The 85,195-nt window shown below is 55.7% G+C and carries 74 protein-coding genes, 1 rRNA gene and 1 riboswitch; of the genes, 49 read left to right on the top strand and 26 right to left on the bottom strand.

The features are described 5' to 3' along the window. From rrf to aceK, 5 genes are all read left to right on the top strand, one after another. Nucleotides 1–90: ribosomal RNA gene (rrf, locus tag FHW71_RS13495) — 5S ribosomal RNA — on the top strand; the annotation flags it as partial. A gap of 264 nt (nt 91–354) precedes the next feature. After that, nucleotides 355–1,284 carry a homoserine O-succinyltransferase gene (gene metA, locus FHW71_RS13490; protein ID WP_154154813.1) on the top strand — a complete coding sequence of 310 codons (930 nt, stop codon included), beginning with the start codon at nt 355–357 and terminating at the stop codon, nt 1,282–1,284. A 264-nt stretch (nt 1,285–1,548) separates the two neighbouring features. Continuing rightward, nucleotides 1,549–3,147, top strand: a complete 1,599-nt coding sequence (gene aceB / locus FHW71_RS13485) for a malate synthase A (RefSeq protein ID WP_179451798.1) — start codon at nt 1,549–1,551, stop codon at nt 3,145–3,147. A gap of 16 nt (nt 3,148–3,163) precedes the next feature. Next, a complete protein-coding gene (aceA, locus tag FHW71_RS13480) occupies nt 3,164–4,465 on the top strand; it encodes an isocitrate lyase (protein ID WP_179451799.1) in 1,302 nt (433 codons plus the stop codon). A 51-nt stretch (nt 4,466–4,516) separates the two neighbouring features. Further along, nucleotides 4,517–6,250 carry a bifunctional isocitrate dehydrogenase kinase/phosphatase gene (gene aceK / locus FHW71_RS13475; RefSeq protein ID WP_179451800.1) on the top strand — a complete coding sequence of 578 codons (1,734 nt, stop codon included), beginning with the start codon at nt 4,517–4,519 and terminating at the stop codon, nt 6,248–6,250. Here the strand turns inward: aceK and iclR are convergent. After that, a complete protein-coding gene (gene iclR / locus FHW71_RS13470; RefSeq protein WP_008109838.1) occupies nt 6,247–7,080 on the bottom strand; it encodes a glyoxylate bypass operon transcriptional repressor IclR in 834 nt (277 codons plus the stop codon). The two genes, aceK and iclR, sit on opposite strands and share 4 nt — an antisense overlap. Before the next feature lie 197 nt (nt 7,081–7,277). On the opposite strand from iclR, the gene metH reads away from it, so the two are divergent. After that, nucleotides 7,278–10,961, top strand: a complete 3,684-nt coding sequence (gene metH, locus FHW71_RS13465; protein ID WP_179451801.1) for a methionine synthase — start codon at nt 7,278–7,280, stop codon at nt 10,959–10,961. A 190-nt stretch (nt 10,962–11,151) separates the two neighbouring features. On the opposite strand, the gene FHW71_RS13460 is transcribed toward metH, so the two are convergent. From FHW71_RS13460 to pgi, 5 genes are all read right to left on the bottom strand, one after another. Continuing rightward, complete coding sequence (locus FHW71_RS13460) at nt 11,152–13,248, bottom strand: YjbH domain-containing protein (protein ID WP_179451802.1); 2,097 nt, start codon at nt 13,246–13,248, stop codon at nt 11,152–11,154. Then, nucleotides 13,248–13,985 carry a capsule biosynthesis GfcC family protein gene (locus FHW71_RS13455; RefSeq protein ID WP_179451803.1) on the bottom strand — a complete coding sequence of 246 codons (738 nt, stop codon included), beginning with the start codon at nt 13,983–13,985 and terminating at the stop codon, nt 13,248–13,250. The genes FHW71_RS13460 and FHW71_RS13455 overlap by 1 nt, the downstream gene beginning before the upstream one ends. After that, nucleotides 13,982–14,629 carry a YjbF family lipoprotein gene (locus FHW71_RS13450; RefSeq protein ID WP_008109845.1) on the bottom strand — a complete coding sequence of 216 codons (648 nt, stop codon included), beginning with the start codon at nt 14,627–14,629 and terminating at the stop codon, nt 13,982–13,984. The genes FHW71_RS13455 and FHW71_RS13450 overlap by 4 nt, the downstream gene beginning before the upstream one ends. A gap of 73 nt (nt 14,630–14,702) precedes the next feature. Next, nucleotides 14,703–14,951 (bottom strand): exopolysaccharide production protein YjbE, encoded by a 249-nt coding sequence (gene yjbE / locus FHW71_RS13445; RefSeq protein ID WP_008109848.1) that lies wholly within the window; start codon nt 14,949–14,951, stop codon nt 14,703–14,705. A gap of 523 nt (nt 14,952–15,474) precedes the next feature. Then, the gene (pgi, locus tag FHW71_RS13440; protein WP_061718416.1) at nt 15,475–17,121 is read right to left on the bottom strand and encodes a glucose-6-phosphate isomerase; all 1,647 of its coding nucleotides are present in this window, start codon (nt 17,119–17,121) and stop codon (nt 15,475–15,477) included. Between the two features lie 89 nt (nt 17,122–17,210). Between pgi and FHW71_RS24020 the strand changes: the two genes are divergently transcribed. From FHW71_RS24020 to panS, 4 genes are all read left to right on the top strand, one after another. Beyond that, on the top strand, nt 17,211–17,345 hold the full coding sequence (locus FHW71_RS24020) for a hypothetical protein (protein WP_256698111.1): 135 nt from the start codon (nt 17,211–17,213) through the stop codon (nt 17,343–17,345). A 149-nt stretch (nt 17,346–17,494) separates the two neighbouring features. Further along, nucleotides 17,495–17,689, top strand: a riboswitch (Lysine riboswitch). A 112-nt stretch (nt 17,690–17,801) separates the two neighbouring features. Beyond that, the gene (lysC, locus tag FHW71_RS13435; RefSeq protein ID WP_008109853.1) at nt 17,802–19,157 is read left to right on the top strand and encodes a lysine-sensitive aspartokinase 3; all 1,356 of its coding nucleotides are present in this window, start codon (nt 17,802–17,804) and stop codon (nt 19,155–19,157) included. Nucleotides 19,158–19,421: 264 nt separating this feature from the next. After that, nucleotides 19,422–20,114 carry an aquaporin Z gene (gene aqpZ / locus FHW71_RS13430; RefSeq protein ID WP_008109855.1) on the top strand — a complete coding sequence of 231 codons (693 nt, stop codon included), beginning with the start codon at nt 19,422–19,424 and terminating at the stop codon, nt 20,112–20,114. Between the two features lie 174 nt (nt 20,115–20,288). Next, nucleotides 20,289–21,212, top strand: a complete 924-nt coding sequence (gene panS / locus FHW71_RS13425) for a ketopantoate/pantoate/pantothenate transporter PanS (RefSeq protein WP_179451804.1) — start codon at nt 20,289–20,291, stop codon at nt 21,210–21,212. A gap of 63 nt (nt 21,213–21,275) precedes the next feature. Here panS and FHW71_RS13420 read toward each other — a convergent pair whose 3' ends face one another. Beyond that, nucleotides 21,276–21,869: a YhgN family NAAT transporter gene (locus tag FHW71_RS13420; protein ID WP_008109858.1), complete on the bottom strand. Its 594-nt coding sequence runs from the start codon at nt 21,867–21,869 to the stop codon at nt 21,276–21,278. Nucleotides 21,870–22,065: 196 nt separating this feature from the next. On the opposite strand from FHW71_RS13420, the gene asd reads away from it, so the two are divergent. The 6 genes from asd (at nt 22,066) to glgP (ending at nt 32,972) form a co-directional block, all read left to right on the top strand. Next, the gene (gene asd, locus FHW71_RS13415) at nt 22,066–23,175 is read left to right on the top strand and encodes an aspartate-semialdehyde dehydrogenase (RefSeq protein ID WP_008109860.1); all 1,110 of its coding nucleotides are present in this window, start codon (nt 22,066–22,068) and stop codon (nt 23,173–23,175) included. Nucleotides 23,176–23,532: 357 nt separating this feature from the next. Then, on the top strand, nt 23,533–25,719 hold the full coding sequence (gene glgB / locus FHW71_RS13410) for a 1,4-alpha-glucan branching enzyme (RefSeq protein ID WP_179451805.1): 2,187 nt from the start codon (nt 23,533–23,535) through the stop codon (nt 25,717–25,719). After that, a complete protein-coding gene (gene glgX / locus FHW71_RS13405; protein WP_179451806.1) occupies nt 25,719–27,698 on the top strand; it encodes a glycogen debranching protein GlgX in 1,980 nt (659 codons plus the stop codon). Before glgB ends, glgX begins: the two co-directional genes overlap by 1 nt. 10 nt (nt 27,699–27,708) lie before the next feature. Beyond that, nucleotides 27,709–29,004, top strand: a complete 1,296-nt coding sequence (gene glgC / locus FHW71_RS13400) for a glucose-1-phosphate adenylyltransferase (protein ID WP_008109866.1) — start codon at nt 27,709–27,711, stop codon at nt 29,002–29,004. A gap of 65 nt (nt 29,005–29,069) precedes the next feature. Beyond that, nucleotides 29,070–30,503, top strand: a complete 1,434-nt coding sequence (gene glgA / locus FHW71_RS13395) for a glycogen synthase GlgA (protein ID WP_008109867.1) — start codon at nt 29,070–29,072, stop codon at nt 30,501–30,503. A 21-nt stretch (nt 30,504–30,524) separates the two neighbouring features. Further along, entirely contained in the window at nt 30,525–32,972 is a 2,448-nt protein-coding gene (gene glgP, locus FHW71_RS13390; protein WP_061718409.1) for a glycogen phosphorylase, read from the top strand. 49 nt (nt 32,973–33,021) lie between these two features. On the opposite strand, the gene FHW71_RS13385 is transcribed toward glgP, so the two are convergent. Together FHW71_RS13385 and FHW71_RS13380 are read right to left on the bottom strand one after the other, a co-directional pair. Beyond that, nucleotides 33,022–33,579, bottom strand: a complete 558-nt coding sequence (locus FHW71_RS13385) for a DcrB family lipoprotein (protein WP_061718408.1) — start codon at nt 33,577–33,579, stop codon at nt 33,022–33,024. 239 nt (nt 33,580–33,818) lie between these two features. Next, nucleotides 33,819–34,484, bottom strand: a complete 666-nt coding sequence (locus FHW71_RS13380) for a 7-cyano-7-deazaguanine/7-aminomethyl-7-deazaguanine transporter (protein ID WP_008109874.1) — start codon at nt 34,482–34,484, stop codon at nt 33,819–33,821. 193 nt (nt 34,485–34,677) lie between these two features. Between FHW71_RS13380 and tusA the strand changes: the two genes are divergently transcribed. After that, complete coding sequence (tusA, locus tag FHW71_RS13375; protein ID WP_036649974.1) at nt 34,678–34,923, top strand: sulfurtransferase TusA; 246 nt, start codon at nt 34,678–34,680, stop codon at nt 34,921–34,923. Here the strand turns inward: tusA and FHW71_RS13370 are convergent. Together FHW71_RS13370 and FHW71_RS13365 are read right to left on the bottom strand one after the other, a co-directional pair. Continuing rightward, nucleotides 34,920–37,196, bottom strand: coding sequence for a zinc/cadmium/mercury/lead-transporting ATPase (locus tag FHW71_RS13370; protein WP_179451807.1), 2,277 nt, complete (start codon nt 37,194–37,196; stop codon nt 34,920–34,922). The genes tusA and FHW71_RS13370 overlap by 4 nt on opposite strands. A 92-nt stretch (nt 37,197–37,288) precedes the next feature. Then, the gene (locus FHW71_RS13365) at nt 37,289–37,918 is read right to left on the bottom strand and encodes a lysoplasmalogenase (protein WP_008109879.1); all 630 of its coding nucleotides are present in this window, start codon (nt 37,916–37,918) and stop codon (nt 37,289–37,291) included. A 164-nt stretch (nt 37,919–38,082) separates the two neighbouring features. Between FHW71_RS13365 and FHW71_RS13360 the strand changes: the two genes are divergently transcribed. Continuing rightward, nucleotides 38,083–38,439, top strand: coding sequence for a DUF2500 domain-containing protein (locus tag FHW71_RS13360; protein ID WP_008109881.1), 357 nt, complete (start codon nt 38,083–38,085; stop codon nt 38,437–38,439). 40 nt (nt 38,440–38,479) lie between these two features. On the opposite strand, the gene FHW71_RS13355 is transcribed toward FHW71_RS13360, so the two are convergent. Together FHW71_RS13355 and rsmD are read right to left on the bottom strand one after the other, a co-directional pair. Then, nucleotides 38,480–38,749 carry a DUF1145 family protein gene (locus tag FHW71_RS13355; RefSeq protein WP_008109883.1) on the bottom strand — a complete coding sequence of 90 codons (270 nt, stop codon included), beginning with the start codon at nt 38,747–38,749 and terminating at the stop codon, nt 38,480–38,482. After that, nucleotides 38,739–39,335 (bottom strand): 16S rRNA (guanine(966)-N(2))-methyltransferase, encoded by a 597-nt coding sequence (gene rsmD / locus FHW71_RS13350; protein ID WP_179451808.1) that lies wholly within the window; start codon nt 39,333–39,335, stop codon nt 38,739–38,741. The genes FHW71_RS13355 and rsmD overlap by 11 nt, the downstream gene beginning before the upstream one ends. 232 nt (nt 39,336–39,567) lie before the next feature. Here rsmD and ftsY point away from each other — a divergent pair, with 232 nt between their 5' ends. The 4 genes from ftsY to rpoH all read left to right on the top strand — a co-directional run bounded on the left by ftsY (nt 39,568) and on the right by rpoH (nt 43,754). Further along, a complete protein-coding gene (gene ftsY, locus FHW71_RS13345; RefSeq protein ID WP_179451809.1) occupies nt 39,568–41,010 on the top strand; it encodes a signal recognition particle-docking protein FtsY in 1,443 nt (480 codons plus the stop codon). 5 nt (nt 41,011–41,015) lie between these two features. Continuing rightward, nucleotides 41,016–41,684, top strand: a complete 669-nt coding sequence (gene ftsE / locus FHW71_RS13340; RefSeq protein WP_008109888.1) for a cell division ATP-binding protein FtsE — start codon at nt 41,016–41,018, stop codon at nt 41,682–41,684. Next, the gene (ftsX, locus tag FHW71_RS13335) at nt 41,674–42,657 is read left to right on the top strand and encodes a permease-like cell division protein FtsX (protein WP_179451810.1); all 984 of its coding nucleotides are present in this window, start codon (nt 41,674–41,676) and stop codon (nt 42,655–42,657) included. Before ftsE ends, ftsX begins: the two co-directional genes overlap by 11 nt. Before the next feature lie 239 nt (nt 42,658–42,896). Continuing rightward, nucleotides 42,897–43,754: an RNA polymerase sigma factor RpoH gene (gene rpoH, locus FHW71_RS13330; protein ID WP_008109892.1), complete on the top strand. Its 858-nt coding sequence runs from the start codon at nt 42,897–42,899 to the stop codon at nt 43,752–43,754. A 149-nt stretch (nt 43,755–43,903) separates the two neighbouring features. Here rpoH and panM read toward each other — a convergent pair whose 3' ends face one another. Then, nucleotides 43,904–44,290 (bottom strand): aspartate 1-decarboxylase autocleavage activator PanM, encoded by a 387-nt coding sequence (gene panM, locus FHW71_RS13325; RefSeq protein WP_179451811.1) that lies wholly within the window; start codon nt 44,288–44,290, stop codon nt 43,904–43,906. Nucleotides 44,291–44,692: 402 nt separating this feature from the next. On the opposite strand from panM, the gene FHW71_RS13320 reads away from it, so the two are divergent. The 10 genes from FHW71_RS13320 to ugpQ all read left to right on the top strand — a co-directional run bounded on the left by FHW71_RS13320 (nt 44,693) and on the right by ugpQ (nt 54,713). After that, the gene (locus tag FHW71_RS13320) at nt 44,693–45,820 is read left to right on the top strand and encodes a branched-chain amino acid ABC transporter substrate-binding protein (protein WP_008109896.1); all 1,128 of its coding nucleotides are present in this window, start codon (nt 44,693–44,695) and stop codon (nt 45,818–45,820) included. 65 nt (nt 45,821–45,885) lie between these two features. Continuing rightward, on the top strand, nt 45,886–46,812 hold the full coding sequence (livH, locus tag FHW71_RS13315; protein ID WP_008109897.1) for a high-affinity branched-chain amino acid ABC transporter permease LivH: 927 nt from the start codon (nt 45,886–45,888) through the stop codon (nt 46,810–46,812). Beyond that, nucleotides 46,809–48,080 (top strand): high-affinity branched-chain amino acid ABC transporter permease LivM, encoded by a 1,272-nt coding sequence (locus FHW71_RS13310; protein ID WP_061718402.1) that lies wholly within the window; start codon nt 46,809–46,811, stop codon nt 48,078–48,080. Before livH ends, FHW71_RS13310 begins: the two co-directional genes overlap by 4 nt. Continuing rightward, nucleotides 48,077–48,844: a high-affinity branched-chain amino acid ABC transporter ATP-binding protein LivG gene (gene livG, locus FHW71_RS13305; protein WP_008109900.1), complete on the top strand. Its 768-nt coding sequence runs from the start codon at nt 48,077–48,079 to the stop codon at nt 48,842–48,844. Before FHW71_RS13310 ends, livG begins: the two co-directional genes overlap by 4 nt. Before the next feature lies 1 nt (nt 48,845). Beyond that, nucleotides 48,846–49,559 (top strand): high-affinity branched-chain amino acid ABC transporter ATP-binding protein LivF, encoded by a 714-nt coding sequence (livF, locus tag FHW71_RS13300; protein ID WP_008109901.1) that lies wholly within the window; start codon nt 48,846–48,848, stop codon nt 49,557–49,559. Nucleotides 49,560–49,789: 230 nt separating this feature from the next. After that, nucleotides 49,790–51,106: a sn-glycerol-3-phosphate ABC transporter substrate-binding protein UgpB gene (ugpB, locus tag FHW71_RS13295; RefSeq protein WP_008109903.1), complete on the top strand. Its 1,317-nt coding sequence runs from the start codon at nt 49,790–49,792 to the stop codon at nt 51,104–51,106. Nucleotides 51,107–51,169: 63 nt separating this feature from the next. Further along, nucleotides 51,170–52,057: a sn-glycerol-3-phosphate ABC transporter permease UgpA gene (ugpA, locus tag FHW71_RS13290; protein WP_008109906.1), complete on the top strand. Its 888-nt coding sequence runs from the start codon at nt 51,170–51,172 to the stop codon at nt 52,055–52,057. After that, on the top strand, nt 52,054–52,899 hold the full coding sequence (ugpE, locus tag FHW71_RS13285; protein ID WP_008109907.1) for a sn-glycerol-3-phosphate ABC transporter permease UgpE: 846 nt from the start codon (nt 52,054–52,056) through the stop codon (nt 52,897–52,899). Before ugpA ends, ugpE begins: the two co-directional genes overlap by 4 nt. After that, nucleotides 52,900–53,973: a sn-glycerol-3-phosphate import ATP-binding protein UgpC gene (locus FHW71_RS13280; RefSeq protein WP_008109908.1), complete on the top strand. Its 1,074-nt coding sequence runs from the start codon at nt 52,900–52,902 to the stop codon at nt 53,971–53,973. It begins immediately after the preceding gene. Then, a complete protein-coding gene (gene ugpQ, locus FHW71_RS13275; RefSeq protein WP_179451812.1) occupies nt 53,970–54,713 on the top strand; it encodes a glycerophosphodiester phosphodiesterase in 744 nt (247 codons plus the stop codon). Before FHW71_RS13280 ends, ugpQ begins: the two co-directional genes overlap by 4 nt. Here the strand turns inward: ugpQ and FHW71_RS13270 are convergent. Beyond that, nucleotides 54,710–54,988, bottom strand: coding sequence for a DUF2756 domain-containing protein (locus tag FHW71_RS13270; protein WP_179451813.1), 279 nt, complete (start codon nt 54,986–54,988; stop codon nt 54,710–54,712). The two genes, ugpQ and FHW71_RS13270, sit on opposite strands and share 4 nt — an antisense overlap. Nucleotides 54,989–55,318: 330 nt before the next feature. Between FHW71_RS13270 and ggt the strand changes: the two genes are divergently transcribed. Further along, nucleotides 55,319–57,070 carry a gamma-glutamyltransferase gene (gene ggt, locus FHW71_RS13265; protein ID WP_061718397.1) on the top strand — a complete coding sequence of 584 codons (1,752 nt, stop codon included), beginning with the start codon at nt 55,319–55,321 and terminating at the stop codon, nt 57,068–57,070. A gap of 83 nt (nt 57,071–57,153) precedes the next feature. Here the strand turns inward: ggt and FHW71_RS13260 are convergent, their stop codons facing one another. Together FHW71_RS13260 and FHW71_RS13255 are read right to left on the bottom strand one after the other, a co-directional pair. Then, on the bottom strand, nt 57,154–57,648 hold the full coding sequence (locus tag FHW71_RS13260) for a GNAT family N-acetyltransferase (protein ID WP_179451814.1): 495 nt from the start codon (nt 57,646–57,648) through the stop codon (nt 57,154–57,156). Between the two features lie 228 nt (nt 57,649–57,876). Further along, nucleotides 57,877–59,448 (bottom strand): AbgT family transporter, encoded by a 1,572-nt coding sequence (locus tag FHW71_RS13255; protein WP_179451815.1) that lies wholly within the window; start codon nt 59,446–59,448, stop codon nt 57,877–57,879. Between the two features lie 242 nt (nt 59,449–59,690). On the opposite strand from FHW71_RS13255, the gene gntR reads away from it, so the two are divergent. The 3 genes from gntR (at nt 59,691) to gntU (ending at nt 62,708) form a co-directional block, all read left to right on the top strand. After that, nucleotides 59,691–60,686, top strand: a complete 996-nt coding sequence (gene gntR / locus FHW71_RS13250) for a gluconate operon transcriptional repressor GntR (RefSeq protein ID WP_154194851.1) — start codon at nt 59,691–59,693, stop codon at nt 60,684–60,686. 142 nt (nt 60,687–60,828) lie between these two features. Continuing rightward, nucleotides 60,829–61,365, top strand: coding sequence for a gluconokinase (gntK, locus tag FHW71_RS13245; protein WP_179451816.1), 537 nt, complete (start codon nt 60,829–60,831; stop codon nt 61,363–61,365). 2 nt (nt 61,366–61,367) lie between these two features. Continuing rightward, nucleotides 61,368–62,708 carry a gluconate transporter gene (gntU, locus tag FHW71_RS13240; RefSeq protein ID WP_179451817.1) on the top strand — a complete coding sequence of 447 codons (1,341 nt, stop codon included), beginning with the start codon at nt 61,368–61,370 and terminating at the stop codon, nt 62,706–62,708. A gap of 43 nt (nt 62,709–62,751) precedes the next feature. Here the strand turns inward: gntU and FHW71_RS13235 are convergent, their stop codons facing one another. The 6 genes from FHW71_RS13235 to FHW71_RS13210 form a co-directional block, all read right to left on the bottom strand. Beyond that, nucleotides 62,752–64,377: a Na/Pi cotransporter family protein gene (locus FHW71_RS13235; protein ID WP_008109921.1), complete on the bottom strand. Its 1,626-nt coding sequence runs from the start codon at nt 64,375–64,377 to the stop codon at nt 62,752–62,754. 108 nt (nt 64,378–64,485) lie between these two features. Beyond that, a complete protein-coding gene (locus tag FHW71_RS13230; RefSeq protein ID WP_179451818.1) occupies nt 64,486–65,478 on the bottom strand; it encodes an ABC transporter ATP-binding protein in 993 nt (330 codons plus the stop codon). A gap of 2 nt (nt 65,479–65,480) precedes the next feature. Continuing rightward, nucleotides 65,481–66,266 (bottom strand): ABC transporter permease, encoded by a 786-nt coding sequence (locus tag FHW71_RS13225; protein WP_179451819.1) that lies wholly within the window; start codon nt 66,264–66,266, stop codon nt 65,481–65,483. Nucleotides 66,267–66,276: 10 nt separating this feature from the next. Then, complete coding sequence (locus FHW71_RS13220) at nt 66,277–67,122, bottom strand: ABC transporter permease subunit (protein ID WP_008109927.1); 846 nt, start codon at nt 67,120–67,122, stop codon at nt 66,277–66,279. Then, the gene (locus tag FHW71_RS13215) at nt 67,122–67,931 is read right to left on the bottom strand and encodes an alkaline phosphatase family protein (RefSeq protein ID WP_179451820.1); all 810 of its coding nucleotides are present in this window, start codon (nt 67,929–67,931) and stop codon (nt 67,122–67,124) included. The genes FHW71_RS13220 and FHW71_RS13215 overlap by 1 nt, the downstream gene beginning before the upstream one ends. A gap of 10 nt (nt 67,932–67,941) precedes the next feature. After that, nucleotides 67,942–69,003 (bottom strand): ABC transporter substrate-binding protein, encoded by a 1,062-nt coding sequence (locus tag FHW71_RS13210; RefSeq protein ID WP_008109931.1) that lies wholly within the window; start codon nt 69,001–69,003, stop codon nt 67,942–67,944. Between the two features lie 224 nt (nt 69,004–69,227). Here FHW71_RS13210 and FHW71_RS13205 point away from each other — a divergent pair, with 224 nt between their 5' ends. The 4 genes from FHW71_RS13205 (at nt 69,228) to ubiA (ending at nt 71,898) form a co-directional block, all read left to right on the top strand. Next, nucleotides 69,228–69,926, top strand: coding sequence for a UTRA domain-containing protein (locus FHW71_RS13205; RefSeq protein ID WP_179451821.1), 699 nt, complete (start codon nt 69,228–69,230; stop codon nt 69,924–69,926). A 69-nt stretch (nt 69,927–69,995) separates the two neighbouring features. Further along, entirely contained in the window at nt 69,996–70,406 is a 411-nt protein-coding gene (gene psiE / locus FHW71_RS13200; RefSeq protein WP_008109934.1) for a phosphate-starvation-inducible protein PsiE, read from the top strand. 82 nt (nt 70,407–70,488) lie between these two features. Further along, nucleotides 70,489–71,007, top strand: a complete 519-nt coding sequence (ubiC, locus tag FHW71_RS13195) for a chorismate lyase (RefSeq protein ID WP_061718382.1) — start codon at nt 70,489–70,491, stop codon at nt 71,005–71,007. 6 nt (nt 71,008–71,013) lie between these two features. Beyond that, entirely contained in the window at nt 71,014–71,898 is an 885-nt protein-coding gene (ubiA, locus tag FHW71_RS13190) for a 4-hydroxybenzoate octaprenyltransferase (protein WP_008109936.1), read from the top strand. 463 nt (nt 71,899–72,361) lie between these two features. Here the strand turns inward: ubiA and plsB are convergent, their stop codons facing one another. Next, complete coding sequence (plsB, locus tag FHW71_RS13185) at nt 72,362–74,785, bottom strand: glycerol-3-phosphate 1-O-acyltransferase PlsB (protein WP_061718380.1); 2,424 nt, start codon at nt 74,783–74,785, stop codon at nt 72,362–72,364. Nucleotides 74,786–74,912: 127 nt separating this feature from the next. On the opposite strand from plsB, the gene FHW71_RS13180 reads away from it, so the two are divergent. The 4 genes from FHW71_RS13180 (at nt 74,913) to FHW71_RS13165 (ending at nt 77,837) form a co-directional block, all read left to right on the top strand. Further along, nucleotides 74,913–75,281 (top strand): diacylglycerol kinase, encoded by a 369-nt coding sequence (locus FHW71_RS13180; protein WP_179451822.1) that lies wholly within the window; start codon nt 74,913–74,915, stop codon nt 75,279–75,281. Between the two features lie 105 nt (nt 75,282–75,386). Further along, nucleotides 75,387–76,001, top strand: a complete 615-nt coding sequence (gene lexA, locus FHW71_RS13175) for a transcriptional repressor LexA (RefSeq protein ID WP_008109941.1) — start codon at nt 75,387–75,389, stop codon at nt 75,999–76,001. Nucleotides 76,002–76,137: 136 nt separating this feature from the next. Further along, on the top strand, nt 76,138–77,460 hold the full coding sequence (gene dinF, locus FHW71_RS13170) for an MATE family efflux transporter DinF (protein WP_179451823.1): 1,323 nt from the start codon (nt 76,138–76,140) through the stop codon (nt 77,458–77,460). Nucleotides 77,461–77,624: 164 nt separating this feature from the next. Further along, nucleotides 77,625–77,837 carry a CsbD family protein gene (locus FHW71_RS13165; RefSeq protein WP_008109944.1) on the top strand — a complete coding sequence of 71 codons (213 nt, stop codon included), beginning with the start codon at nt 77,625–77,627 and terminating at the stop codon, nt 77,835–77,837. A gap of 75 nt (nt 77,838–77,912) precedes the next feature. Here FHW71_RS13165 and zur read toward each other — a convergent pair whose 3' ends face one another. Then, nucleotides 77,913–78,431, bottom strand: coding sequence for a zinc uptake transcriptional repressor Zur (gene zur / locus FHW71_RS13160; RefSeq protein WP_008109945.1), 519 nt, complete (start codon nt 78,429–78,431; stop codon nt 77,913–77,915). A 451-nt stretch (nt 78,432–78,882) separates the two neighbouring features. Between zur and traF the strand changes: the two genes are divergently transcribed. The 3 genes from traF to pspG all read left to right on the top strand — a co-directional run bounded on the left by traF (nt 78,883) and on the right by pspG (nt 81,719). Then, nucleotides 78,883–80,133, top strand: a complete 1,251-nt coding sequence (gene traF / locus FHW71_RS13155) for a conjugal transfer protein TraF (protein ID WP_154154733.1) — start codon at nt 78,883–78,885, stop codon at nt 80,131–80,133. Nucleotides 80,134–80,230: 97 nt separating this feature from the next. After that, a complete protein-coding gene (gene dusA / locus FHW71_RS13150) occupies nt 80,231–81,229 on the top strand; it encodes a tRNA dihydrouridine(20/20a) synthase DusA (RefSeq protein WP_179451824.1) in 999 nt (332 codons plus the stop codon). A 223-nt stretch (nt 81,230–81,452) separates the two neighbouring features. Then, nucleotides 81,453–81,719 carry an envelope stress response protein PspG gene (gene pspG, locus FHW71_RS13145; protein WP_008109948.1) on the top strand — a complete coding sequence of 89 codons (267 nt, stop codon included), beginning with the start codon at nt 81,453–81,455 and terminating at the stop codon, nt 81,717–81,719. A gap of 194 nt (nt 81,720–81,913) precedes the next feature. On the opposite strand, the gene FHW71_RS13140 is transcribed toward pspG, so the two are convergent. Further along, nucleotides 81,914–82,897, bottom strand: coding sequence for a quinone oxidoreductase (locus FHW71_RS13140; RefSeq protein WP_154194861.1), 984 nt, complete (start codon nt 82,895–82,897; stop codon nt 81,914–81,916). Nucleotides 82,898–82,970: 73 nt separating this feature from the next. On the opposite strand from FHW71_RS13140, the gene dnaB reads away from it, so the two are divergent. Further along, the gene (gene dnaB, locus FHW71_RS13135) at nt 82,971–84,377 is read left to right on the top strand and encodes a replicative DNA helicase (RefSeq protein ID WP_036649986.1); all 1,407 of its coding nucleotides are present in this window, start codon (nt 82,971–82,973) and stop codon (nt 84,375–84,377) included. 128 nt (nt 84,378–84,505) lie between these two features. Then, complete coding sequence (locus FHW71_RS13130; RefSeq protein ID WP_008109951.1) at nt 84,506–84,997, top strand: Lrp/AsnC family transcriptional regulator; 492 nt, start codon at nt 84,506–84,508, stop codon at nt 84,995–84,997. Nucleotides 84,998–85,195 lie beyond the last annotated feature (198 nt).

The following is an 85,195-nucleotide window of genomic DNA, read 5'->3' as shown; positions in this document are numbered from 1 at the left end:
ACCTGACCCCATGCCGAACTCAGAAGTGAAACGCCGTAGCGCCGATGGTAGTGTGGGGTCTCCCCATGCGAGAGTAGGGAACTGCCAGGCATCAAATAGTGAAGAAGCCCCGAACGAAAGTTCGGGGCTTTTTTACATCTGAAATTTAGAAAACTGCTTAAGGTTTAGTACCATCCTGAAGCTAAAATTCGCACATGACATACTCATCTCCCTAACTATTTTCCTAAATCCCACCTAAAGCTGAAACATTTTCATAAACCGCATGAAGGCTCGACATTCTCGACATAACACGCTAATGTCGGGCATCTGGATGTCTAAACGTTTATACGGTTATTAGTAAGAGGTGAGCAGGTTATGCCAATCAGGATTCCCGACGAATTACCGGCAGTGAATTTTTTGCGTGATGAAAACGTCTTTGTCATGACGTCGTCGCGCGCCAGTGTTCAGGAGATCCGTCCGCTAAAAGTGCTGATTCTTAACCTGATGCCAAAGAAAATTGAGACAGAAAACCAGTTCCTGCGCCTGCTCTCAAACTCACCGTTGCAGATTGATGTGCAGCTGCTGCGCATTGATAGCCGCGAGTCGCGCAACACGCCGACAGAGCATCTGAACAACTTCTACTGCAACTTTGAAGACATCCAAAACGATAATTTCGATGGACTGATTGTGACTGGCGCGCCGCTGGGATTGGTCGATTTCAATGATGTCGCGTATTGGCCACAGATCCAGCGCGTGCTGCACTGGGCGAATGAACACGTCACCTCCACGCTGTTTGTCTGTTGGGCGGTTCAGGCGGCACTCAACATTCTGTATGGCATTCCTAAGCAGACGCGGCAGAACAAATTGTCCGGGGTTTATGAACACCAAATCCTGCATCCACACGCGTTACTGACGCGTGGCTTTGACGACAATTTCCTGGCCCCGCATTCACGTTATGCCGATTTCCCCAGCCAGCTGATCCGTGATTACACCGATCTCGAGCTGTTTGCCGAATCAGAATCCACCGGCGCGTATCTCATGGCGAGTAAAGACAAGCGCCTGGCGTTTGTCACCGGCCATCCTGAGTACGATGCTTTAACGCTTTCAGGTGAATATCATCGCGATTACGATGCAGGCCTGCAGCCGGAAGTGCCGTTCAACTACTTCCCGCACGACAACCCAGAACTGCCACCGCGCGCTACATGGCGCAGTCACGGCAACCTGCTGTTCTCCAACTGGCTGAACTACTACGTTTATCAGATCACGCCGTTCGATCTGCGTCGGATGAACCCAACGCTCGAATAACTCCACATCTCGTTTGATCCTGCCGCGCTAGCCGAAAGCTATCGCGGCTTTTTTTTGCCTTCTATTCAGGGGTGGAAGTTATTGCCTTTAATTCGAGAGATTAAATTACATAAATATCAATCTGATAAATAACTATAAACTTAAAAATGGAAATAGTTTTTGAAAATAAAATAAAAATCATTATGCTCTGATCTTGCAGGTTATAAAACACCCTACATCCGGATCCGATCGTTAAACGATGGATCAACCCAGGAGGCAGCCCGCATGACAGACTCGGTTATCAGCAATACGCTAACCTTCAGCCAGCCCTTTACCCACGCGGAAAAGCAGCTGCTTACCCCAGAAGCGATCGACTTTGTACACGCATTGGTAGTGCGTTTCGCACCAGAGCGCGAACGCCTGCTGAAAGCACGCCAGCAACGGCAGAAGCGTTACGATCAAGGTGAGTTACCGGGATTTGATTCGGAAACCACTTCCATTCGTGAAAATGCATGGCAGGTTCGTCCTATTCCGCAACTGTTACAAGATCGCCGCGTAGAGATCACCGGGCCGCCGGATCGCAAAATGGTGATCAACGCGCTCAACGCCAACGTCAACGTCTTCATGGCCGACTTTGAAGATTCACTGGCACCAACCTGGCAGAAGCTGGTCGATGGGCAATTAACCTTGCGCGATGCGGTTAATGGCACGCTGAGCTTCACAAGTGAAACCGGCAAGATCTACCAGCTTCGTGCCAATCCGGCGCTGCTGATGTGTCGGGTACGCGGTCTGCATCTGAATGAAAAGCATGTGGAGTGGCGCGATCGGGCTATTCCCGGCGGATTGTTCGACTTTGCGCTCTACTTTTTCCACAACGTTGAAGCGCTGCTGGAGAAGGGCCACGCGCCGTGGTTCTACTTACCGAAAACCGAGCATGCCGCTGAAGTGGCGTGGTGGCGTGAGATCTTCCGCTTCAGTGAAGATCGCTTCGATCTGCCGCGCGGCACCATCAAAGCCACGGTACTAATCGAAACGCTGCCGGCGGTGTTCCAGATGGATGAGATCCTGTGGGAACTGCGGGATCACGTGGTGGGCCTGAATTGTGGCCGTTGGGATTACATCTTCAGCTACATCAAAACGCTGGGCCAGCATCCCGATCGCATCCTGCCGGATCGCCAGCAAATCAGCATGGATCAACCGTTCCTCGATGCCTATTCACGCCTGCTGATCAGAACCTGTCATCGCCGTGGTGCGCTGGCAATGGGCGGTATGTCAGCCCTGATTCCGAGCAAAGACGCGGAGCGCAATTTATGGGTTACGCAAAAGGTGCAAGAAGATAAAGCGCGCGAAGCGGGCAACGGTCACGACGGAACCTGGGTAGCGCATCCCGGCCTGGCAGACATCGCGATGGAGGAGTTTGACCGTCGACTGGGCGATCAACCTAATCAATTGCACATTACGCGTGAGCAGGATGCACCAATCACCGCCGAGCGTCTGCTGGCACCGTGTCGCGGCAAGCGCACCGAAGCCGGCATGCGCGCCAACATCCGCGTAGCGCTGCAATATCTGGAAGCCTGGATCAGCGGTAACGGCTGCGTACCGATTGACGGATTGATGGAAGACGCCGCCACCGCTGAAATCGCCCGCACCTCCATTTGGCAATGGATTCATCACAAGCAAATTCTCAGCGATGGCCAACCGGTTACGGTGGTGCTGTTTGAACGGCTACTGGCGGAAGAGCTGGCAGCCTTGCAGCAAACCGTTGGCGCAGAGCGTTTCCAGAACGGACGCTTCGACGATGCCGCCGCGCTGATGGCGCAAATCACCACCGATGACGAACTGGTTTCCTTCCTCACTCTGCCGGGCTACCGCCTGCTGCCTTGAACCTGGAGATATGACGATGAATCGTACGCAACAGATCAAACAACTGGAATCGAGCTGGAATGATGCGCGCTGGCAGGGAATCACTCGTCCGTACAGTGCGGAGGATGTGGTCAACTTGCGCGGTTCGGTCAATCCCGCCTGTACGCTGGCGGAGCGCGGTGCCACTAAACTCTGGTCGCTGCTGAATGGTGAATCAAGCAAAGGCTACATCAACAGCCTTGGCGCACTGACCGGCGGACAAGCCGTGCAGCAGGCGAAAGCCGGTATAGAAGCGATTTACCTCTCCGGCTGGCAGGTGGCGGCGGATGCCAACCTGGCCGGGCAGATGTATCCGGACCAATCGTTGTATCCGGTGAATTCAGTGCCGAATGTGGTAGAGCGGATTAACCAGAGCTTCCAGCGTGCCGATCAGATTCAGTGGGCCAGCGGCTTATCCCCAGAAGACAATGATTTTATTGATTACTTCCTGCCGATTGTCGCCGATGCGGAAGCGGGCTTTGGCGGCGTACTCAATGCGTTCGAGCTGATGAAATCGATGATTCAGGCCGGTGCAGGCGCGGTGCATTTTGAAGATCAGCTGGCGGCGGTGAAGAAGTGCGGTCACATGGGCGGCAAGGTATTAGTCCCGACGCAGGAAGCGATTCAGAAGCTGGTGGCGGCACGTCTGGCCGCAGACGTAATGAACGTGCCGACGGTATTACTGGCGCGCACCGATGCGGATGCCGCCGACCTGATCACCTCAGATTGCGACCCGCGCGATGCGGCATTTATCACCGGCGAGCGCACCTCGGAAGGCTTCTTCCGCACGCATGCCGGGATTGAACAGGCGATCAGCCGCGGACTGGCGTATGCGCCTTATGCCGACGTGCTGTGGTGCGAAACCTCGACGCCGGATCTGGAGATGGCACAGCGTTTTGCCGACGCGATCCACGCGCAGTATCCCGGCAAGCTGCTGGCCTACAACTGTTCGCCCTCGTTCAACTGGAAGAAGAACCTCGACGATCGCACCATCGCGCGTTTCCAGCAGGCGCTGAGCGAAATGGGCTATCGCTTCCAGTTCATCACGCTGGCCGGGATTCACAGCATGTGGTTCAACATGTTCGATCTGGCGCACGCCTATGCGCAGGGCGAAGGCATGCGTCATTACGTAGAAAAAGTGCAGCAGCCAGAGTTTGCGGCGCGCGATAAGGGCTACACCTTCTCGTCGCATCAGCAGGAAGTCGGCACCGGCTATTTCGATCGCGTTACCAACGTCATTCAGGGCGGACAATCCTCAGTGACCGCGTTGACCGGTTCCACCGAAGCCGCGCAATTCTAAAGCCGTCGTAGGGTCGCCATTCATGGCGACCATTTCCCCGGAGCGTCACCTATGACACCGAGAGAATCGCTGATCGCCCACACCATCCTGCAAGGTTTTGACGCGCAGTATGGCCGCTTTCTGGATATTACCGCTGGCGCACAACAGCGCTTCGAGCAGGCTGACTGGCACGCGGTGCAGCAGGCCATGAAAGCGCGTATCCACCTTTACGATCACCACGTTGGCCTCGTCACCAACCAGCTGCGCATTCTCAATGACACTTCGGGTTGGGATGACGCGTTCTGGCTGCGAGTGAAAAGCCATTACGAAACCTTGCTACCCGGCTATCCGCGCCATGAAATCGCCGAAAGCTTCTTCAACTCGGTTTATTGCCGTTTGCAGGGCCACAGCCATCTGTCGCCCGAACGTCTGTTTATCTTGCCGTCACAGCCGTATGCGCCTGCACCGATTGCCCAGCGCCCGTTGTCGCGTCTTTATCGCCCGCAACACAATTGGCAGGAAACGCTGCGTCAGGTGCTGAATGACATTCCGCTGCGCTTAACGTGGCAGGATCAAACGCGCGATATCGGCTGGATTGTGCGCCATTTGCATGAGCAGTTCGGTGCCGCACAGCTCGCGACGGCGACGCTGGATGTCGCCAGCGAACTGTTTTACCGCAACAAAACCGCGTGGATCGTGGCGCGCCTGCAGCTAAGCAATGGCATGGTGCCCTGTTTGCTGCCGATTCAGCGCGATGATGCTGGCCGTTTGTGGATCGATACCTGTCTCACTGATAGCGATGATGCCAGCATCGTGTTTGGCTTCGCCCGCGCCTATTTTATGGTGTACGCGCCGGTGCCAGCCGCGCTGGTGGCGTGGCTGCAACCGATTCTGCCGGGCAAAACCGTGGCTGAACGCTACATGGCGATTGGCTGTCAGAAGCACGGCAAAACCGAATGCTATCGCGAATATCTGCACTATCTGGCGCACAGCCAGGAAGATTTTACCGTCGCGCCCGGCATTCGCGGCATGGTGATGATGGTGTTCACGCTGCCGGGTTTTGATCGCGTATTTAAGGTGATCAAAGATCGCTTCGCACCGCAAAAAGAGGTCACCGATGCGCAGGTGCGCGACTGCTATCGCATGGTTAAAGAGCACGATCGCGTCGGTCGCATGGCAGATACCCAGGAGTTTGAGCACTTTGCGTTACCGCGCGCGCGTATTCCGGCTGAACTGATGGCGGAGTTTGAGCGCGATATCCCGGAAAAAATCGAGGTGCGCGACGACGTGGTGATCATCCGCCATCTGTGGCTGGAACGGCGCATGGAGCCGCTCAATCTGTGGCTGGCTCAGGCCTCGCCGGAACAGCGGCAGCACGCGATTGGCGAATACGGTGATGCGATTCGTCAGCTGGCGGCGGCGAACATTTTCCCCGGCGACATGCTGTACAAAAACTTTGGCATGACACGTCACGGCCGCGTGGTGTTTTACGATTACGACGAAATCCGCCCGATGACCGAGCTGGTGTTCCGCGATGTGCCGCAGGCGCGTTATGAAGAAGATGAGCTGCAGGCCGAGCCGTGGTACAGCGTCGGGCCGGATGATGTGTTCCCTGAAACCTTCCGCTATGCGCTGTGCAGCGAACCGTCGACCGGCAAACTGCTGCAGGCGCTGCATCCGCAACTGTTTGATCCCAATTGGTGGCGCGCGCTGCAAACGCGCATCCGCGAAGGGCATATTGAAGAGGTGATTGCGTGGCGCGCCAGCCAGCGTTTCAGCGCGCGCTATGCTTCGATGGCCGCTTAGCGGCCAGAGTAGGTTTGGGTCACCTGTTTGGCGGCGCGGATTACCAGCGCACCGAGCTCGGTGATGCGGTCGTCGGTCATGCGCGCAATCGGGCCGGAAATCGAGATGGCGGCGAAGGGTTCGCCATGTTCGTCATAAATCGGCGCCGCGACGCAACGCAAACCCAGCGCGTGCTCTTCATCATCATGTGAAAAGCCCATCTTACGAATCAGCGCCAGATTCTCCTTCAGGCTGTGCGGCGACATCAGCGTTTTCGGCGTGTAGTGATGTAATCCCTTTTGATGCAGTAGCGCGGTAACTTGCTCATCGCTGAGATGCGCCAGAAACGCTTTACCGGCGCCGGATGCATGCATCGGCAGCTTGCCGCCAATCGGCGCGGACATGCGCATCAGCTGCGTACACTGCACCTGATCGATGATCACCGCCTGATAATCGCTGAGATCCAGCACCGCCAGATTCACCGTCTCACCGGCATCTTCCATCAGCTTGCGCAGTAGCGGATGCACAATTGCCAGCAGATTACGGCTCTGCAGGAAGCTGCTGCCGACCACAAAGGCATGCGAACCAATGGTCCATAAACCTAAATCGCCCACCTGATGCACAAAACCTTGCTGCTGCATGGTGGAGAGCAGGCGATGAGTGGTGGAGTTGGGTAAACCGGCCTGTTGCGCCAGTTCGGTTAGCGCCACGCTGCCGTGGGATTCGGCAATCAGCTCCAGCAGGCGCAGGCCGCGCGTCAGAGATTGTACTTGCCCGCCGACAGGCGCGCTGGTGGGTGTCGTTGTAGCACGGGGTTTCTTGCCGCGTTTAACGGGCGCAGGGGTTGCCATAACGTCTCCAATTCGCATCAATGCTGGAAACCATTTTCGTTTTTAACTGCATTAATGCAAACGCTGACTTTCTGGTCAGACCTGTGATGGGTAAAAGCTGAAAATGTCTCATCTGAGCTGACTTTTGATCACCTGCAAGTTGTGCCAGTATGTCTGGCTGGCATATTAGCCAACGCAATGACGTGGACGGGGCGAGAGTGAGCAACAAAACAGAAATGCTGCAGCAGCAGCTGGCACAACGCATTATGATTCTGGACGGTGGCATGGGCACCATGATCCAGAGTTATAAACTGAGTGAGCAGGATTTCCGTGGCAGCCGCTTTGCCGACTGGCCATCTGATTTGAAGGGCAACAACGATCTGTTGGTGCTGACCAAACCGGACGTCATCCGCGAAATCCACGATGCCTATCTCGCCGCCGGCGCGGATATTCTGGAAACCAACACTTTCAACTCCACCACCATTGCGATGGCCGATTACGCGATGGAAGCGCTGTCGGCGGAGATCAACTTCGAAGCCGCCAAGCTGGCGCGCGCCAGTGCCGATGAGTGGACGGCGAAAACGCCGCACCGTCCGCGCTACGTAGCGGGCGTATTGGGTCCGACTAACCGCACCTGTTCTATCTCGCCGGACGTTAACGATCCCGCTTATCGAAACGTAACCTTCAATCAGCTAGTGGAAGCTTACCGTGAATCCACACATGCGCTGATTGCCGGTGGCTCCGACCTGATCATGATCGAAACGGTGTTCGATACCCTGAATGCCAAAGCGGCGATCTACGCGGTGCAGGCCGAGATGGAAGCGATGGGCGTGAAGCTGCCGCTGATGATCTCCGGCACCATCACCGATGCGTCCGGTCGTACGCTCTCCGGTCAAACCACTGAAGGCTTCTATAACTCGCTGCGTCACGCCGAACCGCTGTCGTTCGGCCTCAACTGTGCGCTGGGCCCGGATGAACTGCGCCAGTATGTGGCGGAGCTGTCGCGTATTGCTGAAGGCTACGTCACCGCGCACCCGAACGCCGGCTTGCCCAACGCCTTTGGTGAATACGATCTCGATGCGGCGATTATGGCCGAGCAAATTGGTGAATGGGCGCGCGCCGGTTTCCTCAATATTATCGGCGGCTGCTGCGGCACCACGCCGGAACACATCGCGGCAATGGCGGCAGCGGTAGACGGCGTTGCGCCGCGCCAGCTGCCAGAGATTCCGGTTGCCTGCCGCTTAGCCGGTCTTGAACCGCTGAATATTCAGGCCGATTCGCTATTCGTCAACGTCGGCGAACGTACCAACGTTACCGGCTCGGCCAAGTTCAAACGCCTGATTAAAGAAGAGAAATACAACGAAGCGCTGGATGTGGCGCGTCAGCAGGTTGAGAGCGGTGCGCAAATCATCGATATCAACATGGATGAAGGGATGTTGGATGCGGAAGCAGCGATGGTGCGCTTCCTCAATCTAATCGCTGGCGAACCCGATATCGCACGCGTGCCGATTATGATCGACTCCTCGAAATGGGAAGTGATCGAGAAAGGCCTGCAGTGCATTCAGGGCAAAGGCATCGTCAACTCCATCTCGATGAAAGAGGGCGTTGAACCCTTCATCGAGCACGCGCGTAAAGTACGTCGCTATGGCGCAGCGATGGTGGTGATGGCGTTTGATGAAGTGGGCCAGGCGGATACGCGCGCACGCAAAATCGAGATCTGTCGTCGCGCCTACAAGATCCTGACCGAAGAGGTCGGTTTCCCCCCAGAAGACATCATTTTCGACCCGAATATTTTCGCCGTGGCGACCGGCATCGAAGAACACAATAACTACGCGATGGATTTCATCGGCGCTTGTGAAGATATCAAACGCGAACTGCCGCACGCGATGATCTCCGGCGGCGTCTCCAATGTGTCGTTCTCGTTCCGTGGTAACGAACCGGTGCGCGAAGCGATTCACGCGGTGTTCCTCTATTACGCCATCCGCAACGGCATGGATATGGGCATCGTCAACGCTGGTCAGCTGGCGATTTACGACGATCTGCCTGCCGAACTGCGCGACGCGGTGGAAGACGTGGTGCTGAACCGCCGTGACGATGGCACCGAGCGCTTGCTGGAGCTGGCGGAGAAGTATCGCGGCAGCAAAAGCGATGGCGAGCAGGAGAAACAGCAAGCCGAATGGCGCAGCTGGGACGTGGTAAAGCGTCTGGAATATTCGCTGGTCAAAGGCATCACCGAATTCATTGAGCTGGATACCGAAGAGGCGCGTCAGGGCTATGAACGTCCGATTCAGGTAATCGAAGGGCCGCTGATGTCGGGCATGAACGTGGTCGGCGATCTGTTCGGCGAGGGCAAAATGTTCCTGCCGCAGGTAGTGAAATCGGCGCGCGTGATGAAGCAAGCGGTGGCGTATCTCGAACCCTATATCGAGGCGAGTAAAGAAGCTGGACGCAGCAACGGCAAGATCGTGCTGGCGACGGTAAAAGGCGACGTGCATGACATCGGCAAAAACATCGTCGGCGTGGTGCTGCAGTGTAACAACTACGAAATTATCGACCTCGGCGTCATGGTGCCGAGCGACAAAATCCTTAAAACCGCGATCGCCGAGAACGCCGATATTATCGGGCTTTCCGGCCTGATCACGCCGTCGCTGGATGAAATGGTCAACGTAGCGAAAGAGATGGAGCGTCAGGGCTTCACCATTCCGCTGCTGATTGGCGGCGCGACCACCTCGAAAGCACATACCGCCGTGAAGATCGAACAGAACTACAGTGGCCCAACTGTCTACGTACAGAACGCCTCGCGCACCGTGGGCGTGGTGTCATCGCTGCTGTCGGATACGTTGAAAGAGGATTTCGTGGCGCGCACGCGCAAAGAGTACGACACGGTGCGTATTCAGCACGGGCGTAAAAAACCGCGCACCCCGCCGGTGAGCCTGCAAACCGCGCGCGATAATGATTACGCCATCGACTGGGAAAGTTACACGCCGCCGGTGGCGCATCGTCTCGGCGTGAGCCCGGTCGAAGCCAGCATTGAAACGCTGCGCAATTACATCGACTGGACGCCGTTCTTTATGACCTGGTCATTGGCCGGCAAATATCCGCGCATTCTGGAAGATGAAGTGGTGGGCGAAGAGGCTAAGCGCCTGTTTGCCGATGCCAACGCCATGCTCGATATGCTGAGTGAGACTGGCACGCTCAATCCACGCGGCGTGGTGGGGATTTTCCCGGCTAACCGTGTCGGCGATGACATTGAAATCTACAGCAATGAGAACCGTAATCAGGTGCTGTGCGTCAGTCATCACTTGCGTCAGCAGACCGAAAAAACCGACTTCGCCAACTACTGTTTAGCCGACTTCGTGGCACCAAAATCCAGCGGCAAAGCCGATTATCTCGGTGCGTTTGCGGTTACCGCCGGGATTGAGGAAGATGCGCTGGCCGAGGCGTACGACAAGCAGCACGATGATTACAACAAAATCATGGTGAAAGCGGTGTCGGATCGTCTTGCCGAAGCCTTTGCCGAGTATCTGCACGAGCGTGTGCGTAAGGTGATTTGGGGCTTTGCCGCCCATGAAAATCTCAGCAACGAAGAGTTGATTCGCGAGAATTATCAGGGCATTCGTCCTGCGCCGGGTTATCCGGCTTGTCCGGAACACACTGAGAAAGCGCCGATCTGGCAATTGCTGGATGTGGAAAAGCACACCGGCATGAAGCTCACCGAATCTTTCGCCATGTGGCCGGGTGCAGCGGTTTCCGGCTGGTACTTCAGCCATCCCGACAGCAAATACTTCGCCGTGGCGCAGATTCAGCGTGATCAGGTAGAAGATTACGCGGCACGTAAAGGCATGAGCGTCACCGAAGTCGAACGCTGGTTAGCGCCGAATCTGGGTTACGACGCGGATTAACGCATCACGTAGGGTCGCCATTCATGGCGACCTTCTTACATGTCCGCACAAATGAACAAGGTCGCCATAAATGGCGACCCTACAAAACCTGCTCCGTAGGGTCGCCATTCATGGCGACCTTCTTATATGTCCGCACAAATGAAAAAGGTCGGCATAAATGCCGACCCTACGGTTAATGCTTATGAATCAATTAATTAAACCGCGCATCCCGATCTGACGTCAGGTCATACAGCTGATATTTACGACCCAGCATTTGCCCGCCGTCACGCGTCAAAGGCACCCAGTTCACCTGCGCACGGCCGCGCGTTGGCGTCACGGTAAACAGGTCCATTGGCACCGAAATGTAGAAGCCTTTGGTGAAGGTGCCTTCGCCATACTGTTCGGCGGAGACGTTGGTTTTAGTGGCATAGAAACCAACCATCACGCCGCTGTCAAAGCGCTTCGACACATCCAGCGTCACGCCTTTATCCTTCGCCAGATACTGCCCGACGCTGGCCTTCACCAACACATCCTGCATAAACCATGGACGCCAATACGCCGTCAGATTTCCGGTTGGCGCTTTGTAATCGGTGAACTGCATCATGTTGTCCCAATCACGCTGCTTCACGTAGTTGGCATCAACACCGAATGCCCAGTTGCTATCAATCGGACGATACAGCACTTCGCCGCCGACACCGCCGTACATGGTTTCCAGATAACCGCCGTAAACCTGGCCGTAGAAACCGTTGCCCAACGCATGCATGTAGTTGGCTTGCAGGTCATTAACGTAAACGTTGTTCTCAACGTAATCACGAATGTGCGTGCGCACGCGCGGCAGCGTGGAATCCGCCGGAGCGCCGTTGTAGTTGAACTTGTCGTAGTTATTGGCGATGTTGCCAAACAGGCTGCCGCCGACCAACAGGTGATCGGTAAGCCAGTAATCGGCATTGGCCATCACGCCAACCTGATACATGTAGAAGCTTTCTGGTCCACCAACCGACTGATTGAGCACTGGCGACAGGCTGTAGTTCAGACGATCTTTGCGGATAAAGAAACCTTGCTCGGTGGTGCCGGGATCAACCGGATCTTCACGCGTCTGCTGCAGCGGCTGTTCATGGCCCAGCGGATAACCCGTCAGCTCGTTGTGCAGGCTGGCAACGTTGGTGCGCGTGCTGACCTGCGGCATATTAAAGCGCGACTCGGTGACGTCGATGGTATCGATGCCGGCCGGCAGGTTGTTCATGATGATGCGATTGGCGCGATCGACACCTTCGCGCGTGTCGCGATATTTGGTCTGCTCGCCTGAGACATACAGCGTGCTGCCTTTGGTCTGAATATGTGGGCCGTTCAGTCCCGCGTTGTACTTCAGATCGGTCAGCTGGTTCGCCACCACCGTTGGCTGCAACAAGTCGCCCTGCGGCTGCGGCTGCGGGTTGTAGGCTGGCTTCTGGCTATCGATGTGCGATTGATGCAGATCGTTGAAGTTGGTGCGCAGAGTAAAGCCGAACATAAAGGTGTTGCCGCGTTCGTAGCTGGCGTTGATGTCCGCCCAGTCGGTGATGCGATAAATCGCACCGACGTTAACCTTGCTGCGCTGCTCCAGGCGACCGGCGAAATCATCCTGATAATCGTTGCCTTCGTACTCCAGCTTGAGACGCAGTGGCTGCCACGGCGTTTGGTATTCCACGCCGCCAAACAGTGCTGCCGGGCCGTGGAACATCTGTGAACCGTTGATGGTGCCGGTTTCGCCGCCGCCGCTGCGGCTGCAATAGCTGTCGCTGTACGAGCAGAATGGGTTTTTGAGGGTGCCGCTGTTGCCGAGATAACCCCAGCCAATACCGAGACTGAAATCGAATGGCCCCCACGCCTTGCTCGCCACCAGATATTCACTGTCGAACAAGCCAGTGCCGCCTAAATCGCGCGAGCCAACCGCCACTTCCGGCAGCCAATAGCTCTCTTGCCACAAACGCAGCTTCACATCGAAGGCTTTATCTTTATAGCTTTGGTTGCCGCTGAATCCTTCCACCGCGCTGTAACGGCGGGTACGCACATCGGTATAGCGCACGGTGGTTTCCAGCCACGGGAACAGCTGCAATGAGGCGGAATAGTAGCGATATTGATCGTTATCGCGGAAGTTGACGCTAAACTCGCTCTCTTTCGCCATACGCGCGGTCGGCGTCTGCATCAGGCCAACGCCACCAAAATCCGATTGCGAAGGACCGACCGGTTCAGGCCAGGTTTCCGCGTGCACCTGGCAAGCGGCGGAAACAGAAGCAGCCAACAGGCTGAGAAGTAATTGTTTTTTCATCAGTCTGGTATCCGGTGAGTCAGAACGGAAAGCATGCGCTCATTCAAATCGCTTTGGCCCCATGGCAAGCTCCATGAGGTGAAACCGAGCCAGATGATGCTGCCGGGCTCCACTTCGATATGGCGATGATTCCAGTAAGCGACCGGAACTTGCTGAGTGCTGCCGGACGGCGCAATCACCGTGGCATAGCTACGTTCCGCGCCGGAAAGACGATCGTGGCCGTCGAGGTAATCACGCACTTCGCGGCCCGGCTGCCAGCTCTCTTTACCCGGATTGCTCAACGCCCCCAGCACTAACACCTGCGTCGGTTGTGCCAGCGTGTAGAGGTCATAGCTGCCTTGCAGCGTGCGGTTATCCTGTGGATGCAGGCGCACGGCGTCGGGATCGAGCGAGGTGAACTGGCGACCCGTTACCTGCACCGCGCCAAGCTGGTGGATAACCGAGCCGATGGTTGCGGCTAACGACTCGCCGCTGTCGGTTTGCCAGGCGCGAAGATCGGCCAGCAGCTGTTTCTGCTGTTGCTGTGCTACCGCAGTCGCGCCACGCTCGGCAATCACTGTGCCCGGCCACCAACTGCGCAGTTCAGGATGGGTGAGTAATTGACTGAGATTCTGCGCATCGTTGATTTGCAGAGTGTTTTTTCCCTGTAAAGCGTGCACGGTGACTTGCGCCGCCGCCAGCGCGTGGCCAGCCGTGAGCAGCGTTAACGCTGCCAGCATTGGAGTTATTTTTTTCATGATTTCGCCGGCTTCAGAATAGTGGTTTCAACTGGGAAGGCATCAGCGGCCAGCATCTGATTGGCCTGCAGCACCGTGCCATCGCGGTTATCGATCCAGAAGGTGTTCTGCCACTCCGCGCCCACGCTCTCCATGCGCACGGTTTCATGCCAGACGCGACACGGCACGCGTTCACCGGCGATATCCAGCACCGTATCGTCACCGCGCTCGAAACGTGAAACGGCGGTGGCGGCACGCACTTTGTCTTGCTCGCGCCACTGCACCACGCGCGTCCAGCTGGCACCGTTTTGCAGATGCAGCGCATCGGCGAGTGGATCCTGCGCCAGGTTACTGACGTCAGCGAGGTTGCTCGGTAAACCCAGGGTTTTGATTAGGCGGCCATGCTGCATCACCAGCATCGCCTTATCCTGGGTGATCCACTTCTGTTGGCCGTTCTCGTTGTAACCGAGCACCACGAAGATGCGCGGACCTTCATTGATACGGGCATAGAGGCTGGCGTAGGGCAGGTTAGCAACCTGTTCGTCGGTGACCGTGACATCATCCGGGCCGTTGACGGCCAGCATCACGGTTTGTTCGAGGCCTTTTTGCGTTTGTGTGCAGGCCTGCAACAACAGGCAAAGAAGTAGCAAAGAGAGTCGGCGCACTGTGTATCCCTGTCTAAATAAGCCAAGCAAAAAATAACCACACGGGTGTGTGGTTATGCTTAAAGGTGCTACATCAACGAGTGGTGCTCGTTGTGGTGGTTGTTGTTGTACCGGTATTTGCACCGTCACCGCCGCCAGAAGCAGCAATGCCGAGACCCACTAACGCACCGAGCGCGCCGATACCCACAGCGGTAGACGCGCCAGTTGAGATTGCTCCCGCCTGTGCGCCTGCTGCAGCACCAGCTTCTTCCGGTGCGGCAATCGCAGCGGAGGAAACGGCAACGTAAAGTAAGGCTGCACCGGCAACCATCAGTTTTTTCATAACAACGTTTCCTGCATTTATATGAATCAATGAATGTAGGATTTACCCAGATTTCGGGCGCGTTCAGTATAGGGCAACAAATTACCAGAGTTCAGCATGAGTAAAAGAGGGCACAAACCAGGGACGTTTCTGGTGATAAATAAGGCGAATTGGCGTTAGCTGCTTTTTTTAAATGCCTTTTTTTGGGCTAATAGAATAAGTGAATGCCTGGGCATTTCACGGCAGAATTTTTCACTTTTGCACTAAATATTGGTACGGAATGAGAATAATCGGAATTTGCTCAGAAGGGTTAAATAAAAATCATATATCTATCAGATGGATAAATTATCAAGGGTGTTGGATTAGGTCCATTTTAAAGCGGAGTAAGCTGCAGTAGATTGAAGTGAATTGCGAATTTCCTTACTCCATTTTAAGAATTTTCTAACCCTGTTTAATGCGGTAAATAATAATATTGCGAGTGAGATGTCCTGGTTGTCATAAAAAAGGCGGCAATTACGCCGCCTTCTGCAAATTAGCCGGGAAATTAACGCCAGGATTTATAGCGATTAATTAAGCCATTGGTGGAGCTATCGTGGCTGCTAATTTCAGTGTCATTTTCCAGCTCTGGCAGAATACGGTTTGCCAGCTGTTTACCCAACTCAACGCCCCATTGGTCAAAGGTGAAGATGTTGAGAATCGCGCCCTGAGTGAAGATCTTGTGCTCATACAGCGCAATCAATGAACCGAGGCTGAACGGGGTGATTTCACGCAGCAGGATGGAGTTGGTTGGGCGGTTACCTTCAAACACCTTGAACGGCACGATGTGCGCGACAGATTCAGCAGATTTACCGGCATCGGTAAACTCTTTCTCTACCACGTCGCGTGACTTACCAAACGCCAGCGCTTCGGTCTGCGCGAAGAAGTTCGACAGCAGCTTCGGATGGTGATCGGTCAGCACGTTGTGGCTCAGCGCCGGTGCGATGAAGTCGCATGGAATCAGTTTGGTACCCTGATGAATCAGCTGGTAAAACGCGTGTTGGCCGTTGGTGCCAGGCTCGCCCCAGATGATTGGGCCAGTCTGGTAATCCACCGGATTGCCTTCGCGGTCAACGTATTTACCGTTGGATTCCATGTTGCCCTGCTGGAAGTAAGCAGCAAAGCGATGCATGTACTGGTCGTACGGCAGAATCGCTTCGGTTTCGGCACCAAAGAAGTTGTTGTACCAGATACCGATCAGCGCCAGCAGCACCGGCAGGTTCTGCTCGGCAGGCGTGTTGGCGAAGTGCTTATCCATGGCATGCGCACCGCTCAGCAGCTGCTCGAAGTTCTCAAAGCCGATGGAGAGAATGATCGACAAGCCGATCGCTGACCACAGTGAATAGCGGCCGCCAACCCAATCCCAGAACTCGAACATGTTGTCGGTATCGATACCGAACTCACCCACCGCTTTACCGTTGGTCGACAGCGCTGCGAAGTGCTTCGCCACGTGCTGCTGATCGCCGGCGGTTTTCAGGAACCAGTCACGCGCGCTGTGGGCGTTGGTCATGGTCTCTTGGGTGGTGAAGGTTTTTGATGCCACGAGGAACAGCGTGGTTTCCGGGCTGAGATCTTTCAGCGTTTCGGCGATGTGCGTGCCATCGACGTTAGAAACAAAGTGCATGTTGAGGTGATTTTTGTACGGACGCAGCGCTTCGGTCACCATGAATGGGCCAAGGTCTGAACCACCAATACCGATGTTCACCACGTCGGTGATGGCTTTACCGGTATAGCCTTTCCAGTCTCCGCTGATGATGCGCTCGGAGAAGCCTTTCATCTTCGCCAGCACCGCGTTGACTTCCGGCATCACATCTTTGCCGTCCACCACAATTGGCGTGTTGCTGCGGTTACGCAGCGCAACGTGCAGTACTGCGCGCTCTTCGGTGCGGTTGATCTTCTCGCCAGAGAACATCGATTTGATGGCGCCTGCCAGATCGGTCTCTTTAGCCAGCGCCTGTAATTTTTCGAGGGTTTCCTCGGTGATGCGGTTTTTGGAGAAATCCACCAGCATCTGGTCATCGAAAGTGGCAGAGAATTTCGCAAAACGATCGGCATCTTGCGCAAACAGGTCGGCGATTTGCACCGATTTCATCTGGTCAAAATGCTGCTGCAGCGCTTTCCAGGCAGCGGTTTGTGTCGGATTGATATTTTTCATGGCAACACTCTAGTTGAAATAAGAACCGTCATTCCATCCGGGGCATCCTGCTGGCCCGGCATCCATAGCACTCTTGCACGGGGAAGAGTATGACCACAGTTACCAATGAAGGGAAAAAATTTGTGACCGTGGCCGCACTGTTTCAGGTAAATCCGGCAGCGATTGTCGGTGCTGCGCCAGGAGAATTCCCTGTGCCGCATCAGAAAAAAGCCGCTTTTGTCTGATTCGGACACTACTTTAGGCCGCGGTTGGCGGGCGCGTTTGTTCAACGATGCGTTTACCGAAGTGTAAAAGTGAGAAATCCTCAAAGTGCAGGGATGGACAGGGGGGAAAATAATCAGTAATTTATGCGCGCTACTTACACCTCCGGGTGTAAGCCAGAAGAGGCGCGTCGCCCAGGCAGTGTGTTTGAGGATCCGTATCCGCAGATAACACATCAGGGGGTGTGACGCCGAGGTGGGGCAACACGCGGGGTGTTGCACTGTCGGCTGCAGGGGCTGAATCCTCTGGGTTGTCACCAGAATCGTCCACAGTCGGACGGTTCGCAAGGTGAAGCGCTTTTGGTGACTTGTCTACTACTGATCTTGTCTGCCCAATTCTGCTCTTCTCTTGTGCCTAGGCTGCTACTATGTCTTCCGCCCCAAAACGGAAGAAAGATAACCTGACACGGGGTTCGTAATATGTCCCAAACTCTTATCGTGGCTAAATTTGGCGGCACCAGCGTTGCCGATTTTGATGCTATGAACCGCAGCGCAGATGTTGTGCTGTCGGACGCTAATACTCGCTTAGTGGTGCTCTCTGCCTCCGCTGGCGTCACCAATCTGCTGGTTTCCCTTGCTGAAGGCCAGGAACAAGCGCAGCGCGCTTACCTGCTGGATGAAATCCGCCGTATTCAATACGCCATCATCGATCGTCTGCAATCGCCGGATGTGATCCGCGAAGAGATTGATCGCATGCTGGAAAACATCACCATGCTGTCTGAAGCCACTTCGCTGGCGACCTCACATGCGCTGACCGATGAGCTGGTGAGCCACGGTGAGCTGATGTCGACGCTGCTGTTCGTGGAGATTCTGCGCGAGCGTCAGGTCAACAGTGAATGGTTTGACGTGCGTAAAGTAATGCGCACCAGCGATCGATTCGGTCGTGCAGAACCAGAAGTCGCCACGCTGAAAGAGCTGGCCGCAACACAACTTCAGCCGCGCATTGCGGAAGCGCTGGTGGTGACGCAGGGCTTTATCGGTAGCGAAATTAAAGGCCGCACCACCACGCTCGGTCGTGGCGGTAGCGATTATACCGCTGCGCTGCTGGGCGAAGCGCTGCAGGCTGCACGTATCGATATCTGGACCGATGTGGCCGGTATCTACACCACCGATCCGCGCGTGGTGTCCACCGCTAAACGCATCGAAGAAATTACCTTCGAAGAAGCGGCGGAAATGGCGATCTTTGGTGCCAAAGTGCTGCATCCAGCAACTCTGCTGCCAGCCGTGCGCAGCGATATCCCGGTATTTGTCGGTTCGAGCAAAGATCCGGCTGCGGGCGGTACGCGCGTCTGCAATGAAACCAAAAATCCACCGCTGTTCCGTGCGCTGGCGCTGCGTCGTAAGCAGACGCTGGTAACGTTGCATAGCCTGAATATGCTGCATGCACACGGCTTCCTTGCTGAGGTGTTTAACATCCTGGCGCGCCACAGCATCTCCGTCGATCTGGTAACCACCTCCGAAGTGAGCGTGGCGCTGACGCTGGACAGCACCGGTTCAACCACCACCGGCGACAGCTTGCTGACCCAGGCGCTGCTGACCGAACTCTCTTCACTATGCCGTGTGGAAGTGGAAGAGAACCTCGCGCTGGTGGCGATCATCGGCAACAATCTGTCAAAAGCTTGTGGCGTCGGCAAAGAAGTATTCGGAGCACTAGAACCCTTCAACCTGCGCATGATTTGCTACGGTGCCAGCAGCTATAACCTTTGCTTCCTGGTTCCAACCCCAGACGCGGAAGAAGTGGTGCGTGCGCTGCACAAGAATCTTTTTGGTTCTTAAGGCAAATTTTTAGCGATATAAATCAAGCCGGACATGGTCCGGCTTTTTTATTGGTTAATTTTTTTAAACAATAATTTAAGCCCAGCGGCAGCTAAACTTTCGGTCCAGACATTTCTGAGAAACCCCATTATAACTAGCGAGAACCGTCTTGTTTTCGCTGGAATTGCCTAAGAATCACACTAATCTCTCATTCAGCGGTTGCGCTTTAATCGCCAAAAACGATAATCCCGCCGCGAAAACATTAAATTATTTGAGGGAATAGATATGAAAAGATTAGTGGCTGAAACACTCGGCACCTTTGTGCTGGTTTTAGGCGGTTGTGGCAGTGCGGTATTGGCCGCGGCGTTTCCACAGTTAGGTATTGGTTTTGCTGGTGTCGCGCTGGCATTTGGTTTGACGGTGTTGGTGATGGCATTTGCCGTCGGCCACATTTCAGGTGGCCATTTTAATCCGGCGGTCACCATTGGCCTGACAGTTGGCGGACGTTTCCCGGCAGCGCAGGTTGTGCCTTACATCATCGCGCAGCTGGTCGGTGCGATTGCGGCGGCTGGCGTGCTGTATCTGATCGCCAGCGGCAAAGCCGGTTTCGATGCAGCGGCCAGCGGCTTCGCGTCGAACGGTTACGGTGAACACTCGCCGGGTGGCTTTAGCCTGCAAGCGGGCATGATCTCTGAGCTGGTGCTGACCGCTGTGTTCCTGATTGTGATCATGGGCGCGACCGATAAACGTGCTCCGGCAGGTTTCGCACCGATTGCTATCGGCCTGGCGCTGACGCTGATCCATCTGGTGAGCATTCCGGTTACCAACACCTCGGTTAACCCGGCGCGCAGTACCGGTGTGGCGATCTTCCAGGGTGGCTGGGCATTGGAACAGCTGTGGATGTTCTGGTTGTTACCGATTATCGGTGCCGCGATTGGTGGTGCGATCTACCGCTTTGTACTGGAAAAAGCAGAGTAACTTCGCCGTATTTCTGCGGATCGGCAGCAGCCGATCCGCATTTTCCCCCGCAAGCGACTTCCCGCCTTACGTCAAGATAATGAAATGTTATGATCCCGCGTCCGTCGCTGTGGTCGTTCCCTGCGCGACATTTCATCTGTGGCAATATAAAAAAATTCCTAAGGAAGTCTGGTTATGCTCGGCAAACTTACCCGCCTGTTCCCGCTCTGGGCCGTGCTGCTCTCGGTCGCTGCTTATTATTCTCCCACCACCTTTCTCGGTATTGGGCTGTGGGTGACCTATCTGCTGATGCTGATCATGTTCGGCATGGGCGTGACGCTAAATATCGATGATTTCAAACGTGTGCTGGTGCGTCCGGCGCCGGTGATCGCTGGTACCTTCCTGCATTATCTGGTGATGCCGCTGGCCGCGTGGGGTCTGGCAAAGCTATTCCAGATGCCACCTGATCTGGCGGCAGGCATGATTCTGGTCGGCAGCGTGGCGAGTGGTACCGCTTCTAACGTGATGATTTATCTGGCGAAGGGTGATGTGGCGCTGTCGGTGACCATCTCATCCGTGTCGGCGCTGGTGGGGGTTTTCGCCACGCCGCTGCTGACTCGCTTCTATGTCGATACGCACATTCAAGTAGATGTGGTCGGCATGCTGCTCAGCATCGTGAAAATCGTGGTGATTCCGATTAGCCTCGGCCTGATTATTCATCACTCCATGAACAGCGTGGTGCGCCGCGTTGAGCCGTATCTACCGGCGTTTTCGATGGTGTGTATTCTGCTGATCATTAGCGCGGTGGTGGCAGGCAGCCAGGGCTTTATCGGTTCCGTCGGCTTGATGGTGATTGTGGCGGTGATCCTGCATAACGCGATTGGTCTGCTGGGCGGTTATTGGGGTGGCAAGCTGTTTGGCTTCGATGAATCGACCTGCCGCACGCTGGCGCTGGAAGTGGGTATGCAGAACTCAGGTCTGGCGGCCACATTGGGCAAACTCTACTTCTCGCCGTTGGCTGCACTGCCGGGCGCGCTGTTCTCAGTATGGCACAACCTGTCAGGTTCGCTGCTGGCCGGTTACTGGTCGGGTAAACCGATCGATAAGAAGCAGAAGTAATTGCGGTTTCCGTAAACAGCGGTCGCCATGAATGGCGACCCTACAAAACGCACCTATCTGCTGTTACAACTTCAGATACGTACGAATTCCATCCAGAAACATCTGCGTCGCCAGCATAATCAAAATCAAGCCCATCAGGCGCTCCAGGGCGTTTACGCCTTTGTCGCCCAGCAGGCGTAAAAACAGCCCCGACATCAGCAAAATCACCACCGTCACGCCCCACGCGATCAGCAGCGCGCCGACCAGATGCGTCATTTGGTTGGGATATTGGTGCGACAACAGCATCAGCGTCGCCAGCAGCGACGGACCGGCCACCAGCGGGATCGCCAGCGGCACGAGGAACGGCTCTTCTCCGGCGGGTAAGCCGCTGGAGCTGCTCTCCTCCGAAGGGAAAATCATGCGAATGGCGATCAGGAACAGAATGATTCCGCCGGAAATCGACACGGTTTCGGTGCGCAGATTAAGAAACGCCAGAATGCGTTCACCGGCGAATAAAAACAGCAGCATCAGAATCAACGCGATCAGCATTTCACGCATCAGCACCACGCGGCGGCGTTTGGGTTCCAGATGCTTCAAGACCGACATAAAGATCGGCAGGTTGCCCAGCGGGTCCATAATCAACAGCAGCAATATGGTCGCGGATATCATTTCAGTCATGTTGGGTTAGCCATTATTAGTTGTACTGCTGAAAAAGTTAACGCAATCGAATTAATTCACTTGCCAGAAGTGCTGCATTTTGTAGAGTTGACGGTCATAGGTAAACCTGATTATTACGCAGACTGGCACGATTATCCGGCCAGTCTTTTCCTCGCACCACACGGCCTCTTTCGAGAGCACCCGAGACGGACAGAAAATGAAGAATGTAGGTTTTATTGGTTGGCGTGGCATGGTCGGCTCAGTGCTGATGTCACGCATGAGCGAAGAACGCGATTTTGATGTCATCAATCCGGTCTTCTTCTCCACGTCACAGCTTGGTCAGGCGGCACCAACATTCGGCGGTAAGTCGACCGGTGCGCTGCAGGATGCTTTTGATATCGAGGCGCTGAAGGCGCTGGATATTATTATCACCTGCCAGGGCGGTGATTACACCAGTGAAGTCTATCCGAAGCTGCGCGAAAGCGGCTGGCAGGGTTACTGGATTGATGCGGCTTCCACGCTGCGCATGAAAGATGACGCCATCATCATTCTCGATCCGGTTAACCATAACGTGATTCGTCAGGGCCTCGACAACGGCATCAAAACCTTTGTCGGCGGTAACTGCACCGTCAGCCTGATGCTGATGTCGCTGGGCGGCCTGTTCGCTAACGATCTGGTTGAGTGGGCCTCGGTTGCTACGTATCAGGCGGCATCGGGCGGCGGCGCGCGTCATATGCGTGAACTGCTGACGCAGATGGGCATGCTGCATGACCACGTGGCGAAATCGCTGCAGGATCCGGCGTCGGCGATTCTGGATATCGAACGTAGCGTGACCGATTTCACCCGCTCTGGCACCTTGCCAACCGACAACTTCGGCGTGCCGCTGGCGGGCAGCCTGATTCCATGGATCGACAAGCAGCTGGATAACGGCCAAAGCCGCGAAGAGTGGAAAGGCCAGGCGGAAACCAACAAAATCCTGCGCACCAGCAATGTGATTCCGGTTGATGGCCTGTGCGTGCGCGTTGGCGCATTGCGCTGCCACAGCCAGGCATTCACCCTGAAGCTGAAGAAAGATCTGCCGCTGAGCGAAATCGAACAGCTGCTGGCTTCGCATAACGAGTGGGTAAAAGTGGTGCCAAACGATCGCGAAATCACCATGCGCGAACTGACACCCGCTGCCGTCACCGGTACCTTAACCACGCCAGTGGGTCGCTTGCGCAAACTGAACATGGGACCGGAATACCTGTCCGCCTTCACCGTGGGCGATCAGTTATTGTGGGGCGCGGCTGAACCGCTGCGTCGCATGCTGCGTCTGCTGATCGACTAAGCGCAGCGGCAAACCAGACAGGCCGGGGTTTCCCGGCCTTTTTTTAGTTATCCAGGCTGCAAAAATTCATGCAAATTGCGCCTGACAAGTGATCCGCTTCCCCTTTTTGCTCGCCCGATAAGAATTTTTCACGATCCTCCCTGGCTTCTGCCAGCCTCAAGCTATGATTTAACAGAGATGTGCCGGTTGTTAACTGTTTTCGTTTTTTCGAACTAAATGGTTGTTGTACACGGTGATGATCTTTCCCACGGACGGTTGTGTCCTCGCGGTGTACCTATGGCTCAATGAAAAGCAGCGCACCCGAGGCGATAATCCTGCCGACTCTGGTCGCCTGCGCAAAATCATAGGAAGAAAGTCATGTCAGAGCTTCCCGATCGCCAGGCGATCAATGCCCTTTTTGCCGGGAATTATGCCGATCCCTTTTCACTACTGGGAATGCACCAAACTGCCCAAGGCCTTGAAGTGCGTGCGCTGCTGCCCGATGCCTCCGATGTTTGGGTAATTGAAACCAATACTGGACGCAAATGCGCCCAGCTTACCTGCCTCGACTCACGCGGTTTCTTCTGTGGGGTGATTCCGCGCCGTAAAAACCTGTTTGGCTATCAGCTGGCGGTGAACTGGCACGGCCAGCAAAACCTGATTGACGATGCCTATCGCTTCGGCCCGCTGCTGGAGGAGATGGATGCATGGTTATTGGGTGAAGGCACGCATCTGCGTCCGTACGAAACTCTTGGCGCGCACGGCACCACCATTGATGGCGTGCACGGCACGCGCTTCGCCGTTTGGGCACCTAACGCGCGTCGCGTATCGGTGGTGGGCGAGTTCAACTTTTGGGATGGCCGACGTCATCCAATGCGTTTCCGCCGTGAACTCGGCGTCTGGGAACTGTTTGTGCCGGGCGCGGTGAATGGCCAGCTGTATAAGTTTGAAATCGTGGATAATTCTGGCCAGATGCGCATCAAAGCCGATCCCTTCGCCTTTGAAGCGCAGATGCGTCCACAAACTGCCTCGATGATCTGCGGACTGCCGCCTAAAACCGAAATGCAACCACGGCGCAAAGCCGCCAATGGATTTGACCAGCCGATTTCGATCTATGAAGTGCACCTCGGTTCATGGCGACGTCACACCGATAATAACTTCTGGCTCAGCTACAAAGAGCTGGCGGAGCAACTCATACCCTACGTCAAAGAGATGGGCTTCACCCACATCGAACTGATGCCGATTAACGAACATCCGTTTGACGGCAGCTGGGGCTATCAGCCGCTCGGCATGTATGCGCCGACGCGCCGTTTCGGGACGCGCGATGAGTTCCGTCACTTTATTGCCGCCGCACATGATGCCGGCATTAACGTGCTGCTCGACTGGGTGCCTGGCCACTTCCCAAGTGATGATTTCGGCCTGGCGAAGTTCGATGGCACTGAACTCTACGAACACAGCGATCCGCGCGAAGGTTTTCATCAGGACTGGAACACGCTGATCTACAACTTTGGTCGTCGTGAAGTCAGCAATTATCTCTCCGGCAACGCCTTGTACTGGATGGAGCGCTTTGGCATTGATGGCCTGCGCGTCGATGCGGTGGCGTCAATGATCTACCGCGACTACAGCCGCGCCGAAGGCGAATGGGTGCCAAACCACTTTGGTGGACGCGAAAACCTCGAAGCGATCTCCTTCCTGCGTCATACCAACCGCATTCTGGGTCGCGCCGCGCCCGGCAGTGTCACGGTAGCCGAAGAGTCCACCGATTATCCTGGCGTCACGCGTCCTTCGGAAGATGGCGGCCTCGGTTTCTGGTTTAAATGGAATCTGGGATGGATGCACGACACGCTGGATTACATGAAACTCGATCCGGTACATCGTCGCTACCATCATCAGCTGATGACTTTCGGCATGCTCTACAACTACACCGAAAACTTTGTGCTGCCGCTGTCGCACGACGAAGTGGTGCACGGCAAGCGTTCGATCCTCGATCGCATGCCCGGCGATGCCTGGCAAAAGTTCGCTAACCTGCGCGCCTATTACGGCTGGATGTGGGGCTTCCCCGGCAAGAAGCTGCAGTTTATGGGCAACGAGTTTGCGCAGGGGCGCGAGTGGAACCACGATGCAAGCCTCGACTGGCATCTGCTGGAAGGTGAGGATAACTGGCATAACGGCGTGCATCGTCTGGTGCGCGATCTCAACCACACTTATCGCCATTTTGCGCCGCTGCATCAGCTCGATTTTGATGGGCAAGGTTTTGAGTGGCTGGTGGTCGATGACCATGAAAATTCGGTATTTGTGTTTGTGCGCCGCGATCGCGAGGGCAATGAAATCATCGTGGTCAGCAACTTTACGCCGGTAGCGCGTCCGCACTATCGCTTCGGCGTCAATCAGCGTGGCGGCTGGCGCGAGATCATGAATACCGATCAGCACGATTACCACGGCAGCGACACGCGCAACCACGGCGTAGTGCATACCGATGAGATTGAAAGCCACGGTCGGCCACAGTCGCTGAGTTTGACCTTACCGCCGCTGGCAACGCTTTGGCTGGTGCGGGAGAGCGACTGATGCTGGAGCAGGGGCAGCCGGAACCGTTAGGTGCGCACTATGATGGGCACGGCGTTAATTTTACGCTGTTCTCCCGGCATGCCGAACACGTCGAACTCTGCCTGTTCGATGCGCACGGTGCTGAGCGCCGTTTCGCGCTGCCCGCGCGCAGCGGTGATATCTGGCACGGCTATTTTCCCGCGCTTAAGCCCGGCCAGCGCTATGGCTATCGCGTACACGGCCCGTGGGCACCGCAGCAGGGACATCGTTTTAATCCCGCCAAGCTTTTGGTCGATCCCTGTGCCAAAGCGGTAACGGATGAAGTGGCGGACGACGCGCGTTTCAGCGGCGGCGAACGTGAGCCGGACGGTGTGGATAACGCTGCCATCGCGCCGAAATCGCTGGTGATTGCCGAAGATTTTGACTGGGAAGGCGATCGTGCGCCGCGTACGCCGTGGGGCAACACGGTGATCTATGAAGCGCACGTACGTGGCTTAACGCAGCAGCATCCGGAAATTCCGGAAAGGCTGCGCGGCACTTATGCGGCGCTGGGTCATCCTGCTATGGTGAAGTACCTGCGCCATCTCGGCATCACCGCGCTTGAGCTGTTGCCGATTGCCCAATTCACCAGCGAGCCGCGCCTGCGCCGTTTAGGCTTGAGTAATTACTGGGGCTACAATCCGTTTGCCTTATGGGCGGTGGATGCGCGTTACGCTTCGGGCGAAAACGGTTTATCGCCGCTGCAGGAGTTTCAGCAGGCGGTCAAAGCACTGCACGCGGCGGGCATCGAAGTGATTCTCGATGTGGTGTTCAACCACACCGCCGAGCTGGAAGAGATCGGGCCAACGATTTCGCTGCGCGGCGTGGATAACGCCAGCTATTACTGGCTGGATGGCAACGGCGAATACCAAAACTGGACCGGCTGCGGCAACACGCTGAACCTCAGCCATCCGCAGGTGATGGCGTGGGCGCTGGAAGCACTGCGCTACTGGGTGCGCGTTTGCCATGTTGATGGTTTCCGTTTTGACCTCGCCAGCGTGTTGGGTCGCACGCCGGAATTTCATCAGGATGCGCCGCTGTTTGCCGCCATCAAAGCCTGTCCGCTGCTGTCGCAAGTGAAGCTGATTGCCGAGCCGTGGGACATCGGTCCCGGCGGCTATCAGGTCGGCAACTTTCCGCCGGACTTCGCCGAGTGGAACGACCATTTTCGCGATGCGGCGCGCCGTTACTGGCTGCATGGTCAACTGAATAATGGCGATTTTGCCCGCCGTTTTGCTGCATCCAGCGACGTTTTCCAGCGTGAGGCGCGTCTGCCGCACGCCAGCATCAATCTGATCACCGCTCACGACGGCTTCACGCTGCGCGATGTGGTGAGCTTCAACAACAAACACAATCAGGCCAACGGCGAAGACAATCGCGACGGTAGCAGCAGCAACTTCAGCCATAACCACGGCAAAGAGGGACTGCAGGTCAATTTCGATATTGTTGAACGGCGGCGGCGTAGTGTTCATGGATTGCTGACTACGCTGCTGCTGGCGCAGGGCACGCCAATGCTGCTGGCGGGTGACGAACGCGGTCACAGCCAGCACGGTAATAACAACGCCTATTGCCAGGACAATCCGCTGACCTGGTTGAACTGGCAACAGGATGATTTTGGCCTGGTCGACTTCACTGCTGCGTTAATCCGCCTGCGTCAGCGCATTCCCGCGTTGACGCAGGATCGCTGGTGGCAGGAGGGCGATGGCAGCGTGCAGTGGTGCAATGCCAGCGGCACACCACTGGAAGCCGAGCAGTGGGAACAGGGGACGCACAGAATGCAGATCCTGCTCTCCGGCCGCTGGTTAATAACAATAAACGCCACGGAATCGGTGAGTGATATCGCCTTACCAGACGGAGAGTGGCGTGCCATTCCTCCTTTCGCCGGGGAAGATAACCCCATCCTGACAACTGTCTGGCACGGTCCCGCACACGGTGTGTGTGTGTTCCTAAAGCAATCATAAGGAGTCAGACATGGTGAAATTAGATAGAACAGATCATCTGATGCTGGCGCGCCAGCTCCCTACACAAACGGTTGCCCTGATCCTTGCTGGCGGGCGCGGTACGCGCCTGAAAGATCTCACCGCGAAACGCGCCAAACCTGCCGTGCACTTCGGTGGCAAGTTCCGCATCATCGACTTTGCGCTGTCCAACTGCATCAACTCGGGCATTCGGCGCATCGGCGTGATCACCCAATATCAGTCACATACGCTGGTGCAGCACATCCAGCGCGGCTGGTCGCTGTTCAACGAAGAGATGAACGAGTTTGTCGATCTGCTGCCGGCGCAGCAGCGTGCCGCTACCGAACACTGGTATCGCGGCACGGCCGATGCGGTGACGCAAAACCTCGACATTATTCGCCGCTACAACGCGCAGTACATTGTGATTCTCGCCGGGGATCACATCTACAAAATGGACTACTCGCGCATGCTGCTCGACCATGTCGATCGCGGCGCGAAATGCACCATCGCCTGCTTGCCGGTGCCGTTGGCCGAAGCCACGGCGTTTGGGGTGATGGCGGTGGATGCGGAAAACAACGTGGTCGATTTTGTCGAAAAACCGCCGAAGCCGCCGTCAATGCCGGGTGATGACAGCCGAGCGCTGGCCAGTATGGGCATTTACGTGTTCAACGCCGATTACTTATATCAGCTGCTGGAAGAGGACCTGCAAGTGGCCGATTCCAGCCACGATTTCGGCAAAGATCTGCTGCCGAAAATCGTCGCCAGCGGCGAGGCGTATGCGCACTCCTTCACACTCTCTTGCGTGCAGGTTGACGAAAACGCCGAGCCGTACTGGCGCGACGTCGGGACGCTGGAAGCTTACTGGCGCGCCAATCTCGATTTGGCGTCAGTCACGCCCGAGCTGGATATGTACGATCACAGCTGGCCGATTCGCACCCACATGGAGCCGCTGCCGCCGGCGAAATTTGTTCAGGATCGATCTGGCAGCCACGGCATGACGATGAATTCGCTGGTGTCGGGCGGCTGCATCATCTCCGGTTCGGTGGTGGTGAATTCGGTGCTGTTCCCACGCATTCGCATCAACTCGTTTTGCAATATTGATTCCGCAGTGCTGCTGCCTGATGTGGTGGTTGGCCGATCGTGTCGTCTGCGTCGCTGCGTGATCGATCGCGCCTGCGAGCTGCCAGAAGGCATGGTCATTGGCGAAAACCCCGATGAAGACAGCCGTCGTTTCTACCGTTCAGAAGAGGGCATCGTACTGGTGACGCGCGCCATGCTGGCCAAATTGGCTGGCGCAGCAGGGAACTAGGTCACGAACAAGCACACAGGCAATCGCCGCGGGGAACGCGAGCGGTCACATAATAGGGGTTCAGGATGCAGGTTTTACATGTCTGTTCAGAGCTTTTCCCGCTGTTGAAAACCGGCGGACTGGCTGATGTCGTCGGTGCATTACCACAGGCGCAAATAGCCGATGGTACGGATGCGCGGGTGTTGATTCCCGCCTATCCGGATCTGCGTAAAGGAATTCCTGATACTGAGGTCCTGGCGGAGTTGCAAACTTTTGCTGGGCCGGTACGCTTACTTTTTGGACATTTTAACGGCGTTGGTATTTATTTAATCGATGCGCCGGGATTGTATGAACGTCCCGGCAGCCCGTATCACGATACCTCGCAGTTTGCTTACGTGGATAACTATCTGCGTTTTGCGCTGCTGGGCTGGATGGGTGCCGAGATTGCCAGCGGGCTTGATACGGATTGGCAGCCAGACATCGTGCACGCGCATGACTGGCATGCAGGCTTAACCTGCGCCTATATCGCCGCGCGCGGTCGTCCGGCGAAAACGGTATTTACCGTGCATAACCTGGCGTATCAAGGGCTGTTTTCTGCACGTCATCTGGATGAGATCCAGATTCCGCGCGCCTTCTTCGACATGCATGGGCTGGAGTTCTTCGGGCAAATTTCTTACCTCAAGGCGGGCCTGTTTTATGCCGATCATATAACGGCGGTCAGCCCGACTTACGCGCTGGAGATCACCCGACCGGAATTTGGTTACGGCATGGAAGCGCTGCTCGAGCAGCGACTGCGTGAAGGGCGGCTGAGCGGGATTTTGAACGGCGTCGATCCGGGCATTTGGGACCCGGCACACGATCTGCTGCTCACCGCGCGCTACGACAGCGAAACGCTGGAGAGCAAAGCGGAGAACAAGCGCCAGCTACAAATTGCCATGGGCCTGAAGGTGGATGATAAAGCGCCGGTGTTCTGCGTTATCAGCCGTCTGACCAAACAGAAAGGGTTGGATCTGGTGCTGGAAGCGCTGCCGGGTTTGCTGGCGCAGGGCGGACAGCTGGTGCTGCTCGGCCAGGGCGATGCCGAGCTGCAGCAAGGTTTCCTTGCGGCGGCGGCGGAGCATCCGGGCCGCGTTGGTGTGCAGATTGGTTATCACGAAGCCTTCTCGCACCGCATTGTCGGCGGCGCGGATGTGATTATGGTGCCGAGCCGTTTTGAGCCGTGCGGCTTAACCCAGTTGTACGGTTTGAAATATGGCACGCTGCCGCTGGTGCGTCGCACCGGCGGACTGGCGGATACGGTACAAGACAGCTCCCTTGAGAACCTGGCGGATGGCGTCGCCAGCGGTTTCACTTTCGAAGACAGTAATGCCTGGTCGCTGCTGCGGGCGATTCGGCGCGCATTTGTTCTGTGGTCTCGTCCTGCACTCTGGCGCTACGTTCAGCGGCAGGCGATGGGGATGGATTTTAGTTGGCAGGTGGCAGCACAAGCCTACCGCGATCTTTATCAACGTTTGCTGTAATGAGAGATTGGGATACTTGATATGAATGCACCTTTCACCTATGCCTCACCCACGCTGACGGTTGATGCGCTGAAGCACTCAATCGCCTATAAGCTGATGTTTACTATTGGTAAAGATCCATCGATTGCGAATAAGCATGAGTGGCTCAACGCCGCGCTGCTGGCGGTGCGTGATCGCATGGTGGAACGTTGGCTGCGCTCCAGCCGCGCGCAGCTCTCGCAGGATGTGCGACAGGTTTATTATCTGTCGATGGAGTTCCTGATGGGGCGCACGCTCGGCAACGCGTTGCTGGCGATGGGCATTTATGAGGATCTCAATCAGGCGCTGGAGGAGATGGGACTCGACCTCAGCGAGCTGATGGAAGAGGAGAACGATCCTGGCCTCGGCAACGGCGGTTTGGGACGTTTAGCGGCCTGCTTCCTCGATTCGCTCGCCACGCTCGGTTTGCCGGGGCGCGGCTACGGCATCCGTTACGATTACGGCATGTTTAAGCAGAACATCGTTGATGGGCAACAGCGCGAATCGCCGGATTACTGGCTGGAATACGGCAATCCGTGGGAGTTTCAACGCTTTAACACGCGCTACAAAGTGCGCTTCGGTGGCCGCCTGCAACATGAAGGCGCGCGCGTGCGCTGGGTGGAAACCGAGGAGATCGTGGCGATGGCTTACGATCAGATCATTCCCGGTTTTGATACCGATGCCACCAACACGCTGCGTCTGTGGGGCGCGCAGGCCAGTAACGAAATCAACCTCGGTAAGTTCAATCAGGGCGATTACTTCGCCGCAGTAGAAGATAAAAACCACTCGGAAAACGTGTCACGCGTGCTCTATCCCGATGACTCCACCTATTCGGGGCGCGAGTTGCGTCTGCGTCAGGAGTATTTCCTCGTCTCATCGACGGTGCAGGATATTCTCAATCGTCACTGGCAGATGCATGAAACCTGGGACAATCTGCCAGACAAAATTGCCATCCACCTCAATGATACGCATCCGGTGCTGGCAATTCCGGAACTGATGCGCCTGCTGATCGATGAGCAGAAATTCAGCTGGGACGATGCCTTTGAAGTGACCTGTCAGGTGTTCTCCTACACCAACCACACGCTGATGACCGAAGCGCTGGAAACCTGGCCGGTGGATATGATTGGCAAGATCCTGCCGCGTCATCTCAGCATCATCTTTGAAATCAACGACTACTTCCTCAAAACTATCCAGGAATACTACCCGGATGATTGGGACTTGATGTCGCGTATCTCAATCATCGACGAAAACGATGGCCGCCGCATTCGTATGGCGTGGCTGGCGGTAGTGGTGAGCCACAAAGTTAACGGCGTGTCGGAGCTGCATTCCAACTTGATGGTGCAATCGCTGTTCGCTGACTTCGCGCGTCTGTTCCCTGGCCGTTTCTGCAATAAAACCAACGGCGTGACGCCACGTCGCTGGCTGGCGCTGGCCAATCCGGCGCTCTCCGACGTGCTGGATGAGGCGATTGGCCGCAACTGGCGTACCGATCTCGGCCAGCTCAACGAACTGTCCACGCAGGTCGATTATCCGGCCTTTATCGAACAGATCGCCGACGCCAAGTTCGCCAACAAGAAACGCCTGGCGGATTGGGTGGCGAAGAACATGGATATCGTGCTTGATCCACATGCGCTGTTCGATGTGCAAATTAAGCGCATCCACGAGTACAAACGTCAGCTGCTGAACGTGCTGCATGTGATTACGCGCTACAACCGCATCAAGGCCGATCCCAGCGCCGAATGGGTGCCGCGCGTCAATATCTTCGCCGGTAAAGCGGCATCGGCCTATTACGTGGCGAAGCACATCATTCACCTGATCAACGATGTCGCCAATGTGATCAACAACGATCCGCAGGTGAAGAACAAGCTGAAGGTGGTGTTCATTCCGAACTATGGCGTGAGCCTGGCGCAGATCATCATTCCGGCGGCGGATCTCTCCGAGCAGATTTCAACGGCGGGAACTGAAGCGTCGGGCACCAGTAACATGAAGTTTGCGCTGAACGGCGCGTTAACGATCGGCACGCTGGATGGCGCAAACGTTGAGATGCTGGAGCATGTCGGCAAGGAAAATATCTTTATCTTCGGCAACACCACGCCGCAGGTCGAAAAGCTGCGCACCGACGGTTACAACCCGCGTAAGTATTACGAGGACGATCCCGAGCTGCATCAGGCGCTAACGCAAATCGCCAGCGGTGTGTTCAGCCCGCAGGAGCCAGGGCGCTACCGTAATCTGTTTGATGCGCTAGTGAACTTCGGCGATCACTATCAGCTGCTGGCGGATTATCGCAGCTATGTGGATACGCAGGACAAGGTGGACAAGCTTTATCGTCAGCCGGATAAGTGGCAACGCAGCGCGGCGTTGAATATCGCCAATATGGGTTATTTCTCGTCGGACCGCACCATTCAGGAGTATGCGGATGAGATCTGGCACATTTCGCCAGTGAGATTGTAAGGCGGGGATTGCAGAACCAGGTCGCCATTCATGGCGACCGTTTTAAGGCTTATTTCAACGTGATGCTTTTCACAATGCCATCAGCATCGCTCTGTGCTTGCTGTTGGTTATCCGCTGGTAAGGTAATCTGCAGCGTTAGCAGTTTGCCGTCCACTTTTGCCAGAATCACCGAAGACCATGAGGTCTGATTGTTGGCAGAAATCACTGTATCCAGCTGCTGTGCCGGCTGGTCTTTCAGCGTCACCGCTTTGTTAGACACCACCTGCAGCTGTGGATCACGACCGCGCTGCTGCTGTTCCAGACGCTGTGCCAGCGCATCAAGCGCTTCGTTGGTTGGATCGCCGGCAATCACGATAATCGCGCGCTGACCGGTTTCGTCGGCATAGACGTGCATGTTGGTGGATTCAGAGCCGAGCTTGCCGCTCTTGTCAGACATGCCCGCAGGCAGTGAGAAGCTCAGTTTGCCGTCCATCAGGTTAACCGTCTGGGCCGACTGGCTGGCGCTCGCACCGTTGCTGTTCGCTGCCGCATCATCTTTCTTCTGGTCACATGCCGCCAGGCCGATAACCAACAGGCCAATACCCACATATTTCACTACGTTACGCATTCTTTTCCCTTTTACATGATTCCAGTCGTTTAGGTTTATAGCCTAAATAATTCAAGCGGCAGAAAGGCGGTAAGCGCGTGAACCCATGAGCTTACATGAGTAAGTGATTGGGTGAACGCGTGCAACCAACGCATCTGCCGTTTGAAGTATGACGGCTATAAAAACGGAATCGGCGGTTAAAAGCAACCGCCGGTATGTCAGGAAATCTTAGCGTGCCCTAGCGTTTCGTCTATGTGCAATTAGCCGAAATTGATCTGCTGCTGCGCAGAACGTTCGGCTAGGCGCTTCAGCATGGCATTCAGCAGCACGCCGTAAGCAGGCAGGAAGAAGATCATGCAGATCAGCACTTTGAAGCTGTAATCCACCAGTGCGATTTCGACCCAATGTGCCGCCATAAACGGGTCTGGACTCTTGTAGAAAGCGATGAAAAAGAAGGCCAGCGTATCGCTGATATTACCGAGGAACATCGCTGCCGCTGGGGCAATCCACCACTGCGATAAACGGCGCAAACGGTTAAAAACGTGGACGTCGAGAATCTGTCCCAGCGCATAAGCCATAAAGCTGGCGCAGGCGATACGCGCAACAAACAGATTCACCTCTTCCAGTGACGCCCAACCTTGCCATTCGCCCTGATAGAACACGCAGGAAACGATGTAGGAGATCACCAGCGCAGGAATCATCACCGCCAGAATAATGCGACGAGCCAGCGGCGCGCCAAAGATACGCACGGTGAGATCGGTAGCGAGGAAAATAAACGGAAAGCTAAACGCGCCCCATGTGGTGTGGAAGCCGAAGATGGAAACCGGCAGCTGTACCAAATAGTTACTGGACGTGATCACCAGCAGATGGAAAAGCGATAGCCAAAACAGCGCATGCATACGCTGACGTGCAGAGAAGTTAATCATTGTAAGCCTTTTTAGTGATGGGGTGAGGGAACCCTGGTTCGTGCGTTGGCACGATGGTAAATAAAAAATCGGCGGCATCTTAACGCGTTGCGCAATTTATGCAATGGTTAATTTTAACGCAATCGTTATCGCCTTGCGTTGGCTCATTCGCGCGCTAGAATGAGCGCCCATCACTAACAACTGACAGAGAATCATGAGCGATCCCTTTTCTGCGCCAGACCATCAGCTTGATGCCCTTGGCCTGCGCTGCCCGGAGCCGGTAATGATGGTGCGTAAAACTGTGCGCAGCATGCAGGCCGGTGAAACCTTGCTGATCATTGCTGACGATCCCGCCACCACGCGCGATATTCCCGGTTTCTGCCGCTTTATGGAGCATGAGTTGCTGGCACAGCAGACCGAAAGCCTGCCGTACCAGTTTCTGATTAAAAAAGGCGCTTAACGCTGACGCAGCAAGCGCAGCGCGTTGGCTGTCACCAGTGCGGTGGCACCAGAATCCGCTAAGACCGCCAGCCATAAACCGGTGAAGCCGAGCAGCGTGGTGACCAGAAAAATCGCCTTTAATCCCAACGCCAGCGCCACGTTCTGACGAATGATGGCGCGCGTACGCCGTGCCAGCACAATGGTGCGCGGCAGAATCGCCAGCTGGTTTTGCGTTAATGCCACATCCGCCGCTTCCAGCGCCACATCGGTGCCGCTGCCCATCGCAATGCCAATGGTGGCGGCCTTCATGGCGGGCGCATCGTTAATACCATCACCAACCATCGCCAGTGATTGCTGTGCGCCCAGCGTTCTTATTGCTTCAACTTTATCAGCGGGCAGCAAACCCGCGCGATAATCGATGTTGAGTTCAGCCGCAATGGCGGCGGCCGCGCGTGGATTGTCGCCGGTGAGCATCACGCTATTCACGCCAAGCTTCTGCAGCTCAGCCAGCGCGTTGAGTGCTTCGCTGCGCAACTGATCCTGCAACGCTAACGCGCCCAGCACCTGCTGTTCTTGTAACAGCAGCACCACGGTTTGGCCCTGCGCTTCCAATTCAGCAATCTGCTGTTGCTGTGCACCATCGAGATGGCCGACTTCGCGCGGCGTCAGCAGCTGATAGGTTACGCCTGCGATCGCGGCACGAATGCCGCTGCCGGCAAGGGTTTGCTGCTGTGCAGCTTGTGGAATGGTGAGCGCGCGACGCTCGGCTTCGCTGACAATCGCTCGCGCCAGCGGATGGGTAGAACCTTGTTCAACGGCGGCGGCGATACTCAGCAGATTGTCTTCCGCCATCGCGCCAAAGGGTTGGATGTGGCTGATCTGCGGTTTACCGGCGGTCAGCGTGCCGGTTTTGTCGAACGCCATCATACTCACGCGACTGAGACGCTCCAGCGCCGCGCCGCCTTTAATCAGCGCGCCCTGACGCGCGGCAGCGGCCAGGCCGGAGGTGATGGCGGCAGGCGTCGAGATTACCAGTGCACACGGGCAACCAATCAGCAGCAGCGTCAGCCCTTTATAAATCCACAGCAACCATTCGCCAAAGCCGAGCAGCGGCGGCAGCACCATCACCAGCAGCGCCAGCAGCATAATGGCGGGCGTATAAATGCGGCTAAAGCGATCGATAAAACGCTCAACCGGCGCACGGTGGGTTTCGGCTTCCTCAATCAGTTGCAGAATGCGGTCAATGGCACTTTGGCCGGGCTGGGAAATGACTTTCAGCGTCACCAAACGATCGAGGCTGGTGGCACCGGCCATAATCTGTTCGCCAGGCTCACGCGCCACCGGCAGCGATTCGCCGGTCAGCGCGCTTTCATCAAAGCTGGCGCTGGCCTGCAACAGTTCGCCATCGGCCGGTAAACGACCGCCGGCCGCCACTTCAATCACATCGCCGGGTTGCAGCGCCTCTAAGCGGACGTTTTCCCGCTGCGTGCCGTTGATGCGCGTGGCGGTATCAGGACGCAGCGCCATCAGCGCGGTGACACCACGGCGTGCGCGTGCGGCAGCGTAAGCTTCGAGGCGTTCACCCAGTTGAAACAGCAGCAGCACCATCGCGGCTTCGGCGTGCGCGCCAATCACCAGCGCACCGGCGGCGGCAATGGTCATCAGCATCTCAATGCTGAACGGCGAACCGCTGCGCAGCAGTTTCCAGGCGCTGCGCGCGATAGGTACAAGGCCAACCAAGGTGGTGGCGATAAACAGGCGATCGCCCCAAATCGGCGCAACCTGGCTCAGCAGCCAACTGGCGAGCATCAATCCGCCAAGCAGCAGCAAACCGGCGTTTTCCTGCCAGCGGCTTTCAGGTTGTGGAGGCGATGAGGAATCGCTGGCGCTCAGCGTGAAGCCGGCATTTTTCACCACCTGTTCGATGGTGGCGCGAATATCGTGGTCGGCATCGACTACCAGTTTTTCACTGGCAAAAATCACGCGAGCTTGCTGAACCTGCGGTACCCGTTGCACGGCGGTTTCGATTTTACGCGCGCAGCTGGGGCAATCCATGCCCGCAATCTGCCAGCGGAATTGGTGTGAGGTGAGCGCGGGCCTGTCGCTTCCGGCGTCGCTTTCGCCGCCGGGCGATCCGCTGTCGCTGTCACAGCAGCCGCAATCGCTGTCTGGCGTGACGGGCTGCGCCGCGGAGATTTTCAGTGTTGCGGGTTTTATGCTGCGAATTGAGCACAGCGGCTGCGGCTGACGGTGAGATTTGCCACAACGGCAAGGGTGAGCATGTTGATGCATATAACCTCCGGAATCAGGGGCGGGCTGATGCCCGCGCCCTAATGCTACACTCTGGAGTGGACTCCAGAGTCAAGCGGAAGGTGACGTTATCTTCAGTAGAGCCACAGTGAACGCGCAATCATGAAGTGACCGGCGAAGTAGCAGGCGGCGACGATGGCGCTATCGGCGCTGAAACGGCGGCGATAATGCGAGATAAACCAGACAATATTAGCTAATAGCAGCAACGCGGCACCAACCAGCAGCGAGAAGCTGAAGTCAGTTGGACGGAAGAAGTAGTTCTCCGCCGCCATCCAGTTCATCACCAGCGTCATGCCGATTAAGGTGCAGATCGGCCAGCGCAGATCTTCCAGTTTGCTCCACAGAATCCCGATAACAATCACACCAATAATCAGGAAGGTGAGAGGAATCGGCCAGAAGAAACTCATGGTCATGTGCGCGGCAAAACTGATGGTGTACAGCAGATGCGACAGGAAGAACGCGCCCAGCGCATAGAGCATTTGCTGACGCGGCAACAGCATTAAGGCGTCACCCACCAGCGTGGCGACCAGACCGGCCAGAATCAAATAATCGGTGGTGTTGAAGGTTGGAGCTTGCCACGCCCAGGCAACGAGCAACAGCAAGGTGACAGGTTTAAATAGCCAGCGTTGCCATTGCGGACCGCGGTATGAAGCATCGACGTAGAGCCAGCCGGAAAAAAGTACGGCAAGGAAAGACCAAAGCATTTTTTCTCCCTTTTCTGGACGAAATGTCCGCCAGTTTGATGAATTTTCCCAAAATCACCCTCTCAGTGTAAGTTACCGCCGCCAAATGTGACAATCAGCCGACTCTGGTTGTATGCTTTGTCGTCTTTACCCGTTCCGAATTAACGCAAAGCACGAGATAAATCATGAGCAAACCACCGCTAATCTTTTTCATCGTACTGGCCATTATTGCCGTTTTGGCAACCCGTCAGTTTATTAAACAGCGCCGCGAAACGGCGGTGAACGATGCCTCGCCGGTGCGCTCGCTGAGCGTGGAAGTGAAAACCAAACGCGAATTTCCGTCGCCCAATCGCCGTTCACGTCAGCGCGAAGAGATTGTGGCGGAAGATATGAAGTATGAAGCCTGGTTCCATCCGCTGAACGGTGCCAGCGATATTAAAGTGACGGTGAACGCGAACGAGTATCACCAGATCGATAAGGGCGCGAAGGGCGAGTTGAAGATGAAGGGCACGCGTTTTGTAAGTTTTACCCCGGCCCCGTAGGGTCGCCATTCATGGCGACCTGGCTACAAACCGCACGAACTTACATCTTCGGATAATGCTTTTTCTGCCATGCCAGCAGCTCAAACACGCCAAAGAAGAAGATCTTCGCCTGGGTTACGCCGCTCAGTTTCGGCGCGTCTTTCGGCTGGGTCGCGCGCAGCAACACCAGCTGCAGGCCGTGCATAATCACCATAAAGAACAGTGCCACGTGCACGAAATAGCGCAGCGGCGTTGGGAAAGGTTGCACCAGATTGAGCAGCAAAAAGGCCCAGACGCAAATCATCAGTAAACGTCCCAAATTAAGCCACATCGTGCGTCTCCTGTTGACGTTGATAAAGGCGATAAGCCACCTGACCGGCAATCTTCTCGCGATACAAATCCCAATTCGCGGGTGCTACGGGCGTGCCGTTTTCCACTTCGCTCTCGACATAAATCAGCGCTTCAGCCGCTAACCAGCCATTCTGCTCCAGCAGCGTCAACGTTTCCTGTAACAACCCTTTACGGAACGGCGGATCAACAAACACCACGTCAAACGGCTCGCCCGGCTGACTCAGCCACTGCAGCGTGTTGATTTGCACCACCTTGGCCTGGGTGGCGCGCAGCGTTTGCAGGTTCTGTGACAGCTGTTGCGCCACTGAACGCTCCAGCTCCAGCAGCGTGGCTGAAGCCGCATAACGAGACAGCGCTTCCAGCCCTAACGCGCCGCTGCCGGCGAAACAATCGAGGCAGCGCGCTTCCTGGATATCCGGTGCCAGCCAGTTGAACAGGGTTTCACGTACGCGATCGGTGGTGGGGCGCAGACCTGCGCTATCCGGCACCGGTAATTTACGGCCGCGCCACTGACCGCCAATGATGCGGATCTGGCCAGCGCTGCTGCTGCGGGGGGATTTACTCATTTCGCTCACAACTCGTCATAATTTGTTGCTTAGTTTAACGGGCGTAGCGGGCAGAAGAAACGTTAAAAAAGGGTGCTGTGGTGCGCTGGCTGGAAAGTGTTAGACTACTGAGTTGGTATAGTGCGCGTAATTACCTGATTTTTACGCCGCTCACCCGCTTAAAATTGAATATTTTATCCCCTGGGAACAAGCGTGCTACCGGGAATAAGCCATCGAGGAGTAGGGTCACACAATGGCAAAAGAGAAAAAACGCGGCTTTTTTTCCTGGTTAGGCTTTGGCAAAGAAGAAGAGACGCAACAACCTGCTGAAGAGCAGCAGCAAACCACCGAGGTGGTCGCTGAGCCTGCCGTTGAAGAGAGTGCGCTCGATCGCGCCGAAGCGCAGGCTGTCGAAACCGTCGCCGTCACCGAGCAGGTGGCGGAACAGCAGCAGGTTGAACCGGAACTGATTGAAGAGCCGGTTATCGAGCCGCATGAACCTGAGCCGGTTACCGCAATCGTTGAAGAAGTGCTGCCGGAAGAGATAACGCAGCCGGATGTGGCTCCAATCGAAGAAGAGCCGCAGCTGGAAGAGCTGGCGCTTGAGCCAGAACTGGATGAAGAAGCGCCTTTAAGCGATGAAGAACTGGAAGCGCTGGCGTTAGCGGAAACCTATGCGGAAGATGCCGAGCTAGCCGAAGCTACGCAGGATACCGTGAGCGATCTGCCTCTGGCTGCTGCGCCGATGATTGCGCAGGAGCAGGAGCGTCCTACCAAAGAGGGCTTTTTCGCCCGTCTGAAACGCAGCCTGGTTAAAACCCGTGAAAACCTCGGTTCGGGCTTTATCGGCCTGTTCCGCGGTAAGAAAATCGATGACGATCTGTTTGAAGAGCTGGAAGAGCAGCTGCTGATTGCCGACGTTGGCGTTGAAACCACGCGCCGCATCATCACCAATCTGACACAACAGGCTAACCGCAAGCAGCTGCGCGATGCCGAAGCGCTGTATGGCCTGCTGAAAGCTGAAATGTCCGGCATTCTGGAAAAAGTGGATCAGCCGCTGGAAGTGGGTGGCAAAACGCCCTTCGTCATCCTGATGGTGGGCGTCAACGGCGTGGGTAAAACCACCACCATCGGTAAGCTGGCGCGTCAGTATCAGGCGCAGGGCAAATCGGTGATGCTGGCAGCGGGTGATACCTTCCGTGCCGCCGCCGTTGAGCAGCTGCAGGTTTGGGGCCAGCGCAACAACATTCCTGTGGTGGCGCAGCATACCGGCGCAGATTCTGCCTCGGTGATTTTTGACGCTATTCAGGCCGCCAAGTCACGCAATGTGGATGTACTGATCGCTGATACCGCTGGTCGCCTGCAGAACAAATCGCATCTGATGGAAGAGCTGAAAAAAATTACCCGCGTGATGAAGAAGCTGGATGAAGATGCGCCGCATGAAGTGATGCTGACGCTCGACGCCAGCACCGGGCAAAACGCCATCAGCCAGGCCAAACTGTTCCATGAAGCGGTGGGCCTGACCGGCATCACCCTGACGAAACTGGATGGCACCGCGAAAGGCGGCGTGATCTTCTCGGTTGCCGATCAGTTCGGCATTCCGATTCGTTATATCGGTGTTGGGGAAGGCATCGAGGATTTACGGCCGTTTAAGGCCGCAGACTTTATTGAGGCACTGTTTGCCCGAGAGGAATGATTGGGATGATTCGCTTTGAAGAGGTCAGTAAAGCTTACCTGGGAGGACGTCAGGCGCTGCAGGGAGTGGATTTTCATCTGCGTCCCGGCGAAATGGCGTTCCTGACCGGCCATTCCGGCGCGGGGAAAAGTACCTTACTGAAGCTGATTTGTGGCATTGAGCGCCCGAGCGCCGGGCAGATCTGGTTCAGCGGCCACGATATTTCGCGTCTGCGTCACAGCGAAGTGCCTTTCCTGCGACGTCAGATCGGCATGATTTTCCAGGATCACCATTTGTTGATGGATCGTTCGGTCTACGACAACGTAGCGATCCCGCTGATTATTTCCGGGGCCAGCGGCGAAGATATTCGTCGTCGCGTGTCGGCAGCGCTGGATAAAGTCGGCCTGCTCGACAAAGCGAAAAGCTATCCGATTCAGCTCTCTGGCGGTGAACAGCAGCGTGTCGGCATTGCTCGCGCGGTGGTGAACAAGCCTGCGGTGCTGCTGGCGGATGAACCCACCGGTAACCTCGACAACGCGCTGTCGGAAGACATCCTGCGCCTGTTTGAAGAGTTCAACCGCGTTGGCGTCACGGTGTTAATGGCAACGCACGATGTCGGGCTGATTGCACGCCGGAATTACCGCGTGATGACGCTCAATCAGGGACGTCTGCACGGAGGCCACGATGGTCAATAAACGCAACAAGCGCGCACCTGCGCCGAAAGCGAAGCAGCCTTCCAAAAGTAAGGCGCTGAAAGGCGGCTGGCAGGAGCAGTGGCGCTATGCGCTGCGTGGCACGTTATCGGATATGTGGCGCCAACCGCTGGCAACGCTGCTGACGGTGATGGTGATCGCCATTTCCCTGACGCTGCCAAGCGTGTGCTACATGGTGTGGAAGAACGTCAGCCAGGCGGCGACGCAGTGGTATCCTGCGCCGCAGTTAACGGTTTATCTGGATAAAGCGCTGGATGATACCGCAGCGGAGAACGTTACCGCGCAGCTTAAGCAGCTCGACGGCGTGGATAACGTCAATTACCTAACCCGCGAAGAAGCGCTGAATGAGTTCCGCAACTGGTCTGGTTTTGGTGGTTCGATGGACATGCTGGAGCAGAATCCGCTGCCGGCGGTGGCTATCATCACGCCAAAACTCAATTTCCAGAATTCGGACACCATGGCGAATCTGCGCGATCGCGTTGCGAAAGTGCAGGGCGTTGATGAAGTGCGCATGGATGACAGCTGGTTCGCGCGTTTAGCGGCGTTAACCGGGTTGGTGGGGCAGATTGCCTCAATGATTGGCCTGCTGATGGTGGTCGCGGTGTTCCTGGTGATCGGCAACAGCGTGCGGCTCAGCATCTTTGCGCGGCGCGATACCATTAACGTGCAGAAGCTGATTGGTGCTACCGACGGCTTTATCCTGCGTCCCTTCCTGTATTGCGGTGCGCTGTTAGGCTTTGGTGGCGCGGTGCTGTCGCTGCTGCTCTCCGAAGTGCTGGTGTTGCGTCTGCAATCGGTAGTGGCGCAAGTGGCAACGGTATTCGGTACCACTTTTGTGCTGGAAGGTTTTTCCTGGGACGAAGGGCTGCTGTTACTGCTGATCGCTGCCATCATCGGCTGGATTGCTGCCTGGCTGGCAACGGTACAACATTTACGCCGTTTTACGCCGCAGTAACCAAAAGCAACGTTTTTTGATATACTCTTCCTCTGCTGCCGACGACCTGGGAGCAGAGGAATTCTCCTATTTCCCCCGCCGTCATCTGTGTGTAAAATATTCACTGCTATAATTGAACTTGTGGATAACTTTGTCGTCCAAGTAGCACAGATTGCTTCTGGTTTTCTCGTGACGTTGACATAATGTAGCGTCTGCGCAAAATACCGTGCAGCAAGTCCATTGAATTTGTGAGGGTTTGAATGACCAAAGAAATGCAAACTTTAGCGATTGCTCCTCTGGGTAACCTGGAATCTTACGTCAGGGCTGCCAACAACTGGCCGGTGCTGACGGCAGAAGAGGAAAAAGCATTGGCTGAGCGGCTGCATTACCAGGGCGATCTGGATGCAGCTAAGACGCTGATCCTGTCTCACCTGCGCTTTGTTGTTCATATTGCTCGTAACTACTCCGGTTACGGCTTGCCGCAGGCAGACCTGATTCAGGAAGGTAACATCGGCCTGATGAAGGCGGTGCGTCGCTTCAATCCTGAAGTCGGCGTGCGTCTGGTGTCGTTTGCCGTGCACTGGATTAAAGCAGAGATTCACGAATACGTGCTGCGTAACTGGCGTATTGTGAAAGTCGCGACCACCAAAGCTCAGCGTAAGCTGTTCTTTAACCTGCGTAAAAGCAAGCAGCGTCTCGGTTGGTTCAACCAGGACGAAGTGGAAATGGTCGCACGCGAGCTGGGCGTGAGCAGCAAAGACGTGCTGGAAATGGAATCGCGCATGGCCGCGCAGGATATGACTTTCGACATGTCGTCTGATGACGAAGCAGGCGAAGGCAAATCAATGGCGCCAGTGCTGTATCTGCAGGATAAAACCTCTGACTTTGCCGATGGCATCGAAGAGGACAACTGGGATGCACATGCGGCTGATAAGCTGAGCGATGCGATGCTGAGCCTCGACGAGCGTAGTCAGGATATTATCCGCGCCCGCTGGCTGGACGATGACAACAAAACCACGCTGCAGGAGCTGGCCGACAAATACGGCGTCTCTGCAGAGCGCGTGCGTCAGTTGGAAAAGAACGCCATGAAGAAACTGCGTGTGGCGATTGAAGCCTGATAGCGATCGGGTGGAAAAATGGGGCGACTTTAAAGTCGCCCTTTTTATTGCGCGCGAATCGGTCGCCATGAATGGCGACCCTACGAACGGCGCGGGTTTTGTAGGGTGCGCATTTATGCGCACCGTTTCACCAACCGCACGAAATCCCTTCAGCGCACCCAACCATCAGCCTGCGCACGAAAACCACAAGCCTGCATAAACGCCGCGCGCACGCCCTGATCGGCGTCGCCGTCATCGGCAATCCACCAATGCGCTAACGCGCTGTTCTGCGCCATCGTCTCCTCCAGCAAGTATTGTCCTACACCACGTCGACGCGTGACTTCACGCACGTTGAGATGGGTGATTTTCCCCTGCGTGCCGCTGATGGTCAGCTGCAGCGCCGCCAGTAATCTGTCGTTAAAACGCGCCGCATACAGACGCTGCGTGTCGCTGAGCCGCGCTTCCAGTTGCACAATATCGATTTCCGGCCAGACTTTAGCTAAATCGATACGATCCTGAGCGGTTAACGATGCTAAGCGCTGGATTGTCAGCTTCATACCTAATACCTGTACTAGTGCAAAGGCGATAGTGTAGCGAATTTAGACAGTCAGAGCGCTGTCACTTTTTTCTGATGAAAATAGGTCAAATGCCAGCCAGTTTGCCAGGATTGTGGAGTAAGCCATCAACGATAGCCGAAAAAGCCAGCATAACGCGCTGGTATCCTGCTGAAAAATCGGCCATAACAACCAGACGATTCTGCTGATCCACTCAGCCAATTCTGAATATGTCAGTTGATTTACAGAAGAAAGTTCCTGTTTAATAACCTGAAAAATAAAGCCTTATTACCTATAAATGCCAGAAAAGCGTGCTAACCCATTATTGCAGAATGAGTTTTCCTCTTTGACTGGCAGAAAATAAACAATCACAACAAACACGACACAACAGATGGGGAAGTTCGCATGAAAATGAGTAAAGGACGCGCATTACTGGCGGGCTGCGTTGCCCTGGCAATGAGCCATGCGGCGCTGGCAAAAGACATTAAAATTGCCATCGTAGGCGCATCAACCGGTCCGGTCGCGCAGTACGGTGACATGCAGTTTACCGGTGCCGCGCAAGCGATTAAGGACATCAACGCCAAAGGCGGCGTTAACGGTGACAAACTGGTTGGCGTGGAATATGACGATGCCTGTGACCCGAAACAAGCGGTTGCGGTTGCCAACAAAGTGGTTAACGACGGCATTAAATACGTTATCGGCCACCTGTGCTCCTCCTCTACTCAGCCTGCTTCAGACATCTATAACGATGAAGGCGTGCTGATGATCACCCCAGCCGCGACCGCGCCTGAACTGACTGCGCGTGGCTATGCTGACGTGCTGCGTACTACCGGTCTGGATTCCGATCAGGGCCCAACGGCGGCGACCTACATCCTCGACCACATCAAACCAAAACGTATCGCTGTGGTGCATGACAAGCAGCAATATGGTCAGGGTCTGGCGGAATCCGTGCAGAAAACCCTGAAAGCCAAAGGCGGCAACGTGGTGCTGTTTGAAGGTATCACCGCCGGTGATAAAGACTTCTCCACACTGATTGCGCGTCTGAAGAAAGAGAACGTCGATTTCGTTTACTACGGCGGTTACTACCCGGAGCTGGGCCAGATTCTGCGTCAGGCAAAATCCGCAGGCCTGAATGCCGGCTTTATGGGCCCGGAAGGCGTAGGCAACGCTTCTCTGTCTAACATCGCAGGTGATGCGTCTGAAGGCCTGTTTGTAACGCTGCCGAAGCGCTACGACCAGCTGCCAGAGAACAAAGCGATTGTTGATGCGATCAAAGCCAACACCGCGTCGAACCGCAAAGATCCTACCGGTCCGTTCGTCTGGACAACCTACGCGGCGATTCAGTCGTTGGTGGCCGGTATCGAGCGCAGCAAGAGCGATGAGCCCGATGCGATTGCTAAGAACCTGAAAGCAGGCGCTGCCGTTCCAACCGTGATGGGCAACCTGAACTGGGATGAGAAAGGCGATCTGAAAGGCTTCGAATTTGGTGTCTTCAAATGGCACAAAGACGGCTCTTCTACCGCAGTTAAGTAATCCCCCAAATTCCCTCTCCCGCGCGCGGGGGAGGGAATTATTCAGCTCCAGAGCAGGTCCTCACTATGTCCGAGCAGTTTCTCTATTTCATTCAGCAGATGTTCAACGGGGTTACCCTCGGGAGCACCTACGCGCTGATCGCCATCGGTTACACCATGGTTTACGGCATTATCGGCATGATCAACTTCGCCCACGGCGAGGTGTACATGATCGGTAGCTATGTCTCCTTTATCGTGATTGCCGCCCTGATGATGATGGGCATCGATACCTCGTGGCTGATGATCGCCGCCGGTTTCGTGATGGCGGTGATCATCTCCAGCGCCTATGGCTGGAGCATCGAACGCGTGGCGTATAAGCCGGTGCGTTCGTCCAAGCGCCTGATCGCGCTGATCTCCGCGATCGGTATGTCGATCTTCCTGCAGAACTACGTCAGCCTGACGCAAGGCTCGCGCGATCTCGCGCTGCCAAGCCTGATCACCGGTCAGTGGACGCTGGGCGAGAGCAACGGCTTTGCTGCCACGCTCTCCACCATGCAATTGGTGATTTGGGTGGTGACCTTCTTGTCGATGCTGGCGCTGACGCTGTTTATCCGTTATTCGCGCATGGGCCGCGCCTGCCGCGCCTGCGCAGAAGACCTGAAAATGGCCAGCCTGCTGGGCATCAACACCGACCGCGTTATCTCTCTCACCTTCATTATTGGTGCGGCGATGGCGGCGGTAGCGGGCGTATTGCTCGGTCAATTCTACGGCTCCATCAACCCGTTCATCGGCTTTATGGCCGGGATGAAAGCCTTCACTGCTGCAGTCTTGGGTGGCATCGGCAGTATTCCAGGCGCGATGATTGGCGGCCTGGTGCTGGGCATTGCGGAAGCGCTGACCTCGGCGTATCTCTCGACAGAATATAAAGATGTGGTCTCCTTCGCGCTGCTGATTGTGGTGCTGCTGGTAATGCCAACCGGGATTCTTGGCCGTCCGGAGGTGGAGAAAGTATGAAACGCCTAGGTTTGGTCAACGCCGTGATCTCCACGGTGATGTTGCTGATTCTCGCGACCTTCTTTATGGGCGTGCGCCTCGATCTGGACGGCACCAAACTGGTGGTCGCCAACGCGGGCGCGGTGCGCTGGAACTGGATTTTCATTGGTTGTGCGGTGGTATTTGTCTTCCAGCTGCTGCGTCCGCTGGTGCAGGGTAAATTCAAACGCAGCGGCAAAGGTTTTGTCCTGCCGGGTTTTGATGGATCGACGCCAAAGCAAAAGCTGTTGATGGCGCTGGTGATTGCCGCCGCCGTAATTTGGCCGTTTCTGGTCTCGCGCGGCAGCGTGGATATTGCCACGCTGACGCTGATCTACGTGATGCTCGGTCTTGGGCTGAACGTGGTGGTGGGTTTATCCGGTTTGCTGGTGCTGGGCTACGGCGGTTTCTACGCCATCGGCGCGTACACCTTCGCCTTGCTGAATCACTATTACGGCTTTGGTTTCTGGGAAAGCCTGCCGCTGGCTGGTTTAGTCGCCGGGGCTTTTGGTTTGCTGCTCGGCTTCCCGGTGCTGCGCCTGCGCGGTGACTATCTGGCGATCGTCACGCTCGGTTTCGGTGAAATCGTGCGTATCCTGCTGCTGAACAACACCGCTATCACCGGCGGACCGAACGGCATTGCGCAGATTCCCAAGCCAAGCCTGTTTGGTCTGGAGTTTGGTCGTCGCGTCAGTGAAGGCGGCTGGAGCACTTTCCATGACTTCTTCGGCCTGAAATACGATCCCAGCGACCGCGTGATTTTCCTTTATCTGGTGGCGCTGCTGCTGGTGGTGCTGACGCTATTTGTTATCAACCGCTTGCTGCGTATGCCGTTAGGTCGTGCGTGGGAAGCGCTGCGTGAAGATGAGATCGCCTGCCGTTCGCTCGGCCTGAGCCCGACGCGCATCAAGCTGACTGCTTTCACCATCAGCGCCGTTTTCGCCGGCTTCGCTGGCACGCTGTTCGCGGCGCGTCAGGGCTTCGTCAGCCCGGAATCCTTCACCTTCGTCGAATCGGCCTTTGTGCTGGCGATTGTGGTGTTGGGCGGCATGGGCTCGCAGCTGGCGGTGATCCTCGCGGCGATTCTGCTGGTGGTATCGCGCGAGCTGATGCGTGATTTGAACGAGTACAGCATGCTGGTGCTCGGCGGTTTGATGGTGCTGATGATGATCTGGCGTCCACAAGGTCTGCTGCCGATGAAGCGTCCGCATCTGAAGTTGAAAAGCAGTAAACAAGGAGAGCAGGCATGAGTCAGCCTTTATTAGCCGTTGAAGGCCTGATGATGCGCTTCGGCGGCCTGTTAGCCGTCAACAATGTGGCGCTTGAGCTGCATCCACAGGAAATTGTTTCGCTGATCGGCCCGAACGGTGCCGGTAAAACCACGGTGTTCAACTGCCTGACCGGTTTCTACAAACCGACCGGCGGCACCATCAAACTGCGCGATCAGCAGCTGCAAGGTTTGCCAGGCCAGAAGATTGCGCGCATGGGCATCGTGCGGACTTTCCAGCACGTGCGTCTGTTCCGTGAAATGACGGTGATTGAAAACCTGCTGGTGGCTCAGCATCAGCATCTGAAAAGCGGCGTGTTCTCCGGCCTATTCAAAACCCCGGCTTTCCGTCGCGGTGAGAGCGAAGCTTTGGATCGCGCAGCAACCTGGCTGGACCGCATCGGTCTGCTGGATCTGGCGAACCGTCAGGCGGGCAACCTCGCGTATGGTCAGCAGCGTCGTCTGGAGATTGCGCGCTGCATGGTGACGCGCCCGGAAATCCTGATGCTGGATGAACCGGCGGCCGGTCTTAACCCGCGTGAAACGCACGAACTCGATGAGCTGATCGCCGAACTGCGCGGTGAGCACAAGGTTTCCGTGTTGCTGATTGAACACGATATGAAGCTGGTGATGGGCATTTCTGACCGCATTTACGTGGTGAATCAGGGAACGCCGCTGGCTAACGGCACGCCGGAACAGGTGCGTAACAATCCGGATGTGATCCGTGCTTATTTAGGTGAGGCGTAACATGGCAAACCCGATTTTAACTTTGCAGAATGTCAGCGCTCATTACGGTCCGATTCAGGCGCTGCACAACATTAATCTGCACATCAATCAGGGTGAAATCGTCACGCTGATTGGTGCCAACGGCGCGGGTAAAACCACGCTGCTCGGCACCTTGTGCGGCGAACCGCGCGCCACCAGCGGTAACATCACCTTTGATGGTAAAGAGATCACTGACTGGCAAACCGCGAAAATCATGCGTGAAGCGATTGCGATTGTGCCGGAAGGCCGTCGCGTGTTTTCGCGCATGACGGTGGAAGAGAACCTGGCGATGGGCGGCTTCTTCGCCACACGTCAGCAGTATCTGGAGCGTATCGATCGCGTTTATCAGCTGTTTTCTCGCCTGGCAGAACGTAAAGCGCAGCGCGCGGGCACCATGTCCGGCGGTGAGCAGCAGATGCTGGCGATTGGTCGCGCGTTGATGAGCCAGCCGCGTTTGCTGCTGCTGGATGAGCCGTCGCTGGGTTTGGCGCCGATTATCATTCAGCAGATCTTCGACACCATTGAGCAGTTGCGTAAAGAGGGCATGACCATCTTCCTCGTCGAGCAGAACGCCAACCAGGCGCTGAAGCTGGCGGATCGGGGTTATGTGCTCGAAAACGGTCATGTAGTGCTGGAGGATAGCGGCGAAGCGTTGCTTTCCAACGAAGCGGTTAGAAGCGCGTACCTCGGCGCGTAACTCGCGGTCGGCATGAATGCCGACCCTACAAAATCGCGTAGGGTCGCCATTTATGGCGACCTTTACCTTAGCATCTCAATTGCCCCGTCCTAAACCCCAATCGAACAAAACCTATCTGTCACATCCCCGTCATAAACCTGTTATTAATCCGTCATTTCCCCGTGTCATGTTACGTCGCGAACTAAAAAATGCGCGAATTCGCGCGTACTTAACAGCACAGGAAAAACCTTATGTCCGCTTTTACGCTTCGTCCCCGCCTGATGAGTGTCGTACTCGGTCTGGCGCTCAGCGGTAATGCGCTGGCTGCAACTGAGATCCCTTTCTGGCACTCAATGGAAGGCGAGTTAGGCAAAGAAGTTGATTCTCTGGCACAACGTTTTAACCAGGCTCATCCCGATTACAAAATCGTTCCGACTTACAAAGGCAACTACGAGCAGAGCTTAGCGGCGGGTATCGCGGCGGTGCGCTCCGGTAAAGCGCCTGCGCTGCTGCAGGTGTATGAAGTCGGAACGGCGACCATGATGGCGTCAAAAGCTATCGTCCCGGTCAACCAGGTGTTTAAAGACGCTGGCGTGCAGATGGATCCGAAGCAATTCGTGCCAGCCGTTGCCGGTTACTACAGCGACAGCAAAGGCCAGCTGATCTCTCAGCCGTTCAACAGCTCCACGCCGGTGTTGTACTACAACAAAGACGCGTTCAAAAAAGCCGGTCTGAACCCGGATCAGCCACCGAAAACCTGGCAGGAGCTGGCAAAAGATGCTGAAGCGCTGCGCAAAGCGGGCCTGACCTGCGGTTACGCCAGCGGCTGGCAGGGCTGGATTCAGATTGAAAACTTCAGCGCCTGGCATGCGCTGCCGGTCGCCACCAAAAACAACGGCTTTGACGGCACCGATGCGGTACTGGAGTTCAACAAGCCGGTGCAGGTGCGCCACATCGAAATGCTGGAAGCGATGAACAAGAAGGGTGATTTCACCTACTTCGGTCGCAAAGATGAATCTACCGCCAAGTTCTATAACGGCGATTGCGGCATCACCACCGCTTCTTCCGGTTCGCTGGCCGACATCAAACACTACGCCAAATTCAACTTCGGCGTTGGCATGATGCCGTACGATGAAACCGTACCGAACGCACCGCAGAACGCCATCATTGGCGGCGCGAGCCTGTGGGTGATGAAAGGCAAAGATGCCAACACCTACAAAGGCGCGGCGGAGTTCATGAAGTTCCTCGCCCAGCCGGAAATCGCTGCTGAATGGCACCAGAAAACCGGTTATCTGCCGATCACCACCGCCGCTTATGAGCTGACCAAGCAACAGGGCTTCTATGACAAGAACCCAGGCGCAGATATCGCTACGCGTCAGATGCTGAACAAAGATCCGCTGCCGTTCACTAAAGGCATGCGTCTGGGCAACATGCCGCAGATTCGTACCATCGTGGACGAAGAGCTGGAAGGCGTGTGGACCGGCAAACAGGCGCCGCAAGCCGCGCTGGATAACGCTGTGAAACGCGGTAACGAACTGCTGCGCCGTTTTGAGCAGCAAGTGAAGTAACGCTGTTATCTCGGGGCCGACGCCTGGCGTTCGCCCCGATTTTCTTCTTTGATTGAGTCTGCTATGTCCTCATCGCGCCCGGTATTTCGATCCCGTTTTCTGCCCTATTTGCTGCTGTTGCCGCAACTGGTGATAACGGCCATCTTCTTCTTGTGGCCAGCCGGTGAAGCCTTGTGGTATTCGCTGCAAAGCATTGATCCTTTTGGCATCTCCAGCACCTTCGTTGGGCTGGCAAACTTTAAACGCCTGTTCAGCGACGAATACTATCTGGCCTCCTTCTGGACCACCATTGAGTTCAGTGCGCTGGTGACGATTTGCGGCATGACCTTTTCCCTGCTGCTGGCGGCGCTGGTCGATTATGTGATTCGCCTGCGCAAGCTTTACCAAACCTTGCTGCTACTGCCGTACGCGGTGGCGCCGGTGGTGGCGGCAGTGCTATGGATGTTCCTGTTTAATCCGGGCCTCGGTTTGTTCAGCCATTTGCTGAACCAAATGGGCTACAACTGGAACTACGCGCAAAACAGCGGTCAGGCGATGTTCCTGATTGTATTGGCGTCGATCTGGCAGCAAATGAGCTACAACTTCCTGTTTTTCTTCGCTGCGCTGCAGTCGATTCCCAAATCGCTGGTGGAAGCAGCGGCGATCGATGGCGCCGGTCCGGTGCGTCGCTTCTTCAATTTGTCCCTGCCGCTGATCACGCCGGTGAGCTTTTTCCTGCTGGTGGTCAATCTGGTGTACGCCTTCTTCGATACCTTCCCGGTGATCGATGCCGCCACCGGCGGTGGTCCGGTTCAGGCCACCACCACGCTGATCTACAAAATTTATCGCGAAGGCTTCACCGGGCTGGATCTCTCTTCCTCCGCCGCGCAATCGGTGGTGCTGATGCTGCTGGTGATTGGCCTGACTATCCTGCAATTCCGCTTTGTCGAGCGTAAGGTGCAATACCAATGATTGAGAATCGACGCGGGCTGGATATCTTCAGCCATACCTTGCTGGTGCTGGGTGTGCTGACCATTCTGTTCCCGCTCTACATCGCTTTTGTCGCGGCAACGCTGGATAACGAAGCGGTGTATCAGGTGCCGATGACGCTGCTGCCGGGCACGCATTTGTGGGAGAACATCTCGCGCATCTGGACGCACGGCGTGAATGGCAGCGGCCCGGCATTTGGCATGATGATGCTCAACAGCCTGCTGATGGCGCTCGGCATCACCATCGGCAAAATCAGCGTCTCGATGCTCTCCGCCTTCGCGCTGGTGTGGTTCCGCTTCCCGCTGCGCTCGCTGTTTTTCTGGCTGATTTTCATCACCCTGATGCTGCCGGTGGAAGTACGTATTTTCCCCACGGTGGAAGTGATTTCGACGCTGAATATGCTCGACAGCTACAGCGGCTTAACGCTGCCGCTGATGGCGTCGGCTACCGCCACTTTCCTGTTCCGTCAGTTCTTTATGTCGCTGCCGGACGAGCTAATTGAAGCGGCACGTATCGACGGTGCCAGCCCGATGCGCTTCTTCTGGGACATCGTGCTACCGCTGTCCAAAACCAATCTCGCCGCGCTCTTCGTGATCACCTTTATCTACGGCTGGAACCAGTATCTGTGGCCGCTGCTGATCATCAACGATGCCAGCCTCAGCACCGCTGTCGCCGGAGTGAAAAGCATGATCAACAGCAGCGGCGGCCCGACGCAGTGGAATGAAGTGATGGCGGCAATGTTATTAACCCTGATTCCACCGGTGGTGGTGGTACTCGTGATGCAACGTGCGTTTGTGCGTGGCCTGGTAGAGAGTGATAAATAAATGGCAGGCGTAACCCTTCAGACCGTTACCAAATCGTATGACGGCAAAAATCAGATCATTCAGCCACTGAATATCACCATTAACGATGGCGAATTTATGGTGATGGTCGGCCCTTCCGGCTGCGGTAAATCGACGCTGCTGCGCATGGTGGCGGGCCTTGAGCGCGTATCGTCGGGTGATATCTATATCGACGACAAACGCGTCACCAACATGGAACCGAAAGATCGTGGCATCGCCATGGTGTTCCAGAACTACGCGCTCTATCCGCATATGACGGTGGGCGAAAACATGGCGTATGGCCTGAAAATTCGCGGCATGGGCAAAGTGCAGATCGATCAACGCGTAATGGAAGCGGCACGCAGCCTCGAACTGGATCATCTGCTGCATCGCCGCCCGCGCGAGTTGTCGGGCGGACAGCGTCAGCGCGTGGCGATGGGGCGCGCTATCGTGCGTGAACCGGCGGTCTTCCTGTTTGATGAGCCGCTGTCGAATCTGGATGCGCGCCTGCGCGTGCAGATGCGCCTTGAGCTGCAACAGCTGCATCGCCGCCTGAAAACCACCAGCATTTACGTGACGCACGATCAGGTGGAAGCGATGACGCTGGCGCAGCGCGTGATGGTAATGAACAAAGGCGTGGTAGAGCAGGTCGGCACGCCGGTGGAAGTGTACGAGCGTCCGGCCAGCCAGTTTGTTGCCTCGTTTATCGGCGCGCCCGCCATGAATTTACTGCCGGGACAAATCAGCAGCGACGGCACGCGTTTCACGCTGGATGCGCTCAACAGCTTGCTGCTGGGCGAGAGCAAAGCCAAATGGGCCAATCGCCCGCTAACGCTCGGCATCCGTCCCGAGCACATCAAACTCAGCAGCCGCGACGCGGGCGGCATTCCGCTGGTGGTAGAGACGCTGGAGATGCTCGGCGCGGATAATCTGGCGCACGGCCGCATCGGTAATGCGCGCATGGTGGTACGTTTGCCGCACAGCGAGCGCCCGCAGGCGGGCAGCACCTTGTGGCTGCATCTGCCGTCAGATGCGTTACACTTCTTCGATTCAACCTATGGAAAGCGTCTGGAATGAGTCAACACAACTGGCCTTATCCGCACATTGTCGCGCATCGCGGCGGCGGCAAACTGGCTCCGGAAAATACCCTCGCGGCGATTGATGTCGGCGCGCAGCACGGTCACACCATGATCGAGTTTGATGCCAAGTTGTCGGAAGATAAGCAGATTTTCCTGCTGCATGACGACACGCTGGATCGCACCAGCAACGGTTGGGGCGTGGCGGGCGCGCTGTCGTGGCATAAGCTGTCACAGCTGGATGCCGGCGGCTGGTTTAGCCGCGATTACGAAGGCGAACCGCTGGCGCTGCTGAGCGAAGTGGCCGAGCGTTGCCGCCAGCATCAGATGATGGCGAACATCGAGATCAAACCCACCACTGGACAGGATGTGGAAACCGGCCGCAATGTGGCGCTGGCCGCACGCGAACTGTGGCAAGGACAAACCGCGCCGCTGCTCTCCTCGTTTTCTTACGCCGCGCTGGAAGCGGCAATGGAAGCGGTGCCGGAACTGCCGCGCGGTTTGCTGCTGGATGAGTGGCACGACGATTGGCAGGCGCTGACTTCGCGTCTGGATTGCGTGTCGATCCATTTGAACCACAAATTACTCGACGCCGAACGCACCGCGCAGCTAAAAGCGGCCGGTCTGCATATTCTGGTGTATACCGTGAATCAGCCCGCGCGGGCGCGCGAGCTGTTAGGTTGGGGCGTCGATGCTATCTGCACCGACCGCATCGATATTATCGGGCCCGACTTCCGTTAGTTCTGCTGCTGATTCTGGCCCGGCTGCGACTGAATCACGCGCTGCTGGGCGCTATCCCGCTGTTCCTGCACCTTGCGCTGTACATCCTGACTTTGCTGCTGCTGACTCTGCAGTAACTTGAGCTTCTGCTGTTGCTGCTGACTCTGCATCTGCGACTGCATCCGCTGCTGGCTCGGGTTATAGCCGGGTTTGTTCGGGTCGTTGGTGCTGTTCAACGTATTTGCCATGCTGCTTAACGGCAGCAATGCTGCGATCATAATTAGCCATTTGTTCATGGTCTTCCTCCATTAATGCAGCCTGCTTTGTGCTGATGCTGCCAATGTGGCGACACGCGCTGCAGCCATAAGTTTATGCAATATCACAAACTCCTGAACCAGGAGTGCACCTAATTTGGCTTTACTGCTACGCTTTTTACAGTGTTTGCAAACACTTGCATCAATAAATAACAAATGGATACCCAAAATAATTCAAGGCGCAGGAAGGCGGCAAACGAGAGAGTCCCGATGAGCTTACACAAGTAAGTGATTCGGGTGAACGAGAGCAGCCAACGCATCTGCACCTTGAAGTATGAAGGGTATAAATAACTTTAAAAGGGTGGTGGCAGGATGAGGATACAGGGCAACGTGCGGCAGTTCGGCTGGGCATTATTGATGAGTTTTACCGTGGTGCAGGGTGCACAAGCCGCGCCCGCCAACGCGCCGCCGGTTTCGTATGGCGTTGATAGCGATACCTTTCACCCGGTAAAAGCCAAACATGGCATGGTGGCATCGGTGGATGCGATGGCGACGGAAGTTGGCGTCGATATTCTCAAGCAGGGCGGTAACGCAGTGGATGCCGCCGTTGCGGTCGGTTTCGCGCTGGCGGTGACGCATCCGCAGGCCGGTAACCTCGGCGGCGGGGGCTTTATGCTGCTGCGTACCGCATCCGGACGTACCACCGCCATCGACTTCCGCGAAATGGCACCGGCGCGCGCATCACGCGATATGTTTCTCGATAAGCAGGGCAATGCTGATAGTAAGTTGTCACTCACTTCTCACTTAGCTTCAGGCACGCCGGGCACCGTGGCCGGTTTTGCGCTGGCGGCACAGAAATACGGTACCTTGCCGCTGAGCAAATTACTGGCGCCCGCCATTAAACTGGCGCGCGACGGCATCGTGGTGAACGATGCGCTGGCCGACGATCTCGCCACCTACGGCAAAGAGACGTTGATCAACCACGACAACAGCCGCGCGATTTTCTACAAAGCCGACGGTAAGCCGTACCAAAAGGGCGAACGTCTGGTGCAGAAAAACCTCGCACATAGCCTGCAGCTGATCGCCCAGCAAGGTCCGGATGCGTTCTATAAGGGCAAAATCGCCGATGAAATTGCCGGTGAAATGGCGCAGCACGGCGGCCTGATCGGCAAGCCGGATCTGGCGGCTTATCGCGCGGTAGAACGCAAACCGGTGAGCGGCACCTATCGCGGCTACGAAGTGTTCTCCATGCCGCCGCCATCCTCCGGCGGGATTCACATCGTGCAGATCCTCAATATCCTGGAAAACTTCGACCTCGCGAAATTTGGCTTTGGCAGCGCCGATGCCATGCAGGTGATGGCGGAAGCGGAAAAATACGCGTATGCCGACCGTTCGGAATACCTTGGCGATCCTGACTTCGTTAAAGTGCCGCAGCAGGCGCTGACCAGCAAAGCCTACGCCAAAACCCTGGCGCAGCAGATTGACGTCAACAAAGCGCGTCCATCCAGCGAGATCAAGCCGGGCAAACTGGCGCCGTATGAAAGCAATCAAACCACGCACTTCTCGGTGGTGGATAAAGATGGCAACGCGGTGGCAGTGACCTATACGTTGAATACCTACTTCGGCAGCGGCATTGTTGCCGGACAAAGCGGCATCTTGATGAACAATGAAATGGATGATTTCTCCGCCAAACCGGGCACGCCCAACGTCTACGGCTTAGTCGGCGGCGAGGCGAATGCGGTGCAACCGGCCAAACGTCCTCTATCATCGATGTCGCCCACCATCGTGGCAAAAGACGGTAAAACCTGGCTGGTGACCGGCAGCCCAGGCGGCAGCCGCATTATCACCACCGTGCTGCAAATGGTGGTGAACAGCATCGATTTTGGTATGAACGTTGCGGAAGCGACCAACGCACCGCGCTTCCATCATCAATGGTTGCCCGATCAGCTGCGCGTGGAAAAAGGCTTCAGCCCGGATACGCTGCGCCTGCTGGAAGCCAAAGGCCAGCATGTGAAAGTGATGCCGGCAATGGGCAGCACGCAGAGCATTATGATTGGGCCGGATGGCACGCGCTATGGCGCATCGGATCCGCGCTCGGTGGATGATTTGAGCGCAGGTTACTAATCACTTGTAGGGTCGCCATTCATGGCGACCTGATTTCCAGGTGCGCATTAATGCGCACCCTACAAGCAACCGGCGAATTCACATTAACCTTTCAAGCGCGCCATATAATGCGTATCCACCATTTCGCCGTCGCGCATCGCGTGTCGACGCGCGGTGCCTTCAATCTCAAAGCCAAACTGCTGATACAAGCCAAGCGCTTTGTGGTTATCGGCGAATACCGTCAGTTCAATGCGCGTTACCTGCAGCCAGTTGTCGCACAAATCAATCATTGCTGACATCAGCGCTTTACCCACGCCGCGCCGATGAAAGGCAGAATCGACGCCCATGCCGAACGTCGCCGTGTGGCGACGGCGCGGCACCGACAGCACTTCAAGAGTGAGTTGTCCGGCAATCTGATCGTCAATACACGCCACTAGCATCTGTACACCCGGACGCGGATTGCTGAGGCGTTCCTGCCACAGCGTCGGCGATTGAAACGGCAGATGCAGCGTGCTGGCCTGCGGTTCAGGCTGGCTATACATACGCGTTAAAGCGGCGGCATCTTCGGGAATGGCGTGACGAATGACGATCTGACTCATAGAGCGCTCCTTGTGCAAAATGGAATAAATCCCCTTTAACATCAAGGAATTCACATCGTTCGTCAACGCAAAATAATCCGCAAAAATACTTTACAGACGCGAATGATAATGATTATTATTGTCATGCGAGCTCGGAAACGTCTCCTGACAACCGGGTAAGCACGACATTGCTCACATTGCTTCCAAGTATTATTTAGCCAGCTCGGGTGCTGGCTTTTTTTTTACCTTTTACATTGTGTACCAGGTTGCTGCACCGGGCCCGACCGGCAGATTGAAGACAAACACCCACAGTACAAACAGCAGCGTCCAGCCAATCATAAACACCACAGAATAAGGCAACATCATCGCCACCAGCGTTCCGATGCCCATGTCGCGACGATAGCGCGCCGCCACCGCCATAATCAGACCAAAGTAACTCATCATTGGCGTAATCACGTTGGTTACCGAATCACCAATGCGATAAGCCGCCTGAATCACTTCCGGCGCAAAGCCGACCAGCATTAACATCGGTACGAAAATCGGGGCGGTAACCGCCCATTGCGCCGAGGCGGAGCCAATCATCAGGTTGATAAAGCCGCAGATCATGATGAAGCAGACAAACAGCAGCGGCGCGCCCATATCCAGTGACGCCAGCAGATTGGCGCCTTTCACCGCCACCACGGTGCCGAAGTTGCTCCAGTTAAAGAACGCCACGAACTGCGCAGCAAAGAACACCAGTACGATGTACATGCCCATGCTGCTCATGCTGGCAGACATGGCGTTGATCACGTCGCGATCGTTGCGCATATTGCCAATCATGCGGCCATACACCATGCCGGGAATGGCGAAGAAGACAAAGATAAACACCACAATGCCTTTCAGGAATGGCGAGCCCGCCAGCGTGCCGGTTTTCGGGTTGAGCAACACGCCATAGCCTGGAATCACGGTCAGAATCAGCAGCAGCGTAACGCCGAGAACCGCCCAACCCGCGCCTTTCAGCGCGCGACGTTCTTCTGCCGATAGCGCGCCCATATCGCCACGCACCGCCTCGCCTTCGCTGTCCTGATACTTGCCCAGTTTGGGTTCGACAATGCTGTTAGTGATCCAGGTGCCAAGAATGGAAATCACGAAGGTACTGACAAACATGAAGTACCAGTTCACTTCCGGGCCAACATGGTAGTTAGGATCGATAATCTGTGCAGCGCTTTGGGTAATGCCAGACAGCAGCGGATCAATGGTGCCGAGCAGCAAGTTGGCGCTGTAGCCGCCGGAAACACCGGCAAACGCCGCCGCCAGGCCCGCCAGTGGATGACGTCCCAATGAGTGGAAAATCATCGCCGCCAACGGAATCAGCACCACATAGCCCAACTCAGAAGCGGTATTGGATACGATACCGGCGAAGACGATGGTGAAAGTGATGAGCTTTTTCGGAGCGTTAAACACCAGCGCGCGCATCGCCGCCGAGAGCAGCCCTGAATGCTCGGCAATTCCCACGCCGAGCAGCGCAACCAGCACGGTGCCGAGCGGCGCAAAGCCGGTGAAGTTGGTGACCAGATGGCTGACGATGCGTTGCAAACCATCGGCACTCATCAGGCTAACCACGTGAATCACACCATCCGGTGCACGGCCTGCCGCACCAACCGGGCGCGGATCGATCACGCTGACGCCGAAGGCGGCAGCAATCGCGGAGGCGACGATGATGAATAATGCAAACAACGCGAAGAGCGTAATCGGATGCGGTAATAAGTTTCCTAGCCACTCAACGGTATTGAGAAAACGCTCAATCGGGCGTTTGGCTGGTGTAGAAGAATGGTCCGTCATAATGATCCTTGTTTTGTCATTTAGTCTAATGTGCAGGACTGCCGATGCTCTTTGTTCTCTTCCTGGTTAGCTACAAGACCATTCTCGGAAGTAACGAGAAGCCTGGTGCGCATGAATGTGCACCCTACAAAACCCCCGCCGTATAACCGTAAGGTCGCCATTAATGGCGACCGATTTCCCGCAAAACCTTAACCTGACAAAAAATGATAAACTCGGGTTATCTCCGATCTCAGGCGCATACGATGAAGAAGAAAAGACCGGTATTACAGGACGTTGCCGATCGCGTCGGCATCACAAAAATGACCGTCAGCCGCTACCTGCGCAACCCGGATCAGGTCTCGGTGGCGCTGCGCGATAAGATCGCCGTGGCGCTGGATGAGCTCGGTTACATCCCCAATCGCGCGCCCGATATGCTCTCTAACGCCACCAGCCGCGCCATCGGCGTGCTGCTGCCTTCGCTGACTAACCAGGTTTTCGCCGACGTTTTGCGCGGGATCGAAGCCGTTACCGACGAAGCGGGTTATCAAACGCTGGTGGCGCACTTTGGCTATAACGCGCAGAAAGAGGAATTGCAGCTGCGCTCGCTGCTCGGCTGGAACATCGATGGCGTGATCCTCACCGAACGCACCCATACGCCAGGCACGCTGCGCATGCTGGAAGTGGCGGGCATTCCGGTGATTGAGATGATGGATTCGGTAACGCCTTGCCTCGATATGGCGGTGGGCTTCGATAACGTCGAAGCCGCGCGGCAGATGACGCATGCTATTCTGAAAAAAGGCCATCGCCACACCGTCTATCTCGGTGCGCGCCTTGATGAACGTACCTTGCAGAAGCAACAGGGCTACGAGAAGGCGATGCGTGAAGCGGGGCTCACGCCACATAGCGTGATGATGGAGGATGCCTCCTCGTTCAGCGCCGGCGCGCAACTGCTGTGCGAAGCGCAAAAGCGTTATCCCGAAACCGACAGCCTGTTTTGTACCAACGATGACCTGGCGGTGGGCGCGATGTTTGAGTGCCAGCGTCAGGGATTGCGCGTGCCGGAGCAGATGGCGATTGCCGGATTCCACGGCCACGACATCACGCAAGTGGTGAATCCGCGCCTCGCCACGGTGTTAACGCCGCGCGAGCGTATGGGACGCGAATCGGCAGCGATGCTGCTGGCGCGTATTGGCGGCGATCGCACGATGACACAACCGCTGGATGTTGGCTTTGAAATCTCCGAAGGTGACAGCATCTGATTTTGGCGATTTTTTGAGTCAGTTCACACTTTCGTGCTTTTCCGCCTGAGAAGGGTTGCCAGCCTTTCAGTGGGCTCTGACAATGGCAACTCGATTTGTTATCGGTAACATTGGGCAGAATTCACTGCCGGAGCGCAAAACAATGACAACGCCATCTCCATCGCACCACGTCTTTATCCTGATGGGCGTTTCCGGCAGCGGAAAATCTGCCGTCGCCAATCAGGTCTCTCATCAGTTAAACACTGCGTTCCTCGATGGGGATTTCCTCCATCCGCGCAGCAACATCATGAAAATGGCCGACGGTCATCCGCTGGACGACAACGATCGCCAGCCGTGGCTGCGTGCGCTGAATGATGCGGCGTTTGCTATGCAGCGCACGCAGGAGATCTCCATCATCGTCTGTTCGGCGCTGAAAAAGTCCTATCGCGACATCCTGCGTCAGGGCAACGAGAACCTGAAATTTATCTATTTGCAGGGCGACTTCGAAACCATCGAATCCCGCCTGAAAGCGCGTAAAGGCCACTTCTTCAAACCGCAGATGCTGGTGACGCAGTTCGCCACGCTGCAGGAACCCGGCGCGGATGAGCCCGATGTACTGGTGGTTGATATCAATCATTCACTGGATGAGGTAGTTGCGGCCACGGTTGCGACCATTGAGGGTGCAATCAACAAGGGTTAGTCATGAGTACCGCAACGCTAGTGTTAACCGCAGCAGGCTCTGTCCTGCTGCTGCTGTTTTTGGTGATGAAAGCGCGTATGCACGCCTTTGTTGCCCTGATGTTAGTCTCTATTGGTGCCGGTCTGTTCTCTGGCATGCCGCTCGATAAGATCGCTGAAACCATGGAAAAAGGCATGGGCGGAACGCTCGGCTTTCTCGCCATTGTGGTGGCGTTGGGCGCGATGTTCGGCAAGATCCTGCATGAAACCGGCGCCGTCGATCAGATCGCCATCCGCATGTTGAAAACCTTTGGTGAAAGCCGCGCGCACTATGCGATGGGCGTCGCCGGATTGGTCTGTGCATTGCCGCTGTTCTTTGAAGTGGCGGTGGTGTTGCTGATCAGCATTGCGTTCGCCGTAGCGCGTCGTACCAAAGGCAATTTAGTCAAGCTGGTGATCCCGCTGTTTGCCGGTGTTGCCGCTTCTGCCGCGTTCCTGCTGCCGGGTCCCGCGCCGATGCTGCTGGCTGCGCAGATGCACGCCGATTTTGGCTGGATGATTCTGCTGGGCCTGTGCGCCGCGATTCCGGGCATGCTGATTGCCGGTCCGCTATTTGGTAATTTTATCGCGCGTCACGTTAGCTTTAGCGCGCCACCGGAAGATCATCAGCCGGAAGTGGAAGAGGGCAAACTGCCGTCGTTTGGCTTTAGCCTGGCGCTGATTCTGTTCCCGCTGCTGCTGGTGGGCCTGAAAACCATCGGCGCACGCTTCACCACGCCGGGCTCTCATCTGTATGAGTGGCTGGAGTTTATCGGCCATCCGTTCACCGCGATTCTGCTGGCCTGTCTGGTGGCGATTTATGGCCTGGCGTATCGTCAGGGCATGGATAAAGAGAAGGTGATGCAGGTGTGCGGCAGCGCGCTGCAACCGGCGGGCATTATTCTGCTGGTGATTGGTGCGGGCGGCGTGTTTAAGCAGGTGCTGGTGGATTCGGGCGTTGGCCCGGTGTTAGGACATGCGTTGACCGGCGCGGGCATGCCGATTGCGCTGGCGTGCTTCATCCTTTCTGGCGCGATTCGCGTGATTCAGGGTTCGGCCACCGTGGCGTGTTTAACTACCGTTGGTTTAGTGATGCCGGTGATTGAACCGCTGCACTACAGCGGCGCGCAGCTGGCTGCGCTGTCGATCTGTATCGGCGGCGGCTCGATCATTATCAGTCACGTGAATGATGCCGGTTTCTGGCTGTTTGGCCGCTTTACCGGCGCCACCGAAGCCGAAACGCTGAAGACATGGACGCTGATGGAAACCATTCTGGGCACCACCGGCGCGATTGTTGGCATGATTGCGTTTAGTTTGTTGTCGTAAATTTTGTGTGGTCGCCATCAATGGCGACCCTACGAAACGACATTTAATCCTCTTCCCGCTCGTCATCCGGCTGATCCAAAACCGTGTACGCCACGGCGCAGAACAGCGAATTCAAACGCTTCATATCGCCCAGCAAGCCAAGGTGCAGCGAGCTGGTTTCGATGCTTTGCACGTTCTGCAGATGCAAACGCTCAACATGCGCGTGTGAGAAACGGCGAATCAGGATGCGGAAGCGATGCTTGGAGCGGCGCAGGCGCTTGGCGCTGGTGACATCGTGCGACAGAAACACCGACAAACTCAGCCGCAGGTTATACAGCACCTGCTCCTGCAAGGTTTGAAGCTCCTCCAATCCCTCCGCTGAGAAGGCGCGGCGCGCGGTCAGCGACTTATCCGCCACGTCGGCACACATGCGTTCGATAATGTCGCCCGCCTGTTCCAGGTTGAGCGCCATCTCAATGATCTCCGCCCAGCGGCGTGAATCATCCTCCGGCAAATCCTCTTTTGGCATACGCGCCAGATAGAGTTTGATCGCGGTGTAGAGTACATCAACATCATCATCCAGCCGCCGCACCGCGCGCTCTTCGCGCAGGTCGCCGTGCACCACTTTATTGAATGACTCAATCATCTGCTCGACCACATCGCCGATGCGCAGCGTCTCGCGTGAGGCATTAGCCAGCGCTAACGCGGGTGTATCGAGTGCGCTGCTGTCGAGGTGTTTCGGTTTCAGGTGCGTTTCGTTCTCAGGATCATCGGCGATCATACGGCGGCACAGGCGCGCCATTGGATCGGCAAACGGCACCATGACTAAGCAGCGGATCAGGTTGTAAAACACGTGGAAGAAGATCACCAACTCTTCATCGTTGACCGGCATTTTATCCAGCACGTCGGCGACAACATTGACGAACGGCAAAATTGCGATGCTGCCAATTAGCTTAAACAGCAGGCTGCCGAGCGCGACGCGTTTGCCCGCCGCGTTGGAGCCGCTGGCGTTGATCATCGCCAGCAAGCCGCTACCGAGGTTGGCACCAATCACCAGACAGAGCGCCACTTTGAAGGAGATCACGCCGGTGGCGGTCAGCGTGGCGGTAATCAGTACCGCTGCGAGGCTGGAGTAACTGATGATGGCGAACACCGCGCCAATCAACGCATCGAGCATCACATCGCCGGTCAGCGTTGAGAACAGCACCTGAACGCCCGCCGCCTGGGTGATCGGTTTGGCCGCCGCCACAATCAGCTGCAGCGCCAGCAGAATCAGTCCGAGCCCAATGCTGGCGCGGCCCAGCTGCCCAACGCGCGTTTGCTTGCGGCTCAGGAAGAACACCACGCCAAAGAAGATAAACAGCGGCGACAGCCACGACAGATCGAAAGTCAGGATACGCGCCATGATCGCGGTCCCGACATCCGCGCCCAATACCACCACCAATGCGGGCGTCAGGCTCACCAGATTCTGCGCAACAAAGGAGGTAACCAGCAGCGTGGTGGCGTTACTGCTCTGCACCAGCGCCGTAACGCCAATGCCGGCAAGAAACGCCATCGGTTTTTTTTCGACGCTGCGGCTGAGTACGCGACGCAGATCGGCACCGTAAACGCGCATGATGCCGGTTCGCACAATGTGTGTGCCCCACACCAGCAGCGCAACGGCAGAGAGAAGATTAAGCAGAGTTAACACGTATAGAGGCTCCTCATCCGTCAGGCTCAAACAGCACCGATTGCCAGCCTGACGGTGAGCACAACCGGTAAAACCTTCGCCGCGTTGTGTCGCCTTTTTTCGTTTAAATTAAGCAACCTGGCGCAACGTCGACATCTCTAACTGTAGCCCAATCTGCATGCCAGCGGGATGCAAATCTGCCACGCTGCGATTGAGTACATCAATCGAGAGCTCCACGTTTTGCGCGCGCACCCGATAGCGAATCACGTTACCAAGCAAGCTGTGGCTGAGGATGGTGGCGGGAATGCCAGCCTGCGGCGCGCATAGCTGGATTGACTCGGGGCGAATCGCTACCTGGCCGCTGAAAGTTTGTCCGGTCAGCTGCGTTGCCTGTTCCGCGCTCAACAGGTTGTAGTTGCCAATAAAGCCAGCGGCAAACAGATCGGCCGGTTGGGTATAGAGCATTTCCGCGTTGCCGTTCTGCACGATCTTGCCCCGGTTCATCAACACGATGCGATCGGACATGGTCAGCGCCTCTTCCTGATCGTGGGTAACGAACAAGGTGGTGAGCTTCAGCTCGCGCTGAATATGGCGGATTTGCTCGCGCAGATGGCGACGAATGCGCGCATCCAGCGCCGACAGCGGTTCATCCAGCAGCAGCAAGCGTGGACGCGTCACCAGCGAACGCGCCAGCGCCACGCGCTGACACTGTCCGCCAGAGAGCTGATGCGGATAACGCCGCGCGAACTCGGTGAGTTCCACCAGCGCCAGCACTTCCATCACGCGTTTTTGAATCTCGCCGCTGGCCAGTTTCTGCATCTTCAGGCCAAACGCCACGTTCTTCTCAACCGTCATGTTGGGGAATAGCGCGTAGCTCTGAAACACCATGCCGATGGTGCGCTTCTGCGGTGGCAGCGGCACGATATCCTGACCTTGCAGCAATACTTTGCCGCTATCGACTTCGGTCAATCCGGCAATGCAGCGCAGTAGCGTGGATTTGCCGCAGCCGCTGGGGCCGAGCAGCGTGACAAATTCGCCTTCTTCGGCGCTGAAATCGATATTTTCAAAAATGGCGGTTGGGCCATAGCTTTTATTCAACTGGGTGACGCTCAAATAACTCATGGTCAGCCTCGTTCAGGATTGAGGGCATTCGCCAGCCAGGTGACCAGCAGGACGACGGCAAAATAGGAGATCACCAGCGCGCTGGTAAAGTGGCCGCTGCCGTTGCGCATGTTAAACAGATAAACCTGCAAGGTTTCATAGCGGGTGCCGACCAGCATATTGGCGAAGACAAACTCGCCAATCAGGAAGGAGAAGGAGAGCAGCACCGCGATAAACACGCCTTTGCGCAGGTTCGGCAGCACCACAAACAGCGCCGCTTGCCAGGTGCTGGCACCGAGCAGCTGGGCGGCATCAATCAGCTCTTTCAAATTGATGGCCTGCATATTGTTGGAGATGGCGCGATAGATAAACGGCAAGGCGATGGTGAAGTAGCAGCCGATCAAAATCCACGGTGTGCCGGTCAGCATCAGCGGCGACGACGAATAAAGCTGCAGCAGGCCGACCGACGAAACCACCGGCGGCACGGCGAATGGCATCAGGATCAGCACGTTCATTACCGCATCCAGTTTCGGATAGTAGTAAGCGATCACAAACATGGCAGGCAGCACCAGCACCAGCGAGAACAGCAGCGCACCGAAGCAAACCAGCAGCGAATGACCGAGCGCGGTGAGGAATCGCGGATCGCTCCATAATGCGGTGAGCCACTTCAGCGTAAAGCCCTGCGGCAGAATGGTATCGCTCCAGCTGGTGGAGATGCCGTACAGCAGCGTCGCCAGCAGCGGTGCGGCTAAAATACACAGCAAAAGCCAGACAATCAGGCGATGGTAAATTTTTTCCGCGCGCGACAAGGTTGGCTCCTCAGGAAGGTTTGGCGTTGAGATAGCTGCGGCGCACCAGATACTGCTGCACCACGGTAATCAGCGCCATAATCAGCACCAGCAGCATCGCCAGCGCGCCGCCAGTATTGGGATCAAGTGAGATATCGCCAGATACCAGCGCAGCAATGCGCACCGGCACCACGTTAAAGTTGCCGGTGGTGAGCGCGTAAATGGTGGCGTAAGCGCCGAGCGCATTGGCGAGCAGAATCACGAAGGTTCCGAGCAGCGCCGGGAACAGAATCGGCAAACCGATGTGCCACCAATAGCGCCAGCGGCCTGCACCCAGCAGCGCGGCGGACTCTTGCCAATCCTGACGCAGGCCATCAAACGCAGGATAGAGCAGCAAAATGCCGAGCGGGATTTGGAACCAGGTGTAAACCAGCACCATGCCGTCACGTGAGAACAGCTTGAAGCCCTCCAGCACGCCGTAATGGCGCAGCAGCAGCGTCAGACAACCGTTCAGTCCGAGCAGAATCACAAAGGCAAACGCCAGCGGCACACCAGCAAAGTTGCTGGTCATGTTGGTAAATGACATCAAAAAGCGCTGAAAACGGCCGCTGCCGAGGCGATGCAGCGAATATCCGGCAACCAGCGAGATCAGCAATCCGTAAATACTCGACCAGATGGAGATATCCAGCGACAGGCGAAATGCCTGCAAATAGAACGGCGAGGTGAGGATGTCGCTGTAGTTATCGAAGCCCCAGCGCTCATTGATGTCGCTCCAGAAGCTGTTGATGGCAATCCACAACAGCGGCGCGAGCTGAAATGCCACCCAAAACAGCGCAAACGGCAGCAGCAACAGCGCAGCGAGCGTTTTGCCCTTCATTACTGCGGCTCCGCCAGTAACGCGTGACAGACCGGTTTGTCATGTTCGACGCCGAGCAAGGTGCACACGATGCCGCACAGTTCGGTTTGCTGCGGCTTGAGCTCCGGCTGCAGCGAGAAGCCTTTGCCAAACACGAACAGCGGCACCTGCGTCTCTTCCGGCAAAATGCCACCGTGCGAGCGGTCATCGTTCATGCCGTGATCGGCGGTGACAATCACCTGATAACCGGCCGCCAGCCAGCCCGGCATCCATTGCGACAGATAACCATCGGCCATGCGCGCGCGGTTGCGATACTGCGGCGATGACAAGCTGTGCTTGTGTCCGGCATCGTCAATGTTCATCGGGTGGATCAGCAGGAAATCAGGATCGTGCCGCAGGCGCAGGCTTTCTGCGTCTTCAAACAGGTGGGAATCCGGATAACCGTCGTCCCAGTAAAAGTGGCCATACTGAATGGGCAGATCAGGCGCGACCGTGTGGCGGTCGCGCGCCGCGTTGAACGGGGATTGGTTATAGAGTTCACTCACCCAGTGATAGGCGGCCGCAGCGGTGGTGAGACCGGCGGCACGCGCGTAATGGAAGATGCTGCGCTGATTACTCAAGCGGCTGACGCCGTTATGAATAATGCCGCTGCGCACCGGTGGAATGCCGGTGAGAATGCATTCGTACAGCGGGCGCGACAGCGAAGGCAGTTCGCAGGTCAGCGTGTAATATTGGCCGTTGCCCTGCGCGCATTCGGCAAACAGATAGCCCATTGCGTGTTGCGCCACCTGATTACTCAGCCCATCCAACACCACCAGGATCGTTTTCATCCCTCGCTCCTTACTGCTTCATATTGATGATGACGTTCTCTTGCCACAAACGCGGCAGCATTTTCGAGGTTTTATCCCACGCAGCCTGGTCTTTGATTGGACGAGCATTTTTATACTCAGACTGCGGCAGCAGCTTGGCCTGCACGTCGGCTGGCAGCTTCAAGTGCTCGGCACGAATCGGACGCGCATAACCTTTCGCCAGATTGATCTGACCTTCATCAGACAAGATGTATTCACGCGCCAGCTTGGCGGCGTTTGGATGTTTGGCGTATTTGTTGATAATGGTGCTGTAGCCAGACGTCACGGAACCATCAGATGGAATCACCACTTCGTAGCGGTTTTTGTCGATCTGATCGCGGTAGTTCAGGCCGTTAAAGTCCCACACTACAGCCACCTGAATTTCGCCTTTCTCGATGTTGGCAATCACCGGATCGGTCACGCCAAGGCGGCCTTCTTTCGCCAGATCGCCGAAGAAGCTCAACGCCGGTTTCACATTCTTCTCGTCACCGCCCAACGCGTAGCTTGCCGCTAACACGCCGTTCGCCGCCTGAGCTGCAGTGCCGACATCACCGATAGTGACCACATACTTACCTTTCTTCAGATCGGCCCAGCTGTGTGGCACATCTTTAACCTGCTGCTTATCCACCAGGAACGCGATGGTGCCGGTATAAGCCAGCATCCAGTTGCCATCCTGATCTTTCGCCCAGCTCGGGATTTGGTCCCAATGCGTTGGTTTATAGGGTTGCGCCACGCCTTTCGCCACGGCAATCGGACCGAAAGCTGCGCCCACATCACCGATATCGGCGCTGGCGTTCTCTTTCTCTGCATCAAATTTTGCCAGTTCCTGCGCCGAAGACATGTCGGTGTCACTGTGCTTTAGACCATATTTGCTGTTGAGGTCACTCCAGGTATCTTTCCAGTTGGCCCAGCTATCTGGCATGCCGACGCTGTTAACCTGGCCTTCAGCGCGCGCGGCTTTTTCTAACGCGGCGAGGTCATTATCTGCGGCTTGCGCGGCAGGCAGCGCAAGCAGTACGGCACTGGCTACTACAGAGGCGATAAACGCTTTCATCTCGATTGCTCCCGGTATATGTTGTGGGACTTCTTGGTCTAGTCCAGCAAGAACCGAGCCAATGTAGCCCGAGTAGATGAAGGTTTTATGACCATGGTGGTGAAATGTGGTGTGGCGCGACGATCCACATGCGGTTACAGCGCGCTAAAGCGTGGGTTGTACTCTGTCACATTGTAGTCATCGAACTGTCATAGTGCAGATTTGCCCCAAAATGAGGCTGAAAAATGTTGTCGAAAACGGCGGATGTGATTGCGGCAGGGCTGCGGGAACGCATTGAAAATGGTGAATTTGCCAGCGGTCGTTTGCCTGCCGAACGTAGCTTAAGCGAACAATATTCCACCACGCGCATCACGCTGCGTGAGGCGCTGGGTTTGCTGGAAGCGCAGGGTATTATCTACCGGGAATTGCGTCGCGGCTGGTTTCTCGCACCGCCGCGGCTGGTCTATAACCCGTCACATCACAGCCATTTTCATGCCATGGCCGCCGAGCAAGGTCGCATTGCCAGCACCGAAGTGCTGGAGGCGCGGGAAGTACCGGCACAATTGGCGATCGCGCGTCATCTGCAACTGCTTGAAGGCGATAAGGTTTACCGCATTCGCCGCCTGCGTCGTATTGACGGTCGTGCCGTGTTGTATGTCGAGCATTACCTCAATCCCGCTTTTTTTCCGGGATTGCTGGATGAAGACCTGACGCGCTCGCTGACCGATCTGTATGACCAGCGCTATGGCATTCGTTACGGCGGTGCACGTTTTACCATTTTGCCGGGACCACTGCCGGTGCGTGTCGCGCCCGCACTCAATGTGGCGAGCGGCACGCCCGGCTTGTTGATTACCCGCATCAACCGCGATCAGCACAAGCGCGTGATTGATTGCGACTGCGAGTTCTGGCGCTACGACGCGCTGTGCGTGGATGTCGAAGTATAAATATTGTGATTTTGATCACGCTACAGCATGATAGCGCCAGTGAGTAATTGAGAGCGAGAGGCGCAAAAAATGACAATAAAAACAGGGGTTGGGCAGTACATTTCCCTGGCACTGCAGTGGGTGCTGAATATTGGTCTGATCATCCTGGCCATTATTCTGGTGGTGTTTCTCGGTAAAGAAACCATTCATCTGGCCAATGTGCTGTTTAGCACTGGCGAGCAGACGTCGTCCTATCTGCTGATTGAAGGCATCGTTATCTATTTCCTCTACTTTGAATTTATCGCCTTGATTGTGAAGTACTTTCAGTCGGGTTATCACTTCCCGCTACGCTATTTCATCTATATCGGCATCACGGCGATTATTCGCCTGATCATCGTCGACCATAAAAATCCGTTTGATACGCTCTACTATTCAGCCGCGATTTTGATTCTGGTGGTGACGCTGTGGCTGGCCAACAGTAACCGCCTGAAGCGCGAGTAATAATATTGCGTGGCACAACCAGCAGTGCCACGCATTCTCCTCTGCGTTAAACTAGGGCAACTTTTTTTCCGGAGATGTCCTGATGTCGCATGACGCGCTGCGCCAGTTACGCGCATTGCACTGGCTGCCAGCCTCTTCCCCGCAGCTTTCTGCCCCGTTACTTGACTGGTTAATGGAAGAAGACTCCATGACGCGTCGCTTCGAGCAGCATTGTCAGCAAGTGACCGTAGAACTGATTCGCGAAGCGTTTATAGGCGCCGATGAGATAACGGATGAGGCGGAGTTTCTGCCCGCCGATCAGCGCTTCTGGCTGCGCGAAATAGTACTGTGCGGTGATGGTGAACCCTGGCTGATTGGCCGCACGGTGGTGCCAGAAAGCACGCTGAACGGCCCGGAGCAGATGCTGCAACAGCTCGGTACGCGCCCGCTTGGTCGCTATCTGTTCTCTTCATCGACCCTGAGCCGCGATTTTATCGATCCTGGTCAGGTTGGCGAGTTATGGGGACGCCGTTCTCGCCTGCGCTTGTCGGGCAAACCGCTACTGTTAACTGAACTGTTTTTACCGGCGTCGCCGCTCTATCGCGCGCTGGATCAAGGATAAACCACTGTGCAAAACACCTTACCCATGACCAAATGGCAGGCTTACTGCCGCCTGATGCGTATCGATAAACCCATCGGCACTGTGTTACTACTGTGGCCAACTCTGTGGGCATTGTGGCTCTCCGGCATGGCGATTCCACCGCTGCCGGTGCTGCTGGTGTTTGTGCTCGGCGTTATCGTGATGCGTGCTGCAGGCTGCGTCATCAATGACTACGCTGACCGCAAAATCGATGGTCACGTTAAGCGCACGGCGTCACGTCCGCTGGCCAGCGGCGCGGTATCTGAGAAAGAGGCCAAGCTGCTGTTCGCCGGTCTCGGTTTGCTGGCGTTTATGCTGGTGCTGACCATGAACACCATGACCATTTTGCTGTCATTTGGCGGCCTGGCGCTGGCGTGGGTTTATCCGTTTATGAAGCGCTACACGCATCTGCCGCAGGTGGTGCTCGGCGCGGCATTTGGCTGGGCGATTCCAATGGGATGGGCGGCAGTTAGTGAGTCCTTACCTTTGGTCTGCTGGCTGGTGTTCCTGGCGAATATCTGCTGGACGGTGGCCTATGACACGCAGTATGCGATGGTTGATCGTGATGATGATTTGAAGATTGGCGTAAAATCGACAGCGATTCTGTTTGGTCGTTACGACAAACTGATTATCGGTTTACTGCAGCTGGCTACGCTTGGCCTGATGGCGCTGGTGGGCATGATGCTCAATCTGAATGGCGCATTTTACTGGTCGCTGCTGCTGGCCGCTGGCTTGTTTGTGCATCAACAGAAGCTGATTGCCCAGCGTGAGCGCGATCCCTGCTTCCAGGCGTTCCTGAATAACAATTATGTGGGTATGGTGCTGTTTCTCGGCATTCTGCTTAGCACCGTGCCGTTCGCGGATTTGCTGTAAATATATTAGGCGCACCGAGGTGTTCAGTTAAGCGCAGAGCGACTTTCGTTCGCCTTGCGCTGAGGCAGTTGCAGCACCTCCGTGCGGCGACCGAGCAGAGAGCGCCTGGCCGCGCCCTCTGCACTCGCGGGCCTTGCGCCAGCCCAGCTCGCCGCTGCGCGGTGCCTTCACTCGTCCACGATTCCTGACGGACCGGTGGCGATTCGCTCCTGCTCAGCGCCACCTCTCGCCGCATCCATGCGGCTCGCCCTGGAATCCCTCACTCGTTCAGCGAGTTGGGATGTCGCCTCAACACCCGCGCTGCACCATCAAGGCATAATTTTGACTCGCCATCGCTACAAGTCTCGTAGGGTCGCCATTCATGGCGACCGAGATGAGTCACCAGGCAGGAGGGATCGTGGGAGAATAGCGAGGACGTAGCAGGGCGCACCGAAGTGCGCCTTTATATTTTCATGTTGCCGTACTAATCGTGGGTGACCGCACTCTCAATCGTCAGACGGACATCGCTGGTTACCAGCTCCGCCAGCATCTGCCACATCATATGGCTGCGTTCAGCATCGGCATCGCCTTTGTCACTGATATAACCTTCATCACGCAGCGTAAGTACCAGCGCAGTGAACACCGCTTTATCAAAGAACTCTGGCGCGTTGATGCCGTGCAGCACAGAAAGACGCTGAGCCAGCGTGCGGCTCTCTTTCTCCAGCGTGCCACGGTTGATGGCCGGTTTCGCGCTGAGGATGGCGAAGGTAATCGCGAAGCGCTGTAACGTCTCACGAATACCCGCCGCCAACAGTTGCAGCGAACGGTGACGTGCCGGTGTCATTTTCAGCTGACCATCCTGCAAGGTAATCAGCCCCTGACGTGCCATCTCTGAACAGAGTGCGTTGAGCAGCGCAGGCAATTCCGCGTTGTCCCAGCGCAGGAACAGTTCGCTCTTCAGCATCGGATAAACCAGGCTAACCTGACGCAGCAGCTCTGCTTCGCTGATTTCGCGGTGTTGCTGCACGATGGCGGCAATCAGGGATGGCATCACCAGCATGTGATGGATGTTGTTGCGATAGTAGGTCATCAGCACCGCCTGCTCGCGCGGCAAAATGATGATGTCGCCAATACTGTCTTGCTCGGTCTCGAACTTGTTCATGCCCATGGCGTGATCAAGCAGCGCTTCGGCGCTCATATCGGGCACCGTGGCTTCCGGCGAATACGGCACGTTGCGTAGGAGTTGTGTATAGCACTCTAACTGCTCAATCAGCTGTTCGCGGGTCAGTGAACGCTGACGTGACGCCAGCAGCGCAGTCACGCACAGGTTCATGGCGTTGGCCGCACCGGCTTCGTTGATGCGTACCATCAGCTTCGCCGCGATATCATTCACGGCAGGCGTCATCCACGCAGGGCGTTGCGGTTCGATAGGATCAATCGCATCACGCCATTCCGGCACGTTTTTGTTCAGGTAGTTCATCAACGGCAGCGGTTCGCCGAAGTTAACGTAGCCCTGGCCCAGATTGCGCAGCTTACGCAAGCCGCGCACCATCTGCAGGAAGCTCTCTTTCTCTTTGGCAGCGCCACGCAGCTCTTTGGCATACGTGCCCACTTCCATCACGTGCTCGTAACCGATGTAAATCGGCACGAAGGTGATAGGACGACTGCCGCCGCGCAGCATCGCTTGCAGCGTCATCGACAGGGTGCCGGTTTTCGGGTCCAGCAAACGGCCGGTACGCGAACGTCCGCCTTCCACGAAATATTCAACGGAGTAACCACGGCTAAACAGCTCGCCGAGATATTCACGGAACACGGTGGAGTAGAGTTTGTTGCCCTTAAAGGTACGACGAATAAAGAACGCGCCCAGACGGCGGAAAATCGGGCCGGCAGGCCAGAAGTTCAGGTTGATACCCGCAGCAATGTGCGGCGGCACCAGGCCTTGATGATAAAGCACGTAGGAGAGCAGCAGATAATCCATGTGGCTGCGGTGGCAAGGCACATAGACAATCTCATGACCATCCTGCGCCAGCTGACGCACGCGCTCACCGCCATGCACGTTGATGCCCTGATACAGGCGGCTCCACAGCCAGCCCATCACGCGGTCAGTGACTTTAATCGCTTCGTAAGAGAAGTTCGCCGCCACTTCTTCCATCATTTCGATGGCGTTCTGCTGGGCTTTCTCATGTGAAATCTTTTTGCTGCGCGCTTCATCTTCTACCGCTTTTTCAATCGCTTTGGACTGTAAAAGCTTGTTGAAGAGATCCTGACGTGCGGGCAGACGCGGGCCGACCGCAGCCAGACGTTGGCGAGCAAAGTGAATACGCGCCACGCGAGCCAGCTTCTGCGCAATCGACTTATCGGTGCCGTGTTCGGTCGCCATCTGGCGTAGCGAAACGGTTTGCGAGAAGCGTACAAAGCTGTCGCGGCCGTGCCACAAAATGGCGAAGAACTTCTGCACACCATTCAGCACGCGCAGATGCGGCGTGGATTCACCGGATGTTTCACGTCCCGGAGCGCGACCAAACATCACCGCGACCGGCAGCATTTGCACGTCGAGTTGCGGGTTACTGCGGTGCAAATCCAGATAATCGTGGAAAAGCTTCACCGATTCGGGATTGGCCACGAAATAGGGAATCACGCGCGGGCCATCGTGAATGAACACGTGGCGCGGCAGCAGGGTGCCATCGATCTCCAGCGGAGCCAGCGGATCGGGCAGATCATGTTTCAGGCATTGAGCACGCAGCGTGAGCAAGTCAGCCTTTGAATCATAAGGCAAAACATACATCACCGGACGTGTCGGATCGATCCCGTGTTCAGAGACGGGATCGGTCGGAATGACCTTACTTTTTACCAAAATAGAGAGTGGTAAATTCAATAATTTGTAATAGAGTTTACGCCAACCTGACATAGACAACTTTAAGCCTCTTGTTAGCAAAGCGCGGCAAGCATACCAGAAAGCGCAGCGAAGGTCTGTGGCTCTGCCGCCTCATACTGCCCACACATTGACGTCAAAATAGTTCAAGGGTTCCATAGACATGGCAAATAACGTCACCGGTTTAGTAAGAATAGTGAAAGCCGCCGGTTATTCCTGGCAGGGCCTGCGTGCCGCATGGCAGCACGAAGCCGCATTTCGGCAGGAAGCTGTCGCCGCGCTGGTGGCCATTCTCGTGGCGTGCTGGCTGGATGTAGATACCATCTCCCGCATATTGATGATTGGCTCGGTAGTGCTGGTTATCATCGTTGAGATCCTTAATAGCGCTATCGAAGCGGTGGTCGACCGCATCGGGCAGGAGCAACATCCGCTCGCGGGCCGCGCTAAAGATATGGGATCGGCCGCCGTATTGCTGACTATCTTACTGGCTGTGTTCGTCTGGATCGCGCTGCTCTGGACGCATTTGAGATAGGGATTCCAGATTCATCAAACCGCTGATTTTTCCCTCTGTTACGGTTTTCATTTCGCGAATACCTGTATATACTCACAGCGACTGTATAAACAACCAGGGGGCGGGATGAAAGCGTTAACTGCACGGCAGCAACAGGTCTATGACCTGATTCGCGACCATATTAACCAGACGGGCATGCCGCCAACGCGTGCGGAAATTGCTGCGCAACTGGGTTTTCGCTCGCCCAATGCTGCTGAAGAGCATCTGAAAGCGCTGGCGCGTAAAGGCGTAATTGAAATTGTTTCCGGCGCATCGCGCGGGATTCGTTTGCTAATGGAAGAAGAACCGAGCGAAGGGCTGCCGCTGATTGGCCGCGTCGCTGCCGGTGAACCCTTGCTGGCGCAGGAACATATTGAAGCCCACTATCAGGTGGATGCGAATCTGTTTAAACCAAGTGCCGATTTCCTGCTGCGTGTAAGCGGTATGTCGATGAAAGATATCGGCATTATGGATGGCGATCTGTTAGCGGTGCATAAAACGCAGGAAGTGCGTAACGGGCAGGTCGTCGTGGCACGCATTGATGATGAAGTCACCGTGAAACGCTGGAAAAAGCAGGGCGCGATTGTTCATCTGCTGCCGGAAAACACCGATTTCCAGCCGATTGTTGTTGATACCCGTGAGCAGTCACTAACTGTTGAAGGTTTAGCTGTCGGGATTGTACGTAACGGCGAGTGGCTCTGATCAGTTTCTGATCCTCCCCAACTGCGGCGGTGTGAATTTGCGCTGACCGCAGTCTGCTGTTTTACTTCTCTGTGACTCTTTCTGCGGCTCACGCTGGCGCCATTACGCTGATTACCGCACACAACGGAATGGGCTGATGCAGCTGTTTTCCTCTTCAGATAAAACACTCTGGCGGCTAGCGCTGCCGATGATCCTGTCAAATATCACCGTCCCGTTACTGGGCGTGGTGGATACCGCTGTTATTGGTCATCTCGATAGCCCGATTTATCTCGGGGGCGTCGCCGTGGGCACAACAGCGACCAGCTTCATCTTTATGCTTCTGCTATTCCTGCGCATGAGCACCACCGGATTGACCGCTCAGGCATTTGGCGCCAACGACAAAGCTGCGCTGGCGCGCGCCTTGACGCAACCGCTGCTGATTGCGCTAATTTTTGGCGTGCTGTTTATGGTGTTGCGAACGCCTGTAAGCAGTCTGGCAGCAGCCTTGATGGGCGGCAGCCCGGAAGTACAGCAGCAGGCGAAAATCTTTATTGAGATTCGCTGGCTGAGTGCGCCCGCAACCTTAGCCAATTTGGTGATTCTTGGCTGGCTGCTGGGCGTCCAATATGCGCGGGCACCGATGGTGTTGCTGATCATCGGCAATCTAGTGAATATCCTGCTTGATCTGCTGTTCGTACTAAAGCTGCATTGGGGTGTGGCTGGCGCGGCGGCGGCTACCGCGCTGGCAGAATATGTCACGCTGGGCGTGGGTTTGTGGATGGTAGCGCGCGTGCTGAAAATGCGCGGTATCCACTTTACTCTGCTTAAAAGTAGCTGGCGCGGCGATGCGGCGCGGCTATTCCGCCTCAATCGCGACATTATGCTGCGTTCTTTAATGCTGCAAATTTGCTTCGCCTCACTCACCATCCTTGGTGCTCGAATTGGCCCGGATGTGGTGGCGGTCAATGCGGTACTGTTGATGTTCCTCACTTTTACCGCATACGCGCTGGATGGATTTGCCTACGCGGTTGAAGCCTGTTCGGGTGAAGCGGTTGGGGCCAAAGATCGCAGTCGGCTGTTGCTGATTTGGCATGCGGCTTGTCGTCAGGCTTGCTTCGTTGCAGCAATCTTTGCGCTGATTTATGCGTTCACCGGTCCGCAGATTGTGGCGATGCTGACGTCACTGGAAGCGCTACGCGAGATGGCCGATCGCTATCTGATTTGGCAGGTGATTCTGCCGCTGGTTGGCGTTTGGTGTTATCTGCTGGATGGCATGTTTATCGGCGCGACGCGCGGCCGTGAGATGCGTAACAGCATGGTGATGGCGGCACTCGGCTACGGTGTATCGCTGCTCACATTGCCGTGGCTCGGCAATCACGGTTTATGGCTGGCAGTGACGGTGTTCCTGGCGCTACGCGGACTGACGCTGTGGCTGATCTGGCGCGGTCACTGGCAACGTGATAGCTGGTTCAACGCCTGAATAAGCGAAGCGTAACCTACAGATTAATCTGTAATTCTCTGCAAACTGCGAAACGGCTACTACAATTACCTTATACGGCGCACATGAGTAGCGCGTTGTGTGGGTATATTGCCAGATAGATAGGCGATGTATCTATCTCACTCAGGATGAAGTGGAGGATTATTATGAACAAAGACGAAGCGAGCGGAAACTGGAAGCAGTTTAAAGGGAAATTTAAAGAGAAGTGGGGCAAGCTTACGGATGACGACATGACGGTGATCGAAGGTAAACGCGATCAGTTGGTCGGTAAAATCCAGGAGCGCTACGGTTATGCGAAAGACCAGGCCGAGCAAGAAGTTAAGGACTGGGAAAGCACCAATAAAGATTACCGCTGGTAATCGCCCCTTAAGGAAGATGCTCCTACCCGCCAATCATTTAGCGTAGTGATTGGCCCGGCACAAGGACGTGCCTCTCTATTTTCTTACCCGTTTTTTCCCCTCAACCTGATGGTCATGCTCGCAGCTTTCATGATGCGTGCAAGCCGCCACTTCTGCGCAGTTCTCACACAGGCCATGCGCCTCAATTACAGTATGACGCAGAGAAAATCCCGCCTGATCCGCTAACGAAGCAATGGTCTTTTCCACACCATGAGCATGTTTTTCAGTCACTGCCGCGCAACCGTCACACACCAACATCACTGAAGTATGTGCCGGCTCATCAAAATGATGACAAACCACATAACTGTTATTCGACTCAACGCGATGAATAAATCCCTGTTCTAGCAGGAAATCCAGCGCGCGATAAATGGTGGGCGGTTTAGCTTGCGGTTCACTGACACGCAGCTGATCCAGCAAATCGTAAGCGCTTATCGAACCATTCTGCTCTGCCATCAAGCGCAGCACTTCCGCGCGCTGAGTGGTGAGGCGCACGCCGCGATCAAGGCAAAGTGATTCAGCCTGGGTAAGAAGTTGTTCTGGCGTGAGGTTTGACATAGGCATTCTCCGGGTTGCAGGTGATGTTATTTTATCACACAAATTTTTACGCTGCTGTGATTGCTTATTTTACTTAAATTCCTACAGAAAATTCCCACCAATCAATCGATTACCCTTCCTGTTTTTCAATCAATTTTGTTGCAATCAACATTTCTGAAAAATGCGTACCGGCAGGCAGCGCAACGGCTGCACGGATTTTGCTTTGCAACTCACCGGGTTAGCGTCTATGGTTCAAAAGGTCTTAAGTAATTTCTGGTATCAATTTACTCACTGTTAATTTTTCTGCATAAAAACACAGCGGAATGGTGCTTACGCATCCAATTCTGCGAATAGCAGTGCTATTTCCTTTTAATTCACAGCAATGAAGCGTTAGCCAGGGTTCAGAATAGCGGCTAACTAAACTTTCAGTCGGTGAGTGATTCAGCGACATTTCAAAGGTGATGGCAGGCTCATGGTGAAGACAATATTCAGGCACAAAAAAGTAGCTTATCTTGTTGGTTTGAATGCAGTATTTCTTTCTTCCTCAGCTCTGGCAGCAGGTACATGGTATGACGCGCGTAACGACGCAATGGGCGGTACCGGCGTAGCCTCTTCCACCTGGAGTTCCGCAGTGCTGGCTAACCCAGCATTGATGACCAAAGCGCAACCTGAAGATAACGTCAGCATCATTTTTCCTTCAGCCGGTGCACAGGTTACTGATAAAGACAAATTGATCGACCGCGTCGATGACATCACTGATACCGTTGATCGTTATCAGGACGTAATCGATAACCTGACCTTTGCCGATTACCTCAATGGTTACCCGCAGTTGAAGGCTGCCGCGGGCGATATGGCTAACCAGCTCAGCGATCTGCGCGGCAATAAAGCCAACGCAACGGCGGGCGTAGCCCTGGCCGTCACCGTTCCAAATGAAACCTTACCTTTTGCCTTTATCACTAAGGCGTACGGTACTGCGCACGTGCGCGCCAACGTAGCGGATAGCGATATTGCCTACCTGCGCGCTGTTGCCGATGGGTCAAGAATTCCTGTTCCAGGTGATGAAGATAACTTGCGCTCTAGCGCCAATGGCTTGGCGGCTCTGGTCACCGATTATGGCGTGTCAGTTGCGCATGAGTTCTCGATTGCTGGCCATCCGGTTTCTGTCGGCGTGACGCCAAAGCTGCAGAAAACCTGGCTGTATAACTACACCGCGAGTATCTACAACTACGACAAGAGCGACATCAACAACAGCCGCTATCGCAGCAGCGATACCGGTTTCAACGTGGATGCTGGCGTTGCAACGGATTTCGGTGAGAACTGGACCTTCGGTGTGACCGGGCAAAACCTGATCTCGCGCGATATCGACACCAAAGAGGTGAACGGCTACCGCGATACTTACCAAATACGTCCACTGGTTACGACCGGGCTTTCCTGGAATAACGGGCCGTTCACGCTGGCCGGTGATGTTGATCTGACTGAAACCAAGCGCTTCAAATCGGAAGACAGCAGCCAGTATGCTGGCGTAGGTGCGGAGTATCGTGTACTGGATTGGCTGGCGCTGCGCGCCGGTTATCGTGCCGATCTGAAGTCGAACGATACTGACGTGTTCACCGCTGGTTTGGGTGTGTCACCGTTCAACAATACCGTTCATCTTGATCTGGCCGGTTCTGTGGGTAAAGACAATACCGTGGGTGCGATGCTGCAGCTCGGATTTAACTTCTAATTCCCCGTCTGATAACGGGCGGCTGTGCCGCCCGTTTTGCTGTGATATGATTGCGCAGTTTCTCATCACTTAACTTACTGCGGATTTACTGCGTTTCATGACCGATACTTTCTCCTCGCAACGTTTTTCCATCGCCCCAATGCTCGACTGGACCGATCGTCACTGTCGTTATTTCCACCGTCAGTTGAGCGGCGACACGCTGCTATACACCGAAATGGTGACGACCGGCGCGATCATCCACGGTAAAGGCGACTATCTGGCTTACAGCGAGGAAGAGCATCCGCTGGCGCTGCAGTTGGGTGGTAGCGATCCCGCCGCGCTGGCGCAGTGCGCAAAGCTGGCAGAAGAGCGTGGCTATGATGAGATCAACCTCAACGTGGGTTGTCCATCCGATCGCGTACAGAATGGCCGTTTTGGAGCTTGCCTGATGGGCGATGCGGCGCTGGTTGCCGACTGCATTAAAGCGATGCGCGATGTGGTGAGCATTCCGGTGACGGTGAAAACCCGTATCGGCATTGATGAGCAGGACAGCTACGAATTCCTGTGTGATTTTATTGGCACCGTGGCGCAACAGGGCGGCTGCGATACCTTTATTATCCACGCGCGCAAAGCCTGGCTTTCCGGTTTGAGTCCGAAAGAGAATCGCGAGATCCCGCCGCTCGATTATCCACGCGTATACCAATTGAAGCGCGACTTCCCGGCGTTGACCATGGCGATTAATGGCGGCATCAAAACCCTGGAAGAAGCTAAACTGCATCTGCAGCATATGGATGGCGTGATGATGGGGCGCGAAGCCTATCAGAATCCGGGTATTCTGGCGCAGATTGACCGCGAACTGTTTGGCCGCGATACGCCGCGTGTCGATCCGGTGGCAGTGGTGCGCTCAATGTATCCGTACATTGAAGCTGAATTATCCAAAGGCATGTACCTCGGCCATGTTACGCGCCATATGCTTGGCCTGTTCCAGGGCATTCCCGGTGCTCGCCAGTGGCGTCGCTATTTAAGTGAAAACGCCCATAAACCCGGCGCCGATGTGCGCGTGCTGGAAGCGGCGTTAGCGTTGGTAGCGGATAAGATCCCGCAGGAAGTGATGTAATTATCGTCAGGCAAGCCGGAGCGTTCCGGCTTTTGTAGGGTGCGCATTCATGCGCACATCAAGGCCAGCAGGATGGTTTTTTCTGCGCCATAAATTAGTTTTTTTCATCATCCTTTCAAGCCTTCACTCATACCTTATCCAACATATTCAAACAGTTAACCAAGTTTATAAGTTGGCACGCATCTTGTAATGTTCCTGATGTTACTTACACAGGAGAGCCTTCGTGGAAATTCTATTTGTTATCGGCTTTTTTCTGATGCTGCTGTTCACCGGCGTTTCATTGCTGGGCGTGATTGCGGCATTGGTGGTGGCGACCGCTTTGATGTTCTTTGGCGGATTGCTGGCAATTGTTATCAAAGTGTTGCCATGGCTGGTGCTGGCCGTTGCTGTTGTATGGCTTTATCGCGCATTTACCACGCCTTCAGGTGAGGCAAAATTGCGCAGGCTGAAAAGAAAAATCAGTGACTTAGATAGAAGGGATTGGCGTTAATTGCGGTGAGGATCACAGACTCGGAAATTGCTTAGAATAATTCCGCATTTAAACATATTTTTTACTTATGTTTTCTGTCAGGATGATTGGCGTTGTTTCAAACGAATTCATCGCCGCTGTCCCTACACCAGCGCGAACTATAAAAAAGAAAGAAAAAGGGGCTTCCTACGGGAAGCCCCGTTTGCATTTAGCGATCAGGGAATCAACAGGCTGGAACCCTGAGTTGCGCGGCTCTCCAGCACCTGATGCGCGCGCACCGCGTCACGCAAGGCAAATTTCTGCTGCTCTGACACATTAAGCTGAATTGCCCGGCTGGCGATCAATGAGAACAATTCATTGCTGGCGGCATCTAGTTCTGCACGATTGGTGATGTAGCCGAACAGCGAAGGGCGAGTGACGAACAGCGAGCCTTTCTTATTGAGAATGCCAAGATCAACGCCGGTTACCGGACCCGATGCATTACCAAAGCTGACCATTAATCCGTGGCGACGCAGGCTATCCAGCGAAGGTTCCCAGGTATCTTTTCCCACCGAGTCATACACTACGGCCACTTTCTCGCCGTTGGTCAATTCGCTGACGCGCTTCGCAATATCCTCTTCGCGATAGTTGATCGTCGCCCAGGCGCCGGCATCTTTGGCAATCTTCGCTTTCTCTGCGGAACCTACAGTGCCAATCAGATGTGCGCCGAGCGCTTTGGCCCATTGGCATGCGATCAAACCCACGCCACCGGCTGCGGCATGGAACAGGAAGATTTCATCGGCTTTTACTTTATAGGTTTGGCGCAGCAGATACTGCACGGTTAACCCTTTAAGGAAAGAGGCCGCGCCTTGCTCAAAGGAGATGCTGTCCGGCAAGATCACCAGACGATCTTCCGCCACATTGTGCACTTCGCTATACGCACCGAGCGCGGCCTGGCAATAGACCACGCGATCGCCCGCCTTAAAACGCGTCACCGCCGATCCCACGCGCTTCACCACGCCGGCCGCTTCGGTGCCCAAGCCGGAAGGGAAACTACTTTGTGGATATAAACCGCTGCGCACGTAGGTATCAATGTAGTTAATGCCAATCGCCTTGTTTTCCACCTGCACTTCGTGCTCGGCGGGATCGGCTAATTCGAAATCGACCCATTGCAGCACATCTGGGCCGCCGTGTTGGTTGAACTGAATACGCTTTGCCATTCTGACTCCTGTGATTGTTCATCCTGGGACGTTATACTTGCGCGTCCCTTTCACGATCGGTAATGCATTCACTATGGCAGGAAATAAACCCACCAACAAATCGAACGAACCCCGCGATCGGCAGCTGGAAGGCGTGAAAATGCCGCCGCATTCCATAGAAGCGGAGCAGTCGGTGCTCGGTGGGTTGATGCTGGATAACCAGCGCTGGGACAACGTTTCTGAACGCGTTGTCGCCAATGATTTCTTCAACCGCTCGCACCGCATGATCTTCACGGAAATGCAGCGTTTGCTGGAAGCGGGCCAGCCGATCGACCTGATTACACTCTCTGAATCGCTGGAAACGCTGGGCGAATTAGAGATGGCCGGCGGCTTCGCCTATCTGGCCGAGCTGGCAAAGAATACGCCAAGTGCGGCGAACATCGGTGCTTATGCCGATATCGTGCGCGAACGTGCAGTAGTACGCGAGATGATCTCGGTGGCGAACCAAATCGCCGATGCCGGTTACGATCCGCAAGGACGGAGCAGTGAAGATCTGCTCGACTTCGCCGAATCCAACGTTTTCAAAATTGCTGAGCAGCGCGCCAATAAAGATCAAGGCCCGCAGAACATCGAGCAGATCCTCGAAGCCACGGTTTCGCGTATTGAGTCGCTAGTTTCAACGCCGCACGACGGCGTGACCGGCGTCGATACCGGCTATCAGGATTTGAACAAAAAAACCGCCGGTCTACAGGGCTCGGATCTGATTATCGTCGCGGCGCGTCCTTCGATGGGTAAAACCACCTTCGCCATGAATTTGTGCGAAAACGCCGCGATGTTGCAGGACAAGCCCGTGCTGATTTTCAGTCTGGAGATGCCCAGCGAACAGCTGATGATGCGTATGCTGGCGTCACTGTCGCGCGTGGATCAGACGCGTATTCGTACCGGTCAGCTGGAAGATGAAGATTGGGCGCGCATTTCCGCCACCATGGGGATTTTGCTCGAGAAGAAGAACATGTTTATTGATGACTCTTCTGGCCTGACGCCAACTGAAGTGCGTTCACGCGCGCGCCGCATTTTCCGCGAAAACGGCGGGTTGAGCCTGATCATGATCGACTACCTGCAGCTGATGCGCGTGCCTGCGCTGTCCGACAACCGTACGCTGGAGATCGCCGAGATCTCGCGCTCGCTCAAAGCGCTGGCGAAAGAGCTGAATGTGCCGGTGGTGGCGCTGTCGCAGCTGAACCGCTCACTGGAACAACGTGCGGATAAGCGTCCGGTGAACTCGGATCTGCGTGAATCAGGCTCGATCGAGCAGGATGCCGACTTGATCATGTTCATTTATCGTGACGAGGTGTATCACGAAAACAGCGATCTTAAAGGCATCGCCGAGATCATCCTCGGCAAGCAGCGTAACGGCCCGATCGGTACGGTACGTTTGACCTTTAATGGCCAATGGTCGCGCTTTGATAACTACGCTGGCCCGCAATACGACGACGAATAACCCTTTCAACCCGGATGCATGCACGTTTTGTGCATGCATTTCACGTCATCAGAAAATAGTGTTGGACAACCCCGGCTTTAATCAGGTTATCTGTAGCAAAGCGCCCCTTATTTCGCTGTGGAAACAGAATGACTCAGGTAGACGATCACGACCTTAAGATATTGACATTATTACAATCTAACGGACGCCTCACCAACCAGGAACTCAGTGATTTAGTCGGACTTTCGGCATCGCAATGTTCACGCCGCCGCATCAATCTTGAGCAGGCCAATCTCATTCTCGGCTATCACGCGCGCCTCTCGCCCGATGCGGTAGGCCTTGGCATGGTGGGATTGATTGAAGTGCGATTGAAAAATCATACGCCCGATTATGAAGAGAGTTTTCATCGCATGGTGGAAGAAGAAGCCGCCATCGTCGATGCCTTTAAAACCACCGGCGATGCTGATTATCTGCTGAAAGTAGCGGTGGCCGATCTGGCTTCTCTGAGCGCGCTAATCAGCCAGCTAGTGGCTGGCCATCAAAGCGTGGCGCACGTGAAAACGTCCGTGGTATTGAGCCGTTTAAAAGAGAACGGTTTGATGATGATCCCGCAGCACAAAACGCGCCAAAAAAGTGCGTGATGTGCTAATCTGGTGCAATTATTGCCTTAATAATGCAAAAAACGCGCACCAGAAAACAGATTTGTGCATGGGTTGATGGTTTGAGTCTCAATTGATGCACAAAAACCTGCAATAAAGCGCCTTAGTTATCAATTGGATAATCGCTGGCACCCATCGGCGGCGCGCATACGTCGCCGATGTGGTGCGTTTTTTGCATTT

The organism is Enterobacter sp. Sphag1F, assembly GCF_014193275.1.
Classification (GTDB): domain Bacteria; phylum Pseudomonadota; class Gammaproteobacteria; order Enterobacterales; family Enterobacteriaceae; genus Pantoea; species Pantoea symbiotica.
Note: the sequence above shows the minus strand (reverse complement) of the source record. Positions and strands in the feature narration are given on the sequence as shown.

What these genes read in the sequence shown, in the direction of transcription:
- metA (WP_154154813.1), top strand. Translation starts at nt 355, where the DNA reads ATGCCAATCAGGATTCCCGACGAATTACCGGCAGTGAATTTTTTGCGT.
- aceB (WP_179451798.1), top strand. Translation starts at nt 1,549, where the DNA reads ATGACAGACTCGGTTATCAGCAATACGCTAACCTTCAGCCAGCCCTTT.
- aceA (WP_179451799.1), top strand. Translation starts at nt 3,164, where the DNA reads ATGAATCGTACGCAACAGATCAAACAACTGGAATCGAGCTGGAATGAT.
- aceK (WP_179451800.1), top strand. Translation starts at nt 4,517, where the DNA reads ATGACACCGAGAGAATCGCTGATCGCCCACACCATCCTGCAAGGTTTT.
- iclR (WP_008109838.1), bottom strand. Translation starts at nt 7,080, where the DNA reads ATGGCAACCCCTGCGCCCGTTAAACGCGGCAAGAAACCCCGTGCTACA.
- FHW71_RS13460 (WP_179451802.1), bottom strand. Translation starts at nt 13,248, where the DNA reads ATGAAAAAACAATTACTTCTCAGCCTGTTGGCTGCTTCTGTTTCCGCC.
- FHW71_RS13455 (WP_179451803.1), bottom strand. Translation starts at nt 13,985, where the DNA reads ATGAAAAAAATAACTCCAATGCTGGCAGCGTTAACGCTGCTCACGGCT.
- yjbE (WP_008109848.1), bottom strand. Translation starts at nt 14,951, where the DNA reads ATGAAAAAACTGATGGTTGCCGGTGCAGCCTTACTTTACGTTGCCGTT.
- pgi (WP_061718416.1), bottom strand. Translation starts at nt 17,121, where the DNA reads ATGAAAAATATCAATCCGACACAAACCGCTGCCTGGAAAGCGCTGCAG.
- FHW71_RS24020 (WP_256698111.1), top strand. Translation starts at nt 17,211, where the DNA reads ATGACCACAGTTACCAATGAAGGGAAAAAATTTGTGACCGTGGCCGCA.
- lysC (WP_008109853.1), top strand. Translation starts at nt 17,802, where the DNA reads ATGTCCCAAACTCTTATCGTGGCTAAATTTGGCGGCACCAGCGTTGCC.
- aqpZ (WP_008109855.1), top strand. Translation starts at nt 19,422, where the DNA reads ATGAAAAGATTAGTGGCTGAAACACTCGGCACCTTTGTGCTGGTTTTA.
- panS (WP_179451804.1), top strand. Translation starts at nt 20,289, where the DNA reads ATGCTCGGCAAACTTACCCGCCTGTTCCCGCTCTGGGCCGTGCTGCTC.
- FHW71_RS13420 (WP_008109858.1), bottom strand. Translation starts at nt 21,869, where the DNA reads ATGACTGAAATGATATCCGCGACCATATTGCTGCTGTTGATTATGGAC.
- asd (WP_008109860.1), top strand. Translation starts at nt 22,066, where the DNA reads ATGAAGAATGTAGGTTTTATTGGTTGGCGTGGCATGGTCGGCTCAGTG.
- glgB (WP_179451805.1), top strand. Translation starts at nt 23,533, where the DNA reads ATGTCAGAGCTTCCCGATCGCCAGGCGATCAATGCCCTTTTTGCCGGG.
- glgX (WP_179451806.1), top strand. Translation starts at nt 25,719, where the DNA reads ATGCTGGAGCAGGGGCAGCCGGAACCGTTAGGTGCGCACTATGATGGG.
- glgC (WP_008109866.1), top strand. Translation starts at nt 27,709, where the DNA reads ATGGTGAAATTAGATAGAACAGATCATCTGATGCTGGCGCGCCAGCTC.
- glgA (WP_008109867.1), top strand. Translation starts at nt 29,070, where the DNA reads ATGCAGGTTTTACATGTCTGTTCAGAGCTTTTCCCGCTGTTGAAAACC.
- glgP (WP_061718409.1), top strand. Translation starts at nt 30,525, where the DNA reads ATGAATGCACCTTTCACCTATGCCTCACCCACGCTGACGGTTGATGCG.
- FHW71_RS13385 (WP_061718408.1), bottom strand. Translation starts at nt 33,579, where the DNA reads ATGCGTAACGTAGTGAAATATGTGGGTATTGGCCTGTTGGTTATCGGC.
- FHW71_RS13380 (WP_008109874.1), bottom strand. Translation starts at nt 34,484, where the DNA reads ATGATTAACTTCTCTGCACGTCAGCGTATGCATGCGCTGTTTTGGCTA.
- tusA (WP_036649974.1), top strand. Translation starts at nt 34,678, where the DNA reads ATGAGCGATCCCTTTTCTGCGCCAGACCATCAGCTTGATGCCCTTGGC.
- FHW71_RS13370 (WP_179451807.1), bottom strand. Translation starts at nt 37,196, where the DNA reads ATGCATCAACATGCTCACCCTTGCCGTTGTGGCAAATCTCACCGTCAG.
- FHW71_RS13365 (WP_008109879.1), bottom strand. Translation starts at nt 37,918, where the DNA reads ATGCTTTGGTCTTTCCTTGCCGTACTTTTTTCCGGCTGGCTCTACGTC.
- FHW71_RS13360 (WP_008109881.1), top strand. Translation starts at nt 38,083, where the DNA reads ATGAGCAAACCACCGCTAATCTTTTTCATCGTACTGGCCATTATTGCC.
- FHW71_RS13355 (WP_008109883.1), bottom strand. Translation starts at nt 38,749, where the DNA reads ATGTGGCTTAATTTGGGACGTTTACTGATGATTTGCGTCTGGGCCTTT.
- rsmD (WP_179451808.1), bottom strand. Translation starts at nt 39,335, where the DNA reads ATGAGTAAATCCCCCCGCAGCAGCAGCGCTGGCCAGATCCGCATCATT.
- ftsY (WP_179451809.1), top strand. Translation starts at nt 39,568, where the DNA reads ATGGCAAAAGAGAAAAAACGCGGCTTTTTTTCCTGGTTAGGCTTTGGC.
- ftsE (WP_008109888.1), top strand. Translation starts at nt 41,016, where the DNA reads ATGATTCGCTTTGAAGAGGTCAGTAAAGCTTACCTGGGAGGACGTCAG.
- ftsX (WP_179451810.1), top strand. Translation starts at nt 41,674, where the DNA reads ATGGTCAATAAACGCAACAAGCGCGCACCTGCGCCGAAAGCGAAGCAG.
- rpoH (WP_008109892.1), top strand. Translation starts at nt 42,897, where the DNA reads ATGACCAAAGAAATGCAAACTTTAGCGATTGCTCCTCTGGGTAACCTG.
- panM (WP_179451811.1), bottom strand. Translation starts at nt 44,290, where the DNA reads ATGAAGCTGACAATCCAGCGCTTAGCATCGTTAACCGCTCAGGATCGT.
- FHW71_RS13320 (WP_008109896.1), top strand. Translation starts at nt 44,693, where the DNA reads ATGAAAATGAGTAAAGGACGCGCATTACTGGCGGGCTGCGTTGCCCTG.
- livH (WP_008109897.1), top strand. Translation starts at nt 45,886, where the DNA reads ATGTCCGAGCAGTTTCTCTATTTCATTCAGCAGATGTTCAACGGGGTT.
- FHW71_RS13310 (WP_061718402.1), top strand. Translation starts at nt 46,809, where the DNA reads ATGAAACGCCTAGGTTTGGTCAACGCCGTGATCTCCACGGTGATGTTG.
- livG (WP_008109900.1), top strand. Translation starts at nt 48,077, where the DNA reads ATGAGTCAGCCTTTATTAGCCGTTGAAGGCCTGATGATGCGCTTCGGC.
- livF (WP_008109901.1), top strand. Translation starts at nt 48,846, where the DNA reads ATGGCAAACCCGATTTTAACTTTGCAGAATGTCAGCGCTCATTACGGT.
- ugpB (WP_008109903.1), top strand. Translation starts at nt 49,790, where the DNA reads ATGTCCGCTTTTACGCTTCGTCCCCGCCTGATGAGTGTCGTACTCGGT.
- ugpA (WP_008109906.1), top strand. Translation starts at nt 51,170, where the DNA reads ATGTCCTCATCGCGCCCGGTATTTCGATCCCGTTTTCTGCCCTATTTG.
- ugpE (WP_008109907.1), top strand. Translation starts at nt 52,054, where the DNA reads ATGATTGAGAATCGACGCGGGCTGGATATCTTCAGCCATACCTTGCTG.
- FHW71_RS13280 (WP_008109908.1), top strand. Translation starts at nt 52,900, where the DNA reads ATGGCAGGCGTAACCCTTCAGACCGTTACCAAATCGTATGACGGCAAA.
- ugpQ (WP_179451812.1), top strand. Translation starts at nt 53,970, where the DNA reads ATGAGTCAACACAACTGGCCTTATCCGCACATTGTCGCGCATCGCGGC.
- FHW71_RS13270 (WP_179451813.1), bottom strand. Translation starts at nt 54,988, where the DNA reads ATGAACAAATGGCTAATTATGATCGCAGCATTGCTGCCGTTAAGCAGC.
- ggt (WP_061718397.1), top strand. Translation starts at nt 55,319, where the DNA reads ATGAGGATACAGGGCAACGTGCGGCAGTTCGGCTGGGCATTATTGATG.
- FHW71_RS13260 (WP_179451814.1), bottom strand. Translation starts at nt 57,648, where the DNA reads ATGAGTCAGATCGTCATTCGTCACGCCATTCCCGAAGATGCCGCCGCT.
- FHW71_RS13255 (WP_179451815.1), bottom strand. Translation starts at nt 59,448, where the DNA reads ATGACGGACCATTCTTCTACACCAGCCAAACGCCCGATTGAGCGTTTT.
- gntR (WP_154194851.1), top strand. Translation starts at nt 59,691, where the DNA reads ATGAAGAAGAAAAGACCGGTATTACAGGACGTTGCCGATCGCGTCGGC.
- gntK (WP_179451816.1), top strand. Translation starts at nt 60,829, where the DNA reads ATGACAACGCCATCTCCATCGCACCACGTCTTTATCCTGATGGGCGTT.
- gntU (WP_179451817.1), top strand. Translation starts at nt 61,368, where the DNA reads ATGAGTACCGCAACGCTAGTGTTAACCGCAGCAGGCTCTGTCCTGCTG.
- FHW71_RS13230 (WP_179451818.1), bottom strand. Translation starts at nt 65,478, where the DNA reads ATGAGTTATTTGAGCGTCACCCAGTTGAATAAAAGCTATGGCCCAACC.
- FHW71_RS13220 (WP_008109927.1), bottom strand. Translation starts at nt 67,122, where the DNA reads ATGAAGGGCAAAACGCTCGCTGCGCTGTTGCTGCTGCCGTTTGCGCTG.
- FHW71_RS13215 (WP_179451820.1), bottom strand. Translation starts at nt 67,931, where the DNA reads ATGAAAACGATCCTGGTGGTGTTGGATGGGCTGAGTAATCAGGTGGCG.
- FHW71_RS13210 (WP_008109931.1), bottom strand. Translation starts at nt 69,003, where the DNA reads ATGAAAGCGTTTATCGCCTCTGTAGTAGCCAGTGCCGTACTGCTTGCG.
- FHW71_RS13205 (WP_179451821.1), top strand. Translation starts at nt 69,228, where the DNA reads ATGTTGTCGAAAACGGCGGATGTGATTGCGGCAGGGCTGCGGGAACGC.
- psiE (WP_008109934.1), top strand. Translation starts at nt 69,996, where the DNA reads ATGACAATAAAAACAGGGGTTGGGCAGTACATTTCCCTGGCACTGCAG.
- ubiC (WP_061718382.1), top strand. Translation starts at nt 70,489, where the DNA reads ATGTCGCATGACGCGCTGCGCCAGTTACGCGCATTGCACTGGCTGCCA.
- plsB (WP_061718380.1), bottom strand. Translation starts at nt 74,785, where the DNA reads ATGTCAGGTTGGCGTAAACTCTATTACAAATTATTGAATTTACCACTC.
- FHW71_RS13180 (WP_179451822.1), top strand. Translation starts at nt 74,913, where the DNA reads ATGGCAAATAACGTCACCGGTTTAGTAAGAATAGTGAAAGCCGCCGGT.
- lexA (WP_008109941.1), top strand. Translation starts at nt 75,387, where the DNA reads ATGAAAGCGTTAACTGCACGGCAGCAACAGGTCTATGACCTGATTCGC.
- dinF (WP_179451823.1), top strand. Translation starts at nt 76,138, where the DNA reads ATGCAGCTGTTTTCCTCTTCAGATAAAACACTCTGGCGGCTAGCGCTG.
- FHW71_RS13165 (WP_008109944.1), top strand. Translation starts at nt 77,625, where the DNA reads ATGAACAAAGACGAAGCGAGCGGAAACTGGAAGCAGTTTAAAGGGAAA.
- zur (WP_008109945.1), bottom strand. Translation starts at nt 78,431, where the DNA reads ATGTCAAACCTCACGCCAGAACAACTTCTTACCCAGGCTGAATCACTT.
- traF (WP_154154733.1), top strand. Translation starts at nt 78,883, where the DNA reads ATGGTGAAGACAATATTCAGGCACAAAAAAGTAGCTTATCTTGTTGGT.
- dusA (WP_179451824.1), top strand. Translation starts at nt 80,231, where the DNA reads ATGACCGATACTTTCTCCTCGCAACGTTTTTCCATCGCCCCAATGCTC.
- FHW71_RS13140 (WP_154194861.1), bottom strand. Translation starts at nt 82,897, where the DNA reads ATGGCAAAGCGTATTCAGTTCAACCAACACGGCGGCCCAGATGTGCTG.
- dnaB (WP_036649986.1), top strand. Translation starts at nt 82,971, where the DNA reads ATGGCAGGAAATAAACCCACCAACAAATCGAACGAACCCCGCGATCGG.
- FHW71_RS13130 (WP_008109951.1), top strand. Translation starts at nt 84,506, where the DNA reads ATGACTCAGGTAGACGATCACGACCTTAAGATATTGACATTATTACAA.